The following is a 112911-nucleotide window of genomic DNA, read 5'->3' as shown; positions in this document are numbered from 1 at the left end:
CCACGAAGTCACCGGTGGCCTTCTTCGGCTACGAGCTGCGGAGATACCGGCAGGAGGCCGGTCTGACCCAGGACAACCTGGCCAGGCGGGCCGGGTTCGCGCTGACCACGGTCTCCATGGCCGAGACCGGCTGCCGCCCGCCGACCGAGGAGTTCGCCCGCCGCTGCGACCAGGCGCTGGGCGTGGGTGGCGCGCTGATCCGAATCAAAGAGATGATCGACAACGTCTCGGCCCAGCTCCCGGCGTGGTTCCGGCCGTGGGCCGAGATCGAGCAGGCCGCCGAGAGTCTGCGCACCTGGCAGCCGCTCCTCGTCCCCGGGCTGCTGCAGACGGCCGAGTACGCGAGGGTCCTCTTCGTCAACGAGCCGGGAGCCACGGCGGAGAAGGTGGAGAAGGACGTGGCCGCCCGGCTGGACCGGCAGCGCATCCTGGAGCGGGACGACCCGCCCATGCTCTGGGTCGTCCTCGACGAGGGCGTGCTCACCCGGCCGGTCGCCGATGACGCGGTCATGGCGGCGCAACTGGACCGCCTGCTGGAGGCCGCCGCCCTGCCGCACGTCACCATCCAGGTGGTGCCGTTCGACGCGGGCGCCACCGTCGGCCTGCTGGGAGCCTTCGCCATTGCACAGGTGCGGGGGCTGACAAATACTGTCTACATGGAGTCGGCCGGTCAGGCGCAGGTCACCGACCGGCCCGTCGACGTCGCCGACATCACCGTCAAATACGAGGCGATCCGTTCCGAGGCGCTTCCCCAGCGGGCGTCACTGGAGCTGATCAGGGAGACGAGGGACCGATGGACCGCGAGCTGATCGAGGCCGTGTGGGTGAAGTCGCCGTTCTCCGGCGGTAACGGCGGCGACTGCGTGGAGGTCGCGAAGCTGTCCGGTGGCCGGGTGGGTGTGCGGGACAGTAAGGATCCGTCGGGTCCGGCGTTGGTGTTCACGCCGGGGGAGTGGGCGGCCTTCACCCGCTGGGTCCGCACCGACGACACCGTCTGATCTGGGCCAGGGCGAAGCTCAGACGTCCAACTCCCGAAGCCGTCATACCTGTGGGACCACCTGGACGCTAAGGCATGAACCAAGCGAGGCCGTACCGGTGTCATGCCCCAACAGCTCCTGCTGATCTTGTAGTTGAGTACGCGAACTTTCCCTCGGGGCGGTGGACGCGTCCGTGATCGCGGTCGCGGAGAGACTTCGTGTTCAGGAAATCGCCACTATAGATCATCGACACTTCGGGGCCGTGAAGAACTCACAGGGCGGCCACTTCACGTTGCTGCCGTAGCCGTCGGCCTCCGTCCTGCGGGCTGCCGGAAGCCGACCACCCGTAAGGCACGGACTCCGAGCCCCATTCGTAGCGATCTGCGAAGATGATCACATGGATGAGTTGATCCCCGTGCTGCGGGTCGAGGACGCCGCGGTGGCGGTCGGGTGGTACGAGCGGCTGGGATTCACCAAGCAGTGGGAGCACCGATTCGAGCCGGACCTTCCCGCTTTCGTCGAGATCGCCCGGGACGGGATGCGGATCTTCCTGTCCGAGCACGGGGGTGACGCGCGTCCCGGCACACTGCTGTACCTTCGGGTGGCCGACGTCGACGCCGTGGCCGCCGAGTTCGGCGTCACGGCGCGGGACCTGCCCTGGGGCCGCGAGGCCGAGATCCGCGATCCCGACGGCAACCGCATCCGGGTCGGCGTCTCGACGGCCTGACGGGGGACGGGCTGGCGTCTTGACGGCCTGACGGAGGAGACGGGTTGCCATTTCAGCGGCCTGACGGGGGCGGGCCGGCATCCCGAGGACCTGACGGAGGAGCGGAAAGTGAACGAGCCGGTGCCCGCCGAGCTGCTGGAGATCGCCGACGCCCTGCTGCCGGGCGCTCCGCTCGACACGGCCCGCCTCTTCGGCGGCGGGATCCACGACGTCGTCCTGCTTCCCGGGGTCGCGGCCGTGCGGGTCACCAAACGCCCGTCGGGGGCCGCCGCGCTGCCGCGCCGTACCGAGATCCTGCGGGTGGTCGCCGCGGCCGGTCTGCCGTTCGCGGTGCCGGAGCCGTTGACGCCGGTGACGATGTTCGGGGAGCGCGCGGCCGTCGCCGTCTCGTGGCTGGACGGCGCCGCGATGCCCGACGACGTGGGCGACCCGGAGGGGATCGGCGAGCTGCTGCGGGCGTTGCGGGAGCTTCCCGTCACCACGGAGCTGAAGGCGGTGCTGGGCGAGCCGCGCACTTTCACCGGCGGCCACCACTGGTCGGAGATCCTCGCCGAGGAGGTGCTCCCGCGCCTGCCCGCCAGGTGGCGGGAGGAGGGCCGGCGGCGTCTCGACGACGCGATGGCCCTGGAGGAGGTCCCCGACGCCCTCGTCCACGGCGATCTCGGCGGCGGCAACGTCCACTGGGGTGAGGACGGCAAGCTGGTCGGCGTCCTGGACTGGGACCGCGCCCACCTGTTCGACCCGGCGGTCGACGCCGCCTTCATGGGATGGGTGCACGGCTGGGACAACGTCCGTGCCGCCGTGGACGGCGGCACCTACCGCCGCGCCCGGGTCTGGGACCGTACGTTCGGTGTCACCCACCTCGTCGCGGCCCTCGACGGCGCGCCCCTGGGGAACGCCGAGAGCTATGTAGAGCACATCGTCGCCTGGCTGGAGCAGTACGGCTGAGCGCCGGCCGTACGGATTACCGGAAGATTTCCGGTGCGATCCTGTCCGGAAGCGGGGGGCCGGTCCGTCATCGTGATGAGCCCCGGTACCGGGGAGCGACAGGAGACACCGAGGAGCCGTGAAGATGAAGTACATGATGTTCGTGTGCAGCGACGCCGAGCCCGACACCGACACCGTCGACATGCCCGACATCGAGAAGTGGGTCGCCGAGAACGACTCCCGGGGCCGCCGCCTGGACGGCAGCGTGCTGGGGTCGACGTCCGCGGCCACCACGGTCCGGGTCCGCAACGGCCGGTTGCTGGTATCCGACGGGCCGTTCGCGGAGACCAAGGAGGTGATCGTGGGCTACGACCTGCTGGAGTGCGCGGACCTGGACGAGGCGATCGAGGTGGCCCGCGCCCACCCGATGGCCCGCAACGGGCGGCTGGAGCTGCGCCCGCTGATCGACCTGGCCGACTGACGGCGTGACCGATGAGACGCCCGCGGCCGCGGCGGCCATGACGCCTGAGGCCGCGACGACGTCCACGACGCCCGGAACCGAGGCGTCCGCGGCCGCGGCGTCCACGGTGCCCGAAGCTGCGGCGTCCACGGTGTCCGGAGTCACGGCGTCCGCGGACGCCGTGGCCGGTGCCGTCGCGGCCGCGGGCGTCGACGCCCGCCCGCGGATCGTCGCCGCGCTGATCCGCGTCACCTCCGACTGGACGCTGGCCGAGGACTGCGCCCAGGAGGCGTTGGCGCTCGCCCTGTGGCGGTGGCCGCGGGAGGGCGTGCCGGGCAATCCGGGCGGCTGGCTGATGACGGTGGCCCGCAACCGCGCGATCGACGTGCTGCGCCGCGCGTCGGTCGAGCGCCGCAAGCTGGCCGAGGTGGCGGCGCTCGCCCTCACCGACCCGGTCTCGTCCCCGGAAGAGCCCGGGGACGAGGTCGTGGACGATCGGCTGCGGCTGATCTTCACCTGCTGCCATCCCGCGCTCTCCCTGGAGGCGCGGGTGGCGCTGACGCTGCGGACGGTCTGCGGGGTGCCGACCGCCGACATCGCGCGGGTCTTCCTGGTCGGCGAGTCGGCCATGACCCGCCGCCTGACCCGGGCCAAGACGAGGATCGCCGATGCCGGGATCCCGTACCGGGTGCCGACCGGCCCGGCGCTCGCCGAGCGGCTCCCCGGCGTCCTGGCCGTGCTGTACCTGCTGTTCACCCATGGCTACAACGCGGACGGCCGGCCCGCGTTCGCCGACGAGGCGATCCGCCTGGCCCGGCTGCTGAGGGAGCTCATGCCCGGTGAGGGCGAGGTGACCGCGCTGCTGGCGCTGTTCCTGTTCCAGCACTCCCGGCGCGACGCCCGCCGCGACGACCACGGCGATCTCCTGGCCCTGGACCGACAGGACCGGCGCCGCTGGGACCGCGACGCGATCACCGAGGGCCTGCGCCTCCTCACGGAGACGCCGCAGGACGACCTGTACGCGCCGCGGGACCGCCCGCACGCGCCGCGGGACGGCTCGCACGCGCCGCGGGACGGCCGGCACGCGCCGAGGGATGATCCGTATGCGCCGCAGGACGGTCCGTACGCGCTGCAGGCGCGGATCGCCGCCTGTCACGCCACCGCCGTCTCCGCCGGCGCCACCGACTGGCCGGCCATCGCCGCGTGCTATGACCGGCTGGCCGGGATCCAGCCCTCACCGGTGGTCGAGCTGAACCGCGCGGTGGCGCACGGCTACGCGCACGGGCCGGGGGCCGGGCTGGCCCTGCTCGCCCGGATCCGCGCCGGAGGCGCCCTGGAAGGCCATCCTCTCGCCGTCGCCGCGGAAGCCGACCTCACCGCCCGCCGGGGAGATCCCGGAGACGGTGACCGGGCCGCCGTCCTGTTCCGGCGGGCCGCCGCCGCGGCCCACTCCGAACCCGAACGCCGGGCGCTGCTCGACCGCGCCGACGAGGCGGCGCGTCGTCGTCCGGCGGATCGGCCGGCGGGAGGACCCACGGGAGAAGATCCACAGAACAGGATCTAGGCGGGCCGGGGCACGGAGGCCCATCCGGGGAGGGTGAACCACCGGGGTACGGCGCGGCGCAGCGCCTCGGGCCCCCGTACCTCGACCGCGTGGGCGCGCAGCGCGTCCGGCCAGCTCAGCTCGCCGCGCCAGATCCCGACCATGCTGCGCACGTCGGCGGTGACCGTGACGGCCACGGCGTGGCCGGGGTCCGTGTCGCAGACGTCGACCTCGTCGCGCGTGATCACGAGCCACCAGTCGCGGCCGCCGGGCGGCGCGTCCGGGAACCGGAACTCGACGACCGTCCGCCCGTCCGGGACGGCGGACAGGTCGACGTTGCGGTGCATGTCCCACAGCAGCAGCTTCGGGTCCAGGTCGTCGTCGCCCAGCTCCCCGATCCAGCGGACGCCCCAGGCGGCGAGCGCCTCGATCATCGGCCGCAGCTCGTGCCCGGCCCGGGTCAGGACGTACCGCACCTCGTTGTCCCTGACGTGCCTCTCCACGATGCCGGCCCGGGTGAGCCGGTGCAGCCGCCGGGACAGCAACGTGGGGGACATGCGCGGCAGGCCGCGGCGCAGATCGTTGAAACGCTCGGTGCCGCACACCAGTTCCCGGACGACGAGCAGCGTCCAGCGTTCGTCGAGCAGTTCGGCGGCCTTGGCGACCGGGCAGAACTGGTGGTACGAGGAGCCCATGCCCGCAGTCTGGATCCCGCCCGTCATGAACGCCAGGGGGGAGGCGTGCCGGGTCCCGGCGGACGCCGGTACAGATCGTGTACTGGATGGCGCCCCCGTGGCTCCTTACCGTCGGTTCCAGTCCATCGCGGATCACGACGAGGGAGAGACGCCATGACCGCACAGAGCGATCCGCCGCAGGCCGACCGCGACCTGAAGGCCCGGCACCGCGCCATGTGGGCGCTGGGCGACTATCCCGCGGTCGCCGCCGAGGTCATCCCCGGGCTGGGTGAGATCCTGGTCGAGGCGTGCGGCGTGGGACCGGGGCACCGGGTGCTGGACGTGGCCGCCGGGTCCGGGAACGCGGCCATCCCCGCGGCACTGGCCGGGGCGGACGTGGTGGCCGGCGACCTCACCCCGGAACTGCTGGAGGCCGGACGGGCCGTGGCGGAGCGGCGCGGCGCGGTGCTCGAGTGGCGGCAGGCCGACGCGGAGGCACTGCCGTACGCCGACGGCGAGTTCGACACGGTCATGTCCTGCGTCGGGGTCATGTTCGCTCCCCACCATCAGGCCGCCGCGAACGAGCTGGTCCGGGTCTGCCGTCCGGGCGGAGTGATCGGCCTGATCAACTGGACGCCGGAGGGGTTCGTCGGCCAGATGTTCGCGGCGATGAGGCCGTACGCGCCGCCGCCTCCGCCCGGCGCGCAACCCCCGCCGCTGTGGGGCAGCGAGGACCACGTCCGGGCGCTGCTCGGGGACGCGGTCACCGATGTCGCCGCGCGCCGGCGGACGGTCACGATCGACCGGTTCGCCCACCCAGCCGCCTTCCTCGACTACTTCAAGGCCAACTACGGACCGACCGTCGCCGCCTACCGGGGGGTGGCCGGGGATCCCGGCCGGGCCGCAGCCCTGGACCGGGCTCTCACCGAGCTGGCCCGAGCCCATATGCGGGAGGGGGCGACGATGGAGTGGGAGTACCTCCTCCTCACGGCGCGCAGGCGAGGCTGACGGCGAGACCGCCCACCCGGAGTGCCTGTGCGGGCGCCCCTCCCACCGCTCGCCGTAAGGGATGTGCCAAAATTCGGGCATAGTGTGTATATTTTCCGTAATTGGGTCTCATCTGAGGGAGGATTTATCGTGCGAGCGTTCCCGCGGGTGCTCTTCGACGAAGCACACAGCGAGTCATGGACGATCCGCCGGGAGGTCGCCGAGACGATGAATCCAGGCCATCCCGACGACAACAGCTACGCCCGTGCCGCCGACGTCCTGCGCCGCCTCGGCCACACCGTGGCCGCGCACACCGAGGGGCCGGTCACCCCGGCCCTGCTGGCGGGACAGGACGTCTTCGTGATCGCCCACCCGTCGGCCGGCCGCTGGGAGCGCACCACCGGCCTGGGCAGCCCGGTCTTCCCCGTGGAGGAGCTCGACGCGATCGAGGAGCACGTCCGGGGCGGCGGCGGCCTGGTCGTGCTCGCCGAGTGCGAGCAGGAGAAGTACGGCAGCAACCTCACCGACCTGCTCGCCCGTTTCGGCGTCGGCGTCGAGCACCTCACCGTCCAGGACCCGCGCAACGCCCACAACGGCGTGGCCGCCTGGGTCCTCGGCACGCCCGCCGCGGCCGAGGGCGAGGACCCGCTGGCCGGCGCCCGCCGCGCCTGCTTCTACCGTGCCGGGGTCCTCACCGCCCCCGGGGACGCGACCGTGCTGTTCTCCACCTCGCCCGCCGCCGACCCCGCCGGCCGCCCGCTGGCCGTGGCCGTACGGCACGGCGAGGGCCGCGTCGTCGTGCTCGCCGACTCCGACCTGTTCGGCGACGACTCGATCGGCGACTACGACCACGCCGCGCTGTGGGGCAACCTCGTCACCTGGGCCGCGCGGATCCCCGCCGCCAGGGCCGCCGCCACCGGCGAGACGGAGGCGCGGGCCGCCTTCCGCGAGCTGAAGGAGGCCGTCGAGGCGCTGAAGCCGCTCCAGGCCAAGGACGGCTCGGTCGAGCGCGACCACGAGCGGGCGGCGGAGCTGGTCGCCGAGATCGCCGGCCACGTCACCCGGCTCGCGCCCCGCTTCCCGCACGACGAGGCGTACCTCGCCGCGGTCGTCACCGACCTGAACCGGTGGGCCGAGGCGGGGCTGGGCGTGCCCGACTTCCTGGACTCGCTCAACGCCTTCCACCCCGACACCCAGCGGGTCGACGGCCTGGAGCACCTCGTCGTCTTCCCGATGTACACCCAGAACGGCACGACCTTCCGCTATCTGGAGGCCGTCTGGATCCGCACGATCTGGCCCGAGTGGCTGGCCGAGCTGGAGCGCACCCGCTACGACAACGCGCTGTTCGTGCCGATCGCCTTCGAGGACTTCACCTCCGGCTACGACACCAACTCCGCGGTGCTGTTCCCCGAGACCGTCGCGGTCCGCGAGACCCCGCCCCGGTTCACCTGGGGCGGCATCTTCGCCGACCGTGAGGCGGCCCGGTTCCGCGCGGTCAGCGGCGCCGCCGCGAGCACCCTGAAGCTGGCGCTGCCGCCGGACGCCGCCCGGCTCGTCGCCTCCCAGGAGCTGGCCCAGGACACCTTCGTGCTGTGGGACCTGATCCACGACCGCACCCACAGCCACGGCGACCTGCCGTTCGACCCGTTCATGATCAAGCAGCGCATGCCGTACTGGCTCTACTCGCTGGAGGAGCTGCGCTGCGACCTGACCGCGTACGGCGAGGCGGTGAAGCTGGAGGCCGAGGGCGTGCCGCACGCCCGCTACGTGCAGATCGCGATCCTGTTCGACCGGCTGTTCCGCTTCCCGATCACCGGCGAGCGGGTCCGCAACTACGACGGCCTGGGCGGGCAGCTCCTCTTCGCCTACCTGCACCGCAACGACATCGTCCGCTGGACCGACAACCGGCTGAGCGTCGACTGGACCCGCGTGGCCGGCGGTGTCGCCGACCTGCGCACGGAGGTGGAGAAGCTCTACCGCGACGGCATCGACCGCTCCAAGCTCGCCCACTGGCTCGCCGCGCACCAGCTCGTCGCCGCCTACGTCGAGCCGCACCCGGCCTCGGTCTGGGCGCGCGGGGTGGACGCGCTGCCGGTGGAGGGCTTCCCGAAGGCGGTGGTGGACGCGGTGCTGCCCGACGAGTTCCCCCTGAGCATGTTCTACGAGGCCCTGCGTCGTAAGCTCACCGACGTCATCGACTCCACGAAGGGGATCCGAGCATGATCATCCTCGTTGCGGGCGCGGCGGGACCCACGGGCCAGGCGTTCGTCCGCCGCTTCACCGACAAGGGCCACACCGTCATCGGCGTCGACAGGGCCGGGGCCGACGGCGACCGCGCGGTCGACCTGCTCGACTTCGACGCCGTCAAAAGGCTCGCCCGGGACGTCGAGGCCGAGCACGGCCGGGTGGACGGCATCGCCCACCTGGTCGGCGGCTGGCGCGGCGGGAAGACCTTCGCCGAGACGAAGCTTTCGGACTGGAACCTCCTGCACGACCTGCTGATCCGCACCCTCCAGCACGTCACGCTCGCCTTCGAGCCGTTGCTCAAGGCGAGTGAGAGGGGCCGGTTCGCCATCGTCTCGGCCACGGCCGCCCAGAACCCCACCCAGGGCAACGCGGCCTACGCCACCGCCAAGGCCGCCTCCGAGGCGTGGACGCTGGCCTTCGCCGACGCGCTGTCCGGCACGAACGCCACGGCGAATATCCTGGTCGTCAAGGCCCTGGTGAACGACGCCATGCGCGCCGCGAGCCCGGAGCGGAAGTTCCCCGGCTTCACCGACGTCGCCGACCTCGCCGGAGCGTTCGACGCGCTGTGGGAGACCGACGCCAACGGCACCAGGATCGACCTGACCCGCGGGTAGCGCCCGCGGGGACGACACCGACACAGACGACGACGGCACCGACGTGCGGCGCCCGGAGCCGGGCGCCGCACCGCACGGGGCCCACGCCCGCGGGCGGGGGACGCGACGCACGACAGCGGCCCGCCGGCGCACGGCGGGCCGTACCGCTTGAGAGGGACACGTGACCGACGCCATCCGCAGGCACGACCCGCTGGTGAAGAGCTTCGCCAGCGACAACTACGCAGGGGTCCACCCGGAGATCCTCCAGGCGATCGCCCTGGCCAACGAGGGCCACCAGATCGCCTACGGCGCCGACGTCTACACCGAGGCGCTGCAGGAGGTCTTCCGGCGGCACTTCGGCCCGGCGGCCGAGGTGTGGCCCGTGTTCAACGGCACCGGCGCCAACGTGGTGGCGCTGCGGGCGATGACCGCGCACTGGGAGGCGGTGGTCTGCGCCGAGTCGGCGCACATCCACACCGACGAGGGCGGCGCGCCGGAGCGGGCGGCGGGCCTGAAGCTGCTGACCGTGCCCACCCCGGACGGCAAGCTCACCCCCGAGCTCATCGACACCCAGGCGTGGGGCTTCGGCGACGAGCACCGCGCCCAGCCCAAGGTCGTCTCGATCACGCAGTCCACCGAGCTGGGCACCCTCTACACCCCCGAGGAGATCAAGGCGGTCTGCGACCATGCCCACTCCCTGGGCATGCTCGTCCACCTCGACGGCTCCCGCATCACGATCGCGGCCGCCGCGCTGGGCGTGCCGATGCGCGCGTTCACCACGGACGCGGGCGTGGACGTGCTGTCCTTCGGCGGCACCAAGGCCGGGATGATGTTCGGCGAGGCCGTCGTGGTGCTCAACCCCGACGCCGTCCGCGGTCTGCGCTACATCCGCAAGACCCAGATGCAGCTCGCCTCCAAGATGCGGTTCGTCTCGGTGCAGTTCGAGGCGCTGCTCGCCGGGGACCTGTGGCGGCGCAGCGCGGGCAACGCCCTCGCCATGGCGCGGCGGCTCGCCGACGCCGTCCGGGAGATCCCGGGGGTCCGGGTGCCGCGGCCGGTGGAGGCCAACGCGGTCTTCGCGATCCTGCCGCGCGACGTCACCGAGCGCCTGCAGAAGCGCTACCGCTTCTACACCTGGAACGAGGCCACCGGCGAGGTGCGCTGGATGACCGCCTTCGACACCACGGAGGCCGACGTGGACGCCTTTGCCGCCGCGGTGGCCGAGGAGATAGGATCTTCCGTATGACGACGCGCAGCACAGGGCTGTGGCGGGCCGCCCATCGGCGGACCCGCTTGCCAGCCTGACTGCGCACCCGAACGGCCGCCGTGAACCGGCGGCCGTTTCGCGTTGTACGGCCCGGCGGGCGCGGGCGGCCTCCTTCCACCACAAGGAGCGACCATGACGAAACGCGTTTTCTCCGCCTTCACCGCCAGCGGCCACCTCACGCTCGGCAACCTCCTGGGCGCGATGCTGCCCGCCGTACGGCTCCAGGACGAGGCCGACTGCGTCTACGCGGTCGCCAACCTGCACGCGCTGACGGTCAGGCACGACCCCGCCCTGCTGCGGGAGCGCACCCTGGAGATGGCCACCCTCATGCTGGCCTGCGGGATGGACCGCTCGCTCGTCTACATCCAGTCGGAGGTGCCCGCGCACACCGAGCTGTCCTACCTGCTGGAGTGCACCGCCCACTACGGCGAGATGCGGCGGATGATCCAGTTCAAGGAGAAGTCGGCGGGCAACGAGGAGGTGCGGCTGTCGCTGCTGACCTACCCCGCGCTGATGGCCGCCGACATCCTGCTGCACCGGGCGCACCAGGTGCCGGTGGGGGAGGACCAGCGCCAGCACGTCGAGCTGACCCGCGACCTGGCCCTGCGCTTCAACAACCGGTACGGCGAGACGTTCACGCTGCCGGAGGCGGTGCATCCGCCGGTGGCGGCCCGGGTGATGGACCTGGCCGACCCCACCGCCAAGATGAGCAAGTCGCGGGGATCGGCGGGAACGATCCACCTGCTCGACGACCCGGCCGACGCGCACCGCAAGGTCATGCGCGCGGTGACCGACTCCGGCGGCGAGGTCGTCTTCGACCCCGCGAACAAGCCCGGCGTCTCCAACCTGCTCACGATCCTGTCGGCGTGCACCGGCAGGCCGGTGGACTCCTTCTCCTACCAGGGCTACGGCGCGCTGAAGCGGGACGTGGCGGAGGCGGTGGTGGAGACGCTGCGACCGATCCGGGAACGGCACGCCGAGCTGTCGGCCGACCCGGCGGAGCTGTCGCGGATCCTGACGGCCGGCGCGGCGCGGGCCACCGAGCGCACGGCCGGCCTGATGGCCGCGGCCCGGCACGCGATCGGCCTGCCCTGAAGGGGTGGCATCGGCTTTTCGGGTGCCGTCGGCCGGACCTGCCCTCGTGGACACGCTCGCTCAGGCGTCCAGAAAGATCGAGGTGTCGAGGGTGAGGCCGATCGGGTCGGGAAGGCGGAGGAGCTCGCCCATCTTCACGGTCGTCACCGTCCGGTAACCGTCGTCGCCGGGGTCGCCGTACAGGACCACGGTCCGCGGGTCGGCCTCGGCGTCGACGACGAGCAGGAACGGCACCCTTCCGCGGGCGTAGAGAAGGGGCTTGTCCTCGCGGTCCTCGCGCACGCTGCCGGCCGACACCACCTCCGCGACCAGGATCAGCCCGTCGGACAGGATCTCCCGCTCGCCCCGGCGTGGTGCGTCGGCCGGCCCCATGGCGAAGTCGGGGATCAGCGGTTCACGGGTCCAGGAGATGCACACGTCGAGCTCGGGCCAGGTGCGCCAGCCCCGCTCCCGGGCGAGGGGCAGGAACGCCTCGACGAGCAGCGCGATGGTCCAGGACTGCCGGGGGGTGCTGCGCGGGCTCACGATCACTCTTCCGTTGATGATCTCGACGCGGAAGCGTGGCAGGTCGGGGAGCCGATCGACGACCTCCCGGAGCGTGGTGGGTGTCCGCGCCGTCCCGCCCTCGCCGGGCTCCGGGACCCCGCCGCGTCGCTCCTGCGACGTGGCGGGCGCGCCGTCGTGGTGAACTCGCCTGGAGGCCATGACCATTGCCTACCCCGTTCCCGCGAAACGACTTCCGTGGCACCGAGTATCGCAGCCGTCACTCCGTGTCGCCGCGCGTTCGCGGAAGTGAGCGTGAGCGGTGCGGTCGTACGCGGGGAGGTTCCGGGTGCCGACGCGGGAACGGGGACTCAGTTCTTCTGGCCGGTCTCCTTCTCGTAGGCGGTGAGCTGCTGCTCCAGCGCCTTCATCAGCTCGAACACCTGGCTCGGGGGGAGGCGGATGCGGCTGACGATCCGGGTCGGCACGCTCACGAAGTGCTGGCCGGAGGAAGGGTCGTTGGCGAGCTGCGGCGGTCTGGTGATCACCGCGAAGTCGAGGACGAAGCCGTCCTCGGTGTGCCACACGGAGGCGAAGTTGGCGTACTGCCCCGCCTCGACCTCGGCCGAGATGCTCACCTCCAGGCGGTTCTCGGGCTCGTCGTTCACCATGGGTCCTGTCTCCTCAGGGCCGGGTCGCGCCATGCCGTCCCGGCCGGGACCGGGCGTGCGGGGACGTGGCGCGATCGAGGGGGCGGCGGTCAATGGGGCGGCGGTCGATGGGGCGGTCGGGCGGTCGCGGGGCGGTCAGCGCGTGGGAGGCAGCGGCTCGGCGCCGCGTTTCCTGAGCATGTCGGTCATCAGTGTGATCTCGCCCGTCTGGCCTTCGACGATGTGCCGGGCCATCGTCGCCACCTCGGGACGGTCCGACTGCTTGAGCAGGGCCTCGGCCATCTGCACGCCGCCCACGTGATGCCGGATCATGAGCTGGAGGAACAGGATCTCCTGATCCTTGCCGGACGCCTCGCGGAGCTTCGCGAGCTCCTCGGGGGTGGCCATGCCCGGCATCTTCGCCGGGGCGGCGGCCGTCCCGGCGTGGCCGTGGCCGCCGGCCATCCACGCCATCGGCGGTCGTTCCGACGACTGCTCCAGATCCCACTGCTGAAGCCAGCCCATGAAAATTCCACGCTGGGCGGTCTGGGTGACGATGATGTCGTAGGCGAACCGCCGCAGATCCTCGTCGGTGCTGCCGTCCCGGGCGATGAAGGCCATGTCCACGGCCTGGGCGTGGTGCGTGGCCATGTCGCGGGCGAACCCGGCCTCGGCGGAGGCGTCGGTCGGATCCGTGTCGCGGCCCACGACCAGCAGGAAGGCCACCGCCAGGACCAGGATTCCGGCCAGTGCGGCGACCGCCGTACGGCGCCGGGGCTTGGGTGCGTCATCGACAAGGGGTTCCATCGCTCACCCAGCGTACCCACTGTGATGAATCGTTGCCGTGTCACACGTTGTGATTTGTTGTTTATTCCTGGCACACCCACCTAGGGCATAGTCTGACCCGGAATTGGTCGCTATGGAGGGTCGATGTCGAAGGACAAGACGCAGGCGAGGCGGGAGCATCTTGCCCGGATGCGTGCGGAGCAGAAACGCAAGGAGCGCCGGACCGCCTTTCTGATGTGGGGCATCGGTGGCGCCGTGATCGTCCTGCTCGTCGGTGTGGTGGCCTTCTACATGGTCAACGTGCGGGCGACCACCTCGCTGGACGGCGTCGCCACCGCCGACTACCCCGGCGCCCAGCACGTCGAGACCAAGGTGGCCTACAAGGAGACCCCGCCCATGGGCGGGGAGCACAACCCCGCCTGGCAGACCTGCGCCGTCTACGACAAGCCGATCAACAGCGAGAACGCCGTCCACTCGATGGAGCACGGCGCCGTGTGGATCACCTACCGGCCGGACCTGCCCAAGGACCAGGTGGACAAGCTCAAGGAGCTCGCCTCCCAGGACTACATGCTGATGAGCCCCTACCCGGACCTGCCCGCGAAGATCGTGCTCAGCTCCTGGAACCGGCAGCTCACGGTGAACAGCGCCGACGACCCGCGCGTGCCCAAGTACATCGCCAAGTACCGCAACAGCGGCGACCAGGCCCCCGAACTGGGCGCCTCCTGCACCGGCGGTGTGAACACCACCACCGCCGAGGCTCCGATCCCGGCGGCGGCCCCCTCTCCCGGCGCGTCGGACGCCCCCTCGCCGGGCGCCTCGGACTCTCCGAAGCCGGGCACGTCGCCCGAGCCGTCGGCCTCGCCCAGCTCCAGCTCCTGACCGGTGGTTCCCGCCACCGGCTTCTGATCATGAGCTTCTGACCACCGGTTTCCGGTCACCGGAACCCGAGCGACGCGAAGAGGCCGCCGCCCGATCGGGCGGCGGCCTCTTCCACGTCGTCTTCCACGCCGGGGAGCTTCCGCGTCCTCCGGTTCCGTGTCGTCCGCTTCCGTGCGCTCCGGTTCCGTGTCGTCCGAGGTTCCGGACGGCACGGAAGCTCCGTTACTGGTCGGCGGGGGCGGAACCCGCCGACGCCAGGATCTGGTCCAGGGCCGCGGGGGAGGAGGCGATCTGCCCGACCTGGTCCTGGGTCAGGTCCTTGCCGTTGAGCTTCAGCGTGGGCGTGCCCTGGACCTTCTGCTCCTCGGCGTACTTGGTGGCCTTGTCGATGTCGCCGGCCTTCTGCATCCCCGTCACGCACTTCTCGAAGTCCGCGCTGTAGAAGCCGAGGTCGCGGGCCCAGGACAGCAGCTCCGCGTTCTCGAAGCCGTTCTTGCCCTCCACCGGCTGGTGGGTGAAGAGCGTCTTGGCGTACGAGGCCCACTTGTCGGCCGGGGCGCAGAACGCCGCGTTCGCCCCGCGGCGCGAGACCGAGGGCATGGGCTCGGCGAAGGAGGGCGCCTTGAAGAGCTGGAACGGCCGGTAGACCACCTTGGCCTTGCCCTCGGCGGCGGCCTGCTTCAGCGCGTCGCCCGCCGCCTCGTCCAGACTCTTGCAGGCGGGGCACTGGAAGTCCTCGAAGACCTCCAGGGTGGGGCCGGTGACGCCCTCCTTGCTCATGAGGATCGACCCGTCCTCCTGCCGGGTGGTCGGCGCCAGCGGCCCGGTGTAGGCGACCGCCTTCGGCGCGTCGCCGCCACCGCCGGAGCTGTTCTTGACGACGACGAACCCGACCACCACCGCCGACACGAGGACGAGGCCGCCGGCCACGCCCAGCAGCAGTTTGCGCTGCTTGTCGCGGGCCGCCTGGCGCTTTCGCTCCTCCGCGAGCCTCTCCCTGGCGCTTCCTTGCCGGGCGCTCTTGCTCATCTGTGTCGTCTCCTGGGGAATCTTCGTTTCAAAGGGTGGTCAGGTGTTCTCAGGCTCCGCTGCCGAGCCTGCGGTACTCGTCCGTGAGCACCAGGCCGAGCAGCAGCAGCGTGATCACGTGCACGGCCGTGCACCAGAGGCAGATCTTGCCGAGGACGGCGAGTTCGGCGGTGACGAGGTACACCACGAACAGCGTTCCGACGATCACGGAGGCGAGGCGCCCCCAGCGCGCGACCGGGTGGGCCGAGGACCACGCCGCCGGGACGACCAGTGCGCCGAACCCGGCGAAGAACGCCAGCCCCAGCAGGGGGACGGGGATGCCGAACAACTCGGAGTAATCGCTGGTGGTGACGGAGGCGCAGTCGATCGTCGCGTTCTCCGTGCAGAGCGGTACCTCACCGCGGTAGTGGACGACGGTGAGGTAGACGGAGACCGCCAGACCCGCGAGGGTCAGGAGGCGCAGCGCCGTCAGCAGGCCGGGCGAGCGCACCGGTGCCGTACCGACCCGCGGGTCGACGTTTCCCACCATGAACCATCCTTCTTCTGGGCAAGGGGACTGCGCTCCGCCGCTGGTCGTCCGGGGGAGGGCTCCACCGGCTCGACACCTGGCCGGGCATTGTATGTTAGATTGCCACAGATAAGAAGATCGTTAATAAAGCGGTTGTTTGGCCGCTTTGTGATGGTCTCTGGTGGTCCGGGATTCACCCGGAACGGGGCCCCTCGCGGGTGCGGGCCCACCCGGGCGTGACGCCCGGCGGAAACGGGCGCCGGGCGGAAACGGATCCGGGCCCGTACGGACGCGGGACGGGATCGACACCCGGCGGGACGTACCCGGCGCGAGCGGACGTCAGGGCATCGGGACGTCAGGCTGACGCGGGCCTCAGGCCAGGACCCGGTCCAGCGGCATCGCCTCCAGCCCGTGCGCCTCGGCCACGGGCTCGTTCGTCAGGTGTCCCTCGTGCGTGTTCAGGCCCAGGGCCAGCGCCGGGTCGCCGCGCAGCGCCTCCCGCCAGCCCAGGTCGGCGATGGAGACCGCGTAGGGCAGGGTCACGTTGGTCAGCGCGTACGTCGAGGTGTGCGGGACCGCGCCCGGCATGTTGGCCACGCAGTAGAAGACCGAGTCGTGCACCCGGTAGGTCGGCTCGGCGTGGGTGGTGGGGCGGGAGTCCTCGAAGCAGCCGCCCTGGTCGATGGCGATGTCCACCAGGACCGATCCCGGCTTCATCTGCGCCACCAGCTCGTTGCTCACGAGCTTCGGGGCCTTCGCGCCCGGCACCAGGACCGCGCCGATGACCAGGTCGGCGGCCAGGACCGCGCGCTCGATCTCGAAGGTGTTGGAGGCGACCGTCTGGCAGTGCCCCTGGTAGATGACGTCGGCCTGGCGCAGCCGGTCGATGTTCTTGTCCAGCAGCACCACTTCGGACTGCATGCCCAGCGCGATCACCGCGGCGTTCATTCCCGACACCCCGGCGCCGATCACCACCACGTTGGCGGCGTGCACGCCCGACACCCCGCCCATCAGGACGCCGCGCCCGCCGCCGGACCTCATCAGGTGGTAGGCGCCCACCTGCGAGGCGAGCCGTCCGGCGACCTCCGACATCGGGGCCAGCAGCGGCAGCGCGCCGTTCGCGGTCTGCACGGTCTCGTAGGCGATCCCGGTGACGCCGGAGTCCAGCATGGCCCTGGTGCACGGCTCCGACGCCGCCAGGTGCAGGTAGGTGAACAGCACCTGCCCCTTGCGCATCCGGTGGTACTCCTCGGCGATCGGCTCCTTGACCTTCAGCACCAGGTCGCCCTCGGCCCACACGTCGTCCGCGGAGGCGATGATGGTCGCCCCCACGGCCTCGAAGTCGGAGTCGGGGATGGACGACCCGGCTCCGGCGTCCTTCTCGACGAAGACCTCGTGACCGTGCCGGGCGAACTCGTGGGCTCCGGCGGGGGTCAGGGCCACCCGGTACTCCTGGTCCTTTACCTCGCGGGGAACGGCGATCTTCATGGCACCTCCAGGATTCGCGCCCGTGTCCTCCTTCACTCTCGGTTCCCTGCAAAGAGAGCACTACGCACATGCTGCAAGGAATCGACCTCCTTTGGTGACGGGTTGTCAAACGCGGTGGCTTCTCATGTTTCCGGAAGCCGCCTTGACCATCCGGTTACCCCCTCCTTTGACTGATCGGTAGGCTCGCCGCGAGCACAGCGAGGAATGCGGAGACATGCCGATGGGGAAGCACGCCGGTCCGGGCAGGCGGCCCGTGCCGAAGGGAGCTCCACCCGCGCACCCGGGGCGGGCGGAGCCCCTGACCGCGCCTCTGACCGCCCCGCTCGGCCCGCCCGGGCCCGGGGGCCCGCCGGGTCCGGACGGGCCGGAGGGGCCAGGGGGGTCCGCCGGGGTCCCCGACCCCACGTCACCCGGGATGCCGGACGTCCTCGGAACGTACGGCGCCGTGCCCTCCGGCCCGCCCGGGGGTCTGCCGCGCCCGGCCGGCGGCGTCCCCGGGCCCGCCGGAGACGACGCCCCCGGGCCGGGCGGGCCGATCCCGCCCGTCCCGCCGGTGCCGCCCGGCCCGGTGCGGCCCGGTGAGCCCGGGGCCGTCCCCGATCCCGGGACGCCCGGCGACCCCCGGGCGAGCCGGCTCACCACGGGAGTCCTGATCGCGGCCCTCGTCGTCGTCGTCCTGGTCACCGGCGTGCTCGCCACCCTCGCCGTCCTGATGACCCGCAACCCCGACGCGCCGCTCGGCGCCAGGCCGCCGCAGCGGCTGGCCGCGCCCATCCACTTCGCGCCGGTCCTCGCCGCCCAGCCCGGCCCGTGCGCCAACGCCGAGGACATGCCCGACGAGACCGGGCAGACCTGCTACACGCTGGCCGAGGGGGTCAGCGTGAACGCCGTACGGAAGATCGAGACGGTCCGCGACGCGAACGGCGGCTACGCGGTCAGGGTCGCGTTCGCCCCCGCCTTCCGCGACCTGATCAACGACCTGACCAAGGACGCGCTCAACCAGCAGATCGCGATGGTCGTGCAGGAGAAGGTGCTGGCGGCCCCGCGGGTGGCCCAGGAGATCACCGACGACAGCCTGAGCGTCACCGGGTTCGCCACCAAGGAGGAGGCGGACGCCCTCGTCTCCCGGCTGGGCGGCGTCCCCGGCACCTCCGTGCCCTCGACGCCGCCGCCGGGACAGCCCCAGCCGAACCAGTCGATCTTCACGCCCCCCGGCTCCACGGACTCCGACCCGGCCGCGACGCCCCCGGCGACCCCGCCCGCGACGCAACCCACGGCGCCTTCCGCGACGCAACCCGTGGCTCCTCCCGCGACGCAGCCCACGACGCCGCCCGCCACGAACCCCGCAGCCGCGCCCGCGACGACGGCCCCGCCGCGGGGGACCGCGGACCGCCCCACCGCCCCGGCCGACTCCACCGCCTCCACCGACTCCGCGACGCGCACCGGGCGGACCACCGCGCCGGACGGCGCCATCGCACCCGCCGAGAACGGTCACGACCCTCGATACCGCACGTGCAAGGAGTCGCGCGACGCCGGGTACGGCGGCCCCTATACCAGGGGGGTGCACGCCGAGTACGGCTGGTACAAGGATGTGGACGGCGACGGCGTCACCTGCGAGAGCGGGAACTGACCTCCGCTCCCGGGACGTGCCGGCCGCTTCCGTACCCGCTTCCGTACCCGCGCCGGATCCCGTGAGCCGGGCGCCGTCTCCGGGCCCGGACGCCTACTCGGCCAGTGCCCGGATGCCCTCGATGCCGAAGTAGGCCACGAACACCAGCGCGACCACCCAGAGCAGCCACGAGACGTTCCGGGAGCGGCCGAGTGCCGCCTGGATGACCGTGTAGCTGATCACACCGGCGCCGACGCCGTTGGTGATGCTGTAGGTGAACGGCATCAGGATGATCGTCAGGAACGCCGGGATCGCCAGCGTCAGGTCGTCCCACGGCACGTTCCTGGCCTGGGTCATCATCAGCGCGCCCACCAGCACCAGCGCGGGGGCCGCCGCGGCGGCCGGGACGACCGACGACAGCGGGGTGAAGAACATCGTCACCAGGAAGACGCCGCCGGTGGTCACCGCCGCGAGCCCGGTCCTGGCGCCCTCGCCGACCCCGGCCGCCGACTCGACGAACACGGTGTTCGCCGAGGCGCTGGAGAAGCCGCCGACCGCGGCGGACACGCCGTCCACGGTCAGGATGGCGCCCAGCCGGGGCACCCGGCCCTCGGCGTCCACCAGCCCGGCCTCGTCGCTGACCCCGATGATCGTGCCCATCGCGTCGAAGAACCCCGACAGCACCAGCGTGAACAGCACGACCAGCGCGGTCACCACCCCGGCGCGGGCGAACCCGCCGAACAGGTCGATGTGGCCGATCAGCCCGAAGTCGGGCATGGCCACCACGCCCTCGGGGATCTTCGGCACCACGACGCCCCAGCTCGCCGGGTCGATCCTCGCCACACCGTTGACCATGATCGCCAGCACGGCGGTGACCACGATGGCGATCAGGATGGCTCCCGGCACCTTGCGGACGAACAACACGATCACCAGCAGCAGGCCGAAGCAGAACACCGCCACCGGCCATCCCGTCAGGTGGCCGGTCGCGCCGAGCTGTACCGGCGAGCCCGTGCCCTTGCCGACGAAACCGGCGTCGACCAGCCCGATCAGCGCGATGAACATGCCGATGCCCACGCTGATCGCGTGTTTCAGGGCCAGGGGGATCGAGTTCATGATGAGCCGCCGAACCCCGGAGACGGCCAGCAGGACGATGACCGCGCCCTCCAGCACGACCAGCCCCATCGCCTGCGCCCACGTCATGTACGGCGCGGCCTGGTAGGCCACCACGGCGTTCAGTCCCAGCCCGGCCGCCACGCCGAAGGGGGCGTTGCCCACCAGGCCGATCAGGATCGTGCTCACCGCCGCGGCGACGATGGTCGAGGTGGTGAGCTGCGGGATCGACAGCTTCGCCCCGGTGACGTCGGTGGCGCCGCCCAGGATGAGCGGGTTCAGCAGGATGATGTAGGCCATCGCCATGAACGTGGTCAGGCCGCCCCTGACCTCCTGGCCCACCGTCGACCCGCGCGCCGTCAGCTCGAAGAACCGGTCCATGAAATCCCTTTCGCACAGGGATGACCGGGTTATCGCTATTTGAGTGCTATGTCAGAACGACCGGTCCCCCGCCCAGTTACCGTACCGGCTTCCGTCCAGCGCGATGTCGTGGGGGCGGATCGGCACGCGGGGCAGCCGCAGCCCGGTGGCCGCCCGCACGGCCGCCGCCACCGCCGGGGTGGACGACAGCGTCGGGGGCTCGCCCGCGCCCCGCAGGCCGTACGGGGCATGCGGGTCGGGGTTGGCCAGGACCGACAACCGCATGGGCGGCATGTCGAGGATCGTGGGGATGAGGTAGTCGGTGAAGGACGGGTTGAGCACCCGCCCGCCGGAAACCTGGACCTCCTCCATCAGGGCCAGCCCCAGCCCCTGCGCCGAGCCGCCGTGGATCTGCCCCTCCAGGGCGAGCGGGTTCAGCACCCGCCCCACGTCCTGCACCGCCGCCAGTTCCACCACCTTGACCAGGCCCAGCTCGACGTCGACGTCCACCACGGCGCGGTGCACGCACAACGCGAGCTGGACGTGGGAGTCGCCCTGACCGGTGACCGGGTCCATCGGGAAGGTCGGCCGGTGCCGGTAGATCCCGGTCTCCTCGACGGGCCCGGCCCGCTCCAGCGTCTCCGCCAGGGTCTCCCCGTCCGCCCGCAGGGCCGCCAGCCGCTCCCGTACGGCCCGGCAGGCCGCCCGCACCGCGCCCCCGGTGACATAGGACTGGCGCGACGCCGAGGAGGACCCCGCCGACCCGACCGTCGTGTCCGCCTGCGCGACCGTCACCAGGCCGACGCCCAGCTCGGTGCGGGCGATCTGCTCCTGGACCGTCACCAGGCCCTGGCCCACCTCGGCGGCGGCGGTGTGCACCAGGACGTGCGGCTCGCCGCCGAGCAGCTCCACCCGGACCCGGGCGGTGGAGTGGTCGTCGAAGCCCTCCGAGAAGCAGATGTTCTTGATGCCCACGCCGTACCCGACGCCGCGCCGCACCCCCTCGCCGTGGGTGGTCTGCGCGACGCCGCCGGGCAGGTCCAGCAGATCCATCGGGTACGGCGGGCCCGCCGTACCCGGCTCCGGGGGGTCCGCCGGGCCGGGGACGCCGGCCACGGCCGCCGCCGGCCGGGACGGCCCAGGGGGCAGCGGCATGGCGGCGAGCTCCCGCAGCATGTCCGCCAGCGGCGCGGGGGAGTCGATCACCTGCCCCGTGACCAGCCGTGACCCCTGCGACACCGCGTTGCGCACCCGGATCTCGACCGGGGACAGCCCGCACGCCTCGGCCAGCCGGTCCATCTGCGACTCGTAGGCGAAACACGCCTGCACCGCGCCGAACCCGCGCATCGCCCCGCAGGGCGGGTTGTTGGTGTAGACGCCGTAGGCGTCGATCCACACGTTCGGCGCCTCGTACGGCCCCACCCCGAGGGACGCCGCGTTGCCGACGACGGCGGGGGTGGAGGAGCAGTAGGCGCCGCCGTCGAGCAGGATCTCCGCCCGGACGTACCGCAGCCTGCCGTCGCGGTCCGCGCCGTGCTCGTAGCGCATCCGGGCCGGGTGGCGGTGGACGTGGCCGAAGAACGACTCCTCGCGGCCGTAGACCATCTTCACCGGCCGTCCGGTGCGCAGCGCCAGCATGCACGCGTGGACCTGCATGGACAGGTCCTCGCGGGCGCCGAACGCGCCGCCCACCCCGGCCAGCGTCAGCCGTACCAGCTCCGGTGGCAGGCCCAGGCAGGGCGCGATCTGGTCGCGGTCCGCGTGCAGCCACTGGGTGGCGACGAACAGGTCCACGCCGCCGTCCTCGGCCGGTACGGCCAGCCCCGACTCCGGCCCCAGGAACGCCTGGTCCTGCATGCCGACCTCGTACTCCCCGGTGACCACCACGGGGGCGGTGAAGTCGCCGCCGACCCGGACCGGCTGGTGGCGCACCACGTTGCCGCCGTCGTGCACCGCCGGGCAGGACGGGTCGAAGGCGGCCCGCCGCGGGTCGACGACCGCCTCGGTGACCTCGTAGTCCACGACGATCGCCTCGGCCGCCCGCCGCGCCCGCTCCGGATGGTCCGCGGCGACGATCGCGACCGGCTCCCCCTGGTAGCGGACCCGATCCGTCGCCAGGACCGGCTGGTCGCGGCGGTCCAGGCCGTAGAACCGCTCACCCGGGACATCCTCGCAGGTCAGCGCCGCCAGCACGCCGGGCATGGCCAGCGCCGGACCGACGTCGACGGAGCGGATCCGGGCCGAGGGGTGCGGGCTGCGCAGCGTCGCCCCCCAGACCATGTCCGCGAGGTAGAGATCGGAGGAGTAGGCGAACTCGCCCGTCACCTTCAGCGTCCCGTCGGGGCGCGGCGCGCTGCGCCCGACGCCCAGATCGTTCCCGACGCCCGGACCGTGCCCGCGCTCCCGGCTCTGGCCCCGGTCCGGCCGGGTCTCGGTGCCGCTCATCTCTGCAGTACAACAGCCGGAGCCCGGCCCGGACAGGCAAGGACACGACGAAACCTCGGATGAGCCCGCCGGTGGTTCTTGTAGTTTCATCCAATCATGCGGATACGTGACCTGCTCGCCATCGAGGAGCTCCGGCTCACCCTCCTCACGGGCGAGGAACACCTGGACCGGAGCTTCACCGGCGTGCAGATCACCGACCTGCCCGACCCGGGACGCTACCTGTCGCCCGGCGAGCTGGTGCTCTCCGGGCTCATGTGGCGCACCGGCCCCGACGACTCCGAACGGTTCGTGCGCCGCCTGGTCGAGGCCGGGGTGGCCGCCCTCGGCGCCGGCCGCGCCTGGCTCGGCACCGTCCCCGGCGACCTGGTCCGGGCCTGCGAGGAGTACGGCCTGCCGCTGATGGAGGTGCCGGTCGAGGTCTCCTTCCGGAGCGTCGCCGAGATGATCACCCCCCGGCACGCCGAGCTGCGCGACGCCCTCGGCCGCCACCGCCGGATCGTCGCCGCCGTCGCCGAGGGCGCGGGCCTCGAGGAGCTGTTCGCGCTGATGGACGCCGAGCTGCGGATGACCGGCGCGGTCGTCTCGGCCACCGGGACGGTCATCGCCGGGACGCTCCCGGACGCGGGCACCGTCCTTGGCCCCCGGACCGGAGGCCTCACCCCTCGTTCCCAGGCGGCGAAGTCCCCGGACGAGGCCGGGGAGGGACGTGACCGGGACGGCGAGGCCGTCGCCGTCCGGCTCGCCCGCGAGTTCCTCGCCGCGCCCCGGCTGCCCCACGTGGTCCGCACCCCGGCCGGGACCTTCACCCTCTTCGGCGTGGGCCGCGAGCACCGGGCCGCCGGCTGGACGCTGGCCTGCGGCGGCGACCTGATCGCCGAGACCGACGTGGGCTTCGAGCTGGCCGCCTGTGTCGCCCTGGAACGCGGCCGGATGGAGGAGGGCCGGCGGGTCGAACGCCGGCTCGCCGGGCAGCTCGTCGCGCTGGCCGCCTCCGGGGCGGGCGACCGGGCCGAGCTGGGGGCGGGCCTGCGGACCTGCGGGATCGGCCCGGCCGAGCCGTACTGCGTGGTGAGCGCGACCGTGACCGGGCCCGGATCGGCCCGGGAGACCGACCCGGCCGCGCTCGGCGGCCGGATCCTGGAGGAGCTGCTGCGCCCCCGGACCACGGCCGCCGCGGTGACGCCGGACGGAGCCCTGGCGCTGGTGCCGCTGGCCGGCGGCCCGCCGTACTCCACGGCGGGTGAGCCGGCCGGGGCGCTGCGGGCCGGGGCGGAGGTGCTGGCGGCAGGGCTGCCCGGCCTCCGGGTGTCGATCGGGGTCAGCGCCGCGCTGACCGGCTCGCCCGCGCTGCGGGGCGGCCTGGAGGAGGCCGGGCACGCCCGGCGGCTGGCCGAGGCGCGCGGTGGGGGAGTCGTCACCAGCGACGAGATCTACACGCACGCGCTGCTGCTGGCGACCGTCCCCGGCGACGTGCGGCGGTCGTTCACCGAGAGGACGCTGGCACCGATCATGGACTACGACCGGCGCCACCGGTCGGAGCTGCTGCGCACGCTTGAGGTGTTCCTCGACTGCGCGGGATCCTGGAACGCCTGCGCCGAGCGCCTGCACGTCCACGTCAACACGGTCCGCTACCGCATCCACCGGGTGGAGGAGCTGACCGGGCGGGACCTGTCGGCGATGGCCGACCGGGTGGACCTGTTCCTGGCGCTCAGGGCGTCATGATCCGGCGAGGGGGCTCCGCCTCCCCACGCGCCTCCCGCAACGCGGCCTCCTCCTCGGCCAACTGCTCGTCCAGCTCCTCATTGCCAGTGGCCTGTGCGGTCGCGACGGAGCGTGCCAGATAGGCCGCCGCCTGCTCGGTATCACCGAGAACCCGGGCCGCGCGGGCCAACCCCAGCAGCAGATACGGCTCGGCGACATCGATGTTCGCGGCGCGCGCGCACGCCAGCGCGGCCTCGTAACAGGTTTTGGCCGACAGAGGATCCCCGAGATCGAGGTGAACCTCGCCAAGGATCTCGAGGATGCCCGCCTCGTGGTAGGCGTCACCATGCCTGCGTATCCGGCTCAAGGCTTCGTTCAACACCGTCAGCGCCTCGTCGAAACGGCGCAGGCGGCGATACGCGGAGCCGAGCAGGTTCATCGCGAAATGCTGCCCCGACGCGAAGCCGATCGCCTCAGCGACCTTCCGCTGTTCCTCGGCGCAGCGGATCGTCTCCTCGTAGCGGCCCAGGTTGCAGAGGATCCTGGCGAGGCTGCCCAGGGCTTTCTGCTCGCCGTACAGATCACCTTGTTCGCGGCAGAGGGCCAGCTGTTCCTCGATATGAGGCATGGCCTCTTCGGAGCGGTTGCTCATGGTGAGGGCGAGGCCCACGAAGTTGTGTGCCTCCGCTTCCATGGCGGGGTCGTTCAGTCGTCGTCCGGTCTCGAGGCTCTGCCGGCTGATCGAGAGAAGATAGGAAGGAGAGCCGCAGTAGTGGAGATGCCAGCAGATTGGAAAGGCGAGGGCGGCCCCAAGGTAGGCGGTCCGCTCCTCGGCGGAGGTCATCGCCTGCGAGGCCGCCGACAAGAGGTTGGCCTGCTCGCTCTCGAACCACCCATGGGCCTCTTCTTCGGAGGCGAGCTGCAGAGGAGCGGCATCAAGATCCTCAACCACTATTCGGGTGACACGGTAGCCGAGCTGGACTGCCAGCTGCGCAGTCGCGACGTAGAACTCCAGTGCGCGTTTCAGAGCGTCAGTTCGGGCGTCCTGGTTTTCGTTTTTAAGCGCCTGCTCACCCGCGAACAGGCGCACCAGGTCGTGCAGCCGATATCTCCCGGCCCCATCGACCTCCACGAGGTGGCCGTCGGCCAGCCGTTCCAGGGCGCGTTCGGCCTCATCGGCGGGGACGTCCAGGAGGGCGCCGACGACGTGCGGTGTCACGTCGGGCACCCGCAGCACCCCCAGCGCGCGCAGCGCGCGGGCGGCCTCGTGGTCGAGATCGTCGGCACTTCCGGTGAGCAGGTCGTAGCTGACCCCCAGGCTCGACCGCACGGCGATGTCGCCCGCCTCCAGCTCCCGCAGCCGTCTCCGCTCGTCCTGGAGCCGTTCCACCAGGTCGGCGACCTCCCACCGGGGCCGGTTCGCCAGTCGGGCTCCGGCGACGGCCACGGCCAGCGGCAGGCCCCCGCACAGCTCGACCAGGCGTGCCGTGGCCTCCAGGTTCCGCCCGGTCCGTTCGGCACCCGCCAGTTTGGCCAGCATGGCGGTGGCCTCCACCTGCCGTAGCCGGCCGATCGGCACGTGGACGCAGTCGTCGACCAGGGCGAAGGTCCGGCGGCTGTTCACCAGGATCGCGTTGCCCTCCGGCACCGAGAGCAGGGGGCGGACCTGGGGGAGATCGACGACATCGTCCAGCACGACGAGGACGTTCCTGCCGTCGAGCAGGCTCCGCCACAGCGCGGCGGCCTCATCGACCTCGGTGGGCACCGCCTGGGAGGCGATCCCCAGGGCCCGCAGGAACCTGCCGAGCACTTCCAGGGGTTCCAGCGGCCGCAGGCCGGGGGTCGCCCCGTGCAGGTTGGCGTAGAGCTGCCCGTCCGGGAAGTGGCCACGAGCCGTGTGTGCGGCCCGGACGGTCAGGGCGGACTTGCCCGCCCCCGGCGGCCCCGTGATCGCGACGACGTGGTGGGGCCGCCCGCCGTCCCAGGGGGAGAGCAGCGATCTGAGCCGGACCAGTTCCTCGGTGCGGCCGACGAATCCGCCCGGGTCGCGCGGCAACTGACGGGGGATCGGAACGTTCCCGGCCGCCCCGGCCGAATGCTCGGGCTCGGGAGAAACGGGACGGGTGACCTCGGTGGAGGTGATGATCTTACGGTGGAGGTCCCGGAGCGCGGGGGAGGGGTCCAGCCCGGTCCTCTCCATGACGGCCTTCGCCAGCCGTTCGTAGGCGTGGAGCGCGGCGGCGCGGTCTCCCGACCCGTGCAGGGCCAGCATGAGCTGCCCCCAGAGCCGCTCCCGTGCCGGGTTGGCGCCTGCCGCGGCACGCAGATCCGGTACGGCCTCCGCGTATCTCTCCAGCCCGATCCTGATCTCCGAGAGCTCCTCCAGCGCGATGAGACGTTCCTCGCCCAGGCCGGCCGCCGCGTCGTTCAGGACCCGGCTCCCCCGGGCGTTCGGGAAGGGGTCGCCCCGCCACAGGTCGAGGGCCCGCTGGTAGTGGTGGTGCGCGGTCTCCGCCCGGTGGTCCTGGACGGCGAGCCTCCCCCGGCGGATGTGCTCGCGGAAGGCCAGCAGATCGAGATCCTCCTCGCCGAGGGTGACGAGGTAGGTGTTCGCCTGGGTCTCGATCGGGGCCGAGCGGGGGTCGCCGGGGGCGAGGAGCCGCCGCAGCGTGTGGACGTACGTCTTGAGGTTCTGCTCGGCGGACGCCGGAGGGTCGTCGCCCCAGACCGCGTCCGTCAGATACTCGAAGGATGCCGGGGTGCCGGCCCTGAGGAGGAGCGCGACCAGGAGCTGGCGCTGTTTCAGGCGGGGAATCGGGATGAGCCGCCCTTCGCCGTTGCGAACCTCCAGACCGCCGAGCATCGAAAATGTCATTCGTTGAGCCCCATGGTCAGTGCGCCCAGGGCTTCCCGAGCGTCTCCAACGAATTCATCCAGCTTGATGGCATTCAGCTTACCGATCAAGGCGCCAGAGGGTCTATTGTGATTCGTAATATATTTTCAGTGTATCGCAGCTTGTGGTTGACCACTCGTGCCGGTGTCGCTGTCGGCGCGAACGGCGAATACACGTCCGCCGGGGACACGGGCGACCGGAGAGTGGGATGCAATTGTCCGGGGAAGCTCCCCGTGCGCGAACTCTTGGGCGTCGTCCGGCGGGTGATCGGCGATCATACTCGGAAGTAGACGGTCGCGAGGTCAGGCGGTGTTCCGAGGCCGAAGGGCGCGGAGGAGGCGGAGAAGGATCGAGTCCGGGTACCGAATTCAACTCCTGCTGCGGATGGCCGGTCGAACCGCTGCCTGCGGGATCTCTATACGTTGGATTATTCGGATTTCGGCCAGGGTGTTTTGAGGCCGTGCCGCTTGCGAATAATTTTAGTTTTAATTCTCTCCGTGAAGCGTTCGGTTCGTGAAGATTATCCGCCTGCGTTCGGCGCCCCATTTCGATGCGAAGGCGGTGCCGTCCTCGTCGGCGCATGTTCTGAAAATTCTTTGTTCCGGGTGCCGGTGGGCCTGTGAACGAAACAGGCGCCCTTTGCGCTTTCCCCACGGGGGGATCGTGGGGGCGCGTAGGGCGCCTGGCTGCTTCGGGACTGCATGGCCTGCCGAGAGGGAGGCCGTGGACGGCCGGTCCCGCTTCAGCCTGGGTAGTTCCAGCCGAACGCGGACTGCGTGTCCTGGGCTGCAGCTTGCTGAGTGCTGTCTCGCAGGGGGGCAGACGAATCGGCGCTGGCGGCCGTAGCATGGCCTGCGACGGAGAACGCTGCGACCATGAAGGCGGCGAGGGCGGACAAGATGAGGCGTCGGCGCACGGGGGAGGCTCCTGTCGTGGGTTCTGCTGCTAGAAATACATTTTTCAAGGAGTAACGTGACTGGTCAAGGTTTGATCGGGCAACGCATCAAAACCGTTCGCCGCCAGCGTGGTCTTTCCCAGGCCCAGCTCGCCCATCCGGAATTGTCCGATAGCTATGTCTCTCTCATTGAGAGCGGCAAGCGTACCCCAACGCCCGCGGTGCTTGAGCTCTTGGCTCACAAACTGGACTGCTCCCTCACCTATCTCGTCAACGGTGTGACTGCCGAGCAGATGCAGGAGATCGAGCTCAACCTGGGCTACGCCCGGATCGCGATGGAGAACGGCGAGGTCACGGAGGCTCGCACGCGCTATGCGGAGGTTCTCGCGGACGAGGGCGTGGCGGGCCTCCCTCAACTCAGGCAGGAAGCCGAATACGGACTGGCGCTGGCCACCGAAGCATGCGGTGACCTGGACGGGGCGATCGCCCTGCTCAACACGCTCCGCCGGGACGATGCGGGAACGATGTCACCCGAGCGTCATGTCGCCATCGTGGTCGCCCTCTCGCGTTGCTATCGGGAGCAGGGGGATTTAGGGCGGGCGGTGGAGGTCGTCGAGCAGATCCTGGGCGGCGCGGTGCGGCCTGCCTGGACAAATGACCTGGTGAAGCTGGGGACCCAGCTTCTGGCGGCCTACATCGACCGGGGGGACATGCTCCGCTCCCGGCAGTTCGCCGCGGAACTGCTCGCCGCGGCAGAGCTCATCGGCAATCCCCTGACGATCTCCTGGACGAACTGGACCGCAGCCATCGTCGCGGCTGAGACCGGTCACAATGACGAGGCGGCCGCGTACGCCGAACGAGCCCTCGCGGTCCAGTCCGAGCAGGAGGATCCTCGTCTTCTCGCGCTGCTCCGCAGTGACTACCTCCAGGTCATGCTGCTGGCACGCCCCGCGCAGTCCGACGTCTGGCGCGATGGTTTGGAGAGACTGCAGGGCGAGCTGCAGGAAAGTTCGGCAAGCATGATCAATAAACTGCGTTGCACGATGAACCTCGTCCGCGCAGAACTGCTGCTGTCGCGCCCGGAGCAGGCGAATGAGCACATCCGTACCGCCTATGACATCCTCGACGGGATGCCGCAGGCGCTGCAGGCCGAGGCGCGCATGCTCCTCTGCGAGACCCTCGCAGAGGTCGGCATGCACGAGAAGGCTCTTCAGGAGTTCCACAGGGCGGAGCAGGCGCTGACGCATCTGCCGTCCACCCGTTCCACCGCCCACCTCTGGCTGACCGCCGCGCAGGTCCTGGAGCGGATCGACGAGCCCGCGCGCGAGGCCGACGCCTACCGGCGGGCACTGGCCTGCGTCGACCTGTAGGCCTCCGGTGACCGTGAAGCCCACGGCACCCACGGAGTCCTCGACGCCCGTCGCGCCCGCCGCACCGGTGGCGGACGCCGCGACCACGGCGGCGCTCGGGGTGCCGGTGACCGTCGCGGGCTCCAGGGACCGGCCGATGCCCCGCCCCGCGCCCCACGGCGCCGTACGACGCGCCGTGGGACCGGGGCGGGGGCTTCGGGACCGCTCGGTGGCGTCGGTAGCCTGGGAACCGTCATGAAGACTTCCCCAGCCGCGGCGGTGCTCGCGCTCCTCGCCGCTCTCGTTCTCGGTACGGCGTTCGCTTCGCCGGCCCTCGCCCACGACGCCCTCAAGAGCAGCTCACCCGCCAAGAACGCCGAGGTCGAGAGCCTCGACGAGGTGAAGCTGACATTCACCGCCTCGGTGCGCTTCCCGGCCGTGGTCGTCCGCGGGCCGGACGACGCCGCCCACCAGGACGGCAAGCCCGTGGCAGAAGGCCCGACGGTGACGCAGAAGGTCAAGGCGGATCTCCCGCCGGGCCGCTACGTCATCGCCTACCGGGTCGTCTCCTCCGACGGGCACCCGATCGAGGGGGAGATCCCCTTCACACTGAAGGGATCGGCCCCGCCCTCCGCCGAGGCGCAGGCATCGCCGTCCCCGGAGGCCTCCACACCCGCGGCCGACTCGGCGCCCCCCGCCGCGACCGGCCCGGGGACGGGGGAGACCGCCGGCGCCACGGGCGCGGCGGAGACCCCGGCGGCGGCCGGTGAGCCCGCCTCCTCGGGAGGGATCCCCGGCTGGCTGTGGATCGTCGTCGGCGGCCTGGCCGGCGTCGGCATCGGCATGCTCTTCAGCCTGCGAGGAAAGGGCCGGAAGCAGCCGTGAGCACCAGGGAGGAGTCCGCGCGGGCCGTGCCGGACGTGCCGGACGAGCGGCGACGGACCGTCCGGGCGGTGTGGCTGGGCCTCGCCGCCGCCGGAGCGGCCATCGTCGCCCTGGTGATCGCCATGTTCGCCGGCGGCGCGGCGACCCCCCGCATCATCCCCGGCCTGCCCGACGAGGGCACGGTGACCCGGTGGGGCCTGCCGCTGGCCAAGCTCGCGATGGACGCCGCGGGCGTGGTCACCGTGGGCGCGCTGCTGGCCGCGGCCTTCTTCTTCCCGGTCGACAAGGGACTGCTCGGAAAATCGGCCCTCGGCTACGTCAGGGCCGCGTCGTGGTCGGCGCTCGTGTGGGCCGGGGCGGCGGCCGCGACGATGGTCTTCACCCTGTCGGAGGTGCTGGGCCTGCCCGTCGCCGACGTGCTCGGCGGCGACGAGCTCACCAGCTTCGCCAGCCAGGTGTCCCAGGGCATCGCCCTGACCCTGGTCGTGCTGTTCGGGGTGGCGATCGCGCTGTTCGCCCGGGGGGCGATCACCGCCGGTACCGCCGCGGGGCTGCTGGCCCTCGCCCTGGCGACGATGCTGCCGCCCGCGCTGACCGGCCACTCCGCCTCCTCGCCCAACCACGACATGGCCACCAGCGGCGTGGCGCTCCACCTGCTGGCCCTCGCCCTGTGGGTGGGCGGGCTCGCCGTGCTGTGCTTCCACGCGCTGCGGCGGCAGCCGCAGCTGGAGGTCGCCGCGGCCCGGTTCTCGGACATGGCGCTGTGGTGCTACGTTGCGGTGGGCCTGTCGGGCCTGTTCAGCGTCATCGCGCGGCTCACCTCGCTCTCGGAGGTCTTCACCTCCGCCTACGGCCTGCTGCTGGTCGCCAAGACCGTGGCGTTCGCGCTGCTCGGCGTCTTCGGGTGGTGGCACAGGAAGCGCACGCTCCCCGGGCTCGCCGGCGGCGGCCGGGGCGGGTTCGCCCGCTTCGCCTCCGTCGAACTCCTCGTCATGTTCGCGACGGTCGGGCTGGCGGTCGCGCTGGGCCGTACCGCGCCGCCCCCCGCGATCCTGCCGGTGGACCGCGCCTTCGAGGCGCTCGGCTTCACGATGCCGCCGGAGATCTCTCTGGCCAACCTGGCCACGCTGTGGTGGTTCGACCTGTTCTTCGCCACCGTGGCGGCGGTCCTCGGCGGCCTCTACCTCGCCGGGGTCGTACGGCTCCGGCGGCGCGGCGACTCGTGGTCCTGGGGCCGCACCGCCTCCTGGTTCCTCGGCGTGCTGATCCTGGTGATCTCCACCCAGAGCGGCGTCGCCCGCTACGCCAAGGTCCTGTTCAGCGCCCACATGGCCGAGCACATGACGCTGTCCATGCTGGTGCCGATCCTGCTGGTGCTGGGCGCCCCCGTCACGCTGGCGCTGCGCGCGCTCAAGCCGGCCGCCCGGCGCGGCGACCGCGGCCCCCGCGAGTGGCTGACCACGATCCTGCACAGCAGGTTCGTCCGTTTCGTGGCCCATCCGGCGATCGCCACGGCGATCTTCATCGTGTCGTTCTACGCCCTCTACTTCACCCCGCTGTTCCCCGCCGCGATGGAGGAGCACCTCGGCCACATCGCGATGACGCTGCACTTCCTGCTCAGCGGCTCCCTGTTCTTCTGGGTGATCATCGGGGTGGACCCGGCGCCGCACCGGCTGCCGCACTTCGCCAAGCTGCTCCTGCTGTTCGTCACGATGCCCTTCCACGCCTTCTTCGGCATCGCGCTGATGAGCATGGGCACCGTCCTCGCCCCGGAGTGGTACGAGCAGCTCGGCCGTGCCTGGGGCACCTCCGCCCTGGTGGACCAGCGGACGGGCGGCGCCATCACCTGGGGCTTCGGCGAGATCCCGACGCTGCTCGTGCTGCTCGCGCTGGGCTTCCAGTGGTGGCGCGACGACGACCGTACGGCCCGCCGCAACGACCGCCGGGCCGACGCGGCGGCGGCCCGCACCGGCGGCACCGGCGACGCCGAGCTCGACGCCTACAACGACTACCTCGCCAGGCTCAACCGGCGGGACCGTCCCGCCGGGCCCGAGTAGGCGGTACGACAGGCACTTCCTCCCTTTTGCGGGGATGGCTCCGGTAGCCTGAGCCCGGGGGGTTCGGGCATCCGCAGCGACGGCCGTGCGACGACGCGCGCCACGCCCGCTCACGGATCAGCGACGTGTCCGGCCGGAGGGCCGGCGGGCGCCACGCGCGCCGGGGAGGTCGAGGAGTGTCCGAGGAAGCGCGCACGCGTGAGGGGTGGAGACCGGCTCTCGCCCATGAGCTCCGGGAGCGCCTGGACGCCTGGAGCGGTCGCACCGGGATCGCCGTCGAGACCTGGGCGCTGCCCGGCGAGGAGGCGTCCGCCGAGGAGGCCGGGGCCGTGCTGGCGGTGCTGGAGGAGGCCCTGGCCAACGTCGAACGGCACAGCCGGGCCCGGGTGGTCTCCGTCGCGGTGACCCTGGGCCGCGGCGGTCTGCGGATGACGGTGAGCGACGACGGCGCCGGTTTCGCCGGGGCGGCCGCCGGGCGCGGCGTGGACGCCATGCGCGACCGGTTCGAGGCCCTCGGCGGCACGCTGAGCGTCAACGGCGTCATGGGGGAGGGCACCACCGTCACCGGGACGCTGCCCCGCCCGTAGGCCGGGCGGGGAGCTCCGGAGCCCCGGGGACCCGCCCGGGACCCGGGAGCGCCGTACGGCGGGGGCGTCAGAGCCTCAGGCGTCAGGGCAGGCAGCGCCGTACGGCGGGGGTGGCGGGGTCTCGGGCCGTCAGGGCAGGGTCAGGATCTCGCGGCCCGTCTCGGTGACCAGGATGGTGTGCTCGAACTGGGCGGTCCGCCTGCGGTCCTTGGTCACGGCGGTCCAGCCGTCCGGCCAGACGTCGTACTCGATGGTGCCGAGGGTCAGCATCGGCTCGATGGTGAACGTCATGCCCGGCACCAGCGTGACCGCCAGCGACGGGTCGTCGTAGTGCGGCACGATCAGGCCGGAGTGGAACGTGGTGCCGATGCCGTGGCCGGTGAAGTCGCGGACCACGCCGTAGCCGAACCGCCTGGCGTAGGCCTCGATGACCCGGCCCACGACGTTGAGCTGGCGGCCGGGGGCGACGGCCCTGATGGCGCGGTCGGTCGCCTCACGGGTGCGCTCGACCAGCAGGCGCGACTCCTCGTCGACGTCGCCGACCAGGAAGGTGGCGTCGGTGTCGCCGTGCACGCCGCCGATGAAGGCGGTGATGTCGACGTTGACGATGTCGCCGTCGCGCAGCACGGTGTCGTCCGGGATGCCGTGGCAGATCACCTCGTTGACCGAGGTGCACAGCGACTTGGGATATCCGCGGTAGCCGAGGGTGCTGGGGTAGGCGCCGTGGTCGCAGAGGAACTCGTGGCCGATCCGGTCGAGCTCGTCGGTGGTGACGCCGGGCGCCACGTGCCGGCCGACCTCCTCCAGCGCCTGGGCGGCGAGCCTTCCGGCCACCCGCATCCGCTCGATGATCTCTGGAGTCTTGACGTCGGACTCGCCGAGCCTGGGGGTCTTCTTCCCGACGTACTCCGGCCGCGTGATGCCGGAGGGGACCTTGCGGGTGGGAGAGATCCGTCCGGGCTGGAGCAGTGTCGTCATGGTCCCCCAGTCTAGTTGGGCTTTCCGCTGGGCAGGATTGCCCCCATGAGCGATCAGTGGTGGTTCTGCCTGAAGCACATGGCGGTCGAGCCCGACCAGGGCTGTCCCAACAAGGACCGGATGGGCCCCTACGAGACCCGCGAGGCCGCGGCCGGCGCGCTGAAGACCGCGGCCGACCGCAACGAGGAGTGGAGGGAGGCCGACCGCGCCTGGGACGACGACTGAACGGCGGGCCGCGTCCCTGGCCGGCGGCCGAACGGGACGCCGGCCGCGTCCGGGGCCGGCGGCCGGATCCGGGGCGGTGACCGCGCGGACGCGCGGCCCGGCCGGGGAAGGCCGGCCGGGTGGCGGCCGTCGCGCCGTCAGTCGGCCACCTGGGGGCCGCTGACCCTCTCCAGCAGCCGGGCCAGCCGCTCGCGCAGGCCCGGCCGCCGGCCGGTCTCGCCCGCGGCCATGCTGACCAGGTGCTGGGCGCCGTCGAACGACAGCGGCGCCCGCTCGGGGACGGCCAGCGCCTCGTGGGCCAGCCCCTCCAGGTCGGGGTCGCCGCCGTCCAGGGCGAGGATCGTCGCGCCGGTACGGCGGGCGTCGCCGACCCGTTCCAGCAGCGCCTCGGGGGCCCGGTCCTCGGTCACCACGAACAGGGTCTCGCCCCGCCGGGCCGCCTCGATCCGCTCCAGCCCGATCCGCAGGTGCGCGGGCGCGCCCGGGGGCGGGTCCCAGCGCACCAGCGTCGGGGCGAGCTGCGGGATCCCCGCCAGCCGGGCCTCGTCCCCGAGGTGCGCGGCCAGGTGCCAGGGCTCCCCGGCGGGCGTGCCGACCACCAGCAGGCCGCCGGGGGACCGGGTGGTGCGCAGGGCCAGGCCGAGCGCGCGGGTGCGCTCCACCCAGCCGGTCGAGCCGAGGATGTCGCGCAGAAGGGCGACCGACCGTGCGTCCATCAGATCATCGTGCACCAGCCGCCGGGGTCCTGCCGGGAGATCGCCGGACGCGCCTGGCATGATCTGGACATGTGGCGGGGCCGGGCGCCTCCGGGCCCCCGGCCGGCCGACGATCATGAGGAGTGACGAGTGAGCACTGATATCCCGGACGTGAGCGGCATCTCGATCGGCATCCTGGGCGGCACCGGCGACCAGGGCAGGGGCCTGGCCCGGCGGTTCGCCCTGGCCGGTCACACCGTGCTGATCGGTTCGCGCGACGCCGGCCGGGCCGGGGAGGCGGCCGAGAGCGTCGGCGGTACGGCCCGCGGCGCCGACAACCGGACCGTGGCGGCCGAGGCCGACGTGGTGATCGTGGCGACCCCGTGGGAGGGGCACCGGCCCACCCTGGAGTCCCTGCGGGACGAGCTGGCCGGCAAGATCGTGGTCGACTGCGTCAACCCGCTGGGCTTCGACAAGCGGGGCGCCTACGCGCTGGACGTCGAGGAGGGCAGCGCCGCCCAGCAGGCCGCCGCGATCCTGCCGGACAGCCGCGTGGTCGCCGCCTTCCACCACGTCTCCGCCGTCCTGCTGCTGGACCCGGAGGTGGAGCGGATCGATCTGGACGTGCTCGTGCTGGGCGACGACCGCGAGGCCACCGACACGGTCCAGGCGCTGGCGAGCCGCATCCCGGGCGCCCGCGGCGTGTACGGCGGGCGGCTGCGCAACGCCCGCCAGGTCGAGGGGCTGACCGCCAACCTCATCTCCATCAACCGCCGCTACAAGGCCCACGCGGGCTTCCGGGTCACCGACGTCTGACGGGCGGCCCGCCCGGTACGGCCTCCCTCGGTCGTCCCGCCGGCCCGGTCCCGCCCTGATGCCCCGGAGCCCGTCCGGGCGTGGCGCGACGGGCGGGGCGGAGAAGGGGCCCGGCCCCTCAGATCCAGCCCGCGTCCTCGGCGATCCGGATGGCGTCGACCTTGTTGCGGGCGCCCGTCTTGGAGACGGCGTTGGTCAGGTAGTTGCGGACCGTCCCGGCCGACAGGTGCAGCCGCCCGGCGATCTCCTCGGCCGGGGCGCCCCGCGCGGCCTCCTTCAGCACGGCGGTCTCGCGCGGGGTCAGCGGGCTCGCGCCGTACGCGAGCGCCGAGGCGACCAGCTCGGAGTCCAGCACCCGCAGCCCCCGCGCGGTGCGCCGGATCGCGTCCGCCAGCCGGTCACCGGGGGCGTCCTTGACCAGGAACGCCTCGATGCCCTGGGCCAGGGCCCGGTGGACCTGGCCCGGCTGTCCCATCGCGGTGAGCACCAGGACCCGGCAGCCGGGGACCTTCTCCCGCAGCTCCACCGAGGCGGTGATGCCGTCGATCCCGGGCAGGTCGATGTCCAGCACCGCCACGTCGGGCCGGGACTCCAGGGCCGCGCCGACGATCTCGTCGCCGCGGGTCACCTCGGCGACCACCTCGATGTCGGGCTCCAGCCGCAGCAGCGCCCCGAGCGCGGCCCGGATCATGTGCATGTCCTCGGCCAGCAGGACCCTGATCACGTCGTCACCGCCGTCTCCCCCGTCGTCTCCGGACCCCCGGCCGCGGCGTCTCCGCCCCCGGTGGCCGGGTCCGGGCCGCTCCGCGCCCGCCGGTCCTCGTCCGCCCGTCCCCGCCGGTCCTCGTCCGCCCGTCCCCGCCGCGTCCCCGGTACGGCGGGCAGCTCCACGACGAGCCGGAACCCGTCGCCGGCGCGTCCGGCCACGACCGAGCCGCCCAGGCCGGACGCCCGTTCCCGCAGGCCGGTCAGCCCGCCGCCGTCCGTCCCGTGCCCGCGGGCGCGGTCGTTGACCACCTCCAGCCGTACGGCGCCGCCGTGCGCGGAGGTGCTGATCGAGCAGGCCGTCGCCCGGCTGTGCCGTACCACGTTGGTGACGGCCTCGCGCACCGCCCAGGCCAGCGCCTCGTCGACCTCGCGCGCCACCTCGACGCCGGCCAGGTCGGTCCGGCAGGTCACCCCCGACGCCTCCAGCAGCGCCTCCGCCCGGTGCACCTCCCCGGCCAGCGACATCTCCCGGTAGCCCCGCGCCACCTGCCGCACGTCCTGCGCCGCCTCCCTGGCCACGCCGACCAGCTCGGCCAGCTCCGCCTCCGCCGCGGCGGGGTCGCGCCCGACCAGCCTGCGCGCCAGGTCGCCCTTGAGCGCGACGGCGGTCAGGCTGCTGCCCAGGCCGTCGTGCAGGTCGCGGGAGATGCGCAGCCGCTCCCGGAGCACCGCGGCCTCGGCCAGCTCGGTCCGAGCCTGCGCCAGCTCACGGCTGACCACGACCAGCCGGGTCACCCCGTAGATCACGAAGCCGGTGACGAAGAGGGTGGTGACGCTCTGCAAGGCGTAGAGGATCTTGAGGCCCGGCATCCCGGCGCTCCACGCGGCGGCGACGTGGACCGCCGTCATGGGGGCCAGGAACCCCAGGGCGAGCGGCGGCCGCAGGCGCAGCAGCACCGAACCGAGCAGAATGCTCGGGGCGCCCCACCACCAGCCCCCGGCGTCGTTCGGCAGGAGCAGCATCGGGGCGTAGGCGGCGGCGGTCTGCACGACGAGCCCGACGGTCACGCCGCCCGGCTCCGCTCCGCGCAGGGCGGCGCGGACGTGCCGGAAGTGGGGGACGAAGAAGGCGGGAAGCACGATGGAGAGCACGGCGGCCGCGGCGGGCCCGCCGTAGCGGACCATCAGGAGCACCGGCGTGACCGTGAAACCCGCAGAGAGCAGCACGACCAGGCCGACGGCCAGGCGCTGGGGGGTCATTCGCATGTCACGGTGATTATTGCCGCCGGGGGTCCCAGCGGAACCACCGGGTCAGCGCGAACAGCCCGATCGCCGCCCAGGCGGCGAGCTTGAGCGCGGGCCCGGCCGCCGCCGCGAGGTCGCCGCCGAAGGTGCCGTCCGCCGCGTAGGCGGTCCGGGCGATGTCGGTGACGGCTTCGGTGGGCAGCAGGCCGAGCAGCGTCCTCACCCAGCCGGGGAGCAGCTCGGTGAGCGGTCCGAAACCGCCCGCGCCGACCCCCGCGAGCAGGAAGAACGGCATCGTCATGACACCCGCCAGCTCGGGGCGCGGGACGAGCGGGGTGAACGCCGCGCCCAGCAGGCACAGGACGGCGGCGCCCGCGACCACGGCCACCACCAGCAGCAGCGGGTCGCGCGGGACCGGCAGGCTCGTCAGCGCGTACAGCGCGACCGAGACGACCGTCGCCAGCAGGGTGTTCTGCGCCACAAGGTTGAGGATCCCGCCGCCGAGGATGTCGCGGTCGGCCAGCCCGGTGGCCCGCAGCCGCTTGAGGAGGAGCTGCTCGCGACGGGTGGTCAGGGTGGTCGCCGTCTGGCCGAACGTCGCGAGGACCAGCAGCATCGACAGGATCCCGAGGTGCTGGGCCGCCACGACCTCCGGATGGCCCGGCTGGAACCGGTCCACCATCACCGGCAACCCCAGGCCCAGGACCAGGAAGAGCGTCACGGACGTGCTCAGCGCCGTCCGGTCCCGCCAGAACAGCCGGCCGTCGAAACGGGCCACCGTCACCAGATCGCGCGCCGCCATGGTCACGCCACCTCCTTCGCGTGCTCGTTCTCCGGGTGCCCGTCGGCGTCCGCGGCGAGGTCCAGGAACAGGTCTTCGAGGGTCGCCGTACGGACCTCCAGGCCGTGCAGGCGCAGGCCGCGTTCGGCGGCCCAGTTCAGCAGGGTCCGCGCGGCGAGGTCGGGGTCGGCGATCCGGTACACCGCGGTCCGGCCCTCCACCGAGGACGGCGGGAGCGGCAGCTCCTCCGGCGTGACCGCGGCGGGGAGCTCGAAGGCGACCCGGCCGGTCTGCGCGGCGAGGGTCTCGGCCATGCCGCCGCTCGCCACGACCTCCCCGCGGTCCATGATCGCCATACGGGAGGCCAGCCGCTGGGCCTCCTCCAGGTAGTGCGTGGTGAGCAGGACCGTGGTGCCCCGTCCGGCGAGGTCGCGGATGACGTCCCAGGTGTTGCGGCGGGCCTCGGGGTCCATGCCGGTGGTCGGCTCGTCGAGGAAGAGCACGTCGGGCCGGCTGAGGATGGCCAGGGCCAGGTCCAGGCGGCGTTTCTCCCCGCCGGAGAGCTGCCGCACCTTCGTGCCGGCCCTGCCGGTCAGCCCCGCCGTCTCCAGGGTCTCGTCGCGCGGCCGGGGGGCGGCGACGAAGTCGCGCCAGGCGTCCACGGTCTGCGCCACGGTCAGGTCGGGGAAGAAACCGGCCTCCTGGAGCATGATGCCGCATCTCCGCCGCACCTCCGTGCGGTCCTCGACGGGGTCGAGGCCGAGCACGCGCACCGTGCCGGCGTCGGGGGCCGCGAAGCCCGCCAGCACCTCCAGGGTCGTGGTCTTGCCTGCGCCGTTACGGCCGAGCAGGGCGAAGACCTCGCCCTGCGAGACGTCGAAGGAGACGTCCCGGACGGCGGCGAAGTCCCCGTAGTGCTTGCGGAGCCCGTCCACCAGAATCGCTGTCATGCCTCCGATCCTGGCGGGCGGCCGCGCCCGGCGACAGTGAGGAATTCACACATACCCCGCAGGCCATGAGAGGCGTGAGGGCCGAGCCGGACCTGACATCGGGCCTCTTCGCGGGTCATCCTTGTCGTATGAGCGAGCTTCACCCCGAGACGCGTGTCGTCCACCACCCGCAGCCGCCCCTCGAGGGCAGCCGGCCCATCGCGGTGCCGATCTACCAGACCTCCGGTTTCGTCTTCGACGACCCGTCCGTCTTCGCCGACGGTATGAGCCGCCCGGACGGCCCCTTCGTCTACGGGCGGCTGTCCAACCCGACCGTCCGGTCGCTGGAGGAGGCCGTCACCGGCCTGGAGGGCGGCGTCGGCGCCGTGGCCACCGCCTCCGGCATGGGGGCGATCAACTCGGTGCTGCTCGGGCTGCTCAAGCCGGGCGACCATCTGATCGCCCAGCGGGCCCTGTACGGCGGCACCGCCGGAATGATCAACGACCTGGTCACGAGGTTCGGGATCACGGTCTCCTACGTGCCCGAGGACGACCCCGGGGCGCTGCGCGAGGCCGTACGGCCGGAGACGAAGGCCGTCTACCTGGAGACCATCGCCAACCCGGTCACCCAGGTCGCCGACCTGCCCGGCATGTGCGCCGTGGCGCGCGAGGCCGGGCTGGTCTCGGTCGTGGACAACACCTTCGCCTCGCCGATCCTGTGCCGCCCGCTGGAGCACGGCGCCGACGTCGTGGTGCACTCCTCCACCAAGTACCTGAGCGGGCACACCGACGTCCTCGGCGGCGTCGCGGTCTTCGCCTCCGACGAGCTGTACCGGAAGGTGTGGCACTTCGCGGTCGAGCTGGGCGCCACCGCCGACCCGTTCGCGGCCTGGCTCACGCTGCGCGGCATGCAGACCCTGCCGCTGCGCATGGAACGGCACTGCGCCAACACCCGGGAGCTGGCCACCCGCCTGGCGGACCACCCGGCCGTCACGGCCGTCCACTGGCCGGGCCTGCCCTCCCACCCCTCGCACGAGCTGGCGGTCAAGCTGCTGCCGGACTTCGGCGGCGTCTTCTCCTTCGACCTGGCCGGCGGCCGCGCCGCGGGGGAGCGGTTCATGAGCTCGGTACGGCTGGCGCTGCTGGCCCCGTCGCTCGGCGGCGTCGAGACGCTCATCCTGCATCCGGCGACCACCTCGCACCGCTCGCTGTCGGCCGAGGAGCTGGCCCGGCACGGGATCGGCGAGGGCACGGTCCGGGTCGCGGTCGGCATCGAGCACATCGAGGACCTCTGGGCCGACTTCCGCCAGGCCCTCTCCTGACGCCCTCGCTCCTGACGCCCTCGCTCCTGACGCCCTCGTGAGACCCGGCCGGACGCGACCGCGGTGAACCGGAAGGGGAGGGGGTGTGGACGAGCGTGCCGGCCGGCTCCCCGGTCCGGACGCGCCCGGCATCCCGGCCCGGACGCGGTGACGCCCCGGCGCACCCGGGAAGACGGGTGCGCCGGGGCGCCGGAGCGCGTCAGCGGTAGGTGTGCTCGGCGGTGGGGAACGCCCCGCCGGTCACCTCGTCGGCGAAGGCGCGGACCGCCCGGTCCATCTCCCCGGCGAGATCGAAGTACTTCTTGACGAACTTGGCGGGGCGGGGGGTCAGGCCCATCAGGTCCTGCCAGACGAGGACCTGGGCGTCGGTGGAGGGACCGGCGCCGATGCCGATGGTGGGGATCGACAGCGACCGGGTGACCCGCTCGGCGAGCTCGGCCGGGACACACTCCAGGACCACGGCGAAGGCCCCGGCGTACTCCAGGTCCTTGGCGTCGGACATCAGCTCGTCGCCGGCCTGGCCGCGGCCCTGGACGCGGTAGCCGCCGAAGGTGTTGACCGACTGGGGGGTCAGGCCGAGGTGCGCCATGACCGGGATGCCCGCCGAGACCAACATCTCGACCTGCGGCAGCACCCGCCGGCCGCCCTCCAGCTTGACCGCGTGGGCCCCGCCCTCCTTCATGAAGCGGGCGGCCGTCTCCAGCGCCTGCTGGGGGGACGCCTGGTAGGAGCCGAACGGCAGGTCCGCCACCACCATGGCCCGCGACGACCCGCGCACCACGGCCGCGGTCAGCGGCAGCAGGTCGTCCACGGTGACCGGCAGCGTGGAGTCGTAGCCGTACACGACCATGGCGGCCGAGTCGCCGACGAGCAGCACCGGGATCCCGGCCTCGTCGAACACCTTCGCGGTCATCGCGTCGTACGCGGTGACCATCGGCCACCTCTCGCCGCGTTCCTTGGCGGCGGCGACGTCGCGGACGGTGACCCTTCGTCCCGCCTGGCCGCCGTACAGGGCGGTCGGCCGGCTCGTGACGGAAGAGGACATGGGAGCCTCCCTGTGAAGTCTCGAGGCGCCCCAGTGGCGTCCCCGGACGTCTTCGATGATTGCACGCGCTCCGGAAGGTGCAACACCCCTGCCCCGCCGGGTAATCCGGTGGCGATTCTGTCGGGGGCATAGGACAGAATGCACCCGGAGGTAAGCAATAAAAATGGTCATCGAACCTTACCGTCGCCTGTTCGCGCTTCCCGGTGTCCGAACGCTGCTGCTGGTGGGCATGATCGCCCGCATCCCGTCCACCGCGACGGGCATCACGCTGACGTTGCACATCAACAACACCCTCGGCCTGGGATGGCTGGAGGCGGGCGGGGCCGGCGCCGCCACGACGGTGGGGATGGCGGTCGGGTCGCCGCTGGCCGGGCGGTTCGTCGACCGGTACGGCCTGCGCCCGGTGCTGGTGGTGACCACCTTCGCCCAGCTGGCCTTCTGGTCGTCGGCGTGGGCGCTGCCGTACCCGGTGCTGGTCGTCGCCTCGGTGGTGGCCGGGCTGCTGGCCCTGCCGGTGTTCAGCGTGATCCGGCAGTGCCTGGCGGCCATGGTCCCGCCCCACCAGCGCCGGATCGGCTTCTCCCTCGACTCGATCATGGTCGAGCTCTCCTACATGGCCGGGCCCGCCCTCGGCGTCCTCGGCGTCACGCAGCTGGGCAGCGCGTGGACGATGTGCGCCGTCGCGATCGGCCTGACCGGCTCCGGCGCGGCCCTGATCCTGCTGAACCCGCCGACCCGCTCGGTCGAGGAGCTCTCGGCCCCGGCGGAGCGGGTCCCGCGCCGCCGCTGGCTGACCCCCGGCGTCGTCGCGCTGCTCGGCACCGCCGCGGCGGCGACGTTCGTGCTGACCGCCAGCGAGCTGGCCCTCGTGGCGACGATGAAGCACGCCGGCGACACCGCGTGGAGCGGCCTGGCCATCGGGGTGTGGTGCCTGTACTCGCTGGTCGGAGGCTTCGTGTACGGCATGCTGCCCCGGGGGGCCTCGCCGCTGGTCCTGATCGGCGGGATGGGCCTGCTCACCGTGCCGGTGGGACTGGTGAGCGGCGACTGGTGGTGGCTGCTGCTGGCGCTGCTGCCGTCCGGCCTGCTGTGCGCGCCGGGGCTGTCGTCCACGGTGGAGGGCCTCAGCCGCCGGGTCCCGGCCGCCGCCCGGGGGGAGGCGATGGGCCTGCACGGCACGGCGCTGCTGATCGGCGGCGCCGCCTCGTCCCCGATCGCCGGGGCGGTCATCGACCACGGCGGGCCGGGCTGGGCCTTCGCCGCCGCCGGGCTGGTGGCGGCGGGGATGGTGCTGGTCGCGCTGCCCTTCTGGCGGCGGACGCCGGACGAGGCGGTCCCGGAGGAGCGGCCGGTGGCGGCCGCCGTGTGACGCGTCGCCGCCCCGGGACGGCGGCTCGCGGGGCGGTCCGGGAGCGGGCCGGGGCGGCGGTCCCGGCCCGGCGGGCGGGTCCTTCCGGGCGGCCCTGACTCCGGCCCTGACTCCGGCCCGGCTCCGGCCGGCTCCGGCCCGGAGTCAGGGGCCGCTCCGGGCCGGGATGTTTCCGGTGGATTGACATCCGGTAAATACGAAACGAAACGGTTGCGTATCGGAACGCCGAGCGATACGGTCGCGTTGCGAAACTCAAGCGTATCGAAAACGGGGTCTCATGGAACCGCAGCTCGGCCACCCGAGGAGATGGCAGGTCCTGGGAGTGCTGGTCTTCAGCCTCCTGGCCGTCGTCCTCGACAACACGATCCTCAACGTCGCCCTCAAGACGATCGCCGACCCGCAGGAGGGTCTCGGCGCGACCCAGAGCCAGATGGAATGGGCGATCAACTCCTACACGCTCGTCTTCGCGGGCCTGCTGTTCACCTTCGGGGTCATCGGCGACCGCACCGGCCGCCGGCGCATGCTGATGATCGGCATGGCCCTCTTCGGCCTCGCCTCGCTGGCCAGCGCCTACTCCCAGGACCCGGGCCAGCTCATCGTGGCGCGGGCGTTCATGGGGATCGGCGGCGCCGCGATCATGCCGGCGACCCTCGCCATCATCTCCAACGTCTTCCCGCCGCAGGAGCGCGGCAAGGCGATCGGCGTCTGGGCCGGCGGCGTCGGCCTCGCCGTGGCGATCGGCCCGATCACCGGCGGCCTGCTGATCGAGCACTTCTGGTGGGGCTCGGTCTTCCTGGTCAACCTGCCGATCGTCCTGATCGCCATGGTGCTCATCGCCCTGGTCGTGCCCGAGTCGCGTGACCCCAGGCCGTCCAGGCTCGACCCGATCGGCGTCCTGCTGTCCGTCGTCGGCCTGGTCGTCCTCACCTACGGCATCATCCGGGGCGGCGAGCTGGCCACCGTCGCCAGCGCCGAGGTGCTCGTCCCGACGCTTCTCGGCGTGGCCGTACTGGCGCTCTTCGTCTGGTACGAGCGCCGCATCGACCACCCGGCCTTCGACGTCACCTACTTCCGCGACGCCCGCTTCGCCACCGCGGTCGGCCTGGTCGGCATCGTGTTCTTCGCGATGATGGGCGCGATGTTCTTCCTGGTCTTCTACCTGCAGATCGTCCTCGGCCACACCCCGCTGCAGGCGGGCGCGCTGATGATCCCGTTCGCCGCCGCCCAGCTCATCTTCGCCCCGCTCAGCCAGCGGATGGTCCGCCGCTTCGGCGGCAAGCCGACCGCCACCCTGAGCATGCTCGTCGTGGCCGGCGTGCTGGCCTCCTACGCGCTGATGGACCAGAACACGCCGCTCGTGGTCATCGAGATCGTCTTCTTCGTCCAGGGCGCGGCCATGGCCAACATCATGCCGCCGGCGACCACCGCGATCATGGAGGCTCTGCCCCGGGAGAAGGCCGGCGTCGGCTCGGCCATGAGCAACACCGTCCGGCAGGTCGCGGGCGCGCTCGGCGTGGCGCTGCTCGGCTCGGTGCTGTCGGCGACCTACCGCGACGAGATCGCCCCCGCGCTGGCCGGGCTGCCCGAGAGGCTCCGGGAGGTCGCGGGCGAGTCTCTGACGGCCACGATGGGCACGGCCCAGAGCCTCGGCGCGCGCGGCGCGGCCCTGGTGGACCCCGCCAAGGCGGCCTTCCTGGACGGCATGCACGTCACCGCGCTGGTCTCGGCGGCGATCGCGCTGATCGGCGCGCTGGTGGCGCTCAGGTGGCTGCCGTCCGGCGACGGCGGCGCGACCGCTTCCCCCGCTCCCTCCGCCGTCCCCGACTCCGCAATCGGGGAGGGGGATCTCGGCAGGAAACCGGCAGTAGTGTAGACGTGCGATGAGCACGACTGACGAGACGCGAGCGGCCCGCCCGGCGGGCCGTCCCCGCAGCGCCCGGGCGGAACAGGCGATCATCGACGCCACCCTCGGCCTGATCGGCGAGGGCATGAACATCGCCGAGCTGTCGATCGAGGCGATCGCCGCCCGGGCCGGGGTCGGCAAGACCACCATCTACCGGCGCTGGGCCAACAAGGAAGACCTGTGCGTCGACGCCCTGGCCCGGCTCAAGTCGCCGCTGCCGGAGCTGCGGGGCGACTCGGTCCGCGAGGACCTCGTCGCCTACCTGGAGGTCGTCGTGCGCGACGCGTGCGACGCGCGCAGCCGGTGCGTGATGAGCATCGTGATGAACGACGCCGAGCGGCACCCGCGTCTCGTCGAGCGGATCCGCAAGGCCACGATCGAGCCGCGCCGGGAGGTGCTGGCCGGCGTGCTGCGACGGGGCATGGCCACCGGCGAGATCCGCGCCGACCTCGACCTGCCCGTCGCGATGGCGGCGCTGATCGGTACCGCCATGTGGTACATGCGGGACGCGAGGTCCGGCGGGTCCGAGGAGCCGGCGACCGGCATCGCCGAGCGGATCGTCGACCAGCACCTGGCCGGTCTGGCCCCCGCCGCCTGAGCCCGGCCCCGGACAGGGTCCGGAAAACGGGTCTGGGCAAAAGATGAACATTGTTCTACTCTCGCGGCCATGCGTCCGTTACGCGGGGCCGCGACCGTCGTCGCGCTGGCCCTCGTCCTGTTGCTTCCCGCCTCCGCGGCCCTCGCCCACGAGGAACGCCCCGTGAAGCTCCCCGACGGCACGGGCAGCGTCCCGGTGCACCGTACCGGGGAACCCGACCTGCTGGTCTGCAAGAGCGACCGCGCCGACTTCGAGAGGCGGATCGCGGACTTCCCGGCCGACCTCAGGCGGCGCAACCTGGAACTGTTCGACCGCTGCCAGAAGCAGGGGTACCGCCACCTGCAGGAGGCGGTGGACAAGGTCGACCGGCCCGGGACGGACATCGCGATCCTGCCCGGCGTCTACCTGGAGGAGCCCAGCCTGCCGGAACCCACCGGCGCCTGCGCCCGCCTGCCCGCCCGCTGGTCGGCCTGGGGCTACCAGATCCTCTCCTACGAGCAGCAGCGGCAGTGCCCGCACAACCAGAACCTGGTCGCCATCCTCGGGATCAAGGACCTGCAGATCGAGGGCACCGGCGCGAAGCCGACGGACGTGATCATCGACGCCCAGTACCGGAAGCTCAACGCGATCCGCGCCGACACGGCCAACGGGATCTACTTCCGCAACTTCACCGCCCAGCGGACCACGTTCAACTCGATCTACATCCTGGCCGCCGACGGCTTCGTCATCGACACGATGCTCACCCGCTGGAACGACGAGTACGGCTTCCTGACCTTCGCCAGCGACCACGGCCTCTACACCGACTGCGAATCGCACGGCAACGGCGACTCCGGGCTCTACCCGGGCAGCGCCTCGGACATCAACGACGGCCGGGGCCACGACGTGCCGCGCCACTCCATCGAGATCCGGCGCTGCAGGAGCCACGACAACATGGTCGGCTACTCGGGCACCGCGGGCGACTCGGTGTACGTCCACGACAACGAGTTCTACGACAACATGGGCGGCGCCTCGATGGACAGCGCGTTCGCCGGGCACCCGGGCCTGCCACAGAACCACGCCCGCTTCGAGCGCAACCGGATCCACGACAACAACCGGGACTACTACCGGTACGTCGCCGACGGCACCTGCGCCAGGCCCGCGGCCGAACGCGGCTACGAGCGGGGCGTCGTCTGCCCGCAGATCGGCATGCCCCGGGGCACCGGGATCATCACCGCGGGCGGCAACTGGAACGTCTTCCGCGACAACTGGATCTGGGGCCACGAGTCCGCGGCCTTCGACCTCCTCGCGGTGCCCGCCTTCATCCGCGGGGAAGGCGCCCTGGGCAAGCAGTTCGACACCTCCCACCACAACCTCTACGAGGACAACCACCTCGGCGTCACCCCCGAAGGCGCGAGCCGCCCCAACGGCGCCGGCGTCTCGTGGGACGGTCAGGGCACCGGCAACTGCTGGCAGGACGACGCCGGCCCCTCCACCCCGTGGGCACTGCCCGCCTGCGGCTCCGCCGGACCGTCCCGGATCCTCGGCGAACCGGTCAAGGTCGCCAAGAGCTACCTGTGCAACGACTACAGCATCCGCGAGCGGCGGCTCCCGGCGGGCTGCGAGTGGTACGGCGCGGCGGGCCCGGCCAGGGTCGAGGTGCAGCTCGCCCTCGCCGGCTCCCTCGCGCTCGGCCTGGTCGCGGTCCTGCTCCGGCGCCGCGCGCTGCGCTCCCGGGCCGGCCTGGCCGTCACGGTCATCGGGATCGCGGGCCTGACCCTGGACGTCCTCGGCGCGGCCTACGGATACACCCTCCTGCCCGCCGCCGCCCTGGCGCTGATGGGAGCGTGGTGGACGGGTGCGGGCCTGCTGTGGACCGGCAGCCGGGGGTTCGGCCGGTTCACGGTCGTGCTCGGAGTCCTCGCCCTGGCGGACGCCTTCGACAAGGCGGTCGTGATGATCCCGCTCCTGCCGGTCGGCCCCGGCTGGATCCGCGGACTGCTGTGCGGGGTCTGGATCCTCTGGGCCGTCGTCCTGCTCGCCCGCAGGCCGGGCCGTACGGCGATCCCCGTCGGGGAGGCGCCCGCGTGAGGCGTTCACCGTCCGCCCCGGGGGCGCGGGCCCGTTCCGCCCCGGCTCAGGAGACCCCGGGGGAGTGGGCCCGTCCCGCGCCGGCCTCGGAGACGCCAGAGACACCGGAGACGCCAGAGACCCCGGGGGCGCGGTCGGCGCGTCACCGGGGAAAGCCGTCATCGGGGCTGCGGGCGGCGGCGGCCGTGGGCGCCTGCCTGCTGCTGGCCGCCTGCAACGTCTCCACCGGTCACCACAACCCCGGCACCGACCACAGCGTGGCCACCGCGCCCCCGCCGTACGACGCCTACGGCGCCCCCGAGGGGCCGACCGTCGAGATCAGGGTCGCCGGCGGCCGGGTGACCCCGCCGCCGGGCCGCGTCGAGGCCGCCAGGGGCCAGGCGATCCGCCTGGTCGTCACCTCCGACGTCGCCGACGAGCTCCACGTCCACGGCTTCGACCTCACCCGCCGCCTGGAGCCGGGCCGGCCCGTCACCCTCGACGTCGTCGCCGACCGCGTCGGGCTGTTCGAGGTCGAGACCCACGAGTCCGGCCTCGTCCTGACCCAGCTCGTCATCCGATGACGGGGATCCTCGCCCACGTCACGGCCGGGCCGCCGATCAACCATGCCGACGGGGTCCTCGCCCATGCCGTGGCCCTGCCGTCGGCCCGCCACGCTGCCGCCGGGATCCTCGCCCACGGCGTGGGAAGCAGGCACGACCTGCCGATCCCGCTGTTCTACGCCTTCGCCGGGGCGTTCGCGGCACTGTTCGCGTCGTTCCTCGGGCTCGCTCTGCTCTGGGCCGACTCCCGGTTCCGCGGCGGGACGGCCGGGCGGCCGGTACGGCTCCCCGCGGGGGCCCGGACCCGATGGGCGCTGCGGATCATCGGGCTGGCGGGGGCCGCCTTCACCGCGGCCTGGATGCTCCTCGGACCCGGCGACCCCGGCCGGAACCCGGCCGCCCACCTGGTCTACGTCGTCCTCTGGACGGGACTGATCCCGGCGTCGCTGCTGCTCGGACCCGTCTGGCGGCTCCTCAACCCGCTGCGCACGATCCACCTGCTGCTCGGCGGCAGGGACAGGGGGCCCGCGCCGTTCGGCTACCGGCCCGCCGCGCTCGGCCTGACCGCCTTCGCCTGGATGGAACTGGTCTCGCCGGCCCCCGCCGCACCGGTCACGCTGGCCGTCTTCCTCACCCTGTACGGCGCCGCCCACCTGGCCGCGGCCTTCCGGTACGGGACACGGTGGTTCGACCGGGCCGACGCCTTCGAGGTCTACTCCGCCCTGATCGGCCGCCTGTCACCCCTGGGCCGCAGGGACGACGGCAGGCTGGTCCTGCGCAACCCCCTCGACGGGCTCGACGGCCTGCGCCCGGCCCCTGGGCTGGTCGCCGTCGTGTGCGTGCTGCTCGGCACCACCGGATACGACGGGTTCTCCGACTCCCCGTGGTGGGTGAACCTCCTGCAGGCCGGGCCGCTGGGCCGTACGGTCACCGGGACGCTCGGCCTGCTCACCGCGATCGGCCTCGTGGCGGCCCTCTACCGGGCCTGCACCGCCGCGGCCGGCCTGATCGGCCGGGCCGGACGGGTCGGGAACGGAGCCGCCGTACCCGTGCCGTCCGGAGGAACGGGAGACGCGGCGGGTGGCGGGGACGGAGTGGTCGGCACGTCCGGAGCGACCGGCAGGAGCGGAGCGACCGGAGGAGAGGATGCGGCCGGGGGAGTCGGGGTGACCGGGGGGCGCGGCATGGCCCGTATGTTCGCCCACTCGCTGGTACCCGTCGCCGTCGGCTACCTGATCGCCCACTACTTCTCGCTCCTCGTCATCGAGGGCCAGCGGGCGGTCATCCTCTCGTTCGGCCTGGACCGGACCGTGGATCCGGACGTGGTGGGCCCCGGCACGATCGCCTCCGTCCAGGTACTGGCCATCGTGACCGGCCACGTGCTCGGCGTGGTCACCGCCCACGACCGCTCCGTACGGCTCTTCCCTCCGGAGCGGGCGGTCGCCGGGCAGATACCGCTGCTGGTCCTGATGGTCTGCTACACCATCGGGGGGCTCATCCTGCTGTTCGCGGCATGATGGACGCCGTGGGATCCTCCGTACGCAGAAACCCGGTCCAGCAGCGCAGCGTGGAGCGGGTGAACCAGATGCTCGACGCGGCGGCGGCCCTGCTCGACGAGGGCGGCTACGACGCGCTGAGCACCCGGGCGGTGGCGGCCCGCGCCGAGGTGCCGATCGGCTCGATCTACCGCTTCTTCCGCGACAGGCGCGGCCTGGCCGACGCCCTGGCCCGGCGCAACCTGGAACGTTTCCTGGCCCGGATCGAGCGGCGGCTCACGGGGACGGTGGACCGGCTCGACATGGTGGACCTGGTGGTGGACGAGTACGTCGAGATGAAACGCACGGTCCCGGGCTTCGCGGTCATCGACTTCGGCGAGAACCGCGCGGTGGCCGATTCCCTCGCCGGCTACCTCGCCGATCGGCCCCTCTCCGGCGCGGGCGACCTGAACCGCACCCTCCTCATCGCCGTCGAGGCCGCCGACGCGCTCCTCAAGCTCGCCTTCCGCGAGTCTCCCGGCGGCGACCCCTCCTACATCACCGAGACCAAGCTCCTCCTCCGCGCCTACCTGGAACGCGCCCTGCCTCACTGACGGAGCCCGCCGGAGAACGGCAGTCTCGTCTTCTCCGGTGAACTCGAGACGTGGTGAACCAGGCGATGCATAGTGCTCCTGAGGTGCTTCACAAGACGTGGATGTGCGATCACCGTGAGGCCGGGCGCACTTGATGGGATATCCCGCGAAGCGCCTAGAGAGAACATAAGTACTTGACGTACTTGACGTACTTGATATTCCAAGGGAGGATCGGATGGGAGGTTCAATGACGACCCTGCACTACGACACCTATACCGAGGCGCGCGCTCATCTGAAGGATCTTCTGGATGCGGCCGAGCGTGGGCAGACCGCCACCCTCCGTCGGGACGCGGTCAGAGCTGCCGTTGTGGATGCAGAGCGTCTGCGGAATTTCCTGGCCACGGTGACCCCGTCCCGTGCTGAGGTGGTGTCCGAAGATGATGGTTGGTCTGTTTTCATTCCCGGACTTCCGGTGGCGGCGGATGGCGCTGACTTCAATGCGGCGATCAACGAGATGATCGATGCTCTCCGCGAGTACGCCGAGGACTGGCAAGATCATCTTCTTGACGCGCCCAATCACCGGGACAACTGGGGACTGGTCCAGTTGATCGCCCTTAGCGATGACGATGAACTCCGTCGCTGGCTGACAGGGCAGGCGGCGTGATCTGGCCTTCGGCTACCAGGGAAGATCACGAGAAGTTCTGTCTGGCAGAGGGATGGACCAGTGTCCGTGACGCGCGGGGCCGTTCAGGAACCCACCACGTGACCTATGAACTTCGCCTTCCGGACGGCCGGATCCTGCGGACCAGGATCTCTCATCCGCCTGATCGCACTTCCTATGGCCGCAACCTCTGGGCACACATCCTTCGGGACCAGCTCAACGTTTCCGAGGAGGAGTTCTGGAGATGCGTCAGGGAAGGGGAGAGTCCGGACCGCGGTATACCTGCCGCACCGGCGGAGACGCTTCCCGCCGATCTCGTCCACTTGCTGATCGCGCGGGTCGGTCTTACCGAGGCGGAGATCATGAAGATGACCAGGGAAGAGGCCATCGCCAGGCTGCACACCTTCTGGGCCGATGGAACGTGACATTTAGGTACTGAGCCATCTCCACGCTCACTCCAGGAGAGCAGTCAGACGCTTGGGGGCGACGATCCGGTAAGCGTCGATGATGATCTCGGCGACCTCCGCCCAGTCCTGCGGGACGTCGAGATAGACGCCGAGCCAGCCCCGGTGGCCGACGTACGGCGGGCGGAAGAAGCGCCCGGGGTCCTGCGTGATCAGGACCTCCTGCACGCCGGGAGGGGCGGCGCACCAGAAGGCGAGCCGATCGCCGTGGTGGTGGTCGGCATACATCACGAACGTCTTCTTGTCCCGGATGAACCAGGTCGGCTCGCCGTGGCTGAGCCGTTCGGTGGTCTCGGGCAGCGCCAGGCAGAGCCGGCGCAGGGACTCCAGCGGATCGTCATCCATGATCGGACGGTACTTCACCGGGGGAGAGGGCGCGGCTTCCGGTACTTCGTCTCAGAAGGGCACGTGCCGCTTCCCTCCGGCGAGACCGGTCGGGGAGGCGTGCGGTGGAGCGCTGAGGACCGACCAAGGGTCAGAGGTCGAGCTCGCCGAGTTTGACGCCGCCGACGAAGGCGTCCCATCCGGCCCGGGTGAGGAAGAGCTTGGGGCCGTCGGGGTCCTTGGAGTCACGGAGGACGTGGAGGGGGCCGGTGCCGGATCCGGGGGCGTCCACGACGGCCACTTCGACGCATTCGCCGCCGCTGGAGCCGCTGAGCGAGGACTTGCGCCAGGCGGCGCCGGTCAGGTCTGCTGCCACTTCGTCATCACCTTCGCGATCAGATCGGCGCTGGCCTGCGCGGGCAGGGCCACCGAGCGGATTGCCTCGTATCTCTTGCAGAGCACCGCTACGTCACGCGGGTGGTCCGTCACATGTCCTACGGCGGCGGACTCCACGAACACACTATCCAGGCTTCCTTCGACGCCCGCAATGAAGAAACCTCCTTCCATACCGGCGATCGCGCCTCCGGTCGCGCCCGCGCCCTTCGGCACGACCTGGATGGAGACGTGCTTACGCTCGGCCGCGGCGAGCAGCGCCGCGAGCTGGTCGCGCCCGGTCGTCCACCCACATGGCGGGGCGCCCATGCGGCCGGCCACCCACACAGCCAGACGTCCACCCGTTACCCCGGCCACCCGCCCGCCACCGGGCTTCCGGTCAGCGGGCCTGTTCGCGCCAGGCGTTGGTGATGGGGAGGCGGCGGTCGCGGCCGAAGTTCTTCGGGGTGATCTTCGGACCCGGCGGGTACTGGCGGCGCTTGTACTCGGCGACGTCCACCAGGCGGATGACCCTGGCCACCAGCTCCGGGTCGTGGCCGACCGCGACGAGCTGGGCCGAGCCCATGTCGTTCTCGACGTAGTCGCCGAGCAGCCGGTCGAGCACGTCGTACGGCGGCAGGGAGTCGGTGTCGCGCTGGCCGGGCCGCAGTTCGGCGCTCGGCTCCTTGGAGATGGAGTTCTCCGGGATCGGCGGCCGGTCGAAGCCGTACAGGAAGTCGCCGGAGGTGCCCGCCTGGGCGTTGCGCCAGCGGGACAGCTCCCAGACCTGGGTCTTGAGCACGTCCTTGATGGGAGCGAAGCCGCCGGCGGAGTCGCCGTAGAGGGTGGAGTAGCCGACCGCCAGCTCGCTCTTGTTGCCGGTGGTGAGCACCAGGTGGCCGTGCTCGTTGGACAGGCCCATCAGGATCATGCCGCGCACCCGGGCCTGGAGGTTCTCCGCGGCCAGGCCGGACAGCTCGATCTCCTTCTCGAACGCCTCGACGATGTCGGCGATCGGCACCTCCCGGGCGTTGATCCCCTGCCGGTCCACCAGCTCCCGGGCGTCGCTCAGCGAGTGCTCGGAGGAGTAGCGCGAGGGCAGCATGATCGCGTGGACCCGGTCGGGGCCGACGGCGTCGGAGGCGATCGTGGCGGTCAGCGCCGAGTCGATCCCGCCGGACAGGCCCAGAATGACCGACCGGAAGCCGTTCTTGGCGACGTAGTCGCGAAGCCCCAGCACCAGGGCCGAGTAGATCTCGGCGAGGTCGTCCAGGCGCGGCGCCACGGAGGGGGGCTGCGGCGCGTAGGGCTCGACGGGGAACGCGGCCAGCTCCACCCGCTCCACCGTGATCACCGTGCCGTCGTGGGCGTCCACCTGGAACGTCCCCAGCCCGCCGTACCGGGCCTCCGGCAGTTCCAGGTCGGTGACCAGGAGCTCCTCGGAGAACTGCGCGGCCCGCGCGACGAGCTCGCCGGAGGCCGAGACGATGATCGAGTCGCCGTCGAAGACCAGCTCGTCCTGCCCGCCGACCTGGTTGGCGTAGGCGAGGGCGCAGCCCGCCTCCCGCGCCCGCCTCGCGACCAGCTCCAGCCGGACGTCGTCCTTCTCCTTCTCGTACGGCGAGGCGTTCGGCACCACCAGCAGCCCGGCTCCGGCCTCGGCCACGACCGAGACGGGCCCGCCGTCCTGCCAGAGGTCCTCGCAGACGGCGATCGCCACGTCCACCCCGTGCAGGCGGAAGATCGGCAGGCGATCGCCCCGCACGAAGTAGCGGTACTCGTCGAAGACGCCGTAGTTCGGCAGGTGGTGCTTGGCGGTCCTGGTGACGACCCGGCCGCGGTGCAGCAGCGCGGCGGCGTCCAGCGGGGCGCCCTTGGGCTGTCCGATCCGGGGCGCCAGGTCGGCCCGGTCGACGTAGCCCACGACCACCGGGATCTCGCCGAGGCCCTCGTCGGCCAGCCGCCGGGCGGCGTCCTCGACCGCGGCGATCGACGCCTCCACGAACGAGCTGCGCAGCACGAGGTCCTCGGCCGGGTAGCCGGTCAGGAACATCTCGGTGAAGACCACCAGGTGCGCGCCCCGGTCGGCGGCGCGCCTCGTCCACTCGACGAGCCTGTCCGCGTTGCCGGCGAGGTCACCGACGACGGGGTCGGTCTGGGCGAGGGCGATACGGAGTTGAGCCACGTCCCCACCCTATTCCCGGCTTCCCGGGAGGCGGTGACGGGCCGCCCGGGGAAGACGGCGGGCTACCCGGGCCGCCCGGGGAAGGGGGCGGCCCGTACCCGTCAGCCGGTGACGCCGAGCAGGCCGAGCTTCCGCGCGGTGGCGGGCTCGGTGACGCGCCGGACCTCCTTCCCCGAGCGGTCGAGGACGACGATCGTGTTGGCCGAGGCGCCCTTCACCCGGACGGCCAGGCGGCCGTCGCGCAGGTAGTGGGCGCTGAGCGCACTGCCCTTCACCGGGATGGCGATCTTCTTGCCGGTCATCGTGTCGTAGATCGACGGGCTGTACCAGACGGGCCAGGAGCCGTCTCCGCCCGGGGCGTCCGCGGAGATCGTCCGCACCACGACCCGCCGCCCGTCGGGCGAGACGCTCCCCACGTGGTTGGCGAGCCTGATGCCGGGCGCCTTGCGGGAGCGGTGGGTGCGGGTGTCGAGCAGGTGGACGCCGGTGGTGTCCCCGGCGTAGCCGGCGAGCGTCCCGCCGTCGGCCGACCAGGTCAGGTGGCAGGGGCCGGGGGTACGGCCGAGCACGGTCACCCGCCCGCCGGAGGCGCCGACCACGGCCACCGTCGCGGCTTCCGAGTCGCCCCTCCTGGGGAAGGCGATGCGCCGGCCGTCGGCGCTCCAGGCGGGGGTCACGCACGGCCCGCCGTAGGCCGCGCCGGTGGCGACGACCTTGTCCCCGGCGGCCGACCTGACGTGCAGCCGGCCCTTGGCGTCGATCCAGGCGACGCGTCCGCCGTCCGGCGACGCGGAGAACTGGCCGACGAAGGAACCGTCGCCCGACGGGATGGTCACCGCCCGCCCGCCGGATCCGGCCGTCACCCGTACGCCACCGTCCTTGTAGTCGAAGTAGACGCCGCGTACGGTGGCCGCGGCCGGGGCCGCCGCGGGACCCGCCGCGGAGGCGGTGGTCGCGGTCGTCCCGGCGGACGCCTGGGCGGTCGCGGAGAGAGCGGGGGCGGTCACGACGAGCGCGGCGCCGGCGACCAGGGTCCGGTATTTCACAACGATCTCCTTGGAACGGTTCGTCTGCTGGTTGTTAGAGCGCCGAGCGGCGCGGAAGGTTCACATCCGCCCGGAAGCGGAGCCGAAAGGCCGTGCTCGCCAGGCCGGGGCGCCGAAGGCTCCGCCCGGCCGGGAAGGCCCGCTCCGGCGGAGGGTTCACGCCCGCCCGGCCGGCGCCGGGGGCTCGCGGCCCGCCGGGAGCGGCAGGACGGCCTCCACGACGGTGCCGCCGCCCGGGGCCACGCCGACCACGCACGTCCCGCCCAGCTCGGCGGCGCGCTCGCGCATCGACAGCAGGCCCACGCCGGAGCGCGCCGTCTCCGGCAGCCCCTTGCCGTCGTCCCGCACCCGCACCGTCAGCGACTCCCCGCGGGCCAGCGAGACCGTCGCGGTCCGGGCCCCGGCGTGCTTGCGGATGTTGGTCAGCGCCTCCTGGGCGATCCGGTAGGCGGCCACCTCGGCGGCGGCGGGCAGGTCGGACAGGTCGCCCGCCGTCTCCACGGACACCTCGGGGTCCCCCTCGGCGGCCAGCGCCCGCACGGCTCCGGCCAGGCCCAGCTCGTCCAGGGTCGGCGGGCGCAGGCCGTACACCAGCTCCCTGACCTCCCGGCTGACCGTGTCCATGGCGCCGCGCAGCTCGCCCAGCAGCAGGTCGGCCGAGTCGGGGGAGGTGCGCAGGGTGATCCTGGCCATGTTGATCGACATGGCCATGTCGGTCAGCGCGTGCCCGAGCCCGTCGTGCAGGTCGCGGCGCAGGCGGCGGCGTTCCTCCTCGCGGGCGCTCAGGATGCGCTCGCGGGAGCGACGCAGGTCGGCGGTCATCCGTACGGCGTGCACGACGTCCGCGACGTACGGCGTGGCCGCCGCGATGAGCCGGTCGTTGTGCGCGGCGGCGAACCGGCGGGGGCCGGGGGAGCCCAGCAGCAGCCGCCCGACCGGCTCACCGTGCCAGATCAGCGGCACCGTCCGGGGGGCCGGGCCGAGCAGCCCGATCTCCGCCGGTCTGCCCTCCGCGCCGTCCACCTCGACCGCGACCCCGGTGACGCTCAGCACGTCACGGATCACCGCGGCCATGGCGGCGAGCGCGTTCACCGGCTCCGTCTGGGCGGCCTCCGCGGCCAGCCGCGCGGTCAGCGCGCGGGGGTCGCCGCGCGTGCCGTACAGGAGCCGGTCGGCCCACAGCCGCAGCACGCGGCGGAGCGGGTGGAAGACCGCGCCGGCGAACAGCGCCGCGATCGCCCCGCCAACCGGGGCGTAGTCGGACAGGAACAGCCCGGCCACGGCGCCCGCGCCGAAGTAGACCACGCTGACCGCGGCGATCAGCCCGGCGGCCACGAAGGCGCGGCTCGCGACGGTTTCGATGCCGTAGAGCCGGTAGCGCAGCACGGCGAAGGCGATGGAGACCGGAATCAGCCCGGTGAGGACGGTCGCCGGCAGCCACCAGGAGGGGCCGCCGAGCAGGACCACCACGTACAGGCCGAACGTGCTTAATGGCCAGGCGATCTGACGGCGCAGCACCGGGTCGCCGCTCCGGAACCGGACGGCCAGGGAGGCCAGGGCCAGGACGGCCATGACGTTGATCGCCCATGTCGAGGCCAGGAGCATCCACTCCAGGTGGGGCGCCAGCGCCTCGACGGCGAACGGGTTCGGGACGATCCTCGGCAGCGGGTAGTTCCGGAGAGGCGGGGTCGGGCGGGTGATCGAGCGGAACGCCTCCGCCGCCATGACGGTGAACGCCAGCGCCGCCACCGGGCGCCAGCGCCGCGAGGGCAGCCGCCCGTCGGGGGAGTACAGCGGCAGCACGGTGGCCAGCAGGATGCCGCCTGCGATCCAGCCGAGCCCGGAGACATGGCGGTAGTACCCGGCGGCCTCCATCGCGCCGTCGGCGCCCGAGCGCAGCATCATGGCGCCGGCGAAGGTGCTGACCGCGCAGCCGAACCCGCCCAGGCACATCAGCCAGGCGGTGGGCGGGCGTGAGCGGTGGGCCAGCAGGAACGCTCCGACCAGGGGGAAGGTCACGCCGACCGACATCTCCGGGGTGGCGGGCAGGTCCCCGGCCCAGCCCGGGGGGAGCTGCCGGTAGGTGACGTAGCCGGTGACGGTGAGCGTGACGGACACGACGGCCGACACGACGGCGACGATCCGCCGGGCGGAGACGGGCAGCGCCCGCCGGGCGGGCCGCCCGGTCCCCGAACCGGTCCCCGAACCGCCCGCCAGGCCGGCGCCGTCGTCCGGCCCGCCGCCGGGCCGGGTGCGCCCGGCCACCGCTACCTGCCCGGCCCGCCGGGGTTGACCAGCCCCGACTCGTACGCCGCGACGACGAGCTGGGCGCGGTCGTGCAGCCCGAGGTGGTCCAGGAGCCTGGTCACCGACTGCGCCACCGAGGGCTCGGGAACCGACAGGGTCGCGGCGATCTGGCGGTTGGTGAGCCCGCGGGCGACCAGCTTCATCAGGTCCAGTTCGGCGTCGCCGAGACCGGCGAGGGCGGGCGGGGCGGAGGGGTCGGTCCGCCCCGCGAAGGCGGCGATCAGCCGGGTGGTGACGGCGGGATCGATCAGCGCGTCCCCGGCCTGCGCGGCCCGCATCGCGCCGATGAGCTGCTCGGGGGCGGAGGTCTTGAGCACGAAGCCGCTCACCCCGGCCCGCAGCGCCGCGTACAGGTTGTCGTCCGTGCCGAACGTGGTCATCATGATCACCTTCGGCGGCGCGTCGTCGGCCAGGATGCGCCGCGCGGCGGTCAGGCCGTCCAGCCGGGGCATCTGGATGTCCATCAGCACCAGGTCGGGGGAGGTCTCGCGGACGGCCGTGATCGCCCGTTCGCCGTCCTCGGCCTCGGCGACCAGCTGGAAGCCGGGCTCGCTGTCCAGCACGACCCGCAGGCCGGTGCGGACCAGCGCCTGGTCGTCGGCCACCACCACGCGCAGCACCCGCGGACCGTCCGCCTCCGCCGGGGCCGTCGCGGAGACCGGCGCCTCCCGGTCTTCCCGGGCCTCACCGGGGCCCGGTGACCCTCCGGCAGCGGGAGATCCGCCTGTGGCGGGCGGTGCGGGCGGCAGGTCCAGGTGGGGGGCCTGCGACAGCATGTCGGACTCCAGCCGCTGCAGAGCCGGGCCGAGGTCCAGGCCCAGCTCGTCACGGAGCAGCGCGCGGGCGCGCCGGAGGGCGCCCAGCGCGTCCCCCTGCCGGCCGCTGCGGTAGAGCGCCAGCGCGAGCAGCCGCCAGGCCTCCTCCCGCAGCGGGTGGGCGGAGGCGTGGGCCTCCAGGTCGGCCACCAGCGCACCGGACGGCCCGAGCCGCAGGCCCGCGTCGGCGCGGCGCTCCACCGCGACCAGCCGCAGCTCCTCCAGCCTGCCCGCCTCGGTCACCGCCCACTGCAGGTCGGAGAACTCGGCCAGGGCCGGTCCCCGCCACAGCGCGAGGGCCCGGCCCAGACGCTCCCACACCTCGGCGGGCCCGCCCGTCGCCTCCTTCACCGCGCGCTCGAACGTCCAGGCGTCCACCTGCTCGGGGACGGCGCGCAGCGCGTAACCGGGCGGGGCGGAGACCAGGACCGCCGCCTCCTCCCGGGGGGCGCGGCCGGGCTCCAGGGCGCGCCGCAGGCGCGAGACGTATCCCTGGACGGTGGACAGGGCCTGGGCGGGGGGCTCACCGGGCCACAGCTCGTCGATGAGCATGCTCACCGGTACGGCGCGGCCGCCCGCGACGAGCAGCCGGGCCAGCACGGCCCTCTGGCGCTGCCCGCCGAGATCGACGGGGTCCCCGTCATGGCGTGCCTGGAACGGTCCCAGGGCCCGAAACGTCAGCATCTCAGGCGTAAGCGTAGAGCCACCGCGTCCAAGGTCATACCTGCTCCACCTGCCATCGTTCGCCGACTGAAGAGAATCATCGGTAGTCGAAACCGCACATTCAAGGTGGGTGGCTGCACCACTTCGGTCACAGATCTCCGCCCTGAAAGTGGAAAATCCCCCTAAGGGTGAAATAACCGAGTATGTGGCGCTATGTCCCGACCCTCCATTCCGTGACGGGGGGACCGTACCGCGCGGGAACAGCAATCGGATCAACAACGGTTCAACGCGCTCCGGGAAGGGGCCGGTGTTCACGGGACCGTACGGCGGCCCGCCACCTGCCCCGGAGCGCGCGGGAGACGCGGGGCCGGTTTCGCGACGGGTCCGGCGCTCCGGGCCGGCTCCGACGTCACCCCTCCGGCTCCGCTCACCCCTCCGGCGTCACCCCTCCGGCTCCGCTCACGCCTCCGGCGTCACCCCTCCGGCTCTGCGCACGCCTTCGCCGTCACGCCTCCGCCGTCACGCCTCCGACTCCGCTCACGCCTCCGGCGAGGCCGCGCGGCGGCGCAGCGCCGGACGGATCGCGAACAGGCCCGCCGCCGCGACCAGGTTGACCCCGCCGACGGTCAGCCACAGCGTGACGGGACCGGCTTCGAGCAGGCGGGTTCCGGCCAGCGGGGCGAGCATGGCCCCGCCCGACATGGCCAGGCCGTACACGCCGGCGTATCGTCCGCGCAGGTGGGTCGGGGCGAGGACCGCCACGATCGCGCCCGGCAGTCCCGCGGTGAGGATCTCGCCCAGCGTCCAGACGACCACGCCCGCGGCGTACCCGGCGACGCTGGAGACGAAGGCGGTCAGCGCGAAGCCCGCGCTGATGACGATCAGGCCGGTGGCGAAAACGGTGCCGGGGTCGCGCCTGCCGAGCCAGTCGCCGGTCAGCGGCTGCAGGATCACGATCAGCACGCCGTTCACCGCGATCACCAGGCCGTAGTCGACCGTGGAGAAGCCCGAGTGGCTCATCGCCACCGGCAGGGTGGTGAACGCCTGGGTGTAGGCCATGCTGTACAGCAGGGAGATCAGGCAGTAGACGATCATCAGCCGGTCGCCGAGCAGCGCGGCGAGCCCGCCGCTCCGCGTCCCGGCGCGATCCCCGGCCGGAGTCCCGCCGTCCCGGAGCCGGTCGCCCTCGCCCTGGAGTCCGCCGCCGTCCGAGGGCCCGCCGTCCGAGGGCCCGCCGTCCGAGGGCCCGCTGTCCGAGGGCCCGCCGTCCGAGGGTCCGCCGTTCCCGCCCCGGGACCCGGTGCGGCCCTGCCTGGATCCGGCGCGGCCCGCGCGCCGGGGCAGCGTCTCGGGCACCGCCCGCCACACCAGCAGGCCGAAGGCCACCGAGGTGAGGGCGTTGACGGCGAACATCCACCCGTACCCGGCGCGGGCGAGCCAGCCTCCGGCGACCATCGCCACCGAGAAGCCCAGGTTCAGCGCCCAGAAGAGCAGGCCGTAGGCGCGCGGCCGGTCGGCGGGGGAGACGAGGTCCGCCACCAGCGCGCTGGAGGCCGGCCGGTAGGCGTCGATCGCCAGGCCCAGCACGAACATCGACGTCACGATCGCCGGGAACGAGCTGCTCGCGCCCAGCGCCGCCATGGCGGCGGCGGTCGCCGTCATGCCGCCGGCGAGTGTGATCCGCCTGCCGTACCGGTCGGCCAGCCAGCCCGCGGGGACCTGGGAGACCAGCGAACCGGCCCCGAACACCGTCATCACCGTGCCGGCCGCGGTCAGGGACATGCCGCGGGACTCGATCAGGTAGACGCCGATGAACGGCTGGACCATCATGCCCACCCGGTTCACCAGCGTGCCGGCCCACAGCGCCCAGAACGGCCGGGGCAGGCCGCCCAGCTTCGACCGCAGGAAACCGGAGGAACCGGACGGCCCGCTGGAGCCGGGGGAGTCGGGGGAGCCGGGCGGCGAGCCGGGTCCGGCGACGGTCGTGCTCGTCATGACGGCATGATTGGACAGGCGGGCGGCCGGACGCGAATCTTTTAGCCGTGCCTGAAAAGTCCTGCCATGTCGAGTGGATCTTCGCCCCCGAGGACGTCGCGCGGATCCGCTTCGCGTTCTCCCCGCTCTGGGAGCTGGTGGCCAGCCTGCGGGTGATCCGCGACCCGGCCCGACACTCCCTGCACCTGCCGTGGGTGCGCGCCGTACGCGACCGGGTGGCCGCGCTCGACATGGCGGAGCTGTTCGCGCTGGTCCCGCTCCGCGGCTACCTCGCCGACTTCCTCACGCCCGTCCCCGACACCCCGCTGCCCGACCTCGCCACCGAGCTGGACCGGGTACGGCGCACGCCCCCGGCGCGGGCGGCGGAGGAGGCCGGGTGGGTGCAGGGGGCCGATCCCCGGATCGTCGCGCGGTTCACCGCCGACCCGGAGGCGGGGGTGGCACGCGTCGCCGACGCCCTGGAGCGCTACTGGGAGGCGGCGCTCGCCGGGTTCTGGCCGCGCGTCCACGGCCTGCTGGAGGCCGACGTGCTGCGCCGTTCCCGCAGGCTCGCCGCGGGAGGGGCCCGGGACCTCTTCGCCGACCTGCACCCGAACGTGAGCTGGCGCGGCGACCGGCTCGCCATCGTCCGGAGCCGGGAGTACTCGGCGCCGATCGGCGGCGACGGCTTGGTCCTCGTGCCGACCGCCTTCCACTGGCCCGACACCGCCGCGATGGTCGAGCCGTACCAGCCGATGCTCGTCTACCCGGCGACGGGCGTCGGCACGCTGTGGACCGACGGCCCGCCGCCCGCCCCCGACGCCCTCGCCGCGCTGATCGGCCGCACCCGGGCCCGGATCCTCACCGCCCTGGCCGAGCCCGCGACCACCTCGGCGCTCGCCCGGCGGATGGGCCTCACCCCCGGGGCGGTCAGCCAGCACCTCACCGTCCTGGCCGGCGGGGGGCTGGTGACCCGCCGCCGCCTCGGACGCGAGGTCGTCTACCGCCGCAGCCCGGTGGGCGACTCCCTCGCCTGCGTCTCCTGAACCGGCGGGATCGCCGCGCCGGTCCGGGGCGCGCCGGTCCGGGAGGGGCGGAACCCTCCGGCCCCAGGCCGCCGGGCCTACCCGCTCTGGGCCGCCGGGCCGTATCCGTCCCGGGCCGCCGGGGCGGCCGCGCCGTACCGGCTGGACTCCAGGAGCCACTCCAGTTGCGCCCGCGGCGCGGCCAGGAAGGCGCACGCGACCTTGCTGACGTCCCTGGCCTGGGCCGGCGACAGCGCGAACCGGTCGAAGAGGCGGGGCAGCCGCCGGGCCGCGGCGCGCTGGTCCTCGGCACGCTCGGCGATCCGGTCGCTGACCCAGGCGACGGCCTCCGCCTCCGAGAACCCGAACGCGCCGGCGGCGACCGTCACGTAGTTGTGCACGTCGCCGTTGGCCCGCTCCTTGGGATACGACGCCACGTCGTTGCACCAGGCCGTCACGTCGTTGCAGGCGTCCACCAGCGTCCGCCAGGTCACGCTCTCCCTCAGCCCCGGCGGCACCTCCACCCCCAGGCACGGCTCGACCAGGTCGAACAGGTACGGCCCCGCGGTGCCCCGGCGCAGCGCCGGGTACTCCGCGGCCGAGGGCACCCGCCCGGCGCACCGGTTCTCCGCCTCCGCGCGGCAGGCCGCCCCCTGGGCCACCAGCCCCCGCGCGAACCGCTGCCGCCACCGGGCGCTCATCCGCCCGGCCGTGGCCCGCCACAGGCCGGCGAACGACGCCTCAACGGGAGGGCGCTCCCCGGTCGCGGACGCGCCGGACCCGCCGGTGGAACCCGGCAGGAACGGCGAAGCCCGGGTCATGACGCCGAGGCGGGTGAAGGCGGCGTCGACGGTCTCGGCCACCCGCCCGGCCGGTTTCTCGTCCCACTCGTCGTCGAAGCAGAACAGCCAGGTCAGCCACTTGGCGAACAGCAGCGCCGCGTCCTCGCCGGCGTCGGCGAGCGCGCGGCCCGCCATCCGCTCGAACCGCGCCCCCGAGGGCGGCTCCAGGCCCGTCCCCCGGGCCCACTCGGCGAGCGACGCCCCGATCCGGTCGATGGCGGGGTGCATGCGGCAGGGCGCGCCCATCGCCGGTACCCGTTCGACGAGGGGCAGGAGCAGGGACGCGGCCGTGACGGGGGTGCGGGCCCGGGACGGCCATCGTTCCATCTCGTCCATCTCGCGGGGCGCCGCCCCGCATGTCCTGGCGAGCACTACAGCGGCCCGAAGAGCCAGTTGCCGGCCGCGTTCGGGTCGGTGCTCGTGTAGTACTGCCGGGCCGCCTCGACCAGCTCGCCGACCGCGATGACCCCGTCCCGGTCGCGGTCGAGCCGGTCGAACGCCACGTCCACGTCGTCGTGGGCGGTGCCGAAGGCGGTCAGTGCGATCCGCAGGCCGTCCGGCCGGACCGAGCCGTCCCCGTCGGTGTCGCAGAGCCGCGCGACCGCCTCGGCGGCGGGCCGGAACACCGGATCGAACCGGCCGCCCTCCACGAACGCCGAGATCATGCCCGCCCGGAAGCCCTCCGGGGAGATCACGCCGTCGCCGCCGGCCGCGGCCGACAGCGTCGACCAGATCGCCTCCAGCCCGCCGACGAGCCGGTTGCCCGCCGGAGAGGTCGGTGACTCTCCGAATCCGACCAGGATCCTGGCGCCCAGCCCGAGCATGTCGTCCCGTACGGCCCGGCCGTCGCCGTCGACGTCCAGGTGCCCGAAGGCACGGTCTAATTTGTGCTTGAGAAGTTCGGTGCTCACGGTAGACCCTCGTGTTACGTGAATGGCGCGGACGATTACGCTAGGTGACGATAGCGAGGTGATTCCAAGAGCCATTCCAGGTGGGCCCTGGGAATGGTCAAGAAAGCGCACGTGACCTGGATCACCTCCCGGGCGGCGGCGGTGTCGAGGCCGCGCCGCTCCACCACCTGCGGGATCATGCGGGCGGCCGTCCACAGGTCGTCCATCCGCTCGACCAACCGATCTGTGACCCACGCCACGGGGTCCCCGCCTGCGCCGGGGCTCGCGGCCGCCAGGTAGCCGTCCCCGGACACCAGGTCCGCGCACCACGCGACCACGTCGCAGCTCGCCTCGACGACCGCCGCCCAGTGCGGGCTCCGCCGTACGGACGCGGGCGCCTCCACCCCGGCGCACGGCTCCACCAGGTCGAACAGGTAGCGGCCGAAGCGGTCCCTGCCGAACGGCGGGTAATCTCCGGCGGCCGGCGCCGCGGCGCGGAGCAGCGCCGCGCGCTGGGCGTCCAGCCCGGCCAGGAACCCCTCGCGCCAGCCGTCGCTCATCCGCGGCGCGCAGACCCGCCACAGGTCGGCGAACGCCCGCTCCACCGCCGCCGGGCCCGGCTCGTCCCCGCGCGCCACCGCCGGAACCCCGGCCAGCGCCGCGGGATCCTCCCTCGCGGCGGACATCCAGATCAGCCAGCGGGCGAACATCGTGGCCGCGTCCGTGCCGTACCGGGCGAACGCCCTCCCGGCCAGCAGGTGCGCGCCCCCGCCGGGGTCGGCCCGCAGGCCGTGCCGGCGAGACCAGGCGATGGCCGCCGCCTCGATCCGGTGCACCGACGGGTGCACCGGGCACGGCACGGCCAGAGCCGCGAGCCTCTCGGTGAGCGGGAGGGGCGGCGCGCCGGGCGCGACGCCGCCCGCCGGGCCGTACGGTGTGGCGCCGCCCATCGGTCCGTGCGGCGTGACGCCGCCCGCCGGTCCGTGCCGCAGTCCGGTGCGCATCGTCTTCCTCCCCGGGAGAACATTCGGTCCGCTCCTGCCGGGCACGAGCGACCGCCCTGACCCGGTCAGAGGGGTTTTAGCCGCTTTGACCTGGGCAAACTCGGTTCCGGCTGCTGGGAGTCTCGCATCACCGGTCACGCCGGACGGCCGGGACGCGCCAGTCGCCGAGCCCGAGGGCGGTGCGGCCGATGCGCCTTTCCGCCGTTCTTCTCGTAACGTGTGCGAAACACGAAGCGGGCAGACTTGTACGCGGCCAGGAGTGTCGCGCCCGGTCGGTAATGGAGGAGGAGCCGTGGACCGCCAGCAGGAGTTCGTTCTCCGCACCCTTGAGGAACGCGACATCCGGTTCATCCGGCTGTGGTTCACCGACGTGCTGGGCTTCCTGAAGTCGGTGGCCATCGCGCCCGCCGAGCTGGAGGGGGCCTTCGCCGAGGGCATGGGCTTCGACGGCTCGTCGATCCAGGGCTTCGCCCGGGTCTACGAGGCGGACATGCTCGCCAAGCCCGACCCCTCGACCTTCCAGATCCTGCCCTGGCGCAGCGAGATGCCGGGCGCGGCCAGGATGTTCTGCGACATCCTCATGCCGGACGGGTCGCCCTCCCACGCCGACCCGCGCTGGGTGCTCAAGCGCACCCTGGCCAAGGCCTCCGACATGGGGTTCAGCTTCTACACCCACCCCGAGATCGAGTTCTTCCTGCTGAAGGAACGGCCGGAGAAGGGCGCCCGTCCCGAGCCGATCGACGACGGCGGCTACTTCGACCACACCCCGCACAGCTCAGGCCACGACTTCCGCCGCAACGCGATCATGATGCTGGAGTCGATGGGCATCTCCGTCGAGTACAGCCACCACGAGGGCGGCCCCGGCCAGCAGGAGATCGACCTGCGCTACGCCGACGCGCTGACCACCGCCGACAACATCATGACGTTCCGCCTGGTCATGAAGGAGGTCGCGCTGGAGCAGGGCATCTGGGCGAGCTTCATGCCCAAGCCCTTCACCGAGCAGCCGGGCTCCGGCATGCACACCCACATGTCGCTGTTCGAGGGGGACCGCAACGCCTTCTACGAGCCCGGCGCGGAGTACCAGCTCTCCAAGGTCGGCCGCTCCTTCATCGGCGGTCTGCTCGCGCACGCCGCGGAGATCACCGCCGTGTGCAACCAGTGGGTCAACTCCTACAAGCGGCTGTGGGGCGGCGCCGAGGCGATCGCCGGGGCCGGCGGTGAGGCGCCCAGCTACATCTCCTGGGGCCACAACAACCGCTCGGCCCTGGTGCGGGTGCCGATGTACAAGCCGCACAAGGGCGGCTCGACCCGCATCGAGTTCCGCTCCCTGGACTCGGCCTGCAACCCCTATCTCGCCTTCGCGGTGATCCTGGCCGCCGGCCTGAAGGGCATCGAGGACGGCTACGAGATGCCCCCCGGCGCCGAGGACGACGTCTGGGCGCTGACCTCGGCCGAGCGCCGGGCGCTGGGCATCCGCCCGCTGCCTCAGTCGCTGGACGAGGCCATCTCGGTCATGGAGCACAGCGAGCTGGTCGCCGAGACCCTCGGCGAGCACGTCTTCGACTACTTCCTGCGCAACAAGCGCGCCGAGTGGCGCGACTACCGCCGCCAGGTCACCGAGTTCGAGCTGGGCCGCTACCTGCCGGTTCTCTGACCCGCCGGGCTCCCCGCTCCGGAAGACCGCGAACCGCCCCGCGTGAGCCCGGCCGGCAGCGCCGGCCGGGTCCCTCCCACGCGTACCCGGACCTCTCGTACGGCGCCGGCCGGGCCCCTCACACGTGTCCGCCCGAGCCTCCTCGGACGTCTACCCTGGCTCCCCGTCGTGGACGGTGGCGAGTTCGGCGAGCCCCGAGATGGTCAGGACCGGGGACAGCAGCTCGTTGGCGATGACCGTAAGGCGGTCGGCGTGGGTGAACAGGACGCTCAGGCCCGCGCTGTCGAGATACTCGACGTCGGTCAGGTCGAGGACCAGCGGGCCCGGAGCGCGGTCGAGGGCGGCGGCGAGGACGTCGGTGTTGCTCATGTCGATCTCACCGGCGACGGTCAGGAGCGCGACCCCGTCCGGGCGGTGTCCGGGGGTGAGGGTAAGGGGCGTGGTCATCAGGCGATCCTCATGAGCATGTCGACGGTGGTGCCGGAGGGGCTGGGCGTGATGGTGACCTGCTGCATCATGGCGCGCATCAGAGCGACGCCGCGGCCGCGATGGGCGTTCGCCTCGGGCTGGGGGAGTTTCCATCGGCCGCTGTCGGCGACGGTGAGGCGCAGGTTGTCGACGAACGCCTCGGCCCGCAGCCGGACGATGTCGCCGGGGGCGTGGCGGTGGCCGTGCTCGATGGCGTTGGCGCACGCCTCACCGGCGGCGACCAGGACGTTCTGGATGGTCTGGGCCGGCAGGTCGCACTGGGTGAGCCAGTTCCGCAGAGCCCTGCGGACGGGGGCGAGCTGGGACGACTCGGCGGGGAAGGTCATCTCCAGCGGAGTGGGATGGCGGTAGAGCAGCAGGGCGACGTCGTCGTTGTAGCCGCCGGCGGGCGCCAGGTGGCTCATCACCTGCGTGGCGAGGTCGTCGACGGCGACGTCCCGGCCGTCCTGGACGGCCCGGCTGGCCCGGTCGATGCCCGCGTCCAGCGGGTGGCGGCGACGCTCGACCAGGCCGTCGGTGTACAGCATGAGCGTGGCCCGCGCCGGGATGACCGTCTCGCTTTCGGGGCGGGTCCTGCCCGGCCGGGCGGCCAGGGGGATGGAGCGCCCGCCGTCGAGCAGATGGGTGGTGCCGTCGGGATGGGCGAGGATGCCCGGCGGGTGCCCGGCGCTGGAGTAGGTCAGGAGCCCCGTCTCAGGGTCGAGGACGCCGCAGAAGGCGGTGGTGCACCTCGCGCCGGGGACGCCTGCGGCGAAGTGGTCCAGGGCCATGAGGGTGCGGGCCGGGCTGGCGTCCTGCAGGAGCAGCGCGCGGCACGCGCTCCGCAGCTGCCCCATGACGGCGGCGGCCTCCACGCCGTGCCCGACGCAGTCGCCGACGACGATGCCGATGCGCCCGTCGGGCAGGGTGATGGTGTCGTACCAGTCGCCGCCGACCTCCAGGGGACGGCTGGCGGGCTCGTAGCGGACGGCGAACCCCTCGGGAAGCCGGGCCGGGCCGAGGATGGCGCGCTGCAGCGCGATCGCCGTCTCGCGTTGCTGGTCGATCTGGTGGGCGCGGACGAGTCCCTGGGCGAGATACCCGGCCAGCAGCGACAGCAGCAGCTGGTCCTCGCCGGTGAAGGGCCGGCGGCCGCCCAGGTCGACCCAGAGCGCCAGCGGGCCGTCGGGATGCTCCAGCAGGACGCCCATCCCGGTGCGGTCGGCGACGGGGGCCAGTGGGGACCGCTCCCGCAGGCCGGTGAGCGCCCGGCGGTGCTCGGCGGAGAGCCCGTGCCAGCTCAGCGACTCGTCGGTGGCGGTCAGGACGGGCTCGTCACCGGCGAAGACGGCGGCCAGCACGCACCGGGCACGCCACAGGTCGTGCAGTTCCCGCAGGGCGCCGGCCAGCGCCTCGGGCAGGCTCACGGCCCGGGACAGGGCCGTGCTCAGGGAGGCGAGGGCGCTCTCCCGCTGGATGGCGTAGTGCTCGGCGGTGACGTCGCGGAACGTGCCGACGACGACGCGGCGCCCGGTGTCGGGGTCCTGCGCGTGGTTGAAGCTGGCGCTGACCCACACCCGGTGCCCGTCACGGTGGATGACGGGGATGGTGTAGCCGCCCTTGTCGTGACCGAGGAGGTCGGAGAAGGCCTCGGACACCTGCCGGTGGGCCTCCGGGTCGGCGTCGGCGTCAGGCCACCACGGGTGGACGGCCGTGTAGGGCAGGTCCTCCGAGCCGTAGCCGAGGATGTCGGTGAACGCGTTGTTGATCTCGACGACGGCGCCGTTCTCGTCGCAGACGAAGAACGCCTCCTGCAGGGAGTCCACCAGCGCGGTGCGCCAGCGGGCCTGGTGCTGGCGCAGGCGCGCCATCTCCATGTTGGCCCGCACCCGGGCGAGCAGTTCCGCGGCGGCGAACGGCTTGACCAGGTAGTCGTCGGCCCCGGCCTGCAGGCCCTCGATGGACTCCTCCTGGCCCGCCCGCGCCGACAGCAGCAGCACGGGGACGGCCGCGGTGCGCGGGTCGCTCCGCAGTGCCGAGACCAGGGCCAGGCCGTCCAGGCGGGGCATCATCACGTCGCTGACCACGAGGTCGGGGGCGTCGGCCCGGATGGCGTCCAGGGCCTCCATCCCGTCGCCCGCGGTGCCGACGAGATATCCGGCGCCCCTGAGGAGGCGGACGAGATAGCCGCGCATGTCGGCGTTGTCGTCGGCGACCAGCACGCGCGCCGGGACGGCCGGGCCCGCGGCGGGGGCGGCGTAGGAGTCCTGGGGCGACGCGTCCGAGGTGTCCCCGGCGAGTGCGGCGTCGTCCTCCGGCAGCCAGCGCAGCGCCTCCTGGACGTAGGGGTCGGCGGCGGCGGAGCCCGCGGCGGCGGGGTCGGCGACCGTCCCGATCGTCTCCGGGGGCAGGTGCGCCGAGCCGAACGGCAGGCGGATGGTGAAGCGGGTGCCCTCACCCTCGGTGCTGTCGGCGACGATGGTGCCGCCGTGCAGGCCGACCAGTTCCTGGACGAGGGCCAGCCCGATGCCGCTCCCCTCGTTGGACCGCGATCGGGCGTTCTCGATGCGGTGGAACCGCTCGAACAGCCGCGGCACCTCCTCGGCCGGGACGCCGATGCCCGTGTCGGCGACGGTCACCACCGCGTGGCCGTCCTCCTCGCGCACCGTGACGCCGATCGACCCCTCGAAGGTGAACTTCAGGGCGTTGCTGAGGAGGTTGAGGACCACCTTCTCCCACATGCCGCGGTCGATGTACACCGGCTCGTCCATGGGGGCGCAGTCGACCCGGAACGAGAGGGCCGCCCTGTCCACGGCGGAGCGGAAGAGGCTGGCCAGTTCGGCGGTGACCGCGGCCAGGTCGACGGGTTCGTAGCGGGCCTGCATCCGGCCCGCCTCGATGCGGGAGAAGTCCAGGAGGGTGTTGACCAGCTTGCCCAGCCGCAGGCCGTTGCGGCGGATGGCCTCCAGCTCCTCTCGCACCTGCGCGTCGGCTCCCTGCAGGCGGGTGCGCAGCTCCTCCACCGGCCCCATGATCAGCGTCAGGGGCGTGCGGAACTCGTGGCTGATGTTGGAGAAGAAGACGGTCTTCGCCCGGTCGAGTTCGGCCAGCTCCTCGGCCCGCCGCTGCTGGGCCTGGTAGCTGCGGGCGCTCGCGATCCCCGCCGCGACGTGTCCCGCGGCCAGCTCGATGAACCCGCGGTAGGCGTCGTCCAGGGGCCGGTACCGGTTGAGCGCGGCCACCACGAATCCGTACGGCGCGCCGCCCTGCTGCAGCAGCGGCACCACCAGCGCGTGCGTGGGCGGATCCGGCCAGCCCCCGGAGGGAAGGCCGGTGAACGGGTCGCCGTCGAGCGCCACGAGCGCCGGCTCCCCCCGGGCCGGCGCCGCCGTGGGCCACACCCCCTGAGGATCGCCGAGCGGAAGGGTCTCCGGGGCGGCGGGGTGCCCGGCGGGGATCCCGGTCGTCCCCGCCAGCCGCGCGCGGTCGTCGTCGAGCAGGTAGGTCAGCGTGAACGGAAGGTCGTGCGGGTTGCGGCCGAACTGGCGGCAGGCGAAGGCCAGCATCTCCTGCTCGGTGCGGGCCACGCTGGGGTCGGAGCCGAGGTCCCGGAGCGTCGCCATCCGCCGCTCGCCGATGACCCGCTCGGTGTCCTCGCTGACGACGCACAGCATGCCGACCACCGCGCCGGCGTCGTCCCTGAGGGGGCTGTAGGAGAACGTGTGATAGGTCTCCTCCGGATAGCCGTCCCGTTCCAGGAACAGCAGCAGGGACTCGTCCCAGGTCGACTTCCCCGTGGCCAGCACGGTGTCGATCCGCGGGCCGATGTCGCCCCAGATCTCCGCCCACACCTCGTCGGCCGGCCGGCCCAGCGCCCACGGATACTTCCGGCCCAGGGTGTCGCGGCGGTAGGCGGCGTTGCAGAAGAACGTCAGCCGCGGCCCCCACGCCATCCACATGGGGAACCGGGACGACAGCAGGATGCTCACCGCCGTCTGCAGGCTCTGCGGCCACCCCTCCGGCGGCCCGAGGGGCGTCGCCCGCCAGTCCACCAGCGCGAGATCCTTGCCGACCTCGTCGTCGGCGGTGAACACCCGGGCGCCGGACGCTCTCCCCGGCCCGCGCTCAGCGTCGTCACAGTGCGCCATCTGACACCCTTTCCTCACGCCGGGCCCAGCCTTGCGCACCGGACCCGTCACCGTGCCGCTGTCGCGTGACCGGCGCCGTCCCCGTCCGCGGGCTCGATGAAACGACCCGCGGGATCAGCCGGCAGCCTGTCGGACGAAACGGCATGAACCAGGACATGGGGGAGGCGACGGTGACGGGCAGCATATCTCACCGAAGCGCGGAATCCGGCCGCGGGAGAGCCCCGCGGTGCCCTATCCTTACCGTCCCGCGCCGCCGCGATCCGCGTCTTCCGGACGAGGCCGGCCGGTCGCCCCGCGGCCGGGGCTTCCGTGACCGGCGGGACGTCGCGGACCCCTGATTCGGCAGGTGTGCGATGACTCCGGTAAAATCGGTCGGTCCGTTTAAAACGATTTGTTAACGAACCAATCGCCGTGAAGGCGACTAGGAGGTGCGGCATGACGACGGCTGCCGAGCTGCAGACCGTGCTGACCGTTCCGGCGCGTTTCCGCGGGCCAGAGGGCACCGCGAACGGCGGATGGATCGCGGGTACGGTCACCGAGGCGTCGTACGGCGCCCGGCACGACTCGGCCGTCGAGGTCACGCTGCACGCGCCCACCCCGCTCGACACCGAGCTGGAGCTGCGTCACCTGGCCGGCACCGCCACCCTCACCCGCGACGGCGCCCTCCTGGTGGAGGCCATCTCCGTCGCCGAGGAGCTCGACGCCCCGGACTTCGTGCCGTTCAACAAGGCGGCCCTCGCCGAGACCGGCTTCGCCGGCTTCACCGCCCACGCCTTCCCCGGATGCTTCTCCTGCGGCCTGCGCACTCCCGGCGACGGCCTGCGGATCTTCCCCGGCCCGGTGGCCGGCACCGGCCTGGTGGCCGCGGGCTGGCGGGTGCCGATGACCGTCGCCGACACCGACGGCTCCGTCCCCGACGCGGTCATCTGGGCCGCGCTCGACTGCGCCACCGGCTGGGCGCATTTCAAGCCCGGTGAGTTCGCCCTGCTCGGCCGCCTCACCGCCCGGGTCCACCGCCGTGTCTACCCCGGCGGCACCTACTCCGTGGTGGCCCGCGCCACCGGTCGCGAGGGCCGCAAGCTCTTCGGCGAGAGCGCCGTGTACGAGGTGGACGGCACCCTGGTCGCCTCCGCCAAGGCCACCTGGATCGCTCCCGCCTGACCCGCCCGCTGTAACGCCCGGCCTCCCGGACCGGCCGACCCTCCGTACCGGCTGGTTCCCCGGGCCGTCCGGTTCCCCGGGCCGACCGCCGTCCGCCGCCGTCGCGGTGGGCGGCGGTCAGCCGGTGAGCCGGTCGGCGACCAGCGAGGCGCAGCGGTCGTCGAACAGGATCGTGTAGTGGTTGCAGTCGTCGACCATCTCGTCGCGCAGCCCGGGCAGCCGCCCGGCCCAGACGGCCGCGACCTCCTCGGGCAGCATGCCGACCGGCTGGTCCAGCAGCCCGCGCGGCGCCCGCAGCAGTGACAGCGGCGACCGCACCGCGCGCAGCGCGTCGCCGATCGCCTCGCCCTCGGTGAGCAGCCACCGGCCGTCCTGACGGACCGGTTCCGCCCGGACCCGTGAGCGCACCGCCCCCTCTGGGCCGATCGCGTCGTAGCGGACGTACTCCTCCACCTCCGGCCGCCAGGCGCCGGCGAAGGCCGGGTGGGCGCGGAAGAAGTCCACGTACGCCTCGACGCTCGGGAAGGTCTGCTCCAGCCGGGCGAGGGCCGGGCCGAGCGTGGCGGCGAGCACCACGTCGGGGTCGGCGCCCGGGGCCTGCGGCAGCGGCAGCCCGCCGTCGATCAGCACGACCTTCGCGTAGTCGCGACCGGCCGCGGCGAGGGCGGCGACGTAGGCGCCCATCGAATGGCCGGTCAGCACGATGTCCCGTGCCGCGCCCACCGAGTCGGCCACCAGGTTCACGTCCTCGGCGTGGCGGCGCAGGCCGTACGGGCCCGGCAGTCCGGCGCTGTGGCCGCGGCCGCGCAGATCCATCGCGACGAGCGACCAGCCGGCCGGCAGCCGCCGGGCGACGGCGCCCCAGGACATGAGGGAGGCGGTGATGCCGTGCACCGCCACGATCACGCGTGGCCCGGTGCCGAACCGCGCGACGCGCAGCGCGCCGCCGGGGACCGCGACCTCGCCGAAGACGGGACTGACAGGGCTCACCGGCTCACCACGCTCTCCTCGGCCTTTCGGGGTTCCGGCCAGTGTGCCACCCCGGTCATCGCCCGGCCATCACGGGTCGTCGGGAAAACGGCATCGGAGACCCGCCGCGCCGCGCCGTAGGATCCGTTCATGAGGTCCTGAAGGTCACCGCCGTGCGTCTCCGGCCGCCGGAGTGGGCCGGCAGGGCGTCACCCGCGCCCGTGACCGTGAAGACGACTCATGCCCGTGAAGACGACCCGTGACCGTGAAGACGACCCGTGACCGTGAAGACGATCCGTGACCGTGATGGACGACTCGTGACCGTGAGACGACGGAGGGTCGGTGGAGACCGTGCCCCGCATGCAGACGACCGCCGGGCGGCTGGCCCGGCTCGGCTTCGCCGACGGAGCCAGGGCCGAGCGGCTGCTCGCCGAGCTGGGTCCCGAGGCGGCCGGTGACCTGGAGCTGCTCGACGCCCTGGTCGGCACGGCCGACCCCGACCTGGCCCTGACCTCCCTCACCCGGCTCGTCGAGCGGGACCCCGGCGAGCCGGGCGGCCCCGGCGCTCCGGGAGACCCCGCCGGTCCCGCCGGTCCCGGAGGCCCGAGCGGCCCGGGAGGCCACGGTGGTCCCGGCGCTCCGGGAGGCCCGGGCGTCCTCGGCGCGCTCCGCGCCGACCCGGGCCTGCGCGCGCGGCTGCTCGGTGTCCTCGGCGTCAGCGCCGCCCTCGGCGACCACCTGGTCAGGCACCCCGAGCACCTCGCCCTCCTCGCCGACGAGCGGGCCGTACGGCGCCCCGCCTCCCGGGACCTGCGGGCCGGGCTGCTGCGCGCGGTCGGCGCCGACCCCGGCGACCCCCGGCCCCGCGCCGACGGGCACGGCACCGAGACGCTGTCGGCGCTGCGCGTCGCCTACCGCGGCCGGCTGCTCCACCTGGCCGCCCGGGACGTCACCGGCGCCGCCTCCCTCGCGGAGGTCACCTCCGAGCTGTCCGACCTGGCCGGGGCCGCGCTGGAGGCGGGCCTCGCCGTCGCGCGGGCCGAGCACCCCGGCGCGGACGCGGTACGGCTGGCCGCCATCGGGATGGGCAAGTGCGGCGCCCGCGAGCTGAACTACATCAGCGACGTCGACGTCGTCTTCGTCGCAGAACCGGCCGAGGAGGGCGGCGACGAGACCGAGGCGCTCCGGCTCGCCACCCGCCTGGCCCAGGGCATGATGCGGGCCTGCTCGGCCACCACCCCCGAGGGCGCGCTGTGGGAGGTGGACGCCGCACTGCGCCCCGAGGGCAAGGCCGGCCCGCTGGTCCGCACCCTCGCCAGCCACCTGGCCTACTACCGGCGCTGGGCCAAGACCTGGGAGTTCCAGGCGCTGCTGAAGGCCCGGCCGGTCGCCGGCGACACCGAGCTCGGCGAGCGGTACGTCGGAGCGGCGAACGAGATGGTCTGGCAGGCCGCCACCCGCGAGAAGTTCGTCGAGGACGTGCAGTCCATGCGCCGCCGGGTCGAGGACCACGTCCGCAGGGACACCGGCGAGGCCGCCGAACGCCAGATCAAGCTGGGGCCCGGGGGGCTGCGCGACATCGAGTTCGCCGTCCAGCTCCTCCAGCTCGTCCACGGCCGCCTGGACCCGCTGCTGCGCCGCCGCGCCACGCTCCCCGCACTCGCCGCCCTGTCGCGCGGCGGCTACGTCGGCCGCGACGACGCCAAGGCCCTCGCCGAGGCGTACGCGTTCCTGCGCCGGGTCGAGCACCTGCTCCAGCTCCACCGGCTGCGCCGTACCCACGTGGTGCCCGCGGACCCCGCCGACCTGCGGCGGCTGGGCCGGGCACTGGGTATGACGGGCGACCCGGTGGAGGCGTTCACCGCCCGCTGGCGGCGGCACGCCATGGAGGCGCGGCGGCTGCACGAGAAGCTGTTCTACCGGCCGCTGCTGCCGGCCGTGGCCCGGCTGCCCGAGTCCGAGGCCCGGCTGTCGACCGCCGCGGCCCAGGCGAGACTGGAGGCGCTCGGCTACACCGACCCCGCCGGGGCACTACGCCACATCAGCGCCCTCACCAGCGGCGTCTCCCGCCGCGCGGCGATCCAGCGGACCCTGCTTCCGGTCATGCTCGGCTGGTTCGCCGACGCCCCCGACCCCGACGCCGGGCTGCTGGGCTTCCGGCAGGTCTCCGACGAACTCGGCACCACCCCGTGGTATCTGCGACTGCTGCGCGACGAGACCGCGGTGGCCGAACGGCTCGCCCGGCTGCTGGGCACCAGCCGCTACGCCACCGGACTGCTGCTGAACGCCCCCGAGGCGGTGGCGATGCTCGGCTCGGACGCCGAACTGGCCCCCCGCCCCCCGGAGGCGCTGCTGTCGGAGGCGCGGGCCACGGCGGGCCGCCAGGCGACGGCCGAGAACGCGGTCGCCGCGGTGCGCGGGCTGCGCCGCCGCGAGCTGTTCCGCACGGCCGTCGCCGACCTCACCGGTCACCTCGACGTCGAACGGGTCGGCCACGCGCTGTCGGCGCTGAACGACGCCACCCTCCAGTCCGCGCTGGACGCCGCGATCGACAAGGTCGGGATGGAACGGCGCGCCCCGCTGGGCACGGCGTTCGCGGTGATCGCCATGGGCCGCCTCGGCGGCGCCGAGCCCTCCTACGGCAGCGACGCGGACGTGATGTTCGTCCACTCCCCCCTGGAAGGCGTCGCCGAGCGGGACGCCGCCGACGCCGCCCACGCGGTGGCCAACGAGCTGCGCCGCCTGCTGGCGCTGCCCGCCCCCGACCCGCCGCTGATCGTCGATCCCGACCTCCGCCCCGAGGGCCGCCAGGGGCCGCTGGTGCGCACCCTCGCCTCCTACGCCGCCTACTACCGGCGCTGGTCGTCGCCGTGGGAGTCGCAGGCGCTGCTGCGGGCCAGGTTCTCGGCCGGCGACGCGTCGCTCGGCGAGGCGTTCCTGGAGCTGGCCGACCCGCTGCGCTACCCGGCTGACGGCATCCCCGACACCGCCGTGCTGGAGATCCGCAGGCTCAAGGCCCGCATGGAGGCCGAGCGGCTGCCGCGCGGCACCGACCCGGCCCTGCACACAAAACTCGGTCCGGGCGGGCTGTCCGACGTGGAGTGGGTGGCCCAGCTCCTCCAGCTCCGCCACGCCGGGCGGCTGCCGTCGCTGCGGACCACCCGCACCCTGGAGACGCTGCGCGCCGCCGTCGCCGAGGATCTGCTGGCGGCCGACGACGAGGCCGCGCTCGCCGAGGCGTGGCGGTTCGCCTCGCGCGTCCGCAACGCCATCGTCCTGGTCAGGGGCAGGGCCGCCGACTCCATCCCGGTGGACGGCCGGGAGCGCGCGCTCATCTCCCAGGCCCTGGGCTATCCGCCGGACGGCACCCAGGACTTCGTGGAGGACTACCGCCGCGTCACCCGCCGCGCCCGGCGCGTCATGGAACGGGCCTTCTACGAGGACTGAACGGCGCCGCCGGGCACCGGGGCCTCAGGCCGCAGATCCCGGACCCCGGCCCCCGGACCCCCAGCCTCCCGGTCCTCCGGACCCTGGCTCGTGGCTCGTGGGCCGCGGAATCTGGGCCGCGGGCCGCTCCGGGAGGGCGTCGTGGCGCGGGGGTCCGTCATGCCCGTCCCCGTCTCTTTCGCCGATCCCGTTGCGCCCGATGGGACGGGCGTGTATCAACGGTGCGGGTGATCCATATTGATATCGGTGTACATCGACCTGGCCATCGGCCTGGTGCTCGCCTTCCTGTTCCTCTCGCTCATGGTGAGCGGGGCCAACGAGGCCCTCGTCCGGCTTTTCGGCATCCGTAGCAAGTTCCTGTGGGCCTATCTCCGCGACACCCTGGACGGCGCCCGGGGGGACGGCCGGTCGTGGGTTCCGGCGAAGGTGACGGACGTCTTCGCCCGGCTGCCGTTCTCCGGTTCCGACCCGCGCCCCCGCCACGAGGCGGAGCCCGCGCCGCCGGTGGTCGAGCCGGTGCCCGCCGACCCCGGGTCCACGGCCGCCCCCGCGCCCGACGGCCACATGCCCGCCGGCGTCGCATCCGCCGGTGTCCCGTCCGACGGCCTCACGTCCGACGGTCCCGCGTCCGCCACCGGTGCCGTCCCCGCCGGTGATCCGGCGTCCGACGCCGATCCCGTGCCCGCCCCGCGGGTGGACATGACCGAGCGCCTGTACGAGCGGCTGCGCGAGATCGACCACCCCAAGGGGGCGCGGACCAGCATCTCCGACATCCCGCCGGAACGGTTCTCCGGCGCGGTGATGGAGCTGGTCGCCGCCGAGGAGGGCGGGGTCGAGGGCCTGCTCGCCAAGCTGGAGGCCATCGGCAGCCCGCTCGCCGGCCACCTGCGGGGCGTCTGGGAGAGCGCCCAGCGCGACCTCGGCAGGTTCCGCAAGGGCGTGGAGAACTGGTTCGACGGCGAGATGGAACGGCTGTCCGGGCTGTACCGCCGCTACGTCAAATGGGTGATCTTCGTCCTCGCGCTGGCGCTGACGCTGGTGTTCGGCATGGACTCCCTGGAGTACGGCAAGACCCTGCTGCGCGACAACGCCTACCGGGCCGGGGTGGCCGCCATCGCCGGGGGCGGCGGCGAGGGCCTCGCGGCGCTGCGGGAGAAGTGCGCCGTGTCCGGCACCGCCGAGCCGTACGACTGTGTGACCGAGGCGTTCAGCTCGCCGGCGCTGGTCAAGATCTTCGATCACTCCCTGGTGAGCGTGACGATCCCCCCGGACGGCGAGCGCGACCCCTCCTTCAACTGGAACGGCGCCTCGTGGTGGGACCGGCTGATCAGCCCCGGCCACTGGCCCGGATACCTGATCACCGTGATCGCCCTGCTGTTCGGCGCGTCCTTCTGGTGGGACGTCCTGCGCCGCCTGACCGGCCTGCGCGACCGCCGCTCCGGGTAGGGCCGGCACGGCCCGCGTCGGGCGGGTCAGCCGTCGCGCAGCGCCGCCAGGATCCGGTCGACGTGGAGGAGCGGTTCGTCGCCGACCGGGCGGAGCACCACCGTGCCGGCCCCCGCCGCCCACAGTGCCCTGACGTGCGCGGCGGCCGTCTTCGCCGTGCCCGCGGCCATCGGCACCTCGTCCGGGACGACGCCCAGGAACGACCCCGTCTCCACGGCGGAGGGCCGGACGGCCTCGCGGACCCGGGCGGGGTCGTCGTCGACGTACAGATGGGTGAACACCGCCACCTCGTGGCCGCCGCCCGGCCCGTCACCGCCATGCCCGTCCCCGCCGCCGGCTGATCCACGCTCGCCGTCCGGGCCGCCGCCGGGCGCCGACCCGCCTCCACCGGGCGCCGGCACGCCGCCGCCCGGGGCGGGGAGGGCCCGCCCGCGCCCGCCGGCGCCGATCAGCCCGCGGGCCCCGGCGATCCGCTCGGGGCCGAACCCCTCCGGCAGGATCGTGCCCTGCGCCACCCGCCCGGACAGCTCCAGCGAGCGCGGTCCCAGCACCCCGGCGAGCACCGGAGGAGGCACCGCCGGCGGGTGCACCAGCCGTACCCCGTCGAGCCGTACGGCCCGGCCCCGCGTGGTGACCGTCTCCCCGCGCAGCAGCGCCCGGACCGCCACGATGGTCTCCTCCAGCAACGCCAGCGGCGAGGGAGCCGCCGCGCCCGCCCGGCGCATCCAGTCCTGGACGCCGTGGCCGATCCCGGCGGCGAGCCGGTCCGGATGCATGCGCGCCAGGTTGCCCAGCTCCATGGCCAGCAGGACCTGGTTGCGCAGCGGGGCCGGGGTGATCCCGATGCCGACCCGGACCCGCGAGGTCACGGCGAGCGCGGTGGCGGCCGAGGAGATCGCCCCCGTCCAGCCGAGGTCCTCCACCACCCAGACGTCGTCCACCTCCGTGGCGTCGAGGTGGCGGCAGAAGGGGACGAGCGACTCCGGGGGGAGATCGCGGTCGAACATGACGCCGAGGCGCATGGGGGCTCCTGAGATCTTCGCGGACCCTCACCGTAGCGAGAGGACGTCCGGACGGTCATGGCGGGCGGAACGGTCCACGGCGGCGGCCTGGGGGATCGCCTCGGGGCCCAAGGGCGGAAGGTACCGGAAGTAGCCGGCGAAGTCCTTGACCGCGTTGACCGGGTCGATCCGCACCTCGGTGCCGGTCCGGAGCGCGTTCACCATCTCGCCGCCGCCGATGTAGACGCCGACGTGGTGCGTCTTCACCGTACGCTTGCCGATCTCGCCGTAGAACACCAGGTCACCGGGGCGGGCCTGGCCGGCCGGCACCTTGGTGAGCCGTCTGACATGGTCGTCGGTGTTGCCCGGCCCCAGGACGTCGCGGCCGTAGGCCAGGTGGTAGACCCACCGGGCCAGCCCGGAGCAGTCGAGGCCCAGGGTGGCGGTGGCCGGGCAGGGCCGGATCCGGCCGGTGTAGCCCTGGCAGGTGCCGTAGGAGGGACCGGGGGCGGTGTCGTGGCCGCCGCCCCAGGAGTAGGGGATCGAGCCGCCGGACCAGCCCGGCTGGTGACCTCCGGCCTCGATCGCGAAGGCAATGGCCGTCACCCGGTTCAGGGCCGCCGGCAGGAGCGGCGCGGAGCCGCCGGCGACCACCAGGACCCCCGCGAGCACGGCCGCGCCCGCCGCGACCGCCCGCCTGCGGCTCCGGTCCGGGCCGCTCCCGGCCCTCGGGCCCTCCGAGGCCGCCGGGCCGCGGCGGCCGGTGCCGTCCCCGGACCGTGCCGTGTCCCCGGTGTCCCCGGGGTGCCCTGTGCCCCCAGTGGCCCGGCTCTCCGGGTCGTTCCGCGAGACCCGTGCCATCCCGCTCACCCCCGCTCCTCGGCGCAAGTCAGGTCAATTCTGCCTAATTCACCCGCCGATCGCGCTCGGTCCTCGCCTTCACCGGTCTGCCGGGACCGGGCTCACCGGCCCGCCGTAACCGGGGAAGGAGGCGCGGAGCGCGGGGGAGAGACCGGCGGGGTCGCTGGCAGGCGCGGTGGCAGGCCGAACGTCGTGAAGAGCCGGAGACCGAAGAACACGGCCACGTGCGCGACACCGGACGCGGTGGGGGTGAGCACCTGGATGCCGAACGGCCGGTACCCGCCGTCGTCCCGCAGGTACATCGCGAACCCCGGCTGACCGTTCGCACCGACCGGTAGCAGCCGGAGGTCTCCGGGGCCGGCCGGGCACCGCGTCGCCAGATGCCGGGCGACGGCCGCGCGCCCGCGGTACCACGCGGTGAAGGGCGGCATCTCCCAGACGGCCTCGGCGGTGAGCAGCTCCACGATGGCCGGGACGTCCTTGGCCTGGAACGCCGCGACGTAACGGTCGAGCAGCTCGCGCTCGTCCGGCTCGTCCGGCTCGGTGGTCCCGCCCTCGGACGGCGCCACCTGACCGAGCCGCTCACGGGCACGCTGCAGGGCGCTGTTGACGGCCGCCGTCGTCGTGCCGAGCGTCTCGGCGGCCTCGGCCGCCCGCCAGCTCAGCACGTCGCGCAGGATCAGCACGGCCCGCTGCCGGGGCGGCAGGTGCTGGAGGGCGGCGACGAACGCCAGCCGGACGCTCTCGCGCGAGGTCACGACCGCGGCGGGATCGGCCGGGGCCGCGCCCGCCGGGACGCGGGCCCCGACGCCCGCCGGGACACCGGCCAGGGCGTCGGGCACCGGCTCCAGCCACGGCACCTCCGGCCGCCGCACGAGGGCGTCACCGGGATCGGCGGGGCCGCCCAGGCCGGTGGGCAGCGGCCGGCGGTTCCGGCTCTCCAGGGCGTCCAGGCAGGCGTTGGAGGCGATCCGGTGCAGCCAGGTGCGCAGCGACGATCGCCCCTCGAAGCGGTCGTAGGAGCGCCACGCCCGGAGGTAGGTCTCCTGGACCAGGTCCTCGGCGTCGTGCACGGAGCCGAGCATGCGGTAGCAGTGCGCCAGCAGCTCGCGCCGGAACGGAGCGGCCTGGCGGAGGAAGTCGTCGCCGTCCGGGTCACCTGACATGTCGTGAGCCTTTCGTTCCTCTCCGGGAGGCGTGGTCCGACCCCTCTCCGGGAGACGGGGGCCGAAACCCGCGCCCGGATCCCGGATCCGGGTCCCGCGTCCGGGAGCCCGCATCCCGGGTCGTATCCCGGGCCTCGTGCGGAGTGCGGACACCGGACCAGTACAGCCGACGGGACCGACAAAAGCCGATGGGAACCGGCAGCCGGCGGGGACCGGCCCGCGCACCGTCAGGACGGGAGGGCGCCCCGGCGGGGCCGCACCAGGCCCGACTCGTAGGCCGCCACCACGAGCTGGGCGCGGTCCCGCAGGCCGAGCTTGCCCAGCACGCGGCTCACGTGGGTCTTGGCGGTCAGCGGGCGCATGTCCAGCCGCTGCGCGATCTCGTCGTTGGACAGTCCCCCCGCGACCAGCGCGAGGACCTCACGTTCCCGGCCGGTGAGCACCCGCAGGTCGTCCGGGGACGCGTCGGCCTCCGGATGCTCACGGACCCGCGCGAACATGGCCACCAGCCGGCGGGTCACCCCGGGCGACAGCAGCGCGTCGCCGCGCGCCACCACCCGGATCGCGTGCACCAGCTCCTCGGGCTCGGCGTCCTTGGCGAGGAAGCCGCTCGCCCCGGCGCGCAGCGCGGCGAAGATGTTGGCGTCCTCCACGTACGTCGTCAGGATCACGACGCGGACCCCGCCGAGCGCGGGATCGCCGGCGATCCGCCGGGTGGCGGTCAGGCCGTCCACCTCGGGCATGCGGATGTCCATCAGCATCACGTCGGGGCGCAGCTCCCCGGCCAGCGCCACGGCCGCGCCGCCGTCCCCGGCCTCGCCGACGACCTCGATGCCCGGCTCGGTGCCGAGCAGGGCGCGGAACCCGGACCGCACCAGCGCCTGGTCGTCGGCGATCCCTACCCGGATCATCCGGCCTCCCCGTCGCTTCTCCCGCGGTTCCTCACGCCGCTCTTCCCGCGGTTTCTCCCAACGCTCTCCTCGTCGTTCACCCCGGCGTTCTTCCCGCCGCTTCTCCCGGCGTCCCGTACGGCGGGCGCCGCGGGGACGGGCAGGCTCGCCGACACCCTGAACCCCCCGCCGGGCGCCGGACCGGCGTCCACCGAACCGCCCACCGCCTCGGCCCGTTCCCGCATCCCGGCGAGGCCGTGCCCGCCGTACCCGTCGTGCCCGCCGGAACCGTTGTGACCGCCGGAACCGTCGTATCCGGCCCGGTCACCCGCCGGGCCCCGGCCGTCGTCGGTCACCTCCAGGCGCAGCCCGGCCGGGCCGTACTCCACCCGGACCGTCGCGGCGGCGTCCGGCCCGGCATGGCGCAGGACGTTGGTGAGCGACTCCTGCAGGATCCGGTAGGCGGCGTGGCCGACCCGCGGCGGCAGCGGCGCCTCGGACCCGATCCGGTGGAGGTCCACCGGGACGCCCGCGTTGCGCACGGCCGTCACGAGGGCGTCGAGCCGGTCCAGCCCTCGCGCGGCCGGCCCCGCGGCGTCGCCGGCGTCACCGGCATCCCCTGGGCCACCGTCGCGCAGCGTGCCCACGGTGGCCCGCAGCTCCGCCAGTGCGTCCTTGCTGGCCTTGCGGATCTCCATCAGCGAGGCACGCACCTCGGGAGGGGGGTCGTCGAGCATCCGCAGGACCGCGGAGGACTGCACGGCGATGCCGGCCATGCTGTGCGCGACCACGTCGTGCAGCTCCCGGGCGATGCGCAGCCGCTCCTCGCCGACCCGGCGCTCCGCCTCGCGTTCCGCCGCCGCGTTCCGCGCCTCCGTGGCGGCCCGCCGCTGGCCGATCACCTCGCCCAGCAGCACCGCGCCGCCGAAGACCGCGACCAGGAAGGCGTAGAGCCCGGTGAGTGCGCCGGCGGCCCGGCCGGCGTCGCCGTACAGGCCGATGATCCGGGGGGTCAGCCGGATCGCCCCGGCGGCGACGACCACGGCGAACGCCAGCGCGGCCGCCGGCCGGTGCCGCAGCGACAGGGCCACGGTGAACAGGCAGATCATCACCGGCAGCACCATCGGCCCGAGGGGATGGCCGGCGATCGTGTAGACGACGAACAGGCCGGTGGTGACGGTGAGCGCCGGGATCGGCCGCCGGCCGCGGACCCACAGCGCCAGCGCCGACATCACCGCCACGGCGTGGGCGAACCAGTCGACCGGGCTGCTCCTCAGCTCGACCGGCGCGCCGCCGGCGTCGAGCACGTAGACCGGTCCCGAGACGAGGTGCACGCCGACGACCTGCACGGGGACCATGACCATGGCGAGCAGCGGGTCCAGCGCCTTGCGGGAGAGCGGCGGGCGGGGGAGCACCACCCCAGCTTAGAACCCGGGTCCGCGGACCTCCGCGAGCGCGGGGAGCGGGCGCCGGACCGCCGGTCCGCGGGGGAGGGCCGCTCCGCCGGTGGATCCGTCCGCCGTAACCGCCGCTCCGCCGGTGGGCCCGTACGGCCGGAGCAGTGGGCCCGTCCGGCCGGACCCACTGCTCCTCCGGCTGGACCGTCCGCCGGAGCCGCTGCTCCCCCGGAGGTAGCGTGCTCCCCGGGGAGCAGGACGGGAACCGTCCTCGCGGCCGAGGTACGGCCCGCGCCGCGCCGCCAGGATCGAATGCATGACACCGAACGACACCCGCCCCGTCCACCCCGGAGAGCACCGCGCGCCCGCCCGGCGGGCGGAGGGCCCCGAGGTCCGTGCGGTCCGTGAGGTCCGTTCCGGGCAGGTGCAGCGCTGGGCGCGGTGGGTCACCCACCTGTCGGTGCTGGCGCCGCTGCCGTCCACCCTGTGGCGCGTCGCCATGCTGACGGGGTTCCCGCTCGGCCTGAGCGAGGGCGTCGAGCGCTACGTGGCCGAGGAGATGGGGACGGGCGAGAAGGCATACATCCTCTCCCTGTGCGTCCTGTCCGAGGGCTTCGCCCTGCTGGCGCTCGGGCTCATCCGCCCGTGGGGGGAGGTCGTCCCCCGGTGGGTTCCCCGGCTCGGCGGGCGGACGCTGCCGCCGCGCGCCGTGCTCATCCCCGCCTGGACGGGCACGGTGCTGGCGACGCTGCTGGGCGTCGTCATGGTGAACAGGCTCGTGACGACGCCGGCGGACCACCCGCTGCTCGCCCCCGGCGGGCCGGGGCTGCCGATCCTGGTCGTGTGCTACGCGCCCCTGGCCGCCTGGGGGCCGCTGCTGGCCGTGGCCGTCGTGGCCTACCGGCGGCGCAGGGCGGGTGCCCGCTGACGCCCCGGCGGTCCGCCCGCCGGGGCCTCGCGCGGGGCCCCGAGCCCCGCGACCGGCCAGACGTCGTAGATCCGACCGGCTATCCGCCCTGACCTGCGACAGCCGTCTCATCATGCCTGTGAGCAGCACTTTCACCGTTCACAGGTTCTCATCGCCTTGCGCGGCGTGTGCCCTGAGCACGCCCTGCCCCCGTAGATCCGGGTGATCTCAGGTGCCTGATCATGCGCCTGGGAAAACACCTCGATCATGGGTAGCCAGGTCAGGGCCGTCCGCGTTCCCCGGCCACGAGGGCCCCGGGTTCACGCCGCGGACCCGCACCCACTTCATGCCGCCGGGGAGGAGCGCATGCGGAAGGCCGTCGAGCGTGCCCTCGGTGGCGGGACGGTCGACGGCCTTTCGCGGGAGGTCTGAGTGCCCTGTGTGCCCTGGCGGCTTGACCGCCGGTGTTCACGCGGGCCGGAGGCTCAGGGGCTCAGACGTCGTAGTAGAGCTCGAACTCGTGCGGGTGCGGACGCAGGCGCAGCGGGTCGATCTCGTTCTCGCGCTTGTAGGCGATCCAGGTCTCGATCAGGTCCGGCGTGAACACGCCGCCCTCCAGCAGGTACTCGTGGTCGGCCTCCAGCGCGGCCAGCACCTCCGGCAGGGACCCCGGCACCTGCGGGATGTCACGGGCCTCCTCCGGCGGAAGCTCGTACAGGTCCTTGTCGACCGGCTCGACCGGCTCGATCTTGTTGCGGATGCCGTCGATGCCGGCCATGAGCTGGGCGGCGAAGGCGAAGTACGGGTTGCAGGACGGGTCCGGCACCCGGAACTCGATGCGCTTGGCCTTGGGGTTGGACCCGGTGATCGGGATGCGGATGCACGCCGAGCGGTTGCGCTGCGAGTAGACCAGGTTGACCGGGGCCTCGTAGCCCGGGACCAGGCGGTGGTAGGAGTTGATCGTCGGGTTGGTGAAGGCCAGCAGCGACGGGGCGTGCTTGAGCAGGCCGCCGATGTAGTAGCGGGCGGTGTCCGACAGGCCGGCGTAGCCCACCTCGTCGTAGAACAGCGGCTCGCCGTCCTTCCACAGCGACTGGTGGCAGTGCATGCCGGAGCCGTTGTCCCCGAAGATCGGCTTGGGCATGAACGTGACCGTGTGGCCGTACTCCTGCGCCGTGCTCTTGACGATGTACTTGTACAGCATCATCGTGTCGGCGGCCTTGAGCAGCGTGTCGAAGCGGAAGTCGATCTCCGCCTGGCCGGCGGTGCCGACCTCGTGGTGCTGCATCTCCACCTCGACGCCGGCGTCGATGAGGCGGCGCACCATCTCCGAGCGCAGGTCGGTGAAGTGGTCCATCGGAGGCACCGGGAAGTAGCCGCCCTTGAAACGCGGCTTGTAGCCGAGGTTGCCGCCGTCCTGGGCCTTGCCGGTGTTCCAGGCGCCCTCGATGGAGTCGATGTGGTAGAAGCTCGAGTGGGCGCTCGTCTCGAACCGCACGTCGTCGAAGATGTAGAACTCGGCCTCGGGACCGAAGTAGACCGTGTCGGCGATGCCGGTGCCCTTGAGATACTCCTCCGCCTTGCGGGCCACGTTGCGCGGGTCGCGGCTGTAGGCCTCACCCGTCAGCGGGTCGTGCACGAAGAAGTTGATGTTGAGCGTCTTGTGCTGCCGGAAGGGGTCCAGGACCGCGGTGGACGGGTCGGGCAGCAGCAGCATGTCCGACTCGTGGATGGCCTGGAAGCCGCGGATGGACGAGCCGTCGAACATCAGACCGTCGGTGAAGACGCCGGCCCCGAAGTTCTCCGCGGGGAAGGTGAAGTGATGCGTCGTCCCCGGCAGGTCGGTGAACCTGACGTCGACGAACTGCACGCCTTCGTCCCTGATGAAATTCAGGACGTCGTCGGCGGAGTTGAACACGCGAACCTCCCAAGGGACACGGGCTGACAGTGCCGAAGGTAGGACTGTGCCGTTACTGCCCCGTGTCTCGACTGTTTCACTCGTGTTAAGCACGGCCTCCGTCCACGGTAGCCGCCCGGATACGCCCGGTTGCGCGGATGCGTTGACCTTTGCCGGAGTTTCACGTCCCGTCGCCGCCTCCCGCCCACCCCCACCCGTACGGTCCCGGTAACCGGCGCGGGCGGATTCGGGGGCGGCGGCGCGGGCGGATACCGTTGGGCCATGAACAGCAGGCAACCCCGCTGGACCCAGACGTGGCTCGGCGGCGTCCGGTCGGCGGGCGTCGACCTCGGTTACCCGGGGGAGCGGCTCGGTCTGCCCGAGCACGGCGCCGGATCGGTCGCCGGGTTCGGACGCAGGCTCGGCGCGCTGGTGATCGACTGGCTGATCTGCGCCTGGGCCATCACCCAGGGGCTGCTGCGGATCGACCCCGTCCGGGGGAGCTGGGTCCCGCTCCTGGTCCTGGCGGCCGAGTACATCCTCCTGGTCGGCACCACCGGCATGACCCTCGGCATGCGCCTGCTCAACATCCGGGTCGCCACGCTCGGCGGCGGGCGGCCGCCCTTCCTCCCCGTGGTGGTGCGGACCGTGCTGCTCTGCCTGGCCGTACCGGCCCTGATCTGGGACCGCGACCAGCGTGGCCTGCACGACCGCGCGGCTGGCACCGTGGTCGTGCGCACCTGAAAGGGTACGGCGCGCGGTCAGGCGGGCCGGGCGCAGCTGAAGATCGCGGTCCCCGGCAGGTGGCGGCCGCGCAGCGGGCTCCAGCCTCCCCACTCGCGCTCGTGGCCGTCCGGCCACTCCGGCTCCACCAGGCCCTCCAGGACCAGCCCTGAGGCGACGACGTGCCCGACCCAGTCGGCCATCGTGCGGTGGTGCTCGACGTAGAACGGCCGCCCGTCCTCGCCGACCTCCACGTAGGGGGAGCGGTCGAAGTAGGACCGGTCGGCGGTCAGGCCGCGCGGGCCCGGGTCGTCGGGGAAGGCCCAGCGGACCGGGTGGCTGACCGAGAAGACCAGGCGTCCCCCGGGTCGCAGCACCCGGCGGGCCTCGCGGAGCACCGCCCCGGCGTCGGCCACGAACGGCAGCGCGCCGTACGCCGAGCACGCCAGGTCGAACGACTCGTCGGCGAACGGCATGGCCTCGGCGTCGGCCTGGACCACCGGCAGCGGCTCGCCGCCGTCGCCGGGGTCACCGTCGCCGTCATCGCCGGTCAGGTCGATCCGGCGGGAGTGCTGGAGCTGGCGGAAGGACAGATCGAAGGCGGCGACCCTGGCGCCCTGAGCGGCCAGCCACCGGCCGCACTGCCCGGCGCCGCAGCCGATCTCCAGGACGTCCCTGCCAGCGACGTCGCCCAGCAGGCGCGCGTCGGCCTCGTCCAGGCCCTCCGGGCACCAGACGAAGCCCGCGTCGCGCAGGAACCCGCCGTGCTCGGCCTGGTAGTCGTCGGCGGCGGAGTCCCACCAGCCGCGGTTGGCCCGGGAGGTGCCGGCGGCGTCCACCCGGCGCCGAGCCACCCCTGCGAGGTCCATCGGCCCGCCGTCAGCGCATCTTCGGGCGGGGCATCCGGCCGCCGCGCGGCAGCGGGCCCTTGGGCATCGGCAGCGTCTGCGGGAGCGCCTTCAGCCGGTTGTTGACCTCGTAGACGGCGGGCTTCTTGAGGTTGCGCGGCAGCTTCATCAGGTGCCGCTGCAGCTTGGCGATCGGGATCTGCCCCTCGCCGTCACCGGACTGGATGTCGTAGACCGGGACGTCGAGCGCGACCCGCTGGACGCGCTTCTTCTCCGCGACGAGCATCCGCTGCACCCGCGTGCCCGGTCCCTCGGAGATCAGGACGATGCCGGGGTAGCCGACCGCGCGGTGCACGATGTCCTGGTCGCGGTTGACCGCGACGGCCGGGGTCACCTCCCAGTTGCCGCGCATGCTCTGCAGGACCGCCGCGGCCGCGCCCGGCTGGCCCTGCAGCATGGAGTACTGCGCCCGCTGGGCGAGCTGGCCGAAGACGACCAGCCCGACGATGAGGGCGGCCATCACCCCGATGAGGATGAGGTACAGCAGCCAGCCCGTGACCAGCCCGAGCACGACGAACAGCACAAGCGTGCCGAGCGCCGACGCGTAGACGATCGGCATCCCCTTGGGGTTGGCCTGCTTGATGATCTGAGCGATCATGCGGAGCTGCTTGACGCGCCCCGGGCGCTCTTGGTCTTCGGGCTTCTTCGCCATAGTCATGAAGGATACAAATCGAGTGGGCAAGAGATGAAAACGTGACCTGACCGTGGACCGATCCGGCCCCCGTCCGCGCCGCCGCGGACGCGGCGACGCGGACGCACGGCGGCCGTGCGGTGTGGCCGGGCACACCGGGCGTACGGCGGGCCGTACGGCGGCCTCAGGCGTGCTGACGGGCCTCGATGGCCTGCTGGTACAGGCGGCCGGCGCGGTAGGAGGAGCGGACCAGCGGGCCGGACAGGACCCCGGCGAAGCCGATGGCCTCGGCCTCCTTCTGCAGCTCGACGAACTCCTCCGGCTTCACCCAGCGGTCCACCGGGTGGTGGCGCGGGGTGGGACGGAGGTACTGGGTGACGGTCAGCAGGTCGCACCCGGCCTCGTGGAGGTCGCGCATGGCCTGCAGGACCTCCTCGCGCTCCTCGCCCATGCCGAGGATCAGGTTGGACTTGGTCACCAGACCGGCACGCCGGGCCTTGGTGATCACTTCCAGGGATCGCTCGTAGCGGAACGCGGGACGGATGCGCTTGAAGATCCGCGGCACGGTCTCGATGTTGTGGGCGAACACCTCGGGCCGGGCGGAGAAGACCTCCTCCAGCTGGGCCTGGTCGCCGTTGAAATCGGGCACCAGCAGCTCGACGCCGCAGCCGGGCACCATCGCGTGGATCCGCCGGGCGGTCTCGGCGTACAGCCACGCGCCGCCGTCGGGCAGGTCGTCGCGGGCGACGCCGGTCACGGTGGCGTAGCGCAGGCCCATCTGCTGGACCGACTCGGCGACCCTGCGCGGCTCGTCGGTGTCGTACTCGGCGGGTTTGCCGGTGTCGATCTGGCAGAAGTCGCAGCGCCGCGTGCACTGGTCGCCGCCGATGAGGAACGTGGCCTCGCGGTCCTCCCAGCACTCGTAGATGTTAGGACAGCCGGCCTCTTCGCAAACCGTGTGCAGACCCTCGCGTCTCACCAGCGACTTCAGCTCGGTGTACTCAGGGCCCGTCTTCATCCGGGTCTTGATCCACGGGGGCTTGCGCTCGATGGGGGTCTGGCTGTTGCGAACCTCCAGGCGGAGGAGCTTTCGGCCTTCAGGAGCAACGGTCACGTCATTCAGCTTATGTCCCCGGCGGACAACGGACGCACCCGGCACCCCGCGGCGACCTGCGCCGCCACGTCCGCCCGGTGACCCGCCCGCCACGCGCGCCCGGCGGCCCCCTCACCGCGCCCGTCCGGCGGCCCGCCCCGCCCGCCGTGTCCGCCCGGTGGGCCGCGCCCTCGGATCCCGTCCCGGTCCGGGGGCCTCACGGGCCGCCCCCGGCACGCCCGGGAGCCTAGGGGCGGAAGAGATCCTCCTCGAACAGCTCGAAGGCGCGCGCGCCGAGCGCCTCCGCCAGGCGCTTCTCGGCGTACGGTGTGACCTCGTCCACCACGATCCGGCGGCCGGTCTCGGCGGACAGCGAGGAGACCCCGGCGTCGCTGATCCCGCACGGGACGATCCGGTTGTACCAGCTCGGGTCGTTGGCGCAGTCGAGCGAGAACCCGTGCATCGTCACGCCCCGCGACACCCGGATGCCCACCGCGCCGACCCGGCGGTCCGGCAGGCCGTGCGAGGGGTCGCCGGCCACCCAGGCGCCGCTGCGCCCGGGCACCGGTACGGCGGGCACCCCGAAGTCGGCGCAGACGCCGAGCAGGGTCTCCTCCAGCAGCCGGACGTAGGAGGCGACGTCGAGCGGCCCGCCGAGCCTGACGATGGGGTAGCCGACGAGCTGGCCGGGACCGTGCCAGGTGATCCGGCCGCCCCGGTCGACGTCGATGACCGGGGTGCCGTCCGCGGGCCGTTCGCCGGGGGCGGTGCGCTTGCCGGCCGTGTAGACCGGCGCGTGTTCGAGCAGCAGGCAGGTGTCGGGGATCTCATCGGCCACCCGGCGGGCGTGGAGCCGCCGCTGAAGATCCCATGCCTGTTCGTAGGGGAAATCGACACCGAGACGGACTATCGCCAGGTCACTCACGTACCAAGAGTAGTTGACCCGGCCCCGCTCATGCGGTGAGAAGCCGGGGCTCGACGCGGAGCTCTTTGACCCCGCCGGCGCCGTCGTGCTCGACCCGGTAGGCGTAGCCGTTCGGGGAGACGGTGACGGCCTGGATGAACTCGGTGCCGACGTAGTGCAGCCCGACGCCCTCGTCGGCGGCGAAACCGCCCGGCAGCTCTCCCGAGGCCACCGACCGGTGCAGCAGCTCGCGGCGCTGCGGGTCGGAGTCGTAGTGCACGCCGCAGGAGTAGGGGAGCAGCCCGAGACCGTCGGACCACGCCCGGAGCTCGGGGCCGAAGGAGTCGGTGTTGCCGCCCACGTGCCAGCAGAGCGCGCCGGCGCTCTGCCCGGACAGCACCACGCCCGCCCGCCACGCCTCGGCGAACGCCTCGTCCAGACCGTGCAGCCGCCACAGCGCCGCGAGGTTGGCCACGCTGCCGCCGCTGACATAGATCGCGTCCTGGCTGAGGATCCACTCGCGCGGGTCGGCGACGTTGGGCATCGGGAACACGGTCAGGTGGCTGACCTCGACGTCCCAGTCGCGGAACGCGCCGTACATCTTCAGCAGCCAGTCGGCGTCGTCACCCGTGGCGGTGGCCAGCAGGCCCAGCCTGGGGCGGTCCTGCCCGGTCAGGTCGAGGGCGTAGCGCAGCAGCGGGCTCGCCTCGATGAAACCGTGACGCTCGGTCTGACGGAAGGACCCGCCTCCGATGGCGAGGATGTGCGACTGCCCGGACCTGCCCATATGTCGATCTCCAGGTGACTTCGGCGGAAAGGGGCCCCGGGGAGACGGCCCCCGGGGAAACGGACCTTAGAGTACGGCGGCGAGCGCGTCGTCGAGGCGGATATGCCGGAAGGCGTGGCCCGCCTCCAGCAGCCGCCGCGGCAGCACCCGCTGGCCGATCAGCACGCCCTCCTCGGCGAACTCCCCGAGGACGGCGCGCAGCATGAAACCGGGTACGGCCACCGGCATCGTCGGCCGGTGCACGGCCTGCCCGAGCTCCCTGGTGAACCGCTCGTTGGTCACCGGCTCCGGCGCGGTGAGGTTGACCGGCCCCGACATCCCCGGATCGTCCAGGACGCGTCGCACGGCCCCCACCCAGTCGTCGAGGGAGATCCACGACATGTACTGCCGGCCCGACCCCAGCGGGGCGCCCATCCCGGAGCGGAAGAGGGGCAGGATCCTGGCCAGCAGACCCCCGTCGCGGCTCAGCACCAGCCCGGTGCGCAGCAGCGCCACCCGGACGCCCGCCTCGGCGGCGGGCCGGGTGGCGGCCTCCCAGGGCACCACCACGTCCCGGGCGAGGAAGCCGGAGCCCGCCGGGGACGTCTCGTCCACCTCGCGGTCGCCGGTGTCGCCGTAGAAGCCGGTCGCCGAGGCCGACAGCAGCGCCGGAGCGGCCGGCAGCTCCGCCAGGGCCCGGGCGACGGTCGCGGTCCCCTCCACCCGGCTGCGGACGATCTCGCGCTTGTACTCCTCGTTCCAGCGCCGGTCGCCGATGCCCGCCCCGGCGAGGTGGACCACGGCCCGGGCGCCCTCCAGCACGGCCGGATCGAGAGTGCCCCCCGCCGGGTCCCAGAACGCCTCGTCCGGGCCTCGCGGCGCCCGCCGTACGAGTGCGACCACCCGCGTGCCGTCGGCGCGCAGGGAGCGAACCAGGGCGGATCCCAGCAGGCCCGACGAGCCGGTCACGATGATCGTCATATCGTCCAATGTAATCGACCTCCCCTCCGGTCTTCGGGAGGCGGAGGCCGCCGGATTCACCCGGGCGCGGCCTGCCGGCGCGGTGACCGTGACCCCGGCGGGCCGCCGGGGTCCCCCGGGAAACGGACCGGGCCGGCCCGCGAGACGCGGACCGGCCCGGAACCGGGAAGCGGCGGACTAGGCGTTCAGGCCCAGCTGGTTCTCGAACCGGCCCTCCTCCAGGCGACGCTTGATCGTCGTCAGGAAGCGGGCGGCGTCGGCGCCGTCGACCAGGCGGTGGTCATAGCTGAGCCCGAGGTACACCATCGAGCGGACGGCGATGACCTCGCCCTCGGGGGTGTCCACGACGACCGGGCGCTTGACGACCGCGCCGGTGCCCAGCATGCCGACCTGCGGCTGGTTGAGGATCGGCGTGTCGAACAGCGCGCCGCGGCTGCCGGTGTTGGTCAGCGTGAACGTGCCGCCGGTCAGCTCGTCCGGGCTCACCTTGTTGGTGCGGGTGCGCTCGGCCAGGTCGGCGATCTTGCGGGCCAGGCCCGCGATGTTGAGGTCACCGGCGTCCTTGATCACCGGGACGATCAGGCCGCGCTCGGTGTCGGTCGCGAAGGCCAGGTGCTCGGCGTCGAAGTAGGTGACCTCGTTGGTCTCGCTGTTGATCGTGGCGTTCAGCTTCGGGTGCTGCTTGAGCGCCTCGACGGTGGCGAGGGCGAAGAACGGCATGAACGACAGCTTCACGCCCTCGCGCCGCTGGAACTCGGCCTTCGCCCGGTCGCGCAGCCGCGCGATCTTGGTGACGTCGACCTCGACCACGGTGGTGAGCTGCGCCGAGACCTGCAGCGACTCCACCATGCGCTTGGCGATGGTCTGGCGCAGCCGCGACATCTTCTCGGTACGGCCGCGCAGCGTGGTGTCCACCGCGACCGGCTCGGGAGCCGGGGCGGCGGCCTGCTGAGGCTGCTGCGCCTGCGGGGCGGCGGCCTGCGGCTCGGGAGCCGGGGCGGCCTGGGCCTGCTCGCGCTGGCTGCGGGCCGCCTCCAGGACGTCCTGCTTGCGGATGCGGCCGCCGACGCCGGTGCCGTTCAGCGACTCCAGGTCGACGTTGTGCTCACTGGCGAGCTTGCGCACCAGCGGGGTGACGTACGGGCTCTCACCGGCCGGAGCCTGCTGCGCCTGTGCGGCGGGAGCCTGCTGCGGGGCCGGGGCCGGGGCCTGCGGCGCGGGGGCCGGAGCCGGCGTGGGCGCCGGGGCGGGAGCCTGGGCCTGCGGCTGCGGGGCCGGGGCGGGCGCCTGCTGCGGGGCGGGCTGCGGGATCGACGAGATCGGCTGGGCCGGCTCGGGCTCGGGCTCGGGCTGCGGCTCCGGCTCGGCGGCCGGGGCGGCCTCCTCGGCCGGGGCCGCGGCGGCCGTGCCGCCCTCGTCGATGATCGCCAGCTCGGCGCCGACCTCGACGGTCTCGTCCTCAGCGACGACGATCTTGCTGAGGACGCCCGAAGCAGGGGAGGGGATCTCGGTGTCGACCTTGTCGGTCGAGACTTCGAGGAGCGGCTCGTCGGCCTCGACGCGCTCGCCTTCCTTCTTCAGCCAGCGGGTGACGGTGCCCTCGGTGACGCTCTCGCCGAGCTGGGGCATCTGTACGGACTTCGGCATTGGTGTCTTCTCTCGTGTCTTCCGAGCGAGGGCCGGTGGTTAGTTGTGGACGTGCAGCGGCTTGCCGGCCAGGGCCAGCATGGCCTCGCCGACTGCCTCGGACTGGGTGGGGTGGGCGTGGATCAGCTGCGCGACCTCGGAGGGCAGGGCCTCCCAGTTGTAGATCAGCTGACCTTCCGTCACCAGCTCGCCGACGCGGCGGCCGACCATGTGCACGCCGAGCACCGGGCCGTCCTTCTCGCTGATGATCTTGACCGCGCCCTGCGTCTGCAGGATCTGGCTCTTGGGGTTGCCCGCGAGGTCGTAGGTGAACTCCACGATCTCGTGGCCGCGCTCCCGGGCCTGGGCGGAGGTGATGCCGACCGAGGCGACCTCGGGGTCGGAGTAGGTGATGCGCGGCACGCCGTCGTAGTCGATCGGCACCGGGTTCAGCCCGGCGATGTGCTCGGCCACCAGGATGCCCTCGGCGAAACCGGCATGGGCGAGCTGCAGGGTGGGGATGAGGTCGCCCACCGCGTAGACGCCCGGCACGCTGGTCTGGCAGTACTCGTTCACCACGACGGTGCCGCGCTCGATCGCGATCCCGGCCTCCTCGAAGCCCATGCCCGAGGAGACGGCGCCGCGGCCGACGGCGACGAGCAGCAGCTCGGCGTCGAGGGTCTTGCCGCCGGCGAGCGTGACGACCACGCCGGTGTCGGTGGTCTTGACGCTCTCGAAGAAGACGCCGAGCTCCTGCTTGATGCCGCGGCGGCGGAAGGCCCGCTCCAGAAGCTTGGAGCTGGACTCCTCCTCCAGGGGCAGCAGGTGCGGCAGCCCCTCGACGATCGTCACCTCGGCGCCGAAGGAACGCCAGACGCTGGCGAACTCCACGCCGATGACGCCGCCGCCCAGGACGACCACCGAGCTCGGCACGCGGTCCAGCCGGAGGGCGTGCTCGCTGGTGATGACCCGCTCGCCGTCGATCTCCAGGCCGGGCAGCGTCCGGGGCGCCGAGCCGGTGGCGAGCACGATGTTGCGGCCCTCGTAGACCTCCGAGCCGACGGCCACGCGGTTCGGGCCCGCCAGACGGCCCTCACCCTCGACGATCGTGATGCCCTTGCTCTTGAGCAGGCCCTGCACGCCCTTCCAGGCGCGGTTGACGATCTTGTCCTTGAACGCGTGGACGCCGTCCATGTCGATGCCCTCGAAACGGGCCCGGACGCCGAACGCCGCGCTCTCCCGGGTCTCGTCGGCCACTTCCGCCGAGTGCAGGAGGGTCTTGGTGGGGATGCACCCCCGGTGCAGGCAGGTGCCGCCGATCTTGTCCTTCTCGATCAGCGCGACGCTCTTGCCCAGCTCGGCGGCCCGCAGAGCGCAGGCATACCCCCCGCTGCCGCCCCCCAGGACGACGATGTCGTAGGGGCCGCTGCCATCAGCCACAGGAAAGCTCCTTGTCGGATCGAAATACCGTCTTCACGGTCGCGCCCGGCCCGCCCCGCGAACGGCGCGGGTGCGCCGCGCGTGTCCGCCCCGCGGGGTGCGGATCGCCGCTCGCGCCGGGACCGGCCCGTCGGCCGGGCCCCGGCGACCGCATCTTTTCATTTGTCCGCCCCGCGCGCCGCCCGCTCGGGGACGCCGCCCGGGGCGGGGTGGACCGGTCAGCCCGCGTAGCGCTCGGCGATGCCCACGAGGGTCCGGGTGATCGCCCCGGTGCCGCCCTTGGGGGTGTAACCGTGCGGCTCGCCCTTGTTGAAGGCGGGACCGGCCATGTCGATGTGCGCCCAGCTCACCCCGGCGGGCACGAACTCCCGCAGGAAGATGGCCGCGGTCAGCATCCCGCCGAAGCGCTCGGGGTGCAGGTTGGCGATGTCGGCGACGGGGGAGTCCAGGCCCTTGCGGAGCTCCTCCGGCAGGGGCATGCCCCAGGCGGCCTCGCCCTGCTCGCCGGCGACCTCGACGACGGTCGCGCGCAGCTCGTCGTCGTTGGCCATGACGCCGGCCGTACGCCAGCCGAGCGCCACGATCTGGGCGCCGGTGAGCGTGGCGACGTCCACGATCACGTCGGGCTCGTCCTCGGCGGCGCGGGCGATGCCGTCGATCAGGACCAGGCGGCCCTCGGCGTCGGTGTCGAGGACCTCGACGGTCTTGCCGGCGTAGCTGGTGAAGACGTCGGAGGGGCGCTGGGCGGTGCCGCTCGGCATGTTCTCCGCGAGGCACAGGTAGCCGACCGCGTTGACCTTCAGGCCGAGCCCGGCGATCGCGACGAGCGCGCCGAAGACCGCACCCGCGCCGCCCATGTCGGACTTCATCCAGTCCATCGAGGCGGTGGGCTTGAGGGACAGGCCGCCGGAGTCGAAGGTGATGCCCTTGCCGACGAAGGCGACCCGCTTTGCGGCCTCGGGGTGGCTGTAGGCGAGGCGGACCAGACGCGGCGGGTTGGCCGAGCCCTGGCCGACGGCGACGATGCCGCCGAACCCGGCCTCCTTGAGCTCCTTCTCGTCGAGGACCTCCACCGACAGGCCCGCCTGCGAGCCGATCTCCTGGGCGATCTCGGCGAAGCGGGCCGGCCACAGGTCGGAGGGCGGGGTGTTGACCAGGTCACGGACGAGGGAGACCGACCCGGCCACGGTGACGGCGCGGTCGACCGCGGCCTGGGCGTCCTCGGCGCGGCTCAGCACGGTCAGCTCGCCGACCGGGGCGACCGGCTCGCCGTCGGTCCGGTACTTGGTGAAGGAGTACGCGCCGAGCAGGGCGCCCAGCGCGACGGCCCCGGCCCGCCCGGCGTCGGCGGCGGGCAGGGCGAGCGCGACCCGGGCGGTCCCGGCCAGCGCGCGGGTCGCGGCGCCGGCGGCGCGGCGCAGCGCCTCGGGGTCGTGGTCGCCCTCGGGGGCGTCGCCGAGGCCGGCGACGACCAGGAGGGGGGCGCTCAGCGCGCCGAAGGTCGGAACCTTCGCGATCTCGCCCGCCTTGCCCTTGACGCCCATGGCGCCGAGGGTCGCGGCCAGCCGGCCGCCGAGCGCGTCGTCGAGGCCCTCGGCCCCCGGAGCGGGGACGGGACCGTCGGGGCTGCTGTGGACGCCGACGACCAGGGCATCGGTATCAAACGAGACAGCGTTGTCAGTTGAGTTCAGCCGCACAGTGGTCACGTCGCCCGATGCTAGTCGTGCTTGGGAGCAACGCGTAAACGCGGGTTCGTCCTACGAATCGGCGGGAGCCCGGATGAAACCATCATGGTTAGCACCATCAAGGCCATGGTGCTACTGTAGATATCACCATGCTGCTCACTTTGGACTTGAATGATCCCCGCCCCCTGCACGACCAAGTGGCCGGATCGATCCGGCGGGCCATCGCCGAGGGCTCCTACGCCCCGGGCGACCGGCTCCCGCCCGCCCGGGATCTGGCGGGCGCGCTCGGGATCAACGTCAACACGGTCCTGCGGGCACTGCGCGAGCTGCGGGACGAGGGGCTGCTGGAGTTCCGCCGCGGGCGCGGCGTCAGCGTGCTCAGCAGGCCCGACGCGCGCGCGGCGCTGCAGGAGGCGGCGCGCGAGCTGCTCGCCGAGGCCGACAGGTACGGCTACGGCCCCGAAGAGGTCATCCACATCATCCGGGAGCTTTCATGAAACGGACCGCCGTCACCGTCGCGCTCGTCTGGGGCACGCTCGTCTGCGCGGCCCTGGTCGCCGGCCCCCTCGCGCTGCGCGACCGCCTGCCCGACCCCCTCGCCACGCACTGGGACTCGGCCGGCCCCGACAGCGCGATGTCCTTCGACACGAGCCTCGTGCCGAGCCTGATCATCTGGGGCGTCGCCTGGGTGCTCCTGATCGTCGCGGCCGCGCACGGCGGGGTGCTGGAGCGCCAGGGCGGGCGGGCCGCCTGGTGGGGCTTCCTGTTCGGCGGGTCGGTGTTCGCGCTGGGCGTGTCGGGCTCCATCCTCCTCGCCAACCTCGACGCCGCCGACTGGCGGCAGGCCGCGCTGCCCGGCTGGATGATCCCCGCCGTGCTCGGCGCGGCCATCGCAGCCGGAGCGCTCAGCGGCTTCCTCGGCCGGGGCGGGCCCGATCGGCCGGTCGGGCCCGAGGACGCGCCGACCATGCGGCTGCGGCCGGGGCAGCGGGCGGTCTGGGCGGGCCGTGCCACCAACCCCTGGATGCTGAGCCTGTCGATGGCGATGCTGCTGGCGGGCGTGATCTCCGTCGGATTCCTCGTCCTGGGGACGCCGGTCGGGGAGGCCGTCTGGGCCGTCCTGCTGCCGCTGCTGCCCCTGGCGCTGATCGTGTCCCTGGTGAGTGACATCCGCGTCCGTGTCAGCCCGGACGGGCTGCGGGTCGGCTTCGGCCCGTTCTCCTGGCCCGCCTTCCGGGTCCCCACCGAGAAGATCGCGTGGGCCGTCGCCGAGCGGCACAACCCCCTGGAGGTCGGCGGCTGGGGCGTGCGGGGCCTGCCCGGCACCGGGCGGCTCGCGGTCATGGTGCGCAGCGGCGAGTGCCTGGTCGTCCGGCGGGCCGACGGCGGGCGGCTCATCGTCTCCGTCGACGACGCCGAGCGCGCCGCGGCCCTGCTGAACGCCTACGCCGCCGAGACGGCCGCCGCGTGACCCGCCGGGACGGCGCGGCCCCGACGGAGACGTTTCCCGCGCCGCCCCGGATCTCCCTCCCGTTCCCCGGTACCCGTCCCGACTCCCCGGTCGGACCCCCGTCCCTTGACGGCCTTCGACGGCACACTCCCCGGCCCCTCGACCGGTTCCGCGGCCCGGACCGCGCCGGTGGACGGGCCGGGCCTCCCTCCTCCGCGAAAGTCACGGAAGCCTCCCCGCGAGAATCCCGAAAGGCGATGTCATGCCACGCCGGTCCGCAGACCTCCCACTGTTCCTGATCACCGCGTTCGCCCTGTCCTGGCTGGCCGCGCTGCCCATCTGGCTGGCCGACGCCCCCATCGGCTCCCCGATCTTCACCGTGGCCGGCCTCGTGATGATGTTCACCCCCACATTCGGGGTCCTGGCCGTGTGGCTGTACGGCAGGAGCCGCGGGGAGCCCGGGACCTCCGCCCGCGAGTGGGCCCGCCGCACCGGCCTCACCCTCGGCGAGCGCCGGGGCCGCACCCTGGGGCTGCTCGCGGCGGCCTGGTTCGGCATCCCCGTCCTCGTCGCCGCGGCGATCGCGCTGAGCGCAGCCTTCGGGCTGCTCTCCGTCGACCTGTACGGTCTCAGCCTGTTCCGCCAGGGCCTGCCCCGCACCGGTCAGGGACAGGTCGCGCTCGACCCCACGATCACGGCGCTCAGCCAGGTCGTCTTGATCTTCCTGATCGCCCCGCTGATCAACTCGATCGCCACCTTCGGCGAGGAGTGGGGCTGGCGCGGCTGGCTCCTGCCCAGGCTCATGCCGATGGGCACCTGGCGGGCGCTGCTGGTCTCCGGGGTGATCTGGGGCGCCTGGCACGCCCCGCTCACCCTCCGCGGCTACAACTACCCCGAGCTCGGAGCGTGGGCCGCGCCCATGTTCGTCGTCTTCTGCGTGGCCTTCGGCGCCCTGCTCGGCTGGCTGCGCCTGCGCTCCGGCAGCATCTGGCCGGCGGTCATCGGCCACGCGTCGCTGAACGGCTCGGGCGGCCTCATCATGCTGGTCGGCGACGCCGCCGCGCCGCCCCACCTGGCCGTCGCCGGGATCACCGGCCTGGTCGGCTCGGCTCTGATCGCCGTACTGACCGCCGCGCTGTTCCGGTTCCGCCCGGTCACCGCGCCCGCCCCGGCCGCCGGCTGAGCCACCCCGGGTCAGCGGTTCCCGGCGATCACCGCGCACACCAGCAGCGCGGCGGTCGCCGCGACCTCCACGAGCGCGCCGAGCACGTCGCCGGTGACCCCGCCCAGCCGCCGCACGGCCCTGCGCCGCAGCGCCCGGGCGGCGAGCAGCCCGATGAGCACGGCCGCCGCGAACCCCCAGGGCACGGCGTACGGCCCCCGCCCCGCGACGCCGTACGCCAGGGCCGTCACCCCGGCGAGCACCGGAGCCGTCACCGCGAGCGCGGCGCCGCGCCGTACGGTTCCCGCGACCGTCGCGCCGAGGCCGTCCGGGCGGGCCGGCGGGACGGACGGCAGGCAGGCCCAGGTGAGCGCCAGCCGTCCCGCCGCGCAGGCCGTCACCAGTGAGACCGGCCCCAGCCCCGCCGAGGCCGCCTCCTCCAGCGCCGCCACCTGGAGCAGCAGGGTGAGGGCCAGCGTCACGACGCCGAACGGGCCGATGTCGGACCGCTTCATGATCTCCAGCGCGCGGTCCGCGGGCCTGCCGCTGCCCAGGCCGTCGGCGAGATCGGCCAGGCCGTCCAGGTGCAGGCCCCGGGTCAGCAGCGCCAGGGAGCCCACGGCCAGAACCGAGGCCGGAAGCGGCGAGATCCCCGCCCACAGCGCCGCCCCGAGCACGGCCGCGCCGACCGCCCCGAGCAGCGCGCCCACGAACGGCGCGGCCGTCATCGCGACCCCGGCGGCCCGGCGGTCGACCACCTCCGGCGACCGGACCGGCAGGACGCTCAGCGTGCCGACCGCCAGGCGGAGCCCGTCGGCGAACGTGGACGGGCGGGGCGGGGAGGGGCCTGCGGACATGACCGCCGATCGTAGCCGCCCGTCATCCGCCGTCCGTCGGCGGGCGACCGGGGACCGCGACACGGGTGGACCGCCGAGCCGGACGGTGACCGCTGGAGGCTCACCGGGCCGAGGGGGCGGACGGGCAGGGGGGAGGGACAGAGCCGGACGAGGGCGCGGGGGACCACGGGGGACAGGGCCGGACGGGCGGGAGGAGGGGTCAGACGGGCAGGGGGAGGAGGCGGCCGGCCACCACGAGGGCCACCTCCTCCGACTCCAGGGCCAGTCGCTGGTTCAGCCGGCCGAGGACGTCGCGGAACATCCGGCCGCCGGCCGTGGCGGGCACCACGCCCAGGCCGGTCTCGTCGGAGACGGCCACCACCCGGCGGCGGGTCCGCCGCCAGGCGGCGACCAGCTCGTCGCACCGGGCGGAGACCGCCTCCAGGCCGCCCAGCCCGTCCGCGCCGCCCAGGCCGTCCGCGCCGGCCCTACCGTCCGCGCCGTCCGCGCCGTCCGCGCCGTCCGGGCTCTCCGGGGCGTCCGGCCAGGCGTCGCACTCGTCGAAGACCGCGGCCACCCAGGTGCCGAGTCCGTCGACGAGCAGGGACGGTCCCGGGGTCCGCAGCAGGCCGGCGAGGTCGATCGTCTCGGCCGTGTCCCAGTGGGCGGGCCTGCGGTCGCGGTGGGCCCGCACGCGGCGGGCCCACTCGGCGTCGCCGTCGCCGGACGGCCCGGTCGCCACGTAGAGGACCTCGGGTTCGGCCGCCAGCCGCAGCTCGGCCTCGGCCGACTTGCCCGACCGCGCCCCGCCCAGCAGCAGGGTCCGCGGCGGCCGCGGGGCACGGGCGGGCGCGGGTCCGGCGAGGTCGAGGACCGTCCCGTCCGGTACGGCCAGCACCCCCCACAGCGCGGTCCGCCGGGCGAGCTCGGCCTCCGTCGGCACCCGGTGGTCCACGTTCACGGCCACCACGCTCGTCCGCTCGTCCGCCACGCCCCGCCGCCGCATGTCCCCGAGCCGTTCCGGCCGGTCCAGCACGTCCATCAGCACCAGGTCGCAGCGGGCTCCGGGCTCGTCGTCCGGGGCCTCCCGGAGACCGGAGACCGGTGCGGAAGGCGCGGGGGACGAGGCGGGGGAGGCCGTCGCGTCGAGGATCCGTCCGCCGCCGGGGGCGACGAGGACGAGCCCGTCGGCGGTGGCCGCGACCCGGTACCCCGGCGGGAGCGGGCCGCCGTCCACGAGCGGCAGCCGTACGGTGCCGGCGGCCGCGGAGACGACGACCTCGGTGGGGCGGCGGTGACCGGGGGAGAGGCGGGCGCACGAGGCGCACCCGCAGCCCGGGACGGGCCATCCTCCGCCGCGCGCCGTACCGGAGATCAGGACTTTCACCGCCCCAGCGTACGGGCGCGGCCCCGCGATCATGCCGGGGGACGACCGGCGAGGTAGGGTTCGCTGAGCGGTCGAAAGGGCGCCTGCGGCATCGGCGGAAGGAGCGCGGGACATGACGTGGTACTGGCGTTACGAGGACGCGAACGGCGATCCGGTGACCGTGGAGGCCGTGCCGTCCGAGACGTTCACCAGTCAGGCGGACGCGGAGTCGTGGCTCGGCGAGACGTGGCGGGAGCTGCTGGAGGCGGGCGTAGAGAGCGTCAGCCTCATGGAGGGCGACCGCGTGGAGTACGCGCGGATGTCACTGCGCCCGGCCTGAGCCGAGGCCGTCAAAGCCGCCACGGCCGGTGGCCCGGCGGCGTGCCCGGATGACCGGATGGTCGGGGGCGCCTCCCGGACGACCGCACCCCGCCTTCCACGAGAACGCTCTCTTCATGAGAAGACCGGGAAGGCGGGGTGCGGCCGCGGCGGTTACGGGCGCTTCGCGGGGCTGACGGTCTTGGCCGGGTCCCGCTCGACGATCGGGTCGAGGATGTCGTCGATCTTCTTCAGCACCTCGGCGTCCAGCTTCACACCGGACGCCTTGACGTTGTCACGCACCTGCTCGGGCTTGGTCGCGCCGATGATGGCGGAGGCCACGTTCGGGTTCTGCAGCACCCACGCCACCGCGAGCTGGGCCATGCTCAGCCCCAGGTCGCCGGCGATCGGCTTCAGCTCCTGGACGCGGGTGAGCACGTCGTCGGTCAGCATCCGGGAGATGAAGTTGCCGCCGCTCGCGTCGGTGGCCCGGGAGCCGGCCGGCGGCGGCTGACCCGGAAGATACTTGCCGGTGAGCACGCCCTGCGCGATCGGCGACCAGACGACCTGGCTGAGACCCTCCTTCTCGCAGAGGGGGACGACCTCTGACTCGATGACCCGCCACAGCATCGAGTACTGCGGCTGGTTGGAGACCAGGCGGTCGAAGCCCATCTCGTCGGCGATCTTCAGGGCCCGGCCGATCTGCTCGGCGGTCCACTCGCTGACGCCGACGTAGAGGACCTTGCCCTGCCGTACGAGGTCGTCGAAGGTCTTGAGGGTCTCCTCGAGCGGCGTCTCGTTGTCGAAGCGGTGGGCCTGGTAAAGGTCCACGTAGTCGGTCTGCAGGCGGCGCAGCGAGCCGTTGATGGACTCGGTGATGTGCTTGCGGGACAGACCACGGTCGTTCGGGCCGGGGCCGGTGGGCCAGAAGACCTTGGTGAAGATCTCCAGGGACTCGCGGCGGACGCCCTTCAGGGCGCGGCCCAGAACCTCCTCCGCCTTGGTGCCGGCGTAGACGTCGGCGGTGTCGAAAGTGGTGATCCCCTCGTCGAGCGCCGCCTGCACACACGCCTTGGCGGCGTCCTCCTCGACCTGGGAGCCATGGGTGATCCAGTTGCCGTAGCTGATCTCGCTGACCATCAGACCGCTGCGGCCGAGATGCCGAAATTCCATACGCCGACACTAGTAGGTGCCATCTGACCGACTGATTCGGGATACTCTGCCCGGCGTGCTGCGCTTGATCACTTCTCGATGGGTACGGCTCGGCCTCGCGGCCGCCGCGGCGGCGGTGATCGTCGTGGTGATCATGCGTCTGCGGGGCCGTCCGGCCGCTCCCGCCGCGGGCCCGCGACCGGTCCCCGTCCCCGCCTCCCCTCCCGCGCCGGAACCCGGGACGAGGCCCGAGGGGCGGTGGCCTCCCGTCCCGGTCCTCGGCGTCCCCACCGCCGACGACCTGAGGCGCTACGGGGCCGGCACCCGCCTGCCCCGTTTCCTGACCGCGGAACGGCCGCCGCGCCGCCCCCTCGACGGCCCGGTCCGGCGCCGCCTGACCCGCTGGGGCGCCGTGGCCGCGGCGCTGGTCCTGCTGGCGGCCGGAGCGCAGGCCCTGGAGAGCAACGTCTTCTCGGGGGGAGCCGGGTCGAGGGCGGTGTCCGCAGAGGACCGTGTCTCCGACGTCCCCTACCCGCCGGACTGTGAGCCCGGCTGGGGTGCCATCCTCACCTGCACGGTCGTGGGGGAGTCGTCCCTGCACACCCTGGAGGAAACGGGCCTGCTGGAAGACGACCTGGCGGTCCGCGCCGAGGCGTCGGGAGACCCGTACCCCGCGGAGACCGGCTCCCCGACCGATCAGGCCGATCAGGCCGGGCGGGACGAGCCGGATGGGACGGGCGAGCCGTACGGGAACCAAGGCGGCGCCCCCGACGCCGACTGCCACCCCGAGATCACCCGGCCCCGCGTGCGGACCGTGCCGCCCCGGGTCACCCGGGCGGTGAACCGGCAGTGGGCGCGGATCGAGCGGTGGCTGCGGAGCAACGCGCCGAAGACCTACGCGACCCTCGCGGGGCCCGGCCGGGCACGGACCATCGCGGTCGCCGAGGCGCAGATGGGCCTGCGGTTCCCCGATGACCTGCGGGCCTCCCTGCTGCGGCACGACGGCACCGTCACGGTGGCGGGGCGGCCCTGGGCCTTCGGGCTGCTGGGTAACGACCTGATGAGCGTGCGGGAGATCCGCGACACCTGGCGCACGCTGTGCGAGGTCGACGGCACCGACGACATCGCGGATCCGCGGTCGGAGTGGTGGGACGGGCGGATGATCCCGTTCGGCGACGACGGCCTCGGCAACCACCTGGTGGCCGACTCGCTGCTGCGCGACATCGGGGAGCACGACCACGAGGGGCGGCTGGACTTCGAGCCCGCGGGCGTCCCGGTCCGCTCCTACCACGCGCTGCTGAAGGCCACCGCCGACGCCCTGGAGACGGGCGGGACCGTCGGGTACTGGGAGCCCGCGGTGGCCGACGGCGAGCTCCACTGGGACGTGCCGGACAGCTGAGCGGCGGGCCGCCGAGGCGCCGTACCGGACCGCTCGGAGCGGGTACGGCGCGGGCCTGCCCCTGGCATTCGTGCTCACCGGGGGCAACGTCGTCGAACGCTGCTTCAACCGGCCCAGGCACTTCAAGGGCATCGCGACCTGCTACGACAGGCTCGCCGCCCACCACCGATCAGCCGTGACCATCGCCTGCCTGCCGCTCCGGCTCAGATGATCCACGAAGCAGGCGGCGCAGCAGCAGCGCCTCAAGCGCGGCGACCGTCATCCCCTGCCCGTAGACGGGGTTGAAGCTGCACGGGGCGTCGGCCATCACGAGGTAGCCGTCGGGGAAGCGCCGCAGCCGCTCGTAGCGCCGCCGCACGCTGGCCGGGTAGCGCATCCGCACCGGCGCGCTCAGCGGCACCGCCGACCGCACGACCTCGGCGATCTGCGGCGCGGTGAGCGTCGCGGCGTACCGCGCCATGCCCTCGTCGTCGGTGGGCGGCTCCTCACCCGGCATGCCGGACAGGACGATCACGAATGTGATCATGGGGCCGCTGCTTTTGATCTACTTCGCCGACGGTGTCCCGGATGAGGATGGCGGGGCCACGGGTACCGGCTTCCGGGGAGGGACCGTCGCCCCCGGGGCACTACTTCTTCGGCGGGACGGGCCTGCCGCCGGGAAGGACGGTGGGCGGCGGGAAGCGCAGCTTGCGGATCTGCAGCGCGCGCATGGCGGCGTAGAAGCCGACACCCCGGACGTTCTCGCCGGGGTACTTCTCCGCCGCGAGCTTCTTGACCCGCCAGGCCACCCAGACCGAGGCCAGCACCACGCCGACCATCATGATCGGCCAGCCGATCGTGACGACGGCGATGTTGACGGCGGTGCGGAAGTCCTGGTCCGGGAAGGGGATCCAGGTGATCAGCAGGACCACCACCATGAACGGCAGGAAGTACTGGCTGACGAGGCGGCGGGAGTCGACCCAGTCGCGGGCGAACTTGCGGACCGGGCCCTGGTCGCGTGCGGGGAGGTAACGCTCCTCGCCGCGCAGCATGCCCTCGCGCGCCCTGACGCGCTCCTTGGCCTGGCGCTCGCGGAGCTGGCGGTAGGCCTCTTTGCGGTCCTTGGGGGCGGTCACCGGCTGGCGGCGGCGGCCCTCGGCGTCGCGGCGCTTGGGTGTGGGACGCCCCTTGCCCGCAGGCTTAGGATCGGAGGCGGAGGCGGGGGAGTCGTCCGCGGTGGTCTGGGTACGTCGGAACACATCGCCAGCCTACCGGGACTGCAACTTAGTGACGCCCCCGTACGTTATGCGTAGGGTGAACCTAGGTGGCCTCCGGTTGTTCTCCCGGGGGGCCGGAGATCACCCGGGAGACCCGATAGCGCATTTGAAGAAGGGGACGGCCGACGCGCATGAGCGTGATGAAGAGACTTTCCATGATCTTCAGGTCCAAGGCGAACAACGCCTTGGACAAGATGGAGGATCCGCGCGAGACCCTCGACTACTCCTACCAGCGGCAGTTGGAGTTGTTGCAGAAGGTGCGCCGGGGGGTCGCCGATGTCGCGACCTCGCGCAAGCGGGTGGAACTGCAGATCAACCAGATCGAGGCCCAGTCCCGCAAGCTTGAGGACCAGGGCCGCAAGGCGCTCAGCGTGGGCCGCGAGGACCTGGCGCGCGAGGCGCTGACCCGCCGCGGCGCCCTGCAGACGCAGATCGCCGACCTGCGGGTCCAGCACGACAACCTCCAGGGTGAGGAGGAGAAGCTCACCACGGCCTCCCACCGCCTGCAGGCCAAGGTCGACTCCTTCCGCACCCGCAAGGAGACCATCAAGGCCACCTACACCGCGGCCGAGGCGCAGACGCGGATCAACGAGGCGTTCTCCGGCATCTCCGAGGAGATGGGCGACGTCGGCCTGGCGATCCAGCGGGCCGAGGACAAGACCGCCTCGATGCAGGCCCGCGCGGGCGCCATCGACGAGCTGCTCGCCAGCGGCGCGCTCGACGACTTCAGCGGCCAGCGCGGCGACGACATCCAGGCCGAGCTCGACCGCATGGGCGGCGGCCGCGACGTGGAGCTGGAGCTCGCCCGGATGAAGGCCGAGCTGGGACAGGCCCCGGCGCCGCAGGGCGCGATCGAGTCCGGCCCGGCCCAGCAGGGCCACGCCCCCTCCCACCAGCAGGCTCCCCAGCAGCATCAGCATCAGCATCAGCAGGCCCCCCAGCAGCCGCCCGCGCAGCCGCAGCAGCAGCCGTACGGGCAGCCGACCCAGGAGTACGGCCAGCCGGGGGAGGGCCGATGATCGTCCGCATCATGGGCGAGGGGCAGATCCAGATCGCCCCCGAGGACCTCGACGTCCTCAACGCGCTCGACGGCCGGCTGGAGGCCGCGATCGAGTCCGGTGACGAGGGCGCCTTCCGGGGCTGCCTGCACGACCTGCTCGACAAGATCCGCCACGTGGGCAAGCCGCTGCCGGACGACAGCCTGGAGTCCTCGGAGCTGATTTTGCCTCCGGCCGACGCTTCCATGGACGAAGTGCGGGAGATGCTCGGGGATGAGGGGCTGATTCCCGGTTAGTTTGTCCATATGACGTCAGCACACACCCGATTTGTCCGGGATAGGGGCCTGACCAGGCGCATGGTCCTGACCATGTTCCTGCTCGGGCTGCTGTACGTCGTGTTCGTGGGCGTGCTGATCTCCCTGGGCGTCCGGGCGGTCGTGGTGCTGCTCATCGCGGGCGGCATCCTGCTGGTGCAGTTCTTCGCCTCCGACCGCATCGCCCTGTTCGCCATGCACGGGCGGGTGGTCGAACCACGGGAGGCCCCCGCCCTGCACGCCCTGGTCGACCGCCTGTGCGCGCTGGCCGACATGCCGAAGCCGCGGGTGGCGATCGCCGACTCGGACGTCCCGAACGCGTTCGCCACCGGCCGCAACCAGCGCACCTCGGTGGTCTGCGTGACGACCGGCCTGATGCGCCGGCTGGACGAGCCGGAGCTGGAGGGCGTCCTCGCCCACGAGATGTCCCACGTGGCCCACCGGGACGTCGCCGTCATGACGATCGCCTCCTTCCTCGGGGTGGTCGCCGGGCTGATGACCCGCCTCGCCCTCTACAGCGGCCTGGGCGGACGCGCCCGCGACGACCGGGGAGGCCCGCCGGTCGGGCTGATCATCCTGCTGGTGTCGGTCGTGGTGTACGCGGTGAGCTTCCTGCTGATCCGCGCGCTGTCGCGCTACCGCGAGCTGGCGGCCGACCGGGCCGGCGCGCTGCTGACCGGCCGCCCCTCGACGCTGGCGAGCGCGCTCACCAAGATCAGCGGGGACATGGCCCGCATCCCGACCCGCGACCTGCGGGAGGCCGAGCCGTTCAACGCGTTCTTCTTCGCCCCCGCGGTGTCGGGGCGCACGGCCATGGCCGCCCTGCTGGCCACCCACCCGCCGCTGGACCGGCGGCTGGAGCAGCTCGGCAGGATCTCCGCCGAACTGGGCAGAGGGGCGTGACGTGGTGAAACGCTGGTGGGACGCGATGCTGGGCCGTACGGAGCCGGCGCAGCCCGACCTGGACGCACTGTTCGCGCTGCCGTCGGCGGCGGTGACGCTGCAGGCGGCGACCGGCCTGGCTCCGACCGGGAACGGGTCGGTCTGCTTCCGCTCGGCCGAGGGTGAGGCGTTCAACCGGCTGCAGGAGGACGTCGTGGACCTGCTCGCCGCCGGGGACGGCCCGCCGGTCGAGGAGACCCAGGACCCCTACGGCTACACCTGGCTGTTCATGCGCCATTCGCCCGACGGGCTCGGCGAGCTGGTCACCGGCCTGCACGCGGTCAACTCCTCCCTGGAGTCGGCCGGGTTCGGCCCGTCCCTGCTGTGCTCGCTGGTCAGCTTCTCCGCTCCGACCGGCCGGGGCCTGGCGCTGGTCTACCTGTACAAGCGGGGCACCTTCTACCCGTTCGCGCCCCTGTCGGGGCAGCACCGCGACAGCGCACTGGAACTCCAGGTGCGCGCCGCCCTGGATGACGAGCTGCCCATCGAGCCCGATCTCGACCGCTGGTTCCCCCTCTGGGGCGCACCGGGCCTTTAGCGGCGCCCGGCCGAACGGGGTTCTCCGGGGGCCGCGGCGTACGGAGCCTCCGGCGTCGTCATGGCGCGCTGAGTTCCTCGCGGCGTCACGGCGCGCCGGCCGGACGACGGGAACGCGCCGTAATCTGCTCCTCAAGACATGACAGGGCGCGCGGCGGGCTCCCCGGCGGGCCCGCCGCCCCGTGGTGCCATGACTTCATGATCAAGATATCTCACGCCCTGGCCGTCGCCGCGGCGGCGGCCGCGATCGCCACCGCGGGCATGTGTGGCACGGCCCTGGCCGGCACCGACCCCGGCGCCGCGACCGCACCCGGAACGGCGGGGGCGACGGCGGACGACTACCCTCCGAAGGTCACGGTCACGGGGGAGGGCGAACTGCTCGTCACCCCGGACGTCATGCGGTTGAACGCCGGCGTCGAGGTGCGCGCCGACACGCCGGGACAGGCGTTCTCCGAGGCCCGCCAGGCCGCCGCCAAGCTCACCCAGGCGCTGCTCGACGCGGGCGTCGACCCCAAGGACCTGCGGACCACCGAGCTGTCCCTCGCCCCGGTGTACGACGACTATCCGAAGATCGCCGGGTACCGGGCGGCGCAGGGCGTCGAGGTCGTGGTGCGCGACCTCGACAACGCCGACAAGGTGGTGGACACGATCGTCTCCGTCGGACCCGAGGCCCGGCTGAACGGCGTCTCCTTCGAGCTCTCCGACAACGGCGCCGCGCTGCGGGCCGCCCGGAACCGGGCGTTCGCCGACGCCAAGGCCCGCGCCCAGCAGTACGCGGGACTGGCCGGCGGCACGCTCGGCGACGTCATCACGATCAGGGAGCAGGACGTCACGCCGCCGCGGCCCATCATGTTCGCCGCCGCCGGGGTCGCCGACCGCAGCTCGATCAGTCCGGGGCAGCAGAACGTCTCCGTGCACGTGCAGGTGGTCTACTCGATGGTGCTCTAGCCGCGGCCCCCGCCGCCCGGGAAGCGGCGGCGGGGGCGTCGCGGCGTTCACCGTCCCCGGCGTCCCCGGCGGACCCGGTGGACCCAGGAAAGCGGTGCGCGGTCGCGCCGATCGCGTGATCCGGGGTCCCCGGCGACCCGGGGAAGCGGCCCCGGGGACCGTCAGGGCAGTGCGAGCATCCGGTCGAGGGCGACCTTCGCCCAGTGCGCGGTGTCGTCGTCGACCGTGATCTGGTTGACGACCTGACCGGCGGCGAGCGACTCCAGAGCCCACACCAGGTGCGGCAGGTCGATCCGGTTCATCGTCGAGCAGTAGCAGACGGTCCGGTCGAGGAACGTGACGTTCTTGTCGGGGAACATCCGGGCGAGCCTCTTCACCAGGTTCAGCTCGGTGCCCACGGCCCAGGAGGACCCCGCGGGCGCCCGCCGCAGTGTCTCGATGATGTGCTCGGTGGAGCCGACGTGGTCGGCCTTGGTGACCACCTCGTGGCGGCACTCGGGGTGGACCAGCACGTTGACGCCGGGGATGCGCTCCCGGACGTCGTCGACGCACTGCGCGCTGAAGCGGCCGTGCACCGAGCAGTGCCCCTTCCACAGGATCATCTTGGCGTTCGCGAGCTGCTCGGCGGTCAGCCCGCCGTTCGGCCGGTGCGGGTTGTAGACGACGCAGTCGTCCAGGGACAGGCCCATCTCCAGCACCGCGGTGTTGCGCCCCAGGTGCTGGTCGGGCAGGAAGAGCACCTTCTCCCCCCGGGAGAAGGCCCAGTCGAGGGCGCGCCGGGCGTTGGAGGAGGTGCAGACGGCGCCGCCGTTGCGCCCGCAGAACGCCTTGATGTCGGCGCTGGAGTTCATGTAGGTGACCGGGACGGTGACGTCGGCGATCCCGGCGTCCTGCAGCGCCTCCCAGCACTCCTCGACCTGGTCGAAGGTGGCCATGTCGGCCATGGAGCAGCCGGCGGCGAGGTCGGGCAGGACGACCTGCTGCGCGTCGGAGGTGAGGATGTCGGCCGACTCGGCCATGAAGTGGACGCCGCAGAAGACGATGTACTCGGCGCCGGGCCGGGCCGCGGCCTCGCGGGCCAGCTTGAACGAGTCGCCGGTCACGTCGGCGAACTGGATGACCTCGTCGCGCTGGTAGTGGTGGCCCAGCACGAAGACCCGCTCGCCCAGCGCGGCCTTGGCCCGGCGGGCCCGCTCCACCAGCGCCGGGTCGGACGCGGGCGGCAGCTCGCCGGGGCAGTCGACACCGCGCTCGCTGTGCGGGTCGGTTTCCCTGCCGAGGACGAAGAGCGGAAGGCCGGTCTCGGTGGTCGTCACGACCACCACCCCCTTATCGTCGAAGTGACGACTAATGATGACACACGGCCGGGGGTTTTTGTTCCCGGGGGAGCCGATCGGGGTGAACGTCCTGATCGGAGGGGGCGTGGCCGTACGGGCGGGGTCCCCGGCGGGCCCGGGGGCACGGCGACCGGCCGGGCCGCGTGGCGGCCATGTCGCGGCCGTGTCTCCGCGGTGTCGCGGCGGTGTCGCGGCCGTGCGGGGGAGGGTCCGCACGGGTCGGCGAGCCCGGTCACGGCGCGCCGGCGCCGGGAGGGCGGACCCGCAGGAATGTGTGGGCCCGCGCGGGTGTTGGTAGCGTCTTAGTAGGACGTCAGAAACAGACAACCGTCTCGAACGGGCGGTTGACGTAGACGCGGGAGTCACCAACATGTCGGTTGAGAGCAGCGAGACCACGGCGCAGGGCCTGATCCTCAGCGACGCCGCCGCCGCCAAGGTCAAGAGCCTGCTGGAGCAGCAGGGCGAGGAGGGGCTCCAGCTGCGCGTGGCCGTGCAGCCCGGCGGCTGTTCCGGCCTGCGCTACCAGCTCTTCTTCGACGACCGTTCGATGGACGGCGACGTCGTCTCCGACTTCAACGGGGTCGGTGTGGTCACCGACCGGATGAGCGCCCCCTACCTCATGGGCGCGACGATCGACTTCGTCGACACGATCGAGAAGCAGGGCTTCACGATCGACAACCCCAACGCCACGGGCTCGTGCGCCTGCGGCGACTCTTTCAACTAGTCGCAATACGATGGCCCCGCCGGGTGAGCTGACCCACCCGGCGGGGCCGTCGTGTGTCCGCACGCCTGAAGTCATGTGTCCGCACGCCCGATGTCAGTGTGTTCACATGCCCGAAGCCGTGTGTCCGCACGCCTGATGTCAGGGTGTCCGCATGCCCGATGCCAGGGTGTCCGCACGCCTGCACGGCCCGCCCCACGACCATCTTCCTGATGCCGACAACGAGGAGAAGAACCCCGTGCGCATCGCCGTCACCGGTTCCATCGCGACCGACCATCTGATGACCTTCCCGGGGCGCTTCAGCGACCAGCTGATCGCCGGCCAGCTCGACCGGGTGTCCCTGTCGTTCCTCGTGGACGACCTGCAGATCCGCCGTGGCGGCTGCGCGGCCAACATCGCCTTCGGGATGGGGTGCCTCGGCCTTCGGCCCGTCCTCGTCGGCGCGGTCGGCGCCGACTTCGCCGACTACCGGTCCTGGCTGGAGCGGCACGGCGTCGACTGTGACTCCGTGCACACCTCCGAGCTGCACCACACGGCCCGGTTCCTGTGCACCACCGACGACGACCACAACCAGATCGCCTCGTTCTACACCGGCGCGATGGCCGAGGCCCGGCTGATCGAGCTCGGCCCGATCGGCGAGCGGCTCGGCGGCCTCGACCTCGTCCTGGTCGGCCCGAACGACCCCGACGCGATGCTGCGGCACACCGAGGAGGCCCGCCGGCGCGGCATCCCCTTCGCCGCGGACTTCTCCCAGCAGATCGCCCGCATGTCCGGCGACGACATCCGCCCGCTGCTGGACGGCGCCGCCTACCTGTTCAGCAACGACTACGAGAAGGGCATGATCGAGCAGAAGACCGGGCTGTCCGCCGACGAGGTCCTCGACCGCGTCGAGGTCCGCGTCACCACGCTCGGCCCCAAGGGCGTCGCGATCGA

At 73.0% G+C, this 112911-nt stretch carries 102 protein-coding genes (2 of these 102 cut by a window edge); 50 read left to right on the top strand and 52 right to left on the bottom strand.

The genetic code is table 11. The features are described from left to right. From ACZ6W9_RS07330 to ACZ6W9_RS07305, 6 genes are all read left to right on the top strand, one after another. Nucleotides 1-809: the 3' portion of a helix-turn-helix domain-containing protein gene (locus ACZ6W9_RS07330; protein ID WP_389955270.1), read on the top strand. 25 nt of this gene lie to the left of the window's left edge; 809 of the gene's 834 nt are visible here — the last part of the coding sequence; its start codon lies off the left edge, out of view; it ends in the stop codon at nt 807-809. Further along, nucleotides 794-997 (top strand): DUF397 domain-containing protein, encoded by a 204-nt coding sequence (locus ACZ6W9_RS07325; RefSeq protein WP_389955267.1) that lies wholly within the window; start codon nt 794-796, stop codon nt 995-997. Before ACZ6W9_RS07330 ends, ACZ6W9_RS07325 begins: the two co-directional genes overlap by 16 nt. Before the next feature lie 376 nt (nt 998-1373). After that, on the top strand, nt 1374-1703 hold the full coding sequence (locus ACZ6W9_RS07320; RefSeq protein WP_362928713.1) for a glyoxalase superfamily protein: 330 nt from the start codon (nt 1374-1376) through the stop codon (nt 1701-1703). A gap of 108 nt (nt 1704-1811) precedes the next feature. Beyond that, nucleotides 1812-2651 carry a phosphotransferase family protein gene (locus tag ACZ6W9_RS07315; protein WP_389955263.1) on the top strand — a complete coding sequence of 280 codons (840 nt, stop codon included), beginning with the start codon at nt 1812-1814 and terminating at the stop codon, nt 2649-2651. Between the two features lie 124 nt (nt 2652-2775). Beyond that, nucleotides 2776-3111 (top strand): YciI family protein, encoded by a 336-nt coding sequence (locus ACZ6W9_RS07310; protein WP_389955258.1) that lies wholly within the window; start codon nt 2776-2778, stop codon nt 3109-3111. Between the two features lie 4 nt (nt 3112-3115). Continuing rightward, nucleotides 3116-4654 carry an RNA polymerase sigma factor gene (locus tag ACZ6W9_RS07305; RefSeq protein WP_470116883.1) on the top strand — a complete coding sequence of 513 codons (1539 nt, stop codon included), beginning with the start codon at nt 3116-3118 and terminating at the stop codon, nt 4652-4654. Here the strand turns inward: ACZ6W9_RS07305 and ACZ6W9_RS07300 are convergent. Continuing rightward, nucleotides 4651-5328 carry a winged helix-turn-helix transcriptional regulator gene (locus ACZ6W9_RS07300; protein ID WP_470116882.1) on the bottom strand — a complete coding sequence of 226 codons (678 nt, stop codon included), beginning with the start codon at nt 5326-5328 and terminating at the stop codon, nt 4651-4653. The genes ACZ6W9_RS07305 and ACZ6W9_RS07300 overlap by 4 nt on opposite strands. Before the next feature lie 153 nt (nt 5329-5481). On the opposite strand from ACZ6W9_RS07300, the gene ACZ6W9_RS07295 reads away from it, so the two are divergent. The 5 genes from ACZ6W9_RS07295 (at nt 5482) to trpS (ending at nt 11496) form a co-directional block, all read left to right on the top strand. Further along, nucleotides 5482-6315: a class I SAM-dependent methyltransferase gene (locus tag ACZ6W9_RS07295; RefSeq protein ID WP_470116881.1), complete on the top strand. Its 834-nt coding sequence runs from the start codon at nt 5482-5484 to the stop codon at nt 6313-6315. Between the two features lie 129 nt (nt 6316-6444). Then, complete coding sequence (locus tag ACZ6W9_RS07290; protein WP_389955247.1) at nt 6445-8517, top strand: DUF6421 family protein; 2073 nt, start codon at nt 6445-6447, stop codon at nt 8515-8517. Continuing rightward, on the top strand, nt 8514-9155 hold the full coding sequence (locus ACZ6W9_RS07285) for an SDR family NAD(P)-dependent oxidoreductase (RefSeq protein WP_362928727.1): 642 nt from the start codon (nt 8514-8516) through the stop codon (nt 9153-9155). The genes ACZ6W9_RS07290 and ACZ6W9_RS07285 overlap by 4 nt, the downstream gene beginning before the upstream one ends. Before the next feature lie 160 nt (nt 9156-9315). Continuing rightward, nucleotides 9316-10380, top strand: coding sequence for a threonine aldolase family protein (locus tag ACZ6W9_RS07280; protein ID WP_470116880.1), 1065 nt, complete (start codon nt 9316-9318; stop codon nt 10378-10380). A gap of 153 nt (nt 10381-10533) precedes the next feature. After that, nucleotides 10534-11496, top strand: coding sequence for a tryptophan--tRNA ligase (gene trpS, locus ACZ6W9_RS07275; RefSeq protein ID WP_470116879.1), 963 nt, complete (start codon nt 10534-10536; stop codon nt 11494-11496). Between the two features lie 60 nt (nt 11497-11556). On the opposite strand, the gene ACZ6W9_RS07270 is transcribed toward trpS, so the two are convergent. From ACZ6W9_RS07270 to ACZ6W9_RS07260, 3 genes are all read right to left on the bottom strand, one after another. After that, nucleotides 11557-12201 (bottom strand): Uma2 family endonuclease, encoded by a 645-nt coding sequence (locus ACZ6W9_RS07270; RefSeq protein WP_389955237.1) that lies wholly within the window; start codon nt 12199-12201, stop codon nt 11557-11559. Between the two features lie 149 nt (nt 12202-12350). Next, nucleotides 12351-12650 (bottom strand): DUF3467 domain-containing protein, encoded by a 300-nt coding sequence (locus ACZ6W9_RS07265; RefSeq protein ID WP_218911607.1) that lies wholly within the window; start codon nt 12648-12650, stop codon nt 12351-12353. 135 nt (nt 12651-12785) lie between these two features. Then, the gene (locus tag ACZ6W9_RS07260; RefSeq protein WP_470116878.1) at nt 12786-13436 is read right to left on the bottom strand and encodes a DUF305 domain-containing protein; all 651 of its coding nucleotides are present in this window, start codon (nt 13434-13436) and stop codon (nt 12786-12788) included. Between the two features lie 123 nt (nt 13437-13559). Here ACZ6W9_RS07260 and ACZ6W9_RS07255 point away from each other — a divergent pair, with 123 nt between their 5' ends. Then, nucleotides 13560-14294, top strand: a complete 735-nt coding sequence (locus ACZ6W9_RS07255) for a DUF3105 domain-containing protein (RefSeq protein WP_389955232.1) — start codon at nt 13560-13562, stop codon at nt 14292-14294. Nucleotides 14295-14516: 222 nt separating this feature from the next. On the opposite strand, the gene ACZ6W9_RS07250 is transcribed toward ACZ6W9_RS07255, so the two are convergent. From ACZ6W9_RS07250 to ald, 3 genes are all read right to left on the bottom strand, one after another. Further along, nucleotides 14517-15323, bottom strand: coding sequence for a DsbA family protein (locus tag ACZ6W9_RS07250; protein WP_362940629.1), 807 nt, complete (start codon nt 15321-15323; stop codon nt 14517-14519). Nucleotides 15324-15372: 49 nt separating this feature from the next. Then, entirely contained in the window at nt 15373-15852 is a 480-nt protein-coding gene (locus ACZ6W9_RS07245; RefSeq protein ID WP_362940626.1) for a vitamin K epoxide reductase family protein, read from the bottom strand. Between the two features lie 351 nt (nt 15853-16203). Next, nucleotides 16204-17319: an alanine dehydrogenase gene (gene ald, locus ACZ6W9_RS07240; protein ID WP_389955228.1), complete on the bottom strand. Its 1116-nt coding sequence runs from the start codon at nt 17317-17319 to the stop codon at nt 16204-16206. A 415-nt stretch (nt 17320-17734) separates the two neighbouring features. On the opposite strand from ald, the gene ACZ6W9_RS07235 reads away from it, so the two are divergent. Then, entirely contained in the window at nt 17735-18949 is a 1215-nt protein-coding gene (locus ACZ6W9_RS07235) for an excalibur calcium-binding domain-containing protein (RefSeq protein ID WP_470116877.1), read from the top strand. Nucleotides 18950-19042: 93 nt separating this feature from the next. Here the strand turns inward: ACZ6W9_RS07235 and ACZ6W9_RS07230 are convergent, their stop codons facing one another. Then, nucleotides 19043-20419, bottom strand: coding sequence for an NCS2 family permease (locus ACZ6W9_RS07230; protein WP_389955223.1), 1377 nt, complete (start codon nt 20417-20419; stop codon nt 19043-19045). A gap of 51 nt (nt 20420-20470) precedes the next feature. Further along, nucleotides 20471-22843 (bottom strand): xanthine dehydrogenase family protein molybdopterin-binding subunit, encoded by a 2373-nt coding sequence (locus ACZ6W9_RS07225; RefSeq protein ID WP_389955220.1) that lies wholly within the window; start codon nt 22841-22843, stop codon nt 20471-20473. Between the two features lie 96 nt (nt 22844-22939). Between ACZ6W9_RS07225 and ACZ6W9_RS07220 the strand changes: the two genes are divergently transcribed. Beyond that, a complete protein-coding gene (locus ACZ6W9_RS07220) occupies nt 22940-24565 on the top strand; it encodes a PucR family transcriptional regulator (protein WP_389955217.1) in 1626 nt (541 codons plus the stop codon). On the opposite strand, the gene ACZ6W9_RS07215 is transcribed toward ACZ6W9_RS07220, so the two are convergent. Beyond that, complete coding sequence (locus ACZ6W9_RS07215) at nt 24552-27419, bottom strand: AfsR/SARP family transcriptional regulator (protein ID WP_389955215.1); 2868 nt, start codon at nt 27417-27419, stop codon at nt 24552-24554. The genes ACZ6W9_RS07220 and ACZ6W9_RS07215 overlap by 14 nt on opposite strands. A gap of 990 nt (nt 27420-28409) precedes the next feature. On the opposite strand from ACZ6W9_RS07215, the gene ACZ6W9_RS07210 reads away from it, so the two are divergent. From ACZ6W9_RS07210 to ACZ6W9_RS07195, 4 genes are all read left to right on the top strand, one after another. Further along, complete coding sequence (locus tag ACZ6W9_RS07210; protein WP_470116876.1) at nt 28410-29702, top strand: helix-turn-helix domain-containing protein; 1293 nt, start codon at nt 28410-28412, stop codon at nt 29700-29702. Nucleotides 29703-29936: 234 nt separating this feature from the next. Then, entirely contained in the window at nt 29937-30566 is a 630-nt protein-coding gene (locus tag ACZ6W9_RS07205; protein ID WP_389955211.1) for a copper resistance CopC family protein, read from the top strand. Continuing rightward, nucleotides 30563-32623, top strand: a complete 2061-nt coding sequence (locus ACZ6W9_RS07200; protein ID WP_389955208.1) for a bifunctional copper resistance protein CopD/cytochrome c oxidase assembly protein — start codon at nt 30563-30565, stop codon at nt 32621-32623. Before ACZ6W9_RS07205 ends, ACZ6W9_RS07200 begins: the two co-directional genes overlap by 4 nt. Before the next feature lie 176 nt (nt 32624-32799). Beyond that, nucleotides 32800-33210, top strand: a complete 411-nt coding sequence (locus tag ACZ6W9_RS07195; protein ID WP_389955205.1) for an ATP-binding protein — start codon at nt 32800-32802, stop codon at nt 33208-33210. 129 nt (nt 33211-33339) lie between these two features. On the opposite strand, the gene map is transcribed toward ACZ6W9_RS07195, so the two are convergent. Continuing rightward, a complete protein-coding gene (gene map, locus ACZ6W9_RS07190; protein WP_389955202.1) occupies nt 33340-34188 on the bottom strand; it encodes a type I methionyl aminopeptidase in 849 nt (282 codons plus the stop codon). A gap of 45 nt (nt 34189-34233) precedes the next feature. Between map and ACZ6W9_RS07185 the strand changes: the two genes are divergently transcribed. After that, nucleotides 34234-34413, top strand: coding sequence for a hypothetical protein (locus ACZ6W9_RS07185; RefSeq protein WP_362940588.1), 180 nt, complete (start codon nt 34234-34236; stop codon nt 34411-34413). A 137-nt stretch (nt 34414-34550) separates the two neighbouring features. Here the strand turns inward: ACZ6W9_RS07185 and ACZ6W9_RS07180 are convergent, their stop codons facing one another. After that, nucleotides 34551-35129, bottom strand: coding sequence for a hypothetical protein (locus tag ACZ6W9_RS07180; RefSeq protein WP_389955199.1), 579 nt, complete (start codon nt 35127-35129; stop codon nt 34551-34553). A gap of 129 nt (nt 35130-35258) precedes the next feature. On the opposite strand from ACZ6W9_RS07180, the gene npdG reads away from it, so the two are divergent. Beyond that, nucleotides 35259-35924, top strand: a complete 666-nt coding sequence (npdG, locus tag ACZ6W9_RS07175) for an NADPH-dependent F420 reductase (protein ID WP_362940582.1) — start codon at nt 35259-35261, stop codon at nt 35922-35924. Between the two features lie 118 nt (nt 35925-36042). On the opposite strand, the gene ACZ6W9_RS07170 is transcribed toward npdG, so the two are convergent. Genes ACZ6W9_RS07170 through ACZ6W9_RS07155 form a run of 4 tightly spaced genes read right to left on the bottom strand, consistent with a single transcriptional unit; the run spans nt 36043 to nt 39608 of the window. Further along, complete coding sequence (locus tag ACZ6W9_RS07170; RefSeq protein ID WP_470116875.1) at nt 36043-36648, bottom strand: response regulator transcription factor; 606 nt, start codon at nt 36646-36648, stop codon at nt 36043-36045. Beyond that, the gene (locus ACZ6W9_RS07165) at nt 36645-37898 is read right to left on the bottom strand and encodes a sensor histidine kinase (protein WP_470116874.1); all 1254 of its coding nucleotides are present in this window, start codon (nt 37896-37898) and stop codon (nt 36645-36647) included. The genes ACZ6W9_RS07170 and ACZ6W9_RS07165 overlap by 4 nt, the downstream gene beginning before the upstream one ends. A 10-nt stretch (nt 37899-37908) precedes the next feature. Continuing rightward, nucleotides 37909-38679 (bottom strand): ABC transporter permease, encoded by a 771-nt coding sequence (locus ACZ6W9_RS07160; RefSeq protein ID WP_389956301.1) that lies wholly within the window; start codon nt 38677-38679, stop codon nt 37909-37911. A 2-nt stretch (nt 38680-38681) separates the two neighbouring features. After that, a complete protein-coding gene (locus tag ACZ6W9_RS07155) occupies nt 38682-39608 on the bottom strand; it encodes an ABC transporter ATP-binding protein (protein WP_389955190.1) in 927 nt (308 codons plus the stop codon). Nucleotides 39609-39736: 128 nt separating this feature from the next. Here ACZ6W9_RS07155 and ACZ6W9_RS07150 point away from each other — a divergent pair, with 128 nt between their 5' ends. Continuing rightward, nucleotides 39737-40909, top strand: a complete 1173-nt coding sequence (locus ACZ6W9_RS07150; RefSeq protein ID WP_389955187.1) for a trans-sulfuration enzyme family protein — start codon at nt 39737-39739, stop codon at nt 40907-40909. Between the two features lie 199 nt (nt 40910-41108). On the opposite strand, the gene panB is transcribed toward ACZ6W9_RS07150, so the two are convergent. Next, a complete protein-coding gene (panB, locus tag ACZ6W9_RS07145) occupies nt 41109-41954 on the bottom strand; it encodes a 3-methyl-2-oxobutanoate hydroxymethyltransferase (RefSeq protein WP_362940566.1) in 846 nt (281 codons plus the stop codon). A gap of 163 nt (nt 41955-42117) precedes the next feature. Here panB and ACZ6W9_RS07140 point away from each other — a divergent pair, with 163 nt between their 5' ends. The 9 genes from ACZ6W9_RS07140 to ACZ6W9_RS07100 all read left to right on the top strand — a co-directional run bounded on the left by ACZ6W9_RS07140 (nt 42118) and on the right by ACZ6W9_RS07100 (nt 51587). After that, the gene (locus tag ACZ6W9_RS07140; RefSeq protein ID WP_389955183.1) at nt 42118-43323 is read left to right on the top strand and encodes an MFS transporter; all 1206 of its coding nucleotides are present in this window, start codon (nt 42118-42120) and stop codon (nt 43321-43323) included. Between the two features lie 277 nt (nt 43324-43600). After that, a complete protein-coding gene (locus ACZ6W9_RS07135; protein ID WP_470116873.1) occupies nt 43601-45196 on the top strand; it encodes an MFS transporter in 1596 nt (531 codons plus the stop codon). 7 nt (nt 45197-45203) lie between these two features. Continuing rightward, entirely contained in the window at nt 45204-45824 is a 621-nt protein-coding gene (locus ACZ6W9_RS07130; RefSeq protein ID WP_470116872.1) for a TetR/AcrR family transcriptional regulator, read from the top strand. Nucleotides 45825-45893: 69 nt separating this feature from the next. After that, a complete protein-coding gene (locus ACZ6W9_RS07125; protein WP_470116871.1) occupies nt 45894-47891 on the top strand; it encodes a right-handed parallel beta-helix repeat-containing protein in 1998 nt (665 codons plus the stop codon). A 185-nt stretch (nt 47892-48076) separates the two neighbouring features. Continuing rightward, nucleotides 48077-48454 (top strand): hypothetical protein, encoded by a 378-nt coding sequence (locus ACZ6W9_RS07120; RefSeq protein ID WP_389955174.1) that lies wholly within the window; start codon nt 48077-48079, stop codon nt 48452-48454. Next, complete coding sequence (locus tag ACZ6W9_RS07115) at nt 48451-49950, top strand: hypothetical protein (RefSeq protein WP_470116870.1); 1500 nt, start codon at nt 48451-48453, stop codon at nt 49948-49950. The genes ACZ6W9_RS07120 and ACZ6W9_RS07115 overlap by 4 nt, the downstream gene beginning before the upstream one ends. Further along, nucleotides 49950-50522, top strand: a complete 573-nt coding sequence (locus tag ACZ6W9_RS07110; protein WP_470116893.1) for a TetR/AcrR family transcriptional regulator — start codon at nt 49950-49952, stop codon at nt 50520-50522. The genes ACZ6W9_RS07115 and ACZ6W9_RS07110 overlap by 1 nt, the downstream gene beginning before the upstream one ends. Nucleotides 50523-50748: 226 nt before the next feature. Then, nucleotides 50749-51165, top strand: coding sequence for a prevent-host-death protein (locus ACZ6W9_RS07105; protein WP_389955169.1), 417 nt, complete (start codon nt 50749-50751; stop codon nt 51163-51165). 98 nt (nt 51166-51263) lie between these two features. Continuing rightward, nucleotides 51264-51587, top strand: coding sequence for a cytotoxic translational repressor of toxin-antitoxin stability system (locus ACZ6W9_RS07100; RefSeq protein WP_362940542.1), 324 nt, complete (start codon nt 51264-51266; stop codon nt 51585-51587). Between the two features lie 27 nt (nt 51588-51614). Here the strand turns inward: ACZ6W9_RS07100 and ACZ6W9_RS07095 are convergent, their stop codons facing one another. The 8 genes from ACZ6W9_RS07095 to ACZ6W9_RS07060 form a co-directional block, all read right to left on the bottom strand. Beyond that, a complete protein-coding gene (locus tag ACZ6W9_RS07095; protein ID WP_389955166.1) occupies nt 51615-51971 on the bottom strand; it encodes an MmcQ/YjbR family DNA-binding protein in 357 nt (118 codons plus the stop codon). A 130-nt stretch (nt 51972-52101) separates the two neighbouring features. Then, nucleotides 52102-52326, bottom strand: a complete 225-nt coding sequence (locus tag ACZ6W9_RS07090; RefSeq protein ID WP_389955163.1) for a DUF397 domain-containing protein — start codon at nt 52324-52326, stop codon at nt 52102-52104. Then, the gene (locus ACZ6W9_RS07085) at nt 52311-52652 is read right to left on the bottom strand and encodes a Scr1 family TA system antitoxin-like transcriptional regulator (protein WP_389955160.1); all 342 of its coding nucleotides are present in this window, start codon (nt 52650-52652) and stop codon (nt 52311-52313) included. The genes ACZ6W9_RS07090 and ACZ6W9_RS07085 overlap by 16 nt, the downstream gene beginning before the upstream one ends. A gap of 70 nt (nt 52653-52722) precedes the next feature. Beyond that, nucleotides 52723-54507: an NAD+ synthase gene (locus tag ACZ6W9_RS07080; protein ID WP_389955157.1), complete on the bottom strand. Its 1785-nt coding sequence runs from the start codon at nt 54505-54507 to the stop codon at nt 52723-52725. A gap of 101 nt (nt 54508-54608) precedes the next feature. After that, entirely contained in the window at nt 54609-55553 is a 945-nt protein-coding gene (locus ACZ6W9_RS07075; protein ID WP_470116869.1) for a hypothetical protein, read from the bottom strand. 156 nt (nt 55554-55709) lie between these two features. Continuing rightward, nucleotides 55710-57818 carry a sensor histidine kinase gene (locus ACZ6W9_RS07070; protein WP_470116868.1) on the bottom strand — a complete coding sequence of 703 codons (2109 nt, stop codon included), beginning with the start codon at nt 57816-57818 and terminating at the stop codon, nt 55710-55712. 2 nt (nt 57819-57820) lie between these two features. Beyond that, nucleotides 57821-59359, bottom strand: a complete 1539-nt coding sequence (locus ACZ6W9_RS07065) for a BTAD domain-containing putative transcriptional regulator (protein WP_470116867.1) — start codon at nt 59357-59359, stop codon at nt 57821-57823. Nucleotides 59360-59875: 516 nt separating this feature from the next. Continuing rightward, nucleotides 59876-61333 carry an MFS transporter gene (locus ACZ6W9_RS07060; protein WP_470116866.1) on the bottom strand — a complete coding sequence of 486 codons (1458 nt, stop codon included), beginning with the start codon at nt 61331-61333 and terminating at the stop codon, nt 59876-59878. A 47-nt stretch (nt 61334-61380) separates the two neighbouring features. Here ACZ6W9_RS07060 and ACZ6W9_RS07055 point away from each other — a divergent pair, with 47 nt between their 5' ends. Further along, nucleotides 61381-62358, top strand: coding sequence for an ArsR/SmtB family transcription factor (locus tag ACZ6W9_RS07055; RefSeq protein WP_389955147.1), 978 nt, complete (start codon nt 61381-61383; stop codon nt 62356-62358). Between the two features lie 77 nt (nt 62359-62435). Here ACZ6W9_RS07055 and ACZ6W9_RS07050 read toward each other — a convergent pair whose 3' ends face one another. Genes ACZ6W9_RS07050 through ACZ6W9_RS07040 form a run of 3 tightly spaced genes read right to left on the bottom strand, consistent with a single transcriptional unit; the run spans nt 62436 to nt 65073 of the window. Beyond that, nucleotides 62436-63506: a terpene synthase family protein gene (locus ACZ6W9_RS07050; protein WP_389955145.1), complete on the bottom strand. Its 1071-nt coding sequence runs from the start codon at nt 63504-63506 to the stop codon at nt 62436-62438. Nucleotides 63507-63550: 44 nt separating this feature from the next. After that, nucleotides 63551-64090: an EF-hand domain-containing protein gene (locus tag ACZ6W9_RS07045; protein ID WP_389955143.1), complete on the bottom strand. Its 540-nt coding sequence runs from the start codon at nt 64088-64090 to the stop codon at nt 63551-63553. 35 nt (nt 64091-64125) lie between these two features. Continuing rightward, nucleotides 64126-65073, bottom strand: coding sequence for a terpene synthase family protein (locus tag ACZ6W9_RS07040; protein ID WP_470116865.1), 948 nt, complete (start codon nt 65071-65073; stop codon nt 64126-64128). A 292-nt stretch (nt 65074-65365) separates the two neighbouring features. On the opposite strand from ACZ6W9_RS07040, the gene ACZ6W9_RS07035 reads away from it, so the two are divergent. Next, entirely contained in the window at nt 65366-66727 is a 1362-nt protein-coding gene (locus tag ACZ6W9_RS07035; protein WP_389955138.1) for a glutamine synthetase family protein, read from the top strand. A gap of 150 nt (nt 66728-66877) precedes the next feature. On the opposite strand, the gene ACZ6W9_RS07030 is transcribed toward ACZ6W9_RS07035, so the two are convergent. Together ACZ6W9_RS07030 and ACZ6W9_RS07025 are read right to left on the bottom strand one after the other, a co-directional pair. Beyond that, nucleotides 66878-67174 (bottom strand): STAS domain-containing protein, encoded by a 297-nt coding sequence (locus ACZ6W9_RS07030; RefSeq protein ID WP_389955135.1) that lies wholly within the window; start codon nt 67172-67174, stop codon nt 66878-66880. Then, nucleotides 67174-71343 (bottom strand): SpoIIE family protein phosphatase, encoded by a 4170-nt coding sequence (locus tag ACZ6W9_RS07025; protein ID WP_470116864.1) that lies wholly within the window; start codon nt 71341-71343, stop codon nt 67174-67176. The genes ACZ6W9_RS07030 and ACZ6W9_RS07025 overlap by 1 nt, the downstream gene beginning before the upstream one ends. Nucleotides 71344-71778: 435 nt before the next feature. Between ACZ6W9_RS07025 and ACZ6W9_RS07020 the strand changes: the two genes are divergently transcribed. Beyond that, nucleotides 71779-72504: a PaaI family thioesterase gene (locus ACZ6W9_RS07020; RefSeq protein WP_362940494.1), complete on the top strand. Its 726-nt coding sequence runs from the start codon at nt 71779-71781 to the stop codon at nt 72502-72504. A 117-nt stretch (nt 72505-72621) separates the two neighbouring features. Here ACZ6W9_RS07020 and ACZ6W9_RS07015 read toward each other — a convergent pair whose 3' ends face one another. Continuing rightward, the gene (locus tag ACZ6W9_RS07015; protein ID WP_389955129.1) at nt 72622-73494 is read right to left on the bottom strand and encodes an alpha/beta hydrolase; all 873 of its coding nucleotides are present in this window, start codon (nt 73492-73494) and stop codon (nt 72622-72624) included. 339 nt (nt 73495-73833) lie between these two features. Between ACZ6W9_RS07015 and ACZ6W9_RS07010 the strand changes: the two genes are divergently transcribed. Together ACZ6W9_RS07010 and ACZ6W9_RS07005 are read left to right on the top strand one after the other, a co-directional pair. Continuing rightward, nucleotides 73834-76920, top strand: coding sequence for a bifunctional [glutamine synthetase] adenylyltransferase/[glutamine synthetase]-adenylyl-L-tyrosine phosphorylase (locus ACZ6W9_RS07010; protein WP_389956296.1), 3087 nt, complete (start codon nt 73834-73836; stop codon nt 76918-76920). 246 nt (nt 76921-77166) lie between these two features. Then, nucleotides 77167-78366 (top strand): hypothetical protein, encoded by a 1200-nt coding sequence (locus ACZ6W9_RS07005; protein WP_470116863.1) that lies wholly within the window; start codon nt 77167-77169, stop codon nt 78364-78366. Nucleotides 78367-78392: 26 nt separating this feature from the next. On the opposite strand, the gene ACZ6W9_RS07000 is transcribed toward ACZ6W9_RS07005, so the two are convergent. The 5 genes from ACZ6W9_RS07000 to ACZ6W9_RS06980 form a co-directional block, all read right to left on the bottom strand. After that, entirely contained in the window at nt 78393-79388 is a 996-nt protein-coding gene (locus ACZ6W9_RS07000; RefSeq protein WP_470116862.1) for an LLM class flavin-dependent oxidoreductase, read from the bottom strand. A gap of 27 nt (nt 79389-79415) precedes the next feature. Continuing rightward, the gene (locus tag ACZ6W9_RS06995; RefSeq protein ID WP_389956293.1) at nt 79416-80228 is read right to left on the bottom strand and encodes a C40 family peptidase; all 813 of its coding nucleotides are present in this window, start codon (nt 80226-80228) and stop codon (nt 79416-79418) included. A gap of 101 nt (nt 80229-80329) precedes the next feature. Next, complete coding sequence (locus tag ACZ6W9_RS06990; protein WP_389955121.1) at nt 80330-81394, bottom strand: sigma-70 family RNA polymerase sigma factor; 1065 nt, start codon at nt 81392-81394, stop codon at nt 80330-80332. A gap of 227 nt (nt 81395-81621) precedes the next feature. After that, nucleotides 81622-82305: a response regulator transcription factor gene (locus tag ACZ6W9_RS06985; RefSeq protein ID WP_362940479.1), complete on the bottom strand. Its 684-nt coding sequence runs from the start codon at nt 82303-82305 to the stop codon at nt 81622-81624. Then, the gene (locus tag ACZ6W9_RS06980) at nt 82302-83699 is read right to left on the bottom strand and encodes a sensor histidine kinase (protein ID WP_470116861.1); all 1398 of its coding nucleotides are present in this window, start codon (nt 83697-83699) and stop codon (nt 82302-82304) included. The genes ACZ6W9_RS06985 and ACZ6W9_RS06980 overlap by 4 nt, the downstream gene beginning before the upstream one ends. A gap of 298 nt (nt 83700-83997) precedes the next feature. Between ACZ6W9_RS06980 and ACZ6W9_RS06975 the strand changes: the two genes are divergently transcribed. Then, on the top strand, nt 83998-84609 hold the full coding sequence (locus ACZ6W9_RS06975) for a hypothetical protein (RefSeq protein ID WP_389955115.1): 612 nt from the start codon (nt 83998-84000) through the stop codon (nt 84607-84609). Between the two features lie 472 nt (nt 84610-85081). On the opposite strand, the gene glnA is transcribed toward ACZ6W9_RS06975, so the two are convergent. Next, a complete protein-coding gene (glnA, locus tag ACZ6W9_RS06970; protein WP_362940467.1) occupies nt 85082-86506 on the bottom strand; it encodes a type I glutamate--ammonia ligase in 1425 nt (474 codons plus the stop codon). Nucleotides 86507-86767: 261 nt separating this feature from the next. On the opposite strand from glnA, the gene ACZ6W9_RS06965 reads away from it, so the two are divergent. Further along, nucleotides 86768-87229: an RDD family protein gene (locus ACZ6W9_RS06965; protein ID WP_389955111.1), complete on the top strand. Its 462-nt coding sequence runs from the start codon at nt 86768-86770 to the stop codon at nt 87227-87229. A 17-nt stretch (nt 87230-87246) separates the two neighbouring features. Here ACZ6W9_RS06965 and ACZ6W9_RS06960 read toward each other — a convergent pair whose 3' ends face one another. The 9 genes from ACZ6W9_RS06960 to ACZ6W9_RS06920 all read right to left on the bottom strand — a co-directional run bounded on the left by ACZ6W9_RS06960 (nt 87247) and on the right by ACZ6W9_RS06920 (nt 97263). Continuing rightward, nucleotides 87247-88077: a class I SAM-dependent methyltransferase gene (locus tag ACZ6W9_RS06960; protein WP_470116860.1), complete on the bottom strand. Its 831-nt coding sequence runs from the start codon at nt 88075-88077 to the stop codon at nt 87247-87249. Between the two features lie 10 nt (nt 88078-88087). After that, a complete protein-coding gene (locus ACZ6W9_RS06955) occupies nt 88088-88768 on the bottom strand; it encodes a DUF4191 domain-containing protein (RefSeq protein ID WP_362940458.1) in 681 nt (226 codons plus the stop codon). Between the two features lie 163 nt (nt 88769-88931). Further along, complete coding sequence (lipA, locus tag ACZ6W9_RS06950; RefSeq protein ID WP_362940455.1) at nt 88932-89861, bottom strand: lipoyl synthase; 930 nt, start codon at nt 89859-89861, stop codon at nt 88932-88934. 226 nt (nt 89862-90087) lie between these two features. After that, a complete protein-coding gene (gene lipB, locus ACZ6W9_RS06945; RefSeq protein ID WP_470116859.1) occupies nt 90088-90765 on the bottom strand; it encodes a lipoyl(octanoyl) transferase LipB in 678 nt (225 codons plus the stop codon). A 28-nt stretch (nt 90766-90793) separates the two neighbouring features. Continuing rightward, a complete protein-coding gene (locus ACZ6W9_RS06940) occupies nt 90794-91531 on the bottom strand; it encodes a Type 1 glutamine amidotransferase-like domain-containing protein (protein ID WP_362940449.1) in 738 nt (245 codons plus the stop codon). A 66-nt stretch (nt 91532-91597) separates the two neighbouring features. Continuing rightward, the gene (locus tag ACZ6W9_RS06935; RefSeq protein ID WP_389955101.1) at nt 91598-92491 is read right to left on the bottom strand and encodes a TIGR01777 family oxidoreductase; all 894 of its coding nucleotides are present in this window, start codon (nt 92489-92491) and stop codon (nt 91598-91600) included. A 177-nt stretch (nt 92492-92668) separates the two neighbouring features. Next, the gene (gene sucB / locus ACZ6W9_RS06930; protein WP_470116858.1) at nt 92669-94138 is read right to left on the bottom strand and encodes a 2-oxoglutarate dehydrogenase, E2 component, dihydrolipoamide succinyltransferase; all 1470 of its coding nucleotides are present in this window, start codon (nt 94136-94138) and stop codon (nt 92669-92671) included. Between the two features lie 39 nt (nt 94139-94177). After that, nucleotides 94178-95557, bottom strand: coding sequence for a dihydrolipoyl dehydrogenase (gene lpdA, locus ACZ6W9_RS06925; RefSeq protein WP_389955095.1), 1380 nt, complete (start codon nt 95555-95557; stop codon nt 94178-94180). Between the two features lie 218 nt (nt 95558-95775). Then, nucleotides 95776-97263 carry a leucyl aminopeptidase gene (locus ACZ6W9_RS06920; RefSeq protein WP_470116857.1) on the bottom strand — a complete coding sequence of 496 codons (1488 nt, stop codon included), beginning with the start codon at nt 97261-97263 and terminating at the stop codon, nt 95776-95778. Between the two features lie 128 nt (nt 97264-97391). Between ACZ6W9_RS06920 and ACZ6W9_RS06915 the strand changes: the two genes are divergently transcribed. The 3 genes from ACZ6W9_RS06915 (at nt 97392) to ACZ6W9_RS06905 (ending at nt 99875) form a co-directional block, all read left to right on the top strand. Further along, complete coding sequence (locus ACZ6W9_RS06915; protein WP_179818577.1) at nt 97392-97739, top strand: GntR family transcriptional regulator; 348 nt, start codon at nt 97392-97394, stop codon at nt 97737-97739. Beyond that, complete coding sequence (locus ACZ6W9_RS06910) at nt 97736-98713, top strand: SdpI family protein (protein WP_470116856.1); 978 nt, start codon at nt 97736-97738, stop codon at nt 98711-98713. The genes ACZ6W9_RS06915 and ACZ6W9_RS06910 overlap by 4 nt, the downstream gene beginning before the upstream one ends. A gap of 241 nt (nt 98714-98954) precedes the next feature. Further along, nucleotides 98955-99875, top strand: a complete 921-nt coding sequence (locus ACZ6W9_RS06905) for a lysostaphin resistance A-like protein (protein ID WP_470116855.1) — start codon at nt 98955-98957, stop codon at nt 99873-99875. Between the two features lie 11 nt (nt 99876-99886). On the opposite strand, the gene ACZ6W9_RS06900 is transcribed toward ACZ6W9_RS06905, so the two are convergent. Then, entirely contained in the window at nt 99887-100711 is an 825-nt protein-coding gene (locus tag ACZ6W9_RS06900) for an adenosylcobinamide-GDP ribazoletransferase (RefSeq protein WP_470116854.1), read from the bottom strand. Nucleotides 100712-100910: 199 nt separating this feature from the next. Then, on the bottom strand, nt 100911-102077 hold the full coding sequence (locus ACZ6W9_RS06895) for a bifunctional adenosylcobinamide kinase/adenosylcobinamide-phosphate guanylyltransferase (protein WP_470116853.1): 1167 nt from the start codon (nt 102075-102077) through the stop codon (nt 100911-100913). Between the two features lie 112 nt (nt 102078-102189). Between ACZ6W9_RS06895 and ACZ6W9_RS06890 the strand changes: the two genes are divergently transcribed. Continuing rightward, nucleotides 102190-102396 carry a hypothetical protein gene (locus ACZ6W9_RS06890; protein WP_389955078.1) on the top strand — a complete coding sequence of 69 codons (207 nt, stop codon included), beginning with the start codon at nt 102190-102192 and terminating at the stop codon, nt 102394-102396. A gap of 152 nt (nt 102397-102548) precedes the next feature. On the opposite strand, the gene ACZ6W9_RS06885 is transcribed toward ACZ6W9_RS06890, so the two are convergent. Beyond that, a complete protein-coding gene (locus ACZ6W9_RS06885) occupies nt 102549-103547 on the bottom strand; it encodes an aldo/keto reductase family protein (RefSeq protein ID WP_362945655.1) in 999 nt (332 codons plus the stop codon). 55 nt (nt 103548-103602) lie between these two features. Between ACZ6W9_RS06885 and ACZ6W9_RS06880 the strand changes: the two genes are divergently transcribed. Then, nucleotides 103603-104925 carry an SMI1/KNR4 family protein gene (locus ACZ6W9_RS06880; protein ID WP_470116852.1) on the top strand — a complete coding sequence of 441 codons (1323 nt, stop codon included), beginning with the start codon at nt 103603-103605 and terminating at the stop codon, nt 104923-104925. Between the two features lie 70 nt (nt 104926-104995). After that, nucleotides 104996-105136, top strand: a complete 141-nt coding sequence (locus ACZ6W9_RS06875) for a hypothetical protein (protein ID WP_470116851.1) — start codon at nt 104996-104998, stop codon at nt 105134-105136. Here ACZ6W9_RS06875 and ACZ6W9_RS06870 read toward each other — a convergent pair. Together ACZ6W9_RS06870 and ACZ6W9_RS06865 are read right to left on the bottom strand one after the other, a co-directional pair. Continuing rightward, nucleotides 105095-105451, bottom strand: coding sequence for a hypothetical protein (locus tag ACZ6W9_RS06870; RefSeq protein WP_470116850.1), 357 nt, complete (start codon nt 105449-105451; stop codon nt 105095-105097). The genes ACZ6W9_RS06875 and ACZ6W9_RS06870 overlap by 42 nt on opposite strands. 100 nt (nt 105452-105551) lie before the next feature. Continuing rightward, nucleotides 105552-106163, bottom strand: coding sequence for a DUF3043 domain-containing protein (locus ACZ6W9_RS06865; RefSeq protein ID WP_389955066.1), 612 nt, complete (start codon nt 106161-106163; stop codon nt 105552-105554). A gap of 149 nt (nt 106164-106312) precedes the next feature. On the opposite strand from ACZ6W9_RS06865, the gene ACZ6W9_RS06860 reads away from it, so the two are divergent. The 5 genes from ACZ6W9_RS06860 to ACZ6W9_RS06840 all read left to right on the top strand — a co-directional run bounded on the left by ACZ6W9_RS06860 (nt 106313) and on the right by ACZ6W9_RS06840 (nt 109920). Continuing rightward, on the top strand, nt 106313-107200 hold the full coding sequence (locus ACZ6W9_RS06860) for a PspA/IM30 family protein (RefSeq protein WP_470116849.1): 888 nt from the start codon (nt 106313-106315) through the stop codon (nt 107198-107200). After that, nucleotides 107197-107475, top strand: a complete 279-nt coding sequence (pspAA, locus tag ACZ6W9_RS06855) for a PspA-associated protein PspAA (protein ID WP_470116848.1) — start codon at nt 107197-107199, stop codon at nt 107473-107475. The genes ACZ6W9_RS06860 and pspAA overlap by 4 nt, the downstream gene beginning before the upstream one ends. A 9-nt stretch (nt 107476-107484) precedes the next feature. Next, entirely contained in the window at nt 107485-108396 is a 912-nt protein-coding gene (gene htpX, locus ACZ6W9_RS06850) for a zinc metalloprotease HtpX (RefSeq protein ID WP_362945642.1), read from the top strand. Between the two features lie 4 nt (nt 108397-108400). Then, complete coding sequence (pspAB, locus tag ACZ6W9_RS06845) at nt 108401-108973, top strand: PspA-associated protein PspAB (RefSeq protein WP_389956290.1); 573 nt, start codon at nt 108401-108403, stop codon at nt 108971-108973. Between the two features lie 197 nt (nt 108974-109170). Beyond that, nucleotides 109171-109920, top strand: coding sequence for an SIMPL domain-containing protein (locus tag ACZ6W9_RS06840; protein WP_470116847.1), 750 nt, complete (start codon nt 109171-109173; stop codon nt 109918-109920). Nucleotides 109921-110081: 161 nt separating this feature from the next. Here ACZ6W9_RS06840 and nadA read toward each other — a convergent pair whose 3' ends face one another. Beyond that, nucleotides 110082-111236, bottom strand: a complete 1155-nt coding sequence (gene nadA, locus ACZ6W9_RS06835) for a quinolinate synthase NadA (RefSeq protein ID WP_362945636.1) — start codon at nt 111234-111236, stop codon at nt 110082-110084. Nucleotides 111237-111627: 391 nt separating this feature from the next. Here nadA and erpA point away from each other — a divergent pair, with 391 nt between their 5' ends. Together erpA and ACZ6W9_RS06825 are read left to right on the top strand one after the other, a co-directional pair. Beyond that, entirely contained in the window at nt 111628-111981 is a 354-nt protein-coding gene (gene erpA / locus ACZ6W9_RS06830) for an iron-sulfur cluster insertion protein ErpA (protein WP_362945633.1), read from the top strand. Between the two features lie 235 nt (nt 111982-112216). Continuing rightward, a protein-coding gene (locus tag ACZ6W9_RS06825; protein WP_389956288.1) for a carbohydrate kinase family protein crosses the window boundary here: on the top strand, nt 112217-112911 show its 5' portion. Its footprint extends 292 nt past the window's final position; the window shows 695 of its 987 coding nt (coding positions 1-695); it begins with the start codon at nt 112217-112219; its stop codon lies beyond the right edge, outside the window.

The sequence above is a fragment of the Streptosporangium sp. NPDC053982 genome, from assembly GCF_055585205.1.
Note: the sequence above shows the minus strand (reverse complement) of the source record. Positions and strands in the feature narration are given on the sequence as shown.

Excerpts from the sequence above, each read along its gene's own strand:
- ACZ6W9_RS07325 (WP_389955267.1), top strand. The coding sequence starts at position 794 with ATGGACCGCGAGCTGATCGAGGCCGTGTGGGTGAAGTCGCCGTTCTCC.
- ACZ6W9_RS07320 (WP_362928713.1), top strand. The coding sequence starts at position 1,374 with ATGGATGAGTTGATCCCCGTGCTGCGGGTCGAGGACGCCGCGGTGGCG.
- ACZ6W9_RS07310 (WP_389955258.1), top strand. The coding sequence starts at position 2,776 with ATGAAGTACATGATGTTCGTGTGCAGCGACGCCGAGCCCGACACCGAC.
- ACZ6W9_RS07300 (WP_470116882.1), bottom strand. The coding sequence starts at position 5,328 with ATGGGCTCCTCGTACCACCAGTTCTGCCCGGTCGCCAAGGCCGCCGAA.
- ACZ6W9_RS07295 (WP_470116881.1), top strand. The coding sequence starts at position 5,482 with ATGACCGCACAGAGCGATCCGCCGCAGGCCGACCGCGACCTGAAGGCC.
- ACZ6W9_RS07285 (WP_362928727.1), top strand. The coding sequence starts at position 8,514 with ATGATCATCCTCGTTGCGGGCGCGGCGGGACCCACGGGCCAGGCGTTC.
- trpS (WP_470116879.1), top strand. The coding sequence starts at position 10,534 with ATGACGAAACGCGTTTTCTCCGCCTTCACCGCCAGCGGCCACCTCACG.
- ACZ6W9_RS07270 (WP_389955237.1), bottom strand. The coding sequence starts at position 12,201 with ATGGCCTCCAGGCGAGTTCACCACGACGGCGCGCCCGCCACGTCGCAG.
- ACZ6W9_RS07265 (WP_218911607.1), bottom strand. The coding sequence starts at position 12,650 with ATGGTGAACGACGAGCCCGAGAACCGCCTGGAGGTGAGCATCTCGGCC.
- ACZ6W9_RS07260 (WP_470116878.1), bottom strand. The coding sequence starts at position 13,436 with ATGGAACCCCTTGTCGATGACGCACCCAAGCCCCGGCGCCGTACGGCG.
- ACZ6W9_RS07255 (WP_389955232.1), top strand. The coding sequence starts at position 13,560 with ATGTCGAAGGACAAGACGCAGGCGAGGCGGGAGCATCTTGCCCGGATG.
- ACZ6W9_RS07250 (WP_362940629.1), bottom strand. The coding sequence starts at position 15,323 with ATGAGCAAGAGCGCCCGGCAAGGAAGCGCCAGGGAGAGGCTCGCGGAG.
- ACZ6W9_RS07245 (WP_362940626.1), bottom strand. The coding sequence starts at position 15,852 with ATGGTGGGAAACGTCGACCCGCGGGTCGGTACGGCACCGGTGCGCTCG.
- ald (WP_389955228.1), bottom strand. The coding sequence starts at position 17,319 with ATGAAGATCGCCGTTCCCCGCGAGGTAAAGGACCAGGAGTACCGGGTG.
- ACZ6W9_RS07235 (WP_470116877.1), top strand. The coding sequence starts at position 17,735 with ATGCCGGACGTCCTCGGAACGTACGGCGCCGTGCCCTCCGGCCCGCCC.
- ACZ6W9_RS07230 (WP_389955223.1), bottom strand. The coding sequence starts at position 20,419 with ATGGACCGGTTCTTCGAGCTGACGGCGCGCGGGTCGACGGTGGGCCAG.
- ACZ6W9_RS07225 (WP_389955220.1), bottom strand. The coding sequence starts at position 22,843 with ATGAGCGGCACCGAGACCCGGCCGGACCGGGGCCAGAGCCGGGAGCGC.
- ACZ6W9_RS07220 (WP_389955217.1), top strand. The coding sequence starts at position 22,940 with ATGCGGATACGTGACCTGCTCGCCATCGAGGAGCTCCGGCTCACCCTC.
- ACZ6W9_RS07215 (WP_389955215.1), bottom strand. The coding sequence starts at position 27,419 with ATGACATTTTCGATGCTCGGCGGTCTGGAGGTTCGCAACGGCGAAGGG.
- ACZ6W9_RS07205 (WP_389955211.1), top strand. The coding sequence starts at position 29,937 with ATGAAGACTTCCCCAGCCGCGGCGGTGCTCGCGCTCCTCGCCGCTCTC.
- map (WP_389955202.1), bottom strand. The coding sequence starts at position 34,188 with ATGACGACACTGCTCCAGCCCGGACGGATCTCTCCCACCCGCAAGGTC.
- ACZ6W9_RS07185 (WP_362940588.1), top strand. The coding sequence starts at position 34,234 with ATGAGCGATCAGTGGTGGTTCTGCCTGAAGCACATGGCGGTCGAGCCC.
- ACZ6W9_RS07180 (WP_389955199.1), bottom strand. The coding sequence starts at position 35,129 with ATGGACGCACGGTCGGTCGCCCTTCTGCGCGACATCCTCGGCTCGACC.
- ACZ6W9_RS07165 (WP_470116874.1), bottom strand. The coding sequence starts at position 37,898 with ATGCGAATGACCCCCCAGCGCCTGGCCGTCGGCCTGGTCGTGCTGCTC.
- ACZ6W9_RS07160 (WP_389956301.1), bottom strand. The coding sequence starts at position 38,679 with ATGGCGGCGCGCGATCTGGTGACGGTGGCCCGTTTCGACGGCCGGCTG.
- ACZ6W9_RS07155 (WP_389955190.1), bottom strand. The coding sequence starts at position 39,608 with ATGACAGCGATTCTGGTGGACGGGCTCCGCAAGCACTACGGGGACTTC.
- ACZ6W9_RS07150 (WP_389955187.1), top strand. The coding sequence starts at position 39,737 with ATGAGCGAGCTTCACCCCGAGACGCGTGTCGTCCACCACCCGCAGCCG.
- panB (WP_362940566.1), bottom strand. The coding sequence starts at position 41,954 with ATGTCCTCTTCCGTCACGAGCCGGCCGACCGCCCTGTACGGCGGCCAG.
- ACZ6W9_RS07140 (WP_389955183.1), top strand. The coding sequence starts at position 42,118 with ATGGTCATCGAACCTTACCGTCGCCTGTTCGCGCTTCCCGGTGTCCGA.
- ACZ6W9_RS07135 (WP_470116873.1), top strand. The coding sequence starts at position 43,601 with ATGGAACCGCAGCTCGGCCACCCGAGGAGATGGCAGGTCCTGGGAGTG.
- ACZ6W9_RS07130 (WP_470116872.1), top strand. The coding sequence starts at position 45,204 with ATGAGCACGACTGACGAGACGCGAGCGGCCCGCCCGGCGGGCCGTCCC.
- ACZ6W9_RS07125 (WP_470116871.1), top strand. The coding sequence starts at position 45,894 with ATGCGTCCGTTACGCGGGGCCGCGACCGTCGTCGCGCTGGCCCTCGTC.
- ACZ6W9_RS07115 (WP_470116870.1), top strand. The coding sequence starts at position 48,451 with ATGACGGGGATCCTCGCCCACGTCACGGCCGGGCCGCCGATCAACCAT.
- ACZ6W9_RS07110 (WP_470116893.1), top strand. The coding sequence starts at position 49,950 with ATGGACGCCGTGGGATCCTCCGTACGCAGAAACCCGGTCCAGCAGCGC.
- ACZ6W9_RS07105 (WP_389955169.1), top strand. The coding sequence starts at position 50,749 with ATGACGACCCTGCACTACGACACCTATACCGAGGCGCGCGCTCATCTG.
- ACZ6W9_RS07095 (WP_389955166.1), bottom strand. The coding sequence starts at position 51,971 with ATGGATGACGATCCGCTGGAGTCCCTGCGCCGGCTCTGCCTGGCGCTG.
- ACZ6W9_RS07085 (WP_389955160.1), bottom strand. The coding sequence starts at position 52,652 with ATGGGCGCCCCGCCATGTGGGTGGACGACCGGGCGCGACCAGCTCGCG.
- ACZ6W9_RS07065 (WP_470116867.1), bottom strand. The coding sequence starts at position 59,359 with ATGCTGACGTTTCGGGCCCTGGGACCGTTCCAGGCACGCCATGACGGG.
- ACZ6W9_RS07060 (WP_470116866.1), bottom strand. The coding sequence starts at position 61,333 with ATGACGAGCACGACCGTCGCCGGACCCGGCTCGCCGCCCGGCTCCCCC.
- ACZ6W9_RS07050 (WP_389955145.1), bottom strand. The coding sequence starts at position 63,506 with ATGGAACGATGGCCGTCCCGGGCCCGCACCCCCGTCACGGCCGCGTCC.
- ACZ6W9_RS07040 (WP_470116865.1), bottom strand. The coding sequence starts at position 65,073 with ATGCGCACCGGACTGCGGCACGGACCGGCGGGCGGCGTCACGCCGCAC.
- ACZ6W9_RS07030 (WP_389955135.1), bottom strand. The coding sequence starts at position 67,174 with ATGACCACGCCCCTTACCCTCACCCCCGGACACCGCCCGGACGGGGTC.
- ACZ6W9_RS07025 (WP_470116864.1), bottom strand. The coding sequence starts at position 71,343 with ATGGCGCACTGTGACGACGCTGAGCGCGGGCCGGGGAGAGCGTCCGGC.
- ACZ6W9_RS07020 (WP_362940494.1), top strand. The coding sequence starts at position 71,779 with ATGACGACGGCTGCCGAGCTGCAGACCGTGCTGACCGTTCCGGCGCGT.
- ACZ6W9_RS07010 (WP_389956296.1), top strand. The coding sequence starts at position 73,834 with ATGCAGACGACCGCCGGGCGGCTGGCCCGGCTCGGCTTCGCCGACGGA.
- ACZ6W9_RS07000 (WP_470116862.1), bottom strand. The coding sequence starts at position 79,388 with ATGCGCCTCGGCGTCATGTTCGACCGCGATCTCCCCCCGGAGTCGCTC.
- ACZ6W9_RS06995 (WP_389956293.1), bottom strand. The coding sequence starts at position 80,228 with ATGGCACGGGTCTCGCGGAACGACCCGGAGAGCCGGGCCACTGGGGGC.
- ACZ6W9_RS06990 (WP_389955121.1), bottom strand. The coding sequence starts at position 81,394 with ATGTCAGGTGACCCGGACGGCGACGACTTCCTCCGCCAGGCCGCTCCG.
- ACZ6W9_RS06985 (WP_362940479.1), bottom strand. The coding sequence starts at position 82,305 with ATGATCCGGGTAGGGATCGCCGACGACCAGGCGCTGGTGCGGTCCGGG.
- ACZ6W9_RS06975 (WP_389955115.1), top strand. The coding sequence starts at position 83,998 with ATGACACCGAACGACACCCGCCCCGTCCACCCCGGAGAGCACCGCGCG.
- ACZ6W9_RS06965 (WP_389955111.1), top strand. The coding sequence starts at position 86,768 with ATGAACAGCAGGCAACCCCGCTGGACCCAGACGTGGCTCGGCGGCGTC.
- ACZ6W9_RS06960 (WP_470116860.1), bottom strand. The coding sequence starts at position 88,077 with ATGGACCTCGCAGGGGTGGCTCGGCGCCGGGTGGACGCCGCCGGCACC.
- ACZ6W9_RS06955 (WP_362940458.1), bottom strand. The coding sequence starts at position 88,768 with ATGGCGAAGAAGCCCGAAGACCAAGAGCGCCCGGGGCGCGTCAAGCAG.
- ACZ6W9_RS06940 (WP_362940449.1), bottom strand. The coding sequence starts at position 91,531 with ATGGGCAGGTCCGGGCAGTCGCACATCCTCGCCATCGGAGGCGGGTCC.
- ACZ6W9_RS06935 (WP_389955101.1), bottom strand. The coding sequence starts at position 92,491 with ATGACGATCATCGTGACCGGCTCGTCGGGCCTGCTGGGATCCGCCCTG.
- sucB (WP_470116858.1), bottom strand. The coding sequence starts at position 94,138 with ATGCCGAAGTCCGTACAGATGCCCCAGCTCGGCGAGAGCGTCACCGAG.
- ACZ6W9_RS06915 (WP_179818577.1), top strand. The coding sequence starts at position 97,392 with ATGCTGCTCACTTTGGACTTGAATGATCCCCGCCCCCTGCACGACCAA.
- ACZ6W9_RS06910 (WP_470116856.1), top strand. The coding sequence starts at position 97,736 with ATGAAACGGACCGCCGTCACCGTCGCGCTCGTCTGGGGCACGCTCGTC.
- ACZ6W9_RS06905 (WP_470116855.1), top strand. The coding sequence starts at position 98,955 with ATGCCACGCCGGTCCGCAGACCTCCCACTGTTCCTGATCACCGCGTTC.
- ACZ6W9_RS06900 (WP_470116854.1), bottom strand. The coding sequence starts at position 100,711 with ATGTCCGCAGGCCCCTCCCCGCCCCGCCCGTCCACGTTCGCCGACGGG.
- ACZ6W9_RS06890 (WP_389955078.1), top strand. The coding sequence starts at position 102,190 with ATGACGTGGTACTGGCGTTACGAGGACGCGAACGGCGATCCGGTGACC.
- ACZ6W9_RS06885 (WP_362945655.1), bottom strand. The coding sequence starts at position 103,547 with ATGGAATTTCGGCATCTCGGCCGCAGCGGTCTGATGGTCAGCGAGATC.
- ACZ6W9_RS06870 (WP_470116850.1), bottom strand. The coding sequence starts at position 105,451 with ATGATCACATTCGTGATCGTCCTGTCCGGCATGCCGGGTGAGGAGCCG.
- ACZ6W9_RS06860 (WP_470116849.1), top strand. The coding sequence starts at position 106,313 with ATGAGCGTGATGAAGAGACTTTCCATGATCTTCAGGTCCAAGGCGAAC.
- pspAA (WP_470116848.1), top strand. The coding sequence starts at position 107,197 with ATGATCGTCCGCATCATGGGCGAGGGGCAGATCCAGATCGCCCCCGAG.
- htpX (WP_362945642.1), top strand. The coding sequence starts at position 107,485 with ATGACGTCAGCACACACCCGATTTGTCCGGGATAGGGGCCTGACCAGG.
- ACZ6W9_RS06840 (WP_470116847.1), top strand. The coding sequence starts at position 109,171 with ATGATCAAGATATCTCACGCCCTGGCCGTCGCCGCGGCGGCGGCCGCG.
- erpA (WP_362945633.1), top strand. The coding sequence starts at position 111,628 with ATGTCGGTTGAGAGCAGCGAGACCACGGCGCAGGGCCTGATCCTCAGC.